Source organism: Propioniciclava coleopterorum (genome assembly GCF_011393335.1).
Classification (GTDB): Bacteria; Actinomycetota; Actinomycetes; order Propionibacteriales; family Propionibacteriaceae; genus Propioniciclava; species Propioniciclava coleopterorum.
Map to the genome: position 1 here is coordinate 2,886,870 of NZ_CP049865.1, position 113,476 is coordinate 3,000,345.

The 113,476-nt window shown below is 73.0% G+C and carries 105 protein-coding genes, 1 tRNA gene and 4 pseudogenes (1 of these 110 running past the window's edge); 73 read left to right on the top strand and 37 right to left on the bottom strand.

All coding sequences use genetic code 11. The annotated features are described in order from the left end of the window. Positions 1 to 50: 50 nt before the first annotated feature. From G7070_RS13740 to dprA, 26 genes and pseudogenes are all read left to right on the top strand, one after another. Entirely contained in the window at positions 51 to 596 is a 546-nt protein-coding gene (locus tag G7070_RS13740; protein ID WP_166235318.1) for a YceD family protein, read from the top strand. Between the two features lie 35 nt (positions 597 to 631). Further along, complete coding sequence (rpmF, locus tag G7070_RS13745; protein ID WP_166234202.1) at positions 632 to 823, top strand: 50S ribosomal protein L32; 192 nt, start codon at positions 632 to 634, stop codon at positions 821 to 823. Then, positions 823 to 1,518, top strand: a complete 696-nt coding sequence (gene rnc, locus G7070_RS13750) for a ribonuclease III (protein WP_166234203.1) — start codon at positions 823 to 825, stop codon at positions 1,516 to 1,518. Before rpmF ends, rnc begins: the two co-directional genes overlap by 1 nt. After that, entirely contained in the window at positions 1,518 to 2,372 is an 855-nt protein-coding gene (gene mutM / locus G7070_RS13755) for a bifunctional DNA-formamidopyrimidine glycosylase/DNA-(apurinic or apyrimidinic site) lyase (protein ID WP_166234204.1), read from the top strand. The genes rnc and mutM overlap by 1 nt, the downstream gene beginning before the upstream one ends. Continuing rightward, positions 2,369 to 2,956 (top strand): GtrA family protein, encoded by a 588-nt coding sequence (locus tag G7070_RS13760; RefSeq protein WP_348981467.1) that lies wholly within the window; start codon positions 2,369 to 2,371, stop codon positions 2,954 to 2,956. Before mutM ends, G7070_RS13760 begins: the two co-directional genes overlap by 4 nt. A gap of 10 nt (positions 2,957 to 2,966) precedes the next feature. After that, positions 2,967 to 6,539, top strand: a complete 3,573-nt coding sequence (gene smc, locus G7070_RS13765; protein WP_166234205.1) for a chromosome segregation protein SMC — start codon at positions 2,967 to 2,969, stop codon at positions 6,537 to 6,539. A gap of 112 nt (positions 6,540 to 6,651) precedes the next feature. Then, positions 6,652 to 7,518 (top strand): hypothetical protein, encoded by an 867-nt coding sequence (locus G7070_RS13770; protein WP_166234206.1) that lies wholly within the window; start codon positions 6,652 to 6,654, stop codon positions 7,516 to 7,518. An 84-nt stretch (positions 7,519 to 7,602) separates the two neighbouring features. Then, entirely contained in the window at positions 7,603 to 8,763 is a 1,161-nt protein-coding gene (gene ftsY, locus G7070_RS13775) for a signal recognition particle-docking protein FtsY (RefSeq protein WP_166234207.1), read from the top strand. Continuing rightward, a complete protein-coding gene (locus G7070_RS13780) occupies positions 8,756 to 9,280 on the top strand; it encodes a GNAT family N-acetyltransferase (protein ID WP_166234208.1) in 525 nt (174 codons plus the stop codon). The genes ftsY and G7070_RS13780 overlap by 8 nt, the downstream gene beginning before the upstream one ends. Before the next feature lie 123 nt (positions 9,281 to 9,403). Beyond that, entirely contained in the window at positions 9,404 to 10,954 is a 1,551-nt protein-coding gene (ffh, locus tag G7070_RS13785; RefSeq protein WP_166234209.1) for a signal recognition particle protein, read from the top strand. 91 nt (positions 10,955 to 11,045) lie between these two features. Then, positions 11,046 to 12,257, top strand: a complete 1,212-nt coding sequence (locus G7070_RS13790; protein WP_166234210.1) for an amidohydrolase family protein — start codon at positions 11,046 to 11,048, stop codon at positions 12,255 to 12,257. Positions 12,258 to 12,518: 261 nt separating this feature from the next. Further along, on the top strand, positions 12,519 to 12,959 hold the full coding sequence (gene rpsP / locus G7070_RS13795; RefSeq protein ID WP_166234211.1) for a 30S ribosomal protein S16: 441 nt from the start codon (positions 12,519 to 12,521) through the stop codon (positions 12,957 to 12,959). Positions 12,960 to 12,961: 2 nt separating this feature from the next. Further along, entirely contained in the window at positions 12,962 to 13,213 is a 252-nt protein-coding gene (locus tag G7070_RS13800) for an RNA-binding protein (RefSeq protein WP_166234212.1), read from the top strand. Between the two features lie 94 nt (positions 13,214 to 13,307). Then, complete coding sequence (rimM, locus tag G7070_RS13805) at positions 13,308 to 13,829, top strand: ribosome maturation factor RimM (RefSeq protein WP_166234213.1); 522 nt, start codon at positions 13,308 to 13,310, stop codon at positions 13,827 to 13,829. Beyond that, the gene (gene trmD, locus G7070_RS13810) at positions 13,830 to 14,534 is read left to right on the top strand and encodes a tRNA (guanosine(37)-N1)-methyltransferase TrmD (protein WP_166234214.1); all 705 of its coding nucleotides are present in this window, start codon (positions 13,830 to 13,832) and stop codon (positions 14,532 to 14,534) included. Positions 14,535 to 14,714: 180 nt separating this feature from the next. Beyond that, positions 14,715 to 15,362: a succinate dehydrogenase cytochrome b subunit gene (locus G7070_RS13815; protein ID WP_166234215.1), complete on the top strand. Its 648-nt coding sequence runs from the start codon at positions 14,715 to 14,717 to the stop codon at positions 15,360 to 15,362. Then, positions 15,362 to 17,356, top strand: coding sequence for a fumarate reductase/succinate dehydrogenase flavoprotein subunit (locus tag G7070_RS13820; protein ID WP_166234216.1), 1,995 nt, complete (start codon positions 15,362 to 15,364; stop codon positions 17,354 to 17,356). Before G7070_RS13815 ends, G7070_RS13820 begins: the two co-directional genes overlap by 1 nt. Beyond that, a complete protein-coding gene (locus G7070_RS13825; RefSeq protein ID WP_166234217.1) occupies positions 17,353 to 18,105 on the top strand; it encodes a succinate dehydrogenase/fumarate reductase iron-sulfur subunit in 753 nt (250 codons plus the stop codon). The genes G7070_RS13820 and G7070_RS13825 overlap by 4 nt, the downstream gene beginning before the upstream one ends. A 173-nt stretch (positions 18,106 to 18,278) precedes the next feature. Further along, complete coding sequence (locus G7070_RS13830) at positions 18,279 to 19,061, top strand: SDR family oxidoreductase (RefSeq protein WP_166234218.1); 783 nt, start codon at positions 18,279 to 18,281, stop codon at positions 19,059 to 19,061. Between the two features lie 152 nt (positions 19,062 to 19,213). Beyond that, positions 19,214 to 19,564, top strand: coding sequence for a 50S ribosomal protein L19 (gene rplS, locus G7070_RS13835; RefSeq protein WP_166235323.1), 351 nt, complete (start codon positions 19,214 to 19,216; stop codon positions 19,562 to 19,564). A gap of 20 nt (positions 19,565 to 19,584) precedes the next feature. Beyond that, positions 19,585 to 20,340 (top strand): signal peptidase I, encoded by a 756-nt coding sequence (lepB, locus tag G7070_RS13840; RefSeq protein ID WP_166234219.1) that lies wholly within the window; start codon positions 19,585 to 19,587, stop codon positions 20,338 to 20,340. Next, on the top strand, positions 20,337 to 20,975 hold the full coding sequence (locus G7070_RS13845) for a ribonuclease HII (RefSeq protein ID WP_166234220.1): 639 nt from the start codon (positions 20,337 to 20,339) through the stop codon (positions 20,973 to 20,975). Before lepB ends, G7070_RS13845 begins: the two co-directional genes overlap by 4 nt. Then, a complete protein-coding gene (locus G7070_RS13850) occupies positions 20,972 to 21,283 on the top strand; it encodes a DUF2469 domain-containing protein (protein WP_166234221.1) in 312 nt (103 codons plus the stop codon). Before G7070_RS13845 ends, G7070_RS13850 begins: the two co-directional genes overlap by 4 nt. Before the next feature lie 112 nt (positions 21,284 to 21,395). Continuing rightward, positions 21,396 to 21,758: a YraN family protein gene (locus tag G7070_RS13855; RefSeq protein WP_166234222.1), complete on the top strand. Its 363-nt coding sequence runs from the start codon at positions 21,396 to 21,398 to the stop codon at positions 21,756 to 21,758. A 35-nt stretch (positions 21,759 to 21,793) separates the two neighbouring features. After that, on the top strand, positions 21,794 to 23,290 hold the full coding sequence (locus G7070_RS13860) for a YifB family Mg chelatase-like AAA ATPase (protein WP_166235325.1): 1,497 nt from the start codon (positions 21,794 to 21,796) through the stop codon (positions 23,288 to 23,290). Positions 23,291 to 23,498: 208 nt separating this feature from the next. Then, a pseudogene (gene dprA, locus G7070_RS18950) lies at positions 23,499 to 24,454 on the top strand (DNA-processing protein DprA). A 310-nt stretch (positions 24,455 to 24,764) separates the two neighbouring features. Here the strand turns inward: dprA and G7070_RS13870 are convergent. Then, a complete protein-coding gene (locus tag G7070_RS13870; RefSeq protein ID WP_431977899.1) occupies positions 24,765 to 25,886 on the bottom strand; it encodes a TSUP family transporter in 1,122 nt (373 codons plus the stop codon). 39 nt (positions 25,887 to 25,925) lie between these two features. Here G7070_RS13870 and G7070_RS13875 point away from each other — a divergent pair, with 39 nt between their 5' ends. The 3 genes from G7070_RS13875 (at position 25,926) to G7070_RS13885 (ending at position 29,777) form a co-directional block, all read left to right on the top strand. Beyond that, on the top strand, positions 25,926 to 26,945 hold the full coding sequence (locus G7070_RS13875) for a Dyp-type peroxidase (protein ID WP_206079804.1): 1,020 nt from the start codon (positions 25,926 to 25,928) through the stop codon (positions 26,943 to 26,945). Between the two features lie 121 nt (positions 26,946 to 27,066). After that, positions 27,067 to 28,281: a D-mannonate dehydratase ManD gene (manD, locus tag G7070_RS13880; RefSeq protein ID WP_166234225.1), complete on the top strand. Its 1,215-nt coding sequence runs from the start codon at positions 27,067 to 27,069 to the stop codon at positions 28,279 to 28,281. Positions 28,282 to 28,289: 8 nt separating this feature from the next. Beyond that, positions 28,290 to 29,777, top strand: coding sequence for a mannitol dehydrogenase family protein (locus tag G7070_RS13885; protein ID WP_166234226.1), 1,488 nt, complete (start codon positions 28,290 to 28,292; stop codon positions 29,775 to 29,777). 61 nt (positions 29,778 to 29,838) lie between these two features. On the opposite strand, the gene G7070_RS13890 is transcribed toward G7070_RS13885, so the two are convergent. Beyond that, positions 29,839 to 31,320, bottom strand: a complete 1,482-nt coding sequence (locus G7070_RS13890; RefSeq protein ID WP_166234227.1) for an NAD-dependent succinate-semialdehyde dehydrogenase — start codon at positions 31,318 to 31,320, stop codon at positions 29,839 to 29,841. Positions 31,321 to 31,739: 419 nt separating this feature from the next. Here G7070_RS13890 and G7070_RS13895 point away from each other — a divergent pair, with 419 nt between their 5' ends. Both G7070_RS13895 and G7070_RS13900 read left to right on the top strand, forming a co-directional pair. Continuing rightward, positions 31,740 to 32,201, top strand: a complete 462-nt coding sequence (locus G7070_RS13895; RefSeq protein ID WP_166234228.1) for an SRPBCC domain-containing protein — start codon at positions 31,740 to 31,742, stop codon at positions 32,199 to 32,201. Further along, positions 32,198 to 32,551: an ArsR/SmtB family transcription factor gene (locus G7070_RS13900; RefSeq protein WP_166234229.1), complete on the top strand. Its 354-nt coding sequence runs from the start codon at positions 32,198 to 32,200 to the stop codon at positions 32,549 to 32,551. Before G7070_RS13895 ends, G7070_RS13900 begins: the two co-directional genes overlap by 4 nt. 173 nt (positions 32,552 to 32,724) lie before the next feature. Here the strand turns inward: G7070_RS13900 and G7070_RS13905 are convergent, their stop codons facing one another. Further along, complete coding sequence (locus tag G7070_RS13905) at positions 32,725 to 33,543, bottom strand: DUF4862 family protein (RefSeq protein WP_166234230.1); 819 nt, start codon at positions 33,541 to 33,543, stop codon at positions 32,725 to 32,727. A gap of 88 nt (positions 33,544 to 33,631) precedes the next feature. Here G7070_RS13905 and G7070_RS13910 point away from each other — a divergent pair, with 88 nt between their 5' ends. Then, a complete protein-coding gene (locus G7070_RS13910; protein ID WP_166234231.1) occupies positions 33,632 to 34,657 on the top strand; it encodes a ketopantoate reductase family protein in 1,026 nt (341 codons plus the stop codon). Positions 34,658 to 34,670: 13 nt separating this feature from the next. Here the strand turns inward: G7070_RS13910 and G7070_RS13915 are convergent, their stop codons facing one another. Then, the gene (locus G7070_RS13915) at positions 34,671 to 35,621 is read right to left on the bottom strand and encodes a phosphotriesterase family protein (RefSeq protein ID WP_246228013.1); all 951 of its coding nucleotides are present in this window, start codon (positions 35,619 to 35,621) and stop codon (positions 34,671 to 34,673) included. Continuing rightward, positions 35,621 to 36,931, bottom strand: coding sequence for an FAD-dependent oxidoreductase (locus G7070_RS13920; RefSeq protein ID WP_166235329.1), 1,311 nt, complete (start codon positions 36,929 to 36,931; stop codon positions 35,621 to 35,623). Before G7070_RS13920 ends, G7070_RS13915 begins: the two co-directional genes overlap by 1 nt. Positions 36,932 to 37,021: 90 nt before the next feature. On the opposite strand from G7070_RS13920, the gene G7070_RS13925 reads away from it, so the two are divergent. After that, positions 37,022 to 38,218, top strand: a complete 1,197-nt coding sequence (locus tag G7070_RS13925; RefSeq protein WP_166234233.1) for a Gfo/Idh/MocA family protein — start codon at positions 37,022 to 37,024, stop codon at positions 38,216 to 38,218. Positions 38,219 to 38,272: 54 nt separating this feature from the next. Here the strand turns inward: G7070_RS13925 and G7070_RS13930 are convergent, their stop codons facing one another. The 9 genes and pseudogenes from G7070_RS13930 to G7070_RS13960 form a co-directional block, all read right to left on the bottom strand. Further along, entirely contained in the window at positions 38,273 to 39,196 is a 924-nt protein-coding gene (locus G7070_RS13930; RefSeq protein ID WP_166234234.1) for a sugar phosphate isomerase/epimerase family protein, read from the bottom strand. Then, positions 39,193 to 39,498 carry a hypothetical protein gene (locus tag G7070_RS18005; protein WP_206080164.1) on the bottom strand — a complete coding sequence of 102 codons (306 nt, stop codon included), beginning with the start codon at positions 39,496 to 39,498 and terminating at the stop codon, positions 39,193 to 39,195. Before G7070_RS18005 ends, G7070_RS13930 begins: the two co-directional genes overlap by 4 nt. An 83-nt stretch (positions 39,499 to 39,581) precedes the next feature. Further along, a pseudogene (locus G7070_RS20020) lies at positions 39,582 to 40,346 on the bottom strand (Gfo/Idh/MocA family protein); the annotation flags it as partial. 1 nt (position 40,347) lies between these two features. Further along, positions 40,348 to 40,794 carry an ABC transporter permease subunit gene (locus G7070_RS18020; RefSeq protein ID WP_206079807.1) on the bottom strand — a complete coding sequence of 149 codons (447 nt, stop codon included), beginning with the start codon at positions 40,792 to 40,794 and terminating at the stop codon, positions 40,348 to 40,350. Then, positions 40,734 to 41,360: an ABC transporter permease gene (locus G7070_RS18025; RefSeq protein ID WP_206079808.1), complete on the bottom strand. Its 627-nt coding sequence runs from the start codon at positions 41,358 to 41,360 to the stop codon at positions 40,734 to 40,736. The genes G7070_RS18020 and G7070_RS18025 overlap by 61 nt, the downstream gene beginning before the upstream one ends. Further along, positions 41,357 to 42,355 carry an ABC transporter permease gene (locus tag G7070_RS13945; RefSeq protein ID WP_206079809.1) on the bottom strand — a complete coding sequence of 333 codons (999 nt, stop codon included), beginning with the start codon at positions 42,353 to 42,355 and terminating at the stop codon, positions 41,357 to 41,359. The genes G7070_RS18025 and G7070_RS13945 overlap by 4 nt, the downstream gene beginning before the upstream one ends. Beyond that, positions 42,352 to 43,833, bottom strand: coding sequence for a sugar ABC transporter ATP-binding protein (locus tag G7070_RS13950; RefSeq protein WP_166234235.1), 1,482 nt, complete (start codon positions 43,831 to 43,833; stop codon positions 42,352 to 42,354). The genes G7070_RS13945 and G7070_RS13950 overlap by 4 nt, the downstream gene beginning before the upstream one ends. Positions 43,834 to 43,905: 72 nt before the next feature. Then, on the bottom strand, positions 43,906 to 44,964 hold the full coding sequence (locus G7070_RS13955; protein WP_166234236.1) for a substrate-binding domain-containing protein: 1,059 nt from the start codon (positions 44,962 to 44,964) through the stop codon (positions 43,906 to 43,908). A 91-nt stretch (positions 44,965 to 45,055) separates the two neighbouring features. Next, entirely contained in the window at positions 45,056 to 45,805 is a 750-nt protein-coding gene (locus G7070_RS13960; RefSeq protein ID WP_284690942.1) for a sugar isomerase domain-containing protein, read from the bottom strand. Positions 45,806 to 45,893: 88 nt separating this feature from the next. Here G7070_RS13960 and G7070_RS13965 point away from each other — a divergent pair, with 88 nt between their 5' ends. Next, positions 45,894 to 46,688, top strand: coding sequence for a GntR family transcriptional regulator (locus G7070_RS13965; protein WP_166234238.1), 795 nt, complete (start codon positions 45,894 to 45,896; stop codon positions 46,686 to 46,688). Here the strand turns inward: G7070_RS13965 and G7070_RS13970 are convergent. Genes G7070_RS13970 through deoC form a run of 3 tightly spaced genes read right to left on the bottom strand, consistent with a single transcriptional unit; the run spans position 46,589 to position 48,932 of the window. Beyond that, entirely contained in the window at positions 46,589 to 47,494 is a 906-nt protein-coding gene (locus G7070_RS13970; RefSeq protein WP_206079810.1) for an ROK family protein, read from the bottom strand. The two genes, G7070_RS13965 and G7070_RS13970, sit on opposite strands and share 100 nt — an antisense overlap. After that, entirely contained in the window at positions 47,491 to 48,237 is a 747-nt protein-coding gene (locus G7070_RS13975) for an SDR family NAD(P)-dependent oxidoreductase (protein WP_166234240.1), read from the bottom strand. Before G7070_RS13975 ends, G7070_RS13970 begins: the two co-directional genes overlap by 4 nt. Further along, on the bottom strand, positions 48,237 to 48,932 hold the full coding sequence (deoC, locus tag G7070_RS13980; RefSeq protein ID WP_166234241.1) for a deoxyribose-phosphate aldolase: 696 nt from the start codon (positions 48,930 to 48,932) through the stop codon (positions 48,237 to 48,239). The genes G7070_RS13975 and deoC overlap by 1 nt, the downstream gene beginning before the upstream one ends. Before the next feature lie 140 nt (positions 48,933 to 49,072). Between deoC and G7070_RS13985 the strand changes: the two genes are divergently transcribed. The 17 genes from G7070_RS13985 (at position 49,073) to G7070_RS14060 (ending at position 66,241) form a co-directional block, all read left to right on the top strand. After that, on the top strand, positions 49,073 to 49,954 hold the full coding sequence (locus G7070_RS13985; RefSeq protein WP_166234242.1) for a BadF/BadG/BcrA/BcrD ATPase family protein: 882 nt from the start codon (positions 49,073 to 49,075) through the stop codon (positions 49,952 to 49,954). A 27-nt stretch (positions 49,955 to 49,981) separates the two neighbouring features. After that, positions 49,982 to 50,950 carry an SIS domain-containing protein gene (locus G7070_RS13990; protein WP_166234243.1) on the top strand — a complete coding sequence of 323 codons (969 nt, stop codon included), beginning with the start codon at positions 49,982 to 49,984 and terminating at the stop codon, positions 50,948 to 50,950. 384 nt (positions 50,951 to 51,334) lie between these two features. After that, positions 51,335 to 51,991: an AroM family protein gene (locus G7070_RS13995; protein ID WP_431977955.1), complete on the top strand. Its 657-nt coding sequence runs from the start codon at positions 51,335 to 51,337 to the stop codon at positions 51,989 to 51,991. Continuing rightward, complete coding sequence (locus tag G7070_RS14000; protein ID WP_206079811.1) at positions 51,988 to 52,428, top strand: aspartate/glutamate racemase family protein; 441 nt, start codon at positions 51,988 to 51,990, stop codon at positions 52,426 to 52,428. Before G7070_RS13995 ends, G7070_RS14000 begins: the two co-directional genes overlap by 4 nt. After that, positions 52,332 to 52,640 (top strand): aspartate/glutamate racemase family protein, encoded by a 309-nt coding sequence (locus tag G7070_RS19315; RefSeq protein ID WP_250645999.1) that lies wholly within the window; start codon positions 52,332 to 52,334, stop codon positions 52,638 to 52,640. The genes G7070_RS14000 and G7070_RS19315 overlap by 97 nt, the downstream gene beginning before the upstream one ends. 19 nt (positions 52,641 to 52,659) lie before the next feature. Further along, entirely contained in the window at positions 52,660 to 54,345 is a 1,686-nt protein-coding gene (locus G7070_RS14005; RefSeq protein ID WP_166234245.1) for an OPT/YSL family transporter, read from the top strand. Positions 54,346 to 54,355: 10 nt separating this feature from the next. Then, on the top strand, positions 54,356 to 55,291 hold the full coding sequence (locus tag G7070_RS14010; protein ID WP_166234246.1) for a DUF1177 domain-containing protein: 936 nt from the start codon (positions 54,356 to 54,358) through the stop codon (positions 55,289 to 55,291). Further along, positions 55,291 to 56,325, top strand: a complete 1,035-nt coding sequence (locus G7070_RS14015) for an S-methyl thiohydantoin desulfurase domain-containing protein (protein ID WP_166234247.1) — start codon at positions 55,291 to 55,293, stop codon at positions 56,323 to 56,325. Before G7070_RS14010 ends, G7070_RS14015 begins: the two co-directional genes overlap by 1 nt. Positions 56,326 to 56,331: 6 nt before the next feature. Beyond that, the gene (pepE, locus tag G7070_RS14020) at positions 56,332 to 57,012 is read left to right on the top strand and encodes a dipeptidase PepE (RefSeq protein ID WP_166234248.1); all 681 of its coding nucleotides are present in this window, start codon (positions 56,332 to 56,334) and stop codon (positions 57,010 to 57,012) included. A gap of 110 nt (positions 57,013 to 57,122) precedes the next feature. Next, complete coding sequence (locus G7070_RS14025) at positions 57,123 to 58,148, top strand: nitronate monooxygenase (RefSeq protein WP_166234249.1); 1,026 nt, start codon at positions 57,123 to 57,125, stop codon at positions 58,146 to 58,148. After that, positions 58,145 to 59,773, top strand: a complete 1,629-nt coding sequence (locus G7070_RS14030) for an LCP family protein (protein ID WP_166234250.1) — start codon at positions 58,145 to 58,147, stop codon at positions 59,771 to 59,773. Before G7070_RS14025 ends, G7070_RS14030 begins: the two co-directional genes overlap by 4 nt. A gap of 491 nt (positions 59,774 to 60,264) precedes the next feature. Beyond that, positions 60,265 to 61,257 (top strand): ABC transporter permease, encoded by a 993-nt coding sequence (locus tag G7070_RS14035; protein WP_166234251.1) that lies wholly within the window; start codon positions 60,265 to 60,267, stop codon positions 61,255 to 61,257. A 31-nt stretch (positions 61,258 to 61,288) separates the two neighbouring features. After that, a complete protein-coding gene (locus G7070_RS14040) occupies positions 61,289 to 61,987 on the top strand; it encodes a YesL family protein (protein ID WP_166234252.1) in 699 nt (232 codons plus the stop codon). After that, the gene (locus G7070_RS14045) at positions 61,984 to 63,513 is read left to right on the top strand and encodes an extracellular solute-binding protein (protein ID WP_166234253.1); all 1,530 of its coding nucleotides are present in this window, start codon (positions 61,984 to 61,986) and stop codon (positions 63,511 to 63,513) included. The genes G7070_RS14040 and G7070_RS14045 overlap by 4 nt, the downstream gene beginning before the upstream one ends. A gap of 60 nt (positions 63,514 to 63,573) precedes the next feature. Beyond that, positions 63,574 to 64,851, top strand: coding sequence for a glycoside hydrolase family 28 protein (locus G7070_RS14050; RefSeq protein WP_166234254.1), 1,278 nt, complete (start codon positions 63,574 to 63,576; stop codon positions 64,849 to 64,851). After that, the gene (locus G7070_RS14055) at positions 64,848 to 65,330 is read left to right on the top strand and encodes a hypothetical protein (protein WP_166234255.1); all 483 of its coding nucleotides are present in this window, start codon (positions 64,848 to 64,850) and stop codon (positions 65,328 to 65,330) included. Before G7070_RS14050 ends, G7070_RS14055 begins: the two co-directional genes overlap by 4 nt. After that, positions 65,327 to 66,241, top strand: a complete 915-nt coding sequence (locus G7070_RS14060; RefSeq protein WP_166234256.1) for a carbohydrate ABC transporter permease — start codon at positions 65,327 to 65,329, stop codon at positions 66,239 to 66,241. Before G7070_RS14055 ends, G7070_RS14060 begins: the two co-directional genes overlap by 4 nt. A 173-nt stretch (positions 66,242 to 66,414) precedes the next feature. On the opposite strand, the gene G7070_RS14065 is transcribed toward G7070_RS14060, so the two are convergent. From G7070_RS14065 to G7070_RS14120, 11 genes are all read right to left on the bottom strand, one after another. Then, complete coding sequence (locus tag G7070_RS14065; RefSeq protein WP_166234257.1) at positions 66,415 to 67,803, bottom strand: serine hydrolase domain-containing protein; 1,389 nt, start codon at positions 67,801 to 67,803, stop codon at positions 66,415 to 66,417. Continuing rightward, complete coding sequence (locus tag G7070_RS14070; protein ID WP_166234258.1) at positions 67,800 to 68,816, bottom strand: rhamnogalacturonan acetylesterase; 1,017 nt, start codon at positions 68,814 to 68,816, stop codon at positions 67,800 to 67,802. Before G7070_RS14070 ends, G7070_RS14065 begins: the two co-directional genes overlap by 4 nt. After that, positions 68,744 to 69,364 carry a pectinesterase family protein gene (locus tag G7070_RS14075; RefSeq protein WP_166234259.1) on the bottom strand — a complete coding sequence of 207 codons (621 nt, stop codon included), beginning with the start codon at positions 69,362 to 69,364 and terminating at the stop codon, positions 68,744 to 68,746. The genes G7070_RS14070 and G7070_RS14075 overlap by 73 nt, the downstream gene beginning before the upstream one ends. 13 nt (positions 69,365 to 69,377) lie before the next feature. After that, positions 69,378 to 70,193 (bottom strand): DUF6807 family protein, encoded by an 816-nt coding sequence (locus tag G7070_RS14080; RefSeq protein ID WP_206079813.1) that lies wholly within the window; start codon positions 70,191 to 70,193, stop codon positions 69,378 to 69,380. After that, positions 70,190 to 70,804, bottom strand: coding sequence for a DUF6807 family protein (locus G7070_RS19320; RefSeq protein WP_166235336.1), 615 nt, complete (start codon positions 70,802 to 70,804; stop codon positions 70,190 to 70,192). The genes G7070_RS14080 and G7070_RS19320 overlap by 4 nt, the downstream gene beginning before the upstream one ends. After that, positions 70,726 to 72,072 (bottom strand): substrate-binding domain-containing protein, encoded by a 1,347-nt coding sequence (locus G7070_RS14090; protein WP_166234260.1) that lies wholly within the window; start codon positions 72,070 to 72,072, stop codon positions 70,726 to 70,728. Before G7070_RS14090 ends, G7070_RS19320 begins: the two co-directional genes overlap by 79 nt. A 156-nt stretch (positions 72,073 to 72,228) precedes the next feature. Continuing rightward, entirely contained in the window at positions 72,229 to 76,212 is a 3,984-nt protein-coding gene (locus tag G7070_RS18035) for a glycosyl hydrolase family 95 catalytic domain-containing protein (protein WP_206079814.1), read from the bottom strand. 405 nt (positions 76,213 to 76,617) lie between these two features. Further along, positions 76,618 to 77,499, bottom strand: a complete 882-nt coding sequence (locus G7070_RS14105; protein WP_166234262.1) for a right-handed parallel beta-helix repeat-containing protein — start codon at positions 77,497 to 77,499, stop codon at positions 76,618 to 76,620. A gap of 455 nt (positions 77,500 to 77,954) precedes the next feature. Beyond that, positions 77,955 to 78,040: transfer RNA gene (locus G7070_RS14110), tRNA-Leu, on the bottom strand. An 81-nt stretch (positions 78,041 to 78,121) separates the two neighbouring features. Next, the gene (locus G7070_RS14115; protein ID WP_166234263.1) at positions 78,122 to 79,117 is read right to left on the bottom strand and encodes an aldo/keto reductase; all 996 of its coding nucleotides are present in this window, start codon (positions 79,115 to 79,117) and stop codon (positions 78,122 to 78,124) included. Between the two features lie 2 nt (positions 79,118 to 79,119). Then, positions 79,120 to 79,959, bottom strand: coding sequence for an undecaprenyl-diphosphate phosphatase (locus G7070_RS14120; protein WP_166235338.1), 840 nt, complete (start codon positions 79,957 to 79,959; stop codon positions 79,120 to 79,122). Between the two features lie 113 nt (positions 79,960 to 80,072). Between G7070_RS14120 and mshC the strand changes: the two genes are divergently transcribed. Then, positions 80,073 to 81,314: a cysteine--1-D-myo-inosityl 2-amino-2-deoxy-alpha-D-glucopyranoside ligase gene (gene mshC / locus G7070_RS14125; protein ID WP_166234264.1), complete on the top strand. Its 1,242-nt coding sequence runs from the start codon at positions 80,073 to 80,075 to the stop codon at positions 81,312 to 81,314. Here mshC and G7070_RS14130 read toward each other — a convergent pair. Next, on the bottom strand, positions 81,301 to 82,410 hold the full coding sequence (locus tag G7070_RS14130) for a CPBP family intramembrane glutamic endopeptidase (protein ID WP_166234265.1): 1,110 nt from the start codon (positions 82,408 to 82,410) through the stop codon (positions 81,301 to 81,303). The genes mshC and G7070_RS14130 overlap by 14 nt on opposite strands. Before the next feature lie 107 nt (positions 82,411 to 82,517). Here G7070_RS14130 and G7070_RS14135 point away from each other — a divergent pair, with 107 nt between their 5' ends. The 3 genes from G7070_RS14135 to G7070_RS14145 are packed head-to-tail and all read left to right on the top strand — an operon-like array spanning position 82,518 to position 84,111. Beyond that, positions 82,518 to 82,781, top strand: coding sequence for a phosphoribosyl-ATP diphosphatase (locus tag G7070_RS14135; protein WP_166234266.1), 264 nt, complete (start codon positions 82,518 to 82,520; stop codon positions 82,779 to 82,781). Between the two features lie 23 nt (positions 82,782 to 82,804). Beyond that, positions 82,805 to 83,650, top strand: a complete 846-nt coding sequence (gene hisG, locus G7070_RS14140) for an ATP phosphoribosyltransferase (RefSeq protein ID WP_431977956.1) — start codon at positions 82,805 to 82,807, stop codon at positions 83,648 to 83,650. Further along, positions 83,638 to 84,111 (top strand): PH domain-containing protein, encoded by a 474-nt coding sequence (locus G7070_RS14145; protein WP_166234268.1) that lies wholly within the window; start codon positions 83,638 to 83,640, stop codon positions 84,109 to 84,111. Before hisG ends, G7070_RS14145 begins: the two co-directional genes overlap by 13 nt. Before the next feature lie 63 nt (positions 84,112 to 84,174). On the opposite strand, the gene G7070_RS14150 is transcribed toward G7070_RS14145, so the two are convergent. Then, positions 84,175 to 85,740: an SLC13 family permease gene (locus G7070_RS14150; protein WP_206079815.1), complete on the bottom strand. Its 1,566-nt coding sequence runs from the start codon at positions 85,738 to 85,740 to the stop codon at positions 84,175 to 84,177. A 221-nt stretch (positions 85,741 to 85,961) separates the two neighbouring features. Between G7070_RS14150 and G7070_RS14155 the strand changes: the two genes are divergently transcribed. From G7070_RS14155 to G7070_RS14165, 4 genes are all read left to right on the top strand, one after another. Continuing rightward, positions 85,962 to 87,452, top strand: coding sequence for a leucyl aminopeptidase family protein (locus G7070_RS14155; protein WP_166234269.1), 1,491 nt, complete (start codon positions 85,962 to 85,964; stop codon positions 87,450 to 87,452). Next, positions 87,452 to 88,210, top strand: coding sequence for an AbgT family transporter (locus G7070_RS19325; RefSeq protein WP_206079816.1), 759 nt, complete (start codon positions 87,452 to 87,454; stop codon positions 88,208 to 88,210). Before G7070_RS14155 ends, G7070_RS19325 begins: the two co-directional genes overlap by 1 nt. Beyond that, entirely contained in the window at positions 88,207 to 89,103 is an 897-nt protein-coding gene (locus tag G7070_RS19330; RefSeq protein WP_206079817.1) for an AbgT family transporter, read from the top strand. Before G7070_RS19325 ends, G7070_RS19330 begins: the two co-directional genes overlap by 4 nt. A gap of 405 nt (positions 89,104 to 89,508) precedes the next feature. Further along, positions 89,509 to 90,270 (top strand): S1C family serine protease, encoded by a 762-nt coding sequence (locus G7070_RS14165; RefSeq protein WP_166234270.1) that lies wholly within the window; start codon positions 89,509 to 89,511, stop codon positions 90,268 to 90,270. A gap of 6 nt (positions 90,271 to 90,276) precedes the next feature. Here G7070_RS14165 and G7070_RS14170 read toward each other — a convergent pair whose 3' ends face one another. The 3 genes from G7070_RS14170 to G7070_RS14180 all read right to left on the bottom strand — a co-directional run bounded on the left by G7070_RS14170 (position 90,277) and on the right by G7070_RS14180 (position 94,241). Beyond that, positions 90,277 to 90,756 carry a DUF1269 domain-containing protein gene (locus tag G7070_RS14170; RefSeq protein WP_166234271.1) on the bottom strand — a complete coding sequence of 160 codons (480 nt, stop codon included), beginning with the start codon at positions 90,754 to 90,756 and terminating at the stop codon, positions 90,277 to 90,279. Between the two features lie 89 nt (positions 90,757 to 90,845). Next, positions 90,846 to 93,659 carry a LuxR C-terminal-related transcriptional regulator gene (locus G7070_RS14175; protein WP_166234272.1) on the bottom strand — a complete coding sequence of 938 codons (2,814 nt, stop codon included), beginning with the start codon at positions 93,657 to 93,659 and terminating at the stop codon, positions 90,846 to 90,848. A gap of 72 nt (positions 93,660 to 93,731) precedes the next feature. Further along, complete coding sequence (locus G7070_RS14180) at positions 93,732 to 94,241, bottom strand: hypothetical protein (RefSeq protein ID WP_166234273.1); 510 nt, start codon at positions 94,239 to 94,241, stop codon at positions 93,732 to 93,734. Between the two features lie 60 nt (positions 94,242 to 94,301). Here G7070_RS14180 and G7070_RS14185 point away from each other — a divergent pair, with 60 nt between their 5' ends. From G7070_RS14185 to pheT, 9 genes and pseudogenes are all read left to right on the top strand, one after another. After that, positions 94,302 to 94,817: an SseB family protein gene (locus G7070_RS14185; protein WP_166234274.1), complete on the top strand. Its 516-nt coding sequence runs from the start codon at positions 94,302 to 94,304 to the stop codon at positions 94,815 to 94,817. A 74-nt stretch (positions 94,818 to 94,891) separates the two neighbouring features. Beyond that, the gene (locus tag G7070_RS14190; protein ID WP_166234275.1) at positions 94,892 to 95,107 is read left to right on the top strand and encodes a YgaP family membrane protein; all 216 of its coding nucleotides are present in this window, start codon (positions 94,892 to 94,894) and stop codon (positions 95,105 to 95,107) included. A gap of 4 nt (positions 95,108 to 95,111) precedes the next feature. Further along, the gene (locus G7070_RS14195) at positions 95,112 to 95,906 is read left to right on the top strand and encodes a sigma-70 family RNA polymerase sigma factor (RefSeq protein ID WP_166234276.1); all 795 of its coding nucleotides are present in this window, start codon (positions 95,112 to 95,114) and stop codon (positions 95,904 to 95,906) included. 234 nt (positions 95,907 to 96,140) lie between these two features. Continuing rightward, a complete protein-coding gene (gene infC / locus G7070_RS14200; protein ID WP_166234277.1) occupies positions 96,141 to 96,842 on the top strand; it encodes a translation initiation factor IF-3 in 702 nt (233 codons plus the stop codon). A gap of 67 nt (positions 96,843 to 96,909) precedes the next feature. Continuing rightward, positions 96,910 to 97,104, top strand: coding sequence for a 50S ribosomal protein L35 (gene rpmI, locus G7070_RS14205; RefSeq protein ID WP_166234278.1), 195 nt, complete (start codon positions 96,910 to 96,912; stop codon positions 97,102 to 97,104). A gap of 40 nt (positions 97,105 to 97,144) precedes the next feature. Continuing rightward, a complete protein-coding gene (gene rplT / locus G7070_RS14210) occupies positions 97,145 to 97,510 on the top strand; it encodes a 50S ribosomal protein L20 (RefSeq protein WP_166234279.1) in 366 nt (121 codons plus the stop codon). 110 nt (positions 97,511 to 97,620) lie between these two features. Continuing rightward, positions 97,621 to 98,457 carry a TrmH family RNA methyltransferase gene (locus tag G7070_RS14215; protein ID WP_166234280.1) on the top strand — a complete coding sequence of 279 codons (837 nt, stop codon included), beginning with the start codon at positions 97,621 to 97,623 and terminating at the stop codon, positions 98,455 to 98,457. A gap of 17 nt (positions 98,458 to 98,474) precedes the next feature. Next, complete coding sequence (pheS, locus tag G7070_RS14220; protein WP_166234281.1) at positions 98,475 to 99,584, top strand: phenylalanine--tRNA ligase subunit alpha; 1,110 nt, start codon at positions 98,475 to 98,477, stop codon at positions 99,582 to 99,584. Continuing rightward, positions 99,581 to 102,141 (top strand): annotated as a pseudogene (gene pheT, locus G7070_RS14225) (phenylalanine--tRNA ligase subunit beta). Before pheS ends, pheT begins: the two are co-directional and overlap by 4 nt. A 1,404-nt stretch (positions 102,142 to 103,545) precedes the next feature. Here pheT and G7070_RS14230 read toward each other — a convergent pair. Continuing rightward, positions 103,546 to 104,406, bottom strand: coding sequence for an alkaline phosphatase family protein (locus tag G7070_RS14230; RefSeq protein ID WP_166234282.1), 861 nt, complete (start codon positions 104,404 to 104,406; stop codon positions 103,546 to 103,548). A 103-nt stretch (positions 104,407 to 104,509) separates the two neighbouring features. On the opposite strand from G7070_RS14230, the pseudogene G7070_RS14235 reads away from it, so the two are divergent. Next, positions 104,510 to 107,034, top strand: a pseudogene (locus tag G7070_RS14235) (DEAD/DEAH box helicase). A gap of 81 nt (positions 107,035 to 107,115) precedes the next feature. On the opposite strand, the gene G7070_RS14240 reads toward G7070_RS14235, so the two are convergent. The 3 genes from G7070_RS14240 to nhaA form a co-directional block, all read right to left on the bottom strand. Next, complete coding sequence (locus G7070_RS14240) at positions 107,116 to 107,898, bottom strand: DUF4241 domain-containing protein (RefSeq protein ID WP_166234283.1); 783 nt, start codon at positions 107,896 to 107,898, stop codon at positions 107,116 to 107,118. 11 nt (positions 107,899 to 107,909) lie between these two features. Next, positions 107,910 to 108,488 carry a riboflavin biosynthesis intermediates N-glycosidase gene (locus tag G7070_RS14245; protein ID WP_166234284.1) on the bottom strand — a complete coding sequence of 193 codons (579 nt, stop codon included), beginning with the start codon at positions 108,486 to 108,488 and terminating at the stop codon, positions 107,910 to 107,912. 120 nt (positions 108,489 to 108,608) lie between these two features. Further along, positions 108,609 to 109,916: a Na+/H+ antiporter NhaA gene (gene nhaA / locus G7070_RS14250; RefSeq protein ID WP_166234285.1), complete on the bottom strand. Its 1,308-nt coding sequence runs from the start codon at positions 109,914 to 109,916 to the stop codon at positions 108,609 to 108,611. A gap of 99 nt (positions 109,917 to 110,015) precedes the next feature. On the opposite strand from nhaA, the gene G7070_RS14255 reads away from it, so the two are divergent. The 4 genes from G7070_RS14255 to argB all read left to right on the top strand — a co-directional run. Continuing rightward, positions 110,016 to 110,666, top strand: coding sequence for a YdeI/OmpD-associated family protein (locus tag G7070_RS14255; protein WP_166234286.1), 651 nt, complete (start codon positions 110,016 to 110,018; stop codon positions 110,664 to 110,666). Positions 110,667 to 110,858: 192 nt separating this feature from the next. After that, a complete protein-coding gene (gene argC / locus G7070_RS14260) occupies positions 110,859 to 111,890 on the top strand; it encodes an N-acetyl-gamma-glutamyl-phosphate reductase (protein ID WP_166234287.1) in 1,032 nt (343 codons plus the stop codon). Then, positions 111,887 to 113,041, top strand: a complete 1,155-nt coding sequence (gene argJ / locus G7070_RS14265) for a bifunctional glutamate N-acetyltransferase/amino-acid acetyltransferase ArgJ (protein WP_166234288.1) — start codon at positions 111,887 to 111,889, stop codon at positions 113,039 to 113,041. Before argC ends, argJ begins: the two co-directional genes overlap by 4 nt. Further along, positions 113,038 to 113,476 carry the 5' portion of an acetylglutamate kinase gene (gene argB, locus G7070_RS14270; RefSeq protein ID WP_166234289.1) on the top strand. 464 nt of this gene lie beyond the right edge of the window, so 439 of the gene's 903 nt are visible here — the first part of the coding sequence; the start codon lies at positions 113,038 to 113,040; its stop codon lies beyond the right edge, outside the window. The genes argJ and argB overlap by 4 nt, the downstream gene beginning before the upstream one ends.

Sequence of the window (113,476 nt, forward strand, 5' to 3'; positions counted from 1 at the left end):
TGTCCTTCGGTTATGACGTTGTCGTGCCAGCAGTGGAGGGGGTGAACGCGATGGCAACTCGTTCGGTCGACCCCCGGTCTGAACTCGTCTTCGATATCCACGAATTCGGGCATCAGCCGGGTGGAAGCAAAGAAATTGTCCGCGACGTCCCCGCCCCTGAGGGCCTCGGCAACGACGTGATCGGAGTGCCGACCAAGTCTCCGATCCACCTCGACGTTCGGTTCGAGGGGGTGGGCGACGGGGTTCTGGCCACCGGCGTCGCTGAGGTTCAGCTGCGCGGGGAGTGCGCTCGGTGCCTGACCGAGATCACGGCGGAGGCCGAGATCGACCTGCAGGAACTGTTCCTCTTCCCGGGCATCGATCCCGACGACGTCGAGGCCAGCCGGGTCGAGGGAGAGTTGATCGACCTCGAGCCGGTCCTGCGGGACGCGGCGGTGCTCGACCTGCCGTTCATCCCGTTGTGCCGGGAGGATTGCGCCGGGCTGTGCCCCACCTGCGGGGTCAACCTGAACGACGATCCCGACCACGACCATGGCGAGGCGATCGACCCCCGGTGGGCGTCCCTGGCCGGCTGGGCTGACGACACCCAGAACTGAGCGGGCGCTCGCGCCCAGAGAACAAGGAGTTTGACGTGGCTGTTCCCAAGCGGAAGATGTCCCGCAGCAACACGCGGTCCCGCCGTGCGCAGTGGAAGACGTCTGCGCCGACGCTGGTGACCTGCGCGAACCCGGCCTGCAAGGGCAAGCACCTGCCCCACACGGCGTGCCCGGACTGCGGCCAGTACGGCCCGCGTGCGGCCCGCCGCCAAGTCATCGAGCAGTGATGAACGCGGCCGACGGCCGCGTCCATGAGCTCTTCTCACAGCTGGGGATCGACACCGATCCCCAGCTTGTCGAGCTTGCCCTGACCCATCGCTCCTGGGCGTTCGAGCACGGCGGCGCGCCCCACAACGAGCGGCTCGAGTTCCTCGGTGACGCCGTGCTGGGCGTCGTCGTGACCGAGCACCTGTACCGCACCTTCCCCGACCAGCCCGAGGGCTGGCTGGCGAAGATGCGCGCCGCCGTGGTCAACACGTACGCGCTGGCCGACGTCGCGCGCGGTCTCGACTTGGGCGCGCAGCTGCGCCTGGGCAAGGGCGAGCAGCAGACCGGCGGCGCCGACAAGGACTCGATCCTCGCGGACGCGACCGAGGCGCTGATCGCCGCGGTGTTCCTGTCGTCCGGCCGGGACGCCGCCGAACGGTTCGTCCACGCGCTGATGGACCCCGTCGTGGCCGCGGCGTCGGCCGACGCGCGCGCCACCGACTGGAAGACGGCCCTGCAGGAGCTCGCGGCCTCCCGCGGACTGGGGGTGCCCCGCTACGAGCACACCGCGTCCGGGCCCGACCACGACAAGCGCTTCGAGGCCGTCGCGGTGATCGGGGACGTCCGGCACGCCGGCTTCACCGCCCGCTCCAAGAAGCTCGCCGAGCAGGGGGCCGCCGAACTCGCCCACCGGGACCTGTCGGCGGGCGACTGATGCCCGAACTGCCCGAGGTCGAGGTCGTCCGGCGCGGCCTCGAGCCGGCGCTGGTGGGCCGCCGCATCGACGCGGTGACGGTGCTGCACCCGCGTCCCGTCCGCCGGCACGCCGCCGGCCCCGACGACTTCGCCGCGACGCTGGTCGGCCGCGGCTTCGACGTCCCGCGGCGGCGCGGCAAGTTCCTGTGGCTGCCCTTCGACGACGGCGACGCCCTGGTCGCCCACCTCGGGATGAGCGGCCAGTTCCGCCTGGACGCCCCCGGCGCCCCGCTGCAGCGGCACGCCCGCGTCCTGGTCGACCTCGACGACGGCGTCCAGCTCCGCTTCGTGGACCAGCGGATGTTCGGCGGCCTGTCGCTGGCCCGCGGGGGCGCCGAACTGCCCGACGAGGTGGCGCACATCGCCCGCGACCTGCTCGACCCGGAGCTGGACCGGCCCGCGCTGGCCGCGCGCATCGCGTCCAAGGCCAGCGCGATCAAGCGCGTCCTGCTCGACCAGACGGTCGTCTCGGGCATCGGGAACATCTACGCCGACGAGGCGCTGTGGGCCGCCCAGCTCAACGGTCAGACGCCCGCCAACCGGCTGGCGGCCGCCGACATCGAGGCCGTGCTGGACGCCGCCCGCGCCGTCATGACCGCGGCGCTCGCCCAGGGCGGCACGTCGTTCGACGCGCTGTATGTGAACGTCAACGGCGAATCGGGCTACTTCGACCGTACGCTGGAGGCTTACGGGCGCGAGGACCTTCCCTGCTCCCGGTGCGGCGCGTCGATCGTGCGGGAACCGTTCGCCAACCGCAGTTCGTTCCGCTGCCCGGCCTGCCAGCCGGCGATCGAGAGGACCCTCGCGCCGTGAGCACCTCGCCCGACTCGTTCCTTCGCCGCTACGGCCACGTCGTGGGCCAGTTCATCAAGTTCGGGCTGGTCGGCGGCGCGGGCGTCGTCGTGAACATGGTCGTGGCCGTCATCATGAACAAGCTCAACGGCGGCACGGTCAACGCGCAGGACATCCTGTTCCCGATCCCCGGGACGTCGTTCAACTTCCGGTTCACCACGCTGGTCTGGATCGTGGCGTTCCTGGTGGCGAACCTGTTCAACTTCCAGCTCAACCGGCACTGGACCTTCCGCGGCGGGGTCGGCCGGGCGCCGTGGCTGCACGAGTTCGGGCCGTTCCTGGCCGTCGGCAGCGCCGCCGCGCTGGCGGGCATCTTCATCAAGGTCGGCTTCACCAACCCCACCTCGCCCATCTACCTGCCCGAGCCGTGGTTCCACGAGGACACCGGGCTGCAGTCACGGGAGTACTGGGCGCAGCTCATCACGATCGTCATCACGATGCCCATCAACTTCGTGGTCAACAAGCTCTGGACGTTCCGCGCGGTCCGCCGCCGACACGCCGCGGCGTCCTCCCCGAGCGTGGATTCGACCCACCCGGGTTCGTAAGGTGTAGCGCGTGTACCTGAAGTCCCTCACGCTGCGCGGGTTCAAGTCGTTCGCCTCGGCGACGACGCTGCACTTCGAGCCGGGCATCACCTGCATCGTCGGGCCGAACGGCTCCGGCAAATCCAATGTGGTGGACGCGCTCAGCTGGGTGATGGGGGAGCAGGGCGTCAAGTCGCTGCGCGGCGGCAAGATGGAGGACGTCATCTTCGCCGGCACCGCCGGCCGCGCGCCCCTGGGCCGCGCCGAGGTGAGCCTGACCATCGACAACACCGACGGCGCGCTGCCGATCGAGTACACCGAGGTCACCATCAGCCGGACCATGTTCCGCTCGGGCGGCTCCGACTACGCCATCAACGGCGCCCCGGCGCGGCTGCTGGACGTACAGGAACTCCTGTCGGACTCCGGCATCGGGCGCGAGATGCACGTGATCGTCGGGCAGGGCCAGCTCGACTCGATCCTGCAGGCCACCCCCGAGGTGCGGCGCGGCTTCATCGAGGAGGCCGCCGGCGTGCTGAAGCACCGCAAGCGCAAGGAGAAGGCGCTGCGCAAGCTCGACTCGACCCAGGTCAACCTCGACCGGCTCGTCGACCTGATCGGAGAGATCCGGCGCCAGCTCAAGCCGCTGGGGCGGCAGGCCGAGGTCGCGCGCAAGGCCGCGGTCGTCCAGGCAGAGCTTCGGGACGCCAAGGCGCGAGTCCTGGCCGACGACTACGTGATGGCCTCGCTGGCGCTGGAGTCGGACCTGGCCGCCGAGGCCGAGCTCAAGCAGCGCCGCCTCGCGCTGGAGGAGGCCCTCGAGGCGGCCCGGGACGCCGAGACGGCCGCCGAACAGGCCGTGCGGGACGTCGCGCCGGAGCTCGCGCGCGCCCAGGAGACCTGGTACGCGCTCGCCGGCCTGCGCGAGCGCATCTCCAGCACCCGGTCGATCGCCGCCGAACGCGTGCGGCACGCCGGCAGCGCCACCGTCGACGAGCGCCGCGGACGCGACCCCGAAGCCATCGAGGCAGAGGCCGCCGGCATCCAGGAATCGGAGCGGGCGCTGGCCGAGGAGGTGCGCGTCCGCGCCGAGGCGCTGGCCGCGGCGAGCGCCGCCCGCGCCGAGAGCGAGCGGGCGCACGCCGAGGCCGAGAAGGCCTACGCGGCCCAGCTGCGCGCGATCGCCGACCGCCGGGAGGGCCTGGCGCGGCTGGCCGGCGACGTGAACTCCCTCACCTCGCGCACCGAGGCGGCCGACGCCGAGATCGCGCGGCTGCGGAGCGCCGGCGACGAGGCGCGCGCCCGCGCCGAGCAGGCGCGTCGGCGCTACACGTCCCTGGAGACCGAGATCGGGGCCGTCACCGACGGTGAGGCCGGACTGGACGACGCCTACGAGCGGGCCGAGACCGCCCGCGTCCGGCTCACCGAGGACGCCGACGGACTCAAGGCGTCCGAGCAGGAGGCACTGCAGCGCCGCGCGGCGCTGTCCGCGCGGCTGGACGGCCTGCGGCTCGGCCTGGAGCGCCGCGACGGCTCGGGGGCGCTGCTGGCGGCGTCCGACGAACTGGGCGGCGTGCTGGGCTCGGTCGGCGCGCTGGTCCGCGTCGAGCCCGGCTACGAGACCGCGGTCGCCGCGGCGCTCGGCGGGGCCGCGGAGTCCGTGGCCGTCGCCGGCCTGGACGCGGCCGTGGCCGCCTTCGGGCGGCTCAAGGACGACGACCTGGGGCGCGCCGGCCTGCTGCTCGCGGGCGCGCAGCCGGACGCCGACCGCGACGCCTGGCCCGCGCTGCCCGGCGGCGCCGCCTACGCCGCCGACCTGGTGCGCGCCGAGGCGGGCCTGCAGCCGGCCCTGACCCGGCTGCTCCGCAAGGTCGCCGTCGTGGACGACCTGGCCGCCGCGCGGTCCCTGATCGATGCGGCCCCCGACCTGAGCGCGGTCACGCGCGACGGGGACCTGGTCTCGGCGTGGTTCGCGTCCGGGGGATCCTCGGCCAAGCCGAGCCTGATGGAGATCGAGGCGGCCGTCGAGGAGGCCGAGGACGCCCTGGAGACGGCCCAGGCCGAGGTGGAGCGGCTCGGCTTCGCCCGCGCCGCGGCCGCCGCGAAGCTCGCCGAGGCGATGAAGGCGTCCGAGGCGGCGCTCGCGCGGCTGCACGAGTCGGACGCCCAGTACTCCGCGCTCGCCGAGCAGTTGGGGCAGCTGAACCAGGCCGCCCGCAACGCGCTGGCCGAGGCCGACCGCCAGGACGCGGCCATCGCGCGCGCCGAGGAGGCCAGGTCCGCGAACGCGGCGAGGCTCGCCGAGCTCACCCAGCGCCTGGAGACGGCCAAGGCCACCACCGACCTCACCGAGGCCGACCCGCGCGAGCGCGACGAACTGGCGCTGGCGGCGGCGAAGTCCCGGCAGGTCGAGATGGACGCGCGGCTGGCGCTGCGCACCGACGAGGAGCGCGCCCGCGCCCTGGCCGGACGCGCCGAGTCGCTGCTGCGCGCCGCACGCACCGAGCGCGCCGCCCGGGAGCAGGCGGCCGCGAAGCGGGAGCGGCTGCGCCGCGAGGGCGAGGTCGCCCGGGCCGCGGCGCTGGCCTGCGAGTGGCTGCTCAGCCGGGTGGACGCCTCGCAGGCGCTCGCGGGCGCCGAGCGCAAGCGCGCCGACGAGCGCCGCATCGAGGCCGACCGCCACGTCCACGACGCCCGCCAGCGCAGCCGCGACCTGGCCCGCCAGTTCGAGGGCATCGTCGACGTCGCCCACCGCGACGAGCTGGCGCGCGCCGAGCAGCGGATGCGGATCGCGTCCCTGGCCGAGAAGGCGCTCGACGAGCTCGGCCTCGACCCCGAGGTGCTGACCGCCGAGTACGGCCCCGACCAGCCCGTGCCGGTGCTCACCGACGCCGACGGCGGTGCGCTGGACCCCGACGGGGAGCAGCCCGAGCCCGTCCCCTTCGTGCGGGCCGACCAGGAGAAGCGGCTGCGCCGCGCCCAGCGCAACCTCGACCTGCTGGGGCGGGTCAACCCGCTCGCCCTGGAGGAGTTCGAGGCGATGAGCGAGCGCCACCGCTTCCTCGCCGAGCAGCTGGACGATCTCAAGCGCACCCGCGCCGACCTGCTCGGCATCATCGCGGACGTGGACGCCCGGGTGGAGGAGGTGTTCGCGCAGGCCTACGCCGACGTCGAGGAGGCCTTCGAGTTCACCTTCTCGCGGCTGTTCCCCGGCGGGGAGGGCCGCCTGATCCTCACCGATCCCGGAAACTGGCTCACCACCGGAGTCGACGTCGAGGCCCGGCCGGCCGGCAAGAAGGTCAAGCGGCTGAGCCTGCTGTCGGGCGGCGAGCGCTCGCTGGTCGCCGTCGCGTTCCTGACGGCGCTGTTCCGGGCGCGCCCGAGCCCGTTCTACATCCTGGACGAGGTCGAGGCGGCGCTGGACGACACCAACCTGGGACGCCTGCTCGGCATCTACGAGGAACTGCGCGAGAACAGCCAGATGCTGGTCATCACGCACCAGAAGCGAACGATGGAGATCGCCGACGCGCTCTACGGCGTGACGATGCGCGACGAGGGGATCTCGACGGTGATCAGCCAGCGGTTGCGCGCCGACGAGGCGAGCTGAGCAGAGCAGACATCGTTATGGGTGCACCGAGATCGCGGGGGCTCGCCGGGCGGGCGTGGTCGAGACCGGGGGAGACCCTGCGGCATACTGGAGGCGGTCAGGAGGTGCCCCCATGCCGATCATGATTTTCGCGCTGCTCGCGGTGCTGGTGCTCGCCGTCGTCGTCATCGCGGTCGTCGTGATGGGGATGGAAGGCACCGGACGGGACAAGCATCCCGAAATCGCCCACGCGATGGCGCGCACGGCCAAGCACCTCAACGGCGAGGGCGAACCGCCCAAAGCGCTGCTGACCCTGTTCGACGAGATCGACGAGGTCCCCCAGGTCAACGTGCGCGAACTGCCCAACAAGCTGCGTGCCATGCGCTCGGCCCGCTCCGCAGCCTCGGCGGCCTCGGCCGACCTCCCCGAGGAGTTCGGCGGCGTCGAGGGGGCCGACGGCTCCGGGGCGCCCGCCGGGGCCGCGCCGAAGCCGGGCAAGGCCAAGAAGCGCAAGAAGGCCCGCCCGGAGACCACCCCGGGCGGTGAAGCCGGCCGCGAGTCGGCGGAGCCCGCGGACGCGGCGGTGCCCGCTCCCGCACCGGACGCGTCAGCGCCGGACGCCCCCGCTGCGGCGGACCTCGCAGCGCCCGCCCCGGCCGCCCCCGCGGCGCCCGGCGCCGGGGACGCGCCGACGGCGTCCGCCGACGAGGACGACGCGATCCGCCCCGTGCAGCGCTCCGGCAAGCGCAAGCGCAACAAGACCAAGGGCGGGCGCCCGGCCGGGTTGACGGTCGTGCCCGACCCCGCGCCCGAGCCCGAGGAGGACGCCCCGCGGCTGTCGCCCGAGGAACTGAGCCACATCATGGCCGCCGCGCTGGCCGCCCCCGCGGTGCCCGACCCGACCGAGGCCGACCCCTACGGCGTGTGGGGGGCCGACGAACTCGACCCCGAGCCGCAGGCCCAGCAGCGCGTCCACCTCGGACGCGGACGCGGCGCCTGACCCTCGCCCGGGCGCGCCCCACCGCAGTTCCCGGCGCCGCCGCCGGGCGCCTGGCCGACGCCCACGCCCCATTAGGATGGCCGGGTGCTTCCCGTTGATGTGATCCTGTGGATCGTCCTGGGCGTGGTCGTCCTCGTCTCGGGCGTGACGGTCGCCGTCGTCGTCTCCCGGCGCCGCGCCGCCGAGCTCGAACGCCGCCGCCGCGAGGAACTGCCCGCGGCCCCGTCCGCCCCCACGCCCACCGCCCCGGAGGCGCCCGCCGCGGAGGCGCCGAGCGGCACGATCGCCCCGACGCCCGCGGCGCCGACGACCGAGGAGCCCGAGCAGGCCGGGACGCGGATGGCGCGGCTGCGCCGCCGGCTGGCCGGCTCCAACAACGTCCTGGCTCAGGCCCTGCTCGGCCTCATCAGCAGCGATCGGCTCGACGCCGACACCTGGGACGACTTCGAGGCCACCCTGATCGGCTCCGACCTCGGCGTGGGCCCGACCACCGAGCTCGTCGACACCCTGCGTCGCGAACTGTCGATCGACGGCGTCGCCGACCCGACCCGCGCCCGCGAGGTGCTGCACCGCGAACTGGTCCGCATCACCGACCCGACGCTGGACCGCGCGCTGAACCTCGACGCCGCGGACGGGCTGCCCGCCGTGATCCTCGTCGTCGGCGTGAACGGAACGGGCAAGACCACCACCGTCGGCAAGCTCGCCCGGCTGCTGGTCGCCGAGGGCAGGACGGTGCTGCTGGGCGCGGCCGACACGTTCCGGGCCGCCGCCGCCGAACAGCTCCAGACCTGGGGCGACCGCGTGGGCGTGGAGACCGTCCGGGGCGCCGAAGGCGCCGACCCGGCGTCCGTGGCCTTCGAGGCCGTGGACGCGGGGGTCGAGAAGGGGGTCGACGTCGTCCTCATCGACACCGCGGGCCGGCTGCACAACAAGTCCAACCTCATGGACGAGCTGGGCAAGATCCGGCGCGTCATCTCCAAGCGCGCCCCGATCACCGAGTGCCTGCTGCTGCTGGACGCCACCACCGGCCAGAACGGCCTGATCCAGGCGCGGGTGTTCAACGAGGTCACCGACGTGACCGGCATCGTCTTGTCCAAGCTCGACGGCTCCGCCAAGGGCGGCATCGTCGTCCAGGTGCAGCGCGAACTCGGCGTCCCGGTGAAGTTCGTCGGGCTGGGGGAGGGCGCCGACGACCTGGCCCCGTTCACCGCCGACGGCTTCGTGGACGGGCTGCTCGGTGAGTGAGGCCCCCGCGGCGGTGCTGCGTCCCGCCACGGAGGCCGACGTGCCCGCCATCGTCGCGATCTACAACGCCTCGGTCGCGGTCAACACGGCCAGCTGGGACACCGAGCCCCAGACCGTCGCTGAGCGCCTGGCCTGGTTCCGCGGCCGCGTCGAGGCGGGTCAGGCCGTGCTCGTGGCGGACCTGGAGGGCCGCGTCATCGGCTGGGCGTCGTGGGGCACCTTCCGCCCCAAGGCCGGCTACCGGCTCAGCATGGAGCACACCCTCTACGTGGACGAGTCCGCGCGCGGCCACGGCGTCGGGCGCCTGCTGATGACCGGGATCATCGACACCGCCACCGCCGCCGGCGTGCACGCGCTGGTGGGCGCGGTCAGCTCCGAGAACGAGGTCTCGATCGCGCTGCACGAGCGCTTCGGCTTCGTCGAGGTCGGCCGGATGCCGCAGGTGGGCGCCAAGTTCGGCCGCTGGCTCGACCTGGTGTGGCTGCAGAAGCTCCTGGACGACCGCCCCGCGCCCTGACCGCCCGGCCGGCGGTCGGCCGCCCCGCCGTCGCGGACCGCGCGGCGTCGGCCTCGGGCGGGGGCGGGGCGACCGCAGCCGGTAGGCTGGTCCGGTACCGCGCCGCGACACAGTAAGGCTCCCATGTTCGACACGCTGCAAGACCGCCTCCAAGCCACGTTCCGCAACCTGCGCGGCAAGGCGCGGCTCACCGACGCCGACATCGACGCGACCGCGCGTGAGATCCGGCTGGCGCTGCTGGAGGCCGACGTCAACCTCGCCGTCGTCAAGGAGTTCGTCGCCGCGGTCAAGGCGCGCGCCACCGGTGCGGAACTGAACCAGGCGCTCAACCCCAGCCAGCAGATCGTCAAGATCGTCAACGAGGAACTGGTCGAGATCCTCGGCGGGCAGGCGCGTCAGCTCCGGTTCGCCAAGAACCCGCCCACCGTCATCATGCTCGCGGGCCTGCAGGGCTCCGGCAAGACCACGCTGGCGGGCAAGCTCGGCCTGTGGCTGCGCGAGCAGGGCCACACCCCCATGCTGGTGGCCGCCGACCTGCAGCGCCCCAACGCCGTCAACCAGCTCCAGGTCGTCGGCGGCCGCGCGGGCGTCCCGGTGTTCGCGCCCGAGCCCGGCAACGGCATCGGCGACCCGGTGAGCGTCGCGCGGGCGTCCATCGAGGAAGCCAGGCGCAAGTACTACGACACCGTCATCGTCGACACCGCCGGACGCCTCGGCGTGGACGCCGAGCTGATGCAGCAGGCCGCCGACATCCGCGACGCGGTCAACCCCGACGAGATCCTGTTCGTCGTCGACGCCATGATCGGCCAGGACGCCGTCAACACCGCCAACGCGTTCGCCGAGGGCGTGGGCTTCGACGGCGTCGTGCTCTCCAAGCTGGACGGCGACGCCCGCGGCGGCGCGGCCCTGTCGATCGCGAAGGTCACCGGCCGGCCGATCATGTTCGCCTCCAACGGCGAGGCGCTGCGGGACTTCGACCTGTTCCACCCCGACCGGATGGCCTCGCGCATCCTCGACATGGGCGACATCCTCACCCTGATCGAGCAGGCGGAGAAGACCTTCGACGCCGAGGAGTCCCGCAAGGCCGCCGAGAAGCTCATGGCCGGCAAGGAGTTCGGCCTGGACGACTTCCTCGGGCAGATGCAGGCCGTGCGCAAGATGGGCCCGATGAGCAAGATCCTGGGCATGATGCCCGGGATGGGCCAGATGAAGGACGCCATCGCCAACATCGACGAGCGCGAGATCGACCGCATCGAGGCGATCATCTACTCGATGACCCCGGCGGAGCGGCAGCGCCCCGACATCCTCAACGGCAGCCGGCGCGCCCGCATCGCGGCCGGCTCCGGCACCAGCGTCCAGGACGTGAACGGGCTGGTCAACCGGTTCACCGAGACCCGCAAGCTCATGCAGCAGATGGGACGCGGCGGCGGCATCCCCGGGATGCCCGGCATGGGCGGCATGCCCGGCATGGGCCGCCCGGCCAAGCAGCAGCCCAAGAAAAAGGCCAAGAAGGGCAAGGGCGTGTCCGGCAACCCGGCCCGCCGCGCCGGCACGCAGCAGGCCCCCGCGGGCACCCCGGTGCCCACGAACGAGGCCGACCTGCAGTCGGCGATGGCGGACTTCCAGCTGCCGCCCGAACTGCAGAAGATGCTGAACCAGCAGAACAAGCGCTGACCCACCCGACGCCCCGCCTCCACCGGCGGGGCGTCGTCGCGTTCCCGGCCGGTCGGCTGACGGCCGGCCGTGACTAGGGCAGGCTGGGCGCATGACGCAACCTCCCCTCGGCGCGCTGGGCGAGCCCCTGGTCGCCGTCACCCACAGCCACGGCGGCGGCACGCACACCCACCACGTGCCCGCGGGCGCCGACGCCCACGCGCTGCCCCGGCTGCACCTGACGGGGCGGCTGCTCCCCGACGCCGAACCGGTCGAGCTCTGGATCGTCGAGGGGCGGATCACCTTCGAGCCCGTCGCCGGGGCGCACACCCTGGCGACCGACGCCTGGCTGATGCCCGGCCTGGTGGACGCACACTGCCACATCGGCCTGGACCACCACGGGGCCGTCGACGAGGCCACCACCGAGCGGCAGGCGCTCGCCGACCGCGACGCCGGGACGCTGCTGGTCCGCGACGCCGGCTCCCCGGCCGACACGCGCTGGATCGACGCGCGCGAGGATCTGCCCCGCATCATCCGCGCGGGCCGCCACATCGCCCGTCCGCGGCGCTACATCCGCAACTACGCCGAGGAGGTCGAGCCCGACGACCTCGTCGCCGAGGTCCGGCGTCAGGCTCGCCGCGGCGACGGCTGGGTCAAGCTGGTGGGGGACTGGATCGACCGGGACGCGGGCGACCTGCGCCCGCTGTGGCCCGTCGACGTCGCGGCCGCTGCGATCGCCGCCGCCCACGAAGAGGGCGCCCGGGTGACGGCGCACTGCTTCGACGAGCGGTCGGTCGCCGAACTGGTCGAGGTCGGGATCGACGGGATCGAGCACGGCACCGGGCTGGGCGAGCCGACCATCGCGCTGATGGCCGCCCGCGGGGTGGCGCTCGTGCCCACCCTGATCAACATCGAGACCTTCCCCGACATCGCCGACGCCGCGGCGGAGAAGTTCCCGGTCTACGCCGCCCACATGCGCGCGCTGCACGCCCGCCGCTTCGACACGATCACCGCGGCGCTCGAGGCGGGGGTCCCGATCTACGCGGGCACCGACGCGGGCGGAGCGCTGGCGCACGGCATCCTGCCCGACGAGATCGACCTGCTCGCCCGCGTCGGCGGCCCCGAGTTCGCGCTCGGGGCGGCGTCCTGGCGGGCGCGGGACTGGTTGGGCGCCGCGCAGGTCACCGAGGGTGCCCCGGCGGACCTGCTGGTCCTGGACGCCGACCCGCGCGCCGACCTGGACGAACTGCGGCGTCCGCGGGCGATCGTGCTGCGCGGCCGGGTCGTCACGACCGGCGCCCCACCGCCGCACACGCACGGGTGAGGCCGCCGCACGCGCACGGGTGAAGCCGGACGCCTCGTCACCGGCGGGTCGAGTGCCCCGGGCTCGCGTCGCCCGGCGCCGCGCGTTTGGCCCGACGAGGGGGGCGTCTGGCACAATGGTCGATGCACTATGCGTGCAGGTGCCCTCTCACGCCCGCCCGCATGGTTCACCCGAGTGGTCCGGACGCCGTCCCACAGCCGACGAGCCGCTCACCCGTCAGCCCACACAGCGTGGGCACGTTCCTACAGGAGAACCACACACGTGGCCGTCAAGATTCGTCTCAAGCGGATGGGCAAGATCCGCAACGCGCAGTACCGCATCGTCATCATGGACTCCCGCGCCAAGCGCGATGGTCGCGCGATCGAGGAGATCGGCATCTACCAGCCGAAGTCCGAGCCGTCGGTGATCGAGATCAAGTCCGAGCGCGCTCAGTACTGGCTCGGCGTGGGCGCTCAGCCGTCCGAGACCGTCGTGAAGCTGCTGACCCTCTCGGGCGACTGGCAGAAGTTCAAGGGCACCGACGAGCCCTCGGGCATCAAGCCGCAGCCGGAGAAGGGCGACAAGCTCGCCGCCTTCAACAAGGCCCTGGCCGAGGCCGACGCGGAGCCCGCCTCCGGCGCCATCACCTCGCGCAAGAAGAAGGCCGAGGAGGCCGAGGCCCCCGAGGCCGAGGCCGGCGACGACGCGGCCGAAGAGGCCTGATCGTGCTCGCCGACGCGCTGGATCACCTCGTCCGTGGGTTGGTCACCAACCCCGACGACGTGGCCGTGTCCGACCTCGACCACCGTCGGGTCCGCACCCTCGAGGTGCGGGTCAACCCCGAGGACATCGGCAAGGTCATCGGGCGGCAGGGTCGCACCGCGAGCGCGCTGCGCACCGTGATCGGTGCGCTGGCGGGCCGCGAGCAGGTCCGCGTCGACTTCGTCGACGTCGACCGCCGTCCGCGCCGACGCTGAAGCAACAACGCCGCCGGTCCCCGGCCGTCGAGGTTCGCCCCTCGCACGGCCGGGGACCGTTTGGCGTCACCACCGACGTCTCCCGAGGAGAGCGATGACCCAGACCGAGGACGTGCTGATCGGCACGATCGGACGCGCGCACGGCCTGCGAGGCGAGGTGAGCGTCCGCGTCCGCACCGACGAGCCGGAGCTCCGGTTCGTGGCGGGCGAGCCCGTGCTGATCGGGGGTGCGCCGCGCGTCCTGGACGCCGTGCGCTGGCACTCCGGGACGCTGCTGATCCGCCTGGCGGGCGTCAGCGACCGCACCGCCGCCGAGGCGCTGGCGGGCACCGACCTGTGGGCGCGCGTGCCGGCCGACGCGCTGCCGACCGAGGACGACGCCTACTACGACCGGCAGCTCATCGGACTGCGCGTCCTGGACGCCGCGGGCGCCGAGGTCGGCGCGGTCGCCGACGTGCTGCACCTGCCCTCCCAGGACGTCCTCGCCGTCCGGACGCCGGCGGGGGAGCGGCTCGTGCCGTTCGTGACCGAGCTCGTCCCCGTGGTCGACCTGGAGCGCGGCCTGGTGCAGGTCGCCGAGGTCCCCGGGTTGCTCACCGACCTCGAGGAGGCCTAGGTGTACGCCGACATCGTCACGATCTTCCCCGACTACTTCGCCCCGCTCGACCTGTCGCTCGTCGGGAAGGCCCGCCGCGCCGGGCTGGTCGACTGGCGCGTCCACGACCTGCGGGACTGGACGCACGACCGGCACCGGACCGTGGACGACACCCCGTACGGGGGTGGCGCCGGCATGGTGATGAAGCCCGAGCCGTGGGGCGAGGCCCTCGATCAGCTCCTGGCCGAGGCGTGGTCGACGCCGACTCTGGTGATCCCCACGCCCGCGGGCGTCCCCTTCACCCAGGCGATGGCGCACGAGCTCGCCGCGGCGCCGCACCTGATGTTCGCCTGCGGCCGGTACGAGGGCATCGACGCCCGCGTGGCCGAGCACGCGGCGTCCAGGATGCCGGTGCGCGAGGTGAGCATCGGCGACTACGTCCTCAACGGGGGAGAGGTCGCGGTGCTCGCCATGATGGAGGCGATCGTCCGGTTGGTGCCCGGTGTCGTCGGCAACCCCGAGAGTCTCGTCGAGGAGTCCCACGCCGTCGGCTCCGGGCTCCTGGAGTACCCCAGCTACACCAAGCCCATGCACTGGCGCGGCCTCGACGTCCCGGCCGTGCTGCTCTCCGGCGACCACGGCCGGGTCGACGCCTGGCGCGCGGCCCGTTCCCTGGAGCGGACGGCCGCCCGCCGCCCCGACCTGCTGCCGCCCACGCAGGACTGAATTAGGTCACTTCAACAATGCGTAAATAGGCTTGCGGGACGCCTGTTCTGGACGTTTTCGTCCCTCCAACTGGGAAACGCCGTGCCGTGGCAACGAAGGCCCTGCAAGTTGTCTAGAGTGACCCTTGTGGCGACAACAACACTGACTCCTCGACAGCGAGCAGTCCGGTCGACAGTGGCGATGAAGGCCGTCATGGCCCTCACCGGCCTGGTGATGATCGGCTTCCTGCTCATGCACATGTATGGCAACTTGAAGGCGTTCCTCGGTGCCGAGGCCTTCGACCATTACGCGCACTGGCTCAAGACCGACATCCTGTACCCGCTGGTTCCGCAGGGCTCGTTCATCTGGCTCTTCCGCGCCTTCCTGCTCCTCTGCATCGTGGCGCACATGTACGCCGCCGCCGTGCTGACCGGGCGCGCGCACGCGGCCCGCAGCAGCAAGTACGTGACGACGGACCGCATCCAGCAGACCTACTCGGCGCGCACCATGCGCTGGGGCGGCGTGCTGATCGCCGGCTTCCTGGTCTTCCACCTGCTGCAGTTCACCGTCCAGGTCGTGACCCCGGGCTTCACGCCGGGCATCTCGGCCTACCAGATGGTCGTCCTGAGCTTCCAGCAGTGGTGGCTCGTGCTCGCCTACGCGATCTGGATCGTGGCCGTGTGCATGCACGTGCGCCACGGCGTCTGGAGCGCCCTGACCACGCTCGGCGCGCACACGTCGCCCGGTGCCCGTCGATTCCTGGACGGACTCGCCTGGGTCATCGCCGTGCTGTTGTTCGTCGGATTCATGATCATGCCGGTGGCCGTTCTCTTGGGGTGGATTAGCTGATGTCGACCAATACTGATTTCTTCGAGGTTGGCGCGGATATCCGCGACACGAAGGCTCCCGCCGGGCCGATCGAGCGCAAGTGGTCCACGCGCAAGTTCGAGGCCAAGCTCGTCAACCCGGCCAACCGCCGCAAGCTCTCGGTCATCGTCGTGGGCACCGGCCTGGCCGGTGGCGCCGCCGCCGCGACCCTGGGCGAGGCCGGCTACAACGTCCTGAACTACTGCTACCAGGACAGCCCCCGCCGCGCGCACTCCATCGCCGCGCAGGGTGGCATCAACGCCGCCAAGAACTACCGCAACGACAACGACTCGACGATGCGGCTGTTCTACGACACGGTCAAGGGCGGCGACTACCGCGCCCGCGAGACCAACGTCTACCGCCTGGCCGAGGTCAGCGCGAACATCATCGACCAGTGCGTCGCCCAGGGCGTCCCGTTCGCCCGCGAGTACGGAGGCCTGCTCGACAACCGGTCCTTCGGCGGCGTCCAGGTGCAGCGCACCTTCTACGCCCGCGGTCAGACCGGCCAGCAGTTGCTGATCGGCGCCTACCAGAGCCTCGAGCGTCAGGTCGCGGCCGGCACGGTGCAGATGTTCACCCGCCACGAGATGCTCGAGCTGATCATGGTGGACGGCCGCGCCCGCGGCATCGTCACCCGCAACATGGTGACCGGCGCCATCGAGGCGGTCACCGCCGACGCGGTCGTCCTCGCCACGGGCGGCTACGGCAACGTGTTCTTCCTCTCGACCAACGCGATGGGCTGCAACGTCACGGCCGCGTGGCGGGCGCACCGCAAGGGCGCCTACTTCGGGAACCCGTGCTACACGCAGATCCACCCGACGTGCATCCCGGTGCACGGCGAGACGCAGTCCAAGCTGACGCTGATGTCGGAGTCGCTGCGCAACGACGGCCGGATCTGGGTGCCCAAGAACGCCGAGGACTGCGAGAAGGATCCCCGCCTGATCGCCGAGGAGGATCGCGACTACTACCTCGAGCGGATCTACCCGGCGTTCGGCAACCTGGTCCCGCGCGACATCGCGTCGCGTCAGGCGAAGAACATGTGCGACGAGGGCCGCGGTGTCGGTCCGGCCGTCGAGGAGGTCAACCACCGCACCGGGGAGACGCAGTCCCGCCGCCGCGGCGTCTACCTGGACTTCGCCTCCGCCATCGAGCGGCTCGGCCGCGACGCGGTGGAGAAGAAGTACGGCAACCTCTTCGACATGTACGCCCAGATCACGGGCGAGAACCCGTACGAGACGCCGATGCGCATCTACCCGGCCGTGCACTACACGATGGGCGGCCTGTGGGTGGACTACGACCTGCAGAGCAACCTGACGGGTCTCTACGTCACCGGCGAGGCGAACTTCTCCGACCACGGCGCCAACCGCCTCGGCGCCTCGGCGCTGATGCAGGGCCTGGCCGACGGCTACTTCGTCCTGCCGAACACGATCAACGACTACCTCGCGGCCGCACCGTTCGAGCCGCTGGGCGAGGATCACCCGGCCGTGGTCGAGGCGATCACGTCGGTCAAGGATCGGGTCGACCGCCTCCTGTCGATCAACGGCACCCGCACGGTGGACAGCTTCCACAAGGAGCTGGGCAACATCATGTGGGAGTACTGCGGCATGGAGCGCACCGAGGAGGGCCTGCAGTTCGCCATCGGGCGGATCCGGGAGCTCCGCGAGGAGTTCTGGAGCAACGTCAAGGTGACGGGCGCCAACGAGGACTTCAACCAGACCCTGGAGCGGGCCGGCCGCGTGGCCGACTTCCTGGAGCTGGGCGAGCTGATGTGCGTCGACGCCCTCCACCGTCGCGAGTCGTGCGGCGGCCACTTCCGGGCGGAGTCGCAGACCGAGGACGGCGAGGCGCTGCGCCACGACGACGAGTTCCTCTACGTGGGGGCCTGGGAGTTCACCGGTGCGGGCAACAGGCCGATCCTGCACAAGGAACCGCTCGAGTACGAGTACATCGAGCTGAAGCAGAGGAGCTACAAGTGATCATCAACCTGCGTGTCTGGCGCCAGCCGAACGCCCAGTCGGCGGGCAAGATGGTCTCTTACCGCGTCGAGGACGTCTCCGAGGACATGTCGTTCCTGGAGATGCTGGACCTGCTGAACGAGGACCTGACCGTGAAGGGCGAGGAGCCCATCGCGTTCGACCACGACTGCCGCGAGGGCATCTGCGGCATGTGTGGCGTCGTGATCAACGGGGCGGCGCACGGCCGCTCCGCCTCCCCGGTCCCGACCACCACCTGTCAGCTGCACATGCGGTCCTTCGCCGATGGCGCGACGATCGACGTCGAGCCGTGGCGGGCGGGCGCGTTCCCGGTCATCAAGGACCTCGTGGTCGACCGGACCGCCTTCGACCGGATCATCCAGGCCGGCGGCTTCATCAGCGTCAACGCCGGGTCGGCCCCCGAGGCCCACTCGGTCCCGGCGCCGAAGGCGGAGGCGGACCGCGCGTTCGACGCGGCCACCTGCATCGGCTGCGGCGCCTGCGTGGCGGCCTGCCCCAACGGGTCGGGCATGCTGTTCACCGCCGCGAAGATCACCCACCTGGCGATGCTGCCCCAGGGTCAGCCGGAGCGGTACAGCCGCGTCCGGACGATGGTGGCGCAGCACGACGAGGAGGGCTTCGGCGGCTGCACCAACATCGGCGAGTGCTCGGCGGTCTGCCCCAAGCAGATCCCGCTCGACACGATCAGCCAGCTCAACCGCGACCTCATGAAGTCGCTGTTCAAGCGCTGAGTTCCACCACGCCACATCGCGGCGCCGTCCCCGGTCTCGGGGCGGCGCCGCTAGCGTGTGGGGGAGCGTCCGCCACCGCCTCGGCGCCGGGCTCCGGCCCGCCGAGGGTTCCCGCACGGGGCGGGCCGGACGCCGCCCTCCGCCCAGACCGGGCGCCGACCTCCAGGAGAAGCGTGAGCCCCACCACCCGAGCCGCCCACCTGTTCGACCTGACCGGCCGGACCGCCCTCGTCACCGGCTCCAGCCGCGGCATCGGCCGCGCCTTCGCGTCCGGGCTCGCTGAGGCGGGTGCCGCCGTCGTCCTGCACGGACGGGACCCGGAGGCGCTCGAGCGGGCCCGCGCGGAGCTGGCGGCGTCCGGGGCGGACGTGAGCGTGGCCTCCTTCGACGTCACCGACCCGCGGGCCGTGTTCGCCGGCGTGGACGCCCTCGTGGCCGAGCGCGGCGTCCCCGACATCCTGGTCAACAACGTCGGCGTCCAGAGGCGCGGGCCGTTCCACGAACTCCCCACCGCGGCGTGGGACGAGGTCATCGAGGCGAACCTGTCCAGCGTCTTCCACGTGAGCCGCGCCGTGACGCCGGGGATGGTCGCGCGCGGGTCGGGCAAGGTCATCAACGTGGGCTCGATCCACTCCGCGCTCGGCCGGGAGACGATCGTGCCCTACGCGGCGTCCAAGGGTGGGATCGAGATGCTCACCAAGGGGATGGCGGCCGACCTGGCGCGGCACAACATCCAGGTCAACACGCTCTCGCCCGGGTTCATCGTCACGGACCTGAACGCGGACCTGCGGGCGTCCGGGGACTTCGGTCCCTGGGTCGAGCGCCGCACGCCCGCGGGACGCTGGGGGCAGGTGGAGGACCTCATCGGGACGCTGATCTTCCTGGCCGGCGACGCCAGCGCCTTCGTGTCCGGGCAGAACATCTTCGTCGACGGGGGCGTCACCTCCGTTGTCTGAGCCGCCCGGGGAGGTCATGATTACCCCCGGCCGCGCCGGTTGTGGCAGACTTGTGCAGGTTGTGCACGCGCTCCTGCCACAGGGGGTCGGCGGTGCACGGCCCCACGAAGAAGCTTCACGAGGTGACCTGTGGCACCGGCGAGGACGAGAACATGAACCAGCACGTGGCGGACATCACCGCCTCCCAGCTCCGCGACGACCTGCCCGACTTCCGCGCCGGCGACTCGGTCAAGGTGCACGTGAAGGTGGTCGAGGGCACCCGCTCGCGTATCCAGATCTTCGCCGGCGTCGTGATCAGCCGCACCGGCCGCGGCATCGGTGAGACCTTCACCGTCCGCAAGGTCTCCTTCGGCACCGGTGTCGAGCGCACCTTCCCGCTGAACTCCCCGATCATCGACAAGATCGAGGTCGATCGTCGCGGTGACGTGCGTCGCGCCAAGCTGTACTACCTGCGCGGGCTGCACGGCAAGGCCGCCAAGATCAAGGAGAAGCGCGACAACTGAGCGCGCGAGGAGACGACCGCGTGGACGAGGAACGGGGTGGCGGCCTGCGTGGCTTCCTGAAGGAGGCCGCCATCGTGGTGATCGGTGCGCTGATCGCCTCGACGCTGCTTCGCCTCTTCCTGGTTCAGGTCTACTCCATCCCGTCGGGCTCCATGGAGTCCACGCTCAACATCGACGACCGCGTCGCCGTGCAGAAGGTCATGCCCTTCAAGCGCGGCGACGTCGTCGTCTTCCGCGACGATCAGGAGTGGTTGGGCAACCCCGACCGGTTCGCGCAGGCCCCCTGGCTGGACGCCCTGGTGTTCGTGGGCCTCATGCCCGACGCCTCCTCCAATCACCTGGTCAAGCGGGTCATCGGCACCGCCGGCGACCACGTCGTGTGCTGCGACACCGACGGCCGCATCACCGTGAACGGGGAGGCGCTGGATGAGACCGGCTACCTGTTCACCGACGGCCAGGGCGTCCAGAACGCCCCGTCGCTCGACGCGTTCGACGTCGTCGTCCCCGCGGGTCGCCTGTGGGTGATGGGCGACCATCGCGAGGCGTCCGCCGACTCCCGCTGCCACATGCGCGAGAGCCACCTCGGGGTGCCCGGTCTGGGCGCGTTCCCGGCGGTCGACTCGGTCGTCGGCGCGGCCGGGTTCACGGTGTTCCCCTTCGACCGCTGGCGCACGTTCGCCGCCCCGGTCGTCTTCGAGTCCCTGCCCGCCCCGGCGGCACCGGCCCCCGAGAAGCCGGTGATCACCGGGGAACTGCCTGCCTGCAGCAACCGATGAGCTTCGTCGTTCGTCGGGACGCCGGGATCTACGGCTACGAGCGCGCCCTCAAGCGGGCCGGCTTCGCGGGCGTCGCCGGCGTCGACGAGGCCGGTCGGGGCGCCTGCGCGGGACCGCTCGTCGCGGCGTCGGTGATCCTGCCCGCCCGCGCCATCGAGGGGCTGGCGGACTCCAAGAAGCTGACCGCCCTGCGGCGGGAGCGGCTGTTCCCGCTCATCCAGGCCAGGGCGGTCGCCTGGTCGGTCGTCCGCATCGAGCCCGACGAGTGCGACGCGCTGGGCATGCACGTGGCCAACCTCGAGGCGCTGCGCCGGGCCGTGGCGCGGCTCGAGGTGCGTCCCGACTTCGTCCTGACCGACGGATTCCCCGTCGACGGCCTGGGGTCGCCCTCGCTGGCGATGTGGAAGGGGGACGCGGTCGCGGCGTCCGTCGCCGCGGCGTCCATCCTGGCCAAGGTGACCCGGGACCGGATCATGACGGAGTACGCCTCCGACTACCCCAGCTACCAGTTCGACGTGCACAAGGGTTACTGCACGCCGCTGCACCAGTCGGAACTGGACGCGCAGGGGCCCTGCGCGATCCACCGGATGAAGTGGGACAACGTCGCGCGAACCACTAAGCTGAAGCGGTCATGAGCACCGACGATCTTGAGCAGTACGAGTCCGAGCTGGAACTCCAGCTGTACCGCGAGTACAAGGACGTCGTCGGCATCTTCACCTATGCGGTCGAGACCGAGCGCCGGTTCTACCTGTGCAACGCGGTCGACCTCAAGGTGCGCACCGAGGGCGGTGACGTCTACTACGAGGTCTCGATGGGCGACGCGTGGGTGTGGGACATGTACCGCCCGGCGCGCTTCGTGAAGTCGGCCAAGGTGCTGACGTTCCGCGACGTCTCCATCGAGGAGATCACGCACTCCGACCTCCAGGTCCCCGACAGCCTCTGACGCCCCAGGCGGCTTCGGCGTCACCGTCCACAGGATCGGTGTCGTCCGTCTTCTTCATCCCCAGGCGGCGTCCGCGCGACGCGCCCGGCCGTGTCGTGCCCAACCTCTCGGCATGGACGAGCGGCGTGGGGTCGGTGATCGGGGCGAGGAACTCGCGGTGCGCTATCTGGCGCGGTTCGGGTGGACCGTGCTGGAGCGGAACTGGCGGTGTCGCTACGGCGAACTGGACCTGATCTGCCGCGAGCCCGACGGCACGGTGGTGATCTGCGAGGTCAAGACCCGCAGGGGGCGTGGTTACGGCGGCCCGCTGGAGGCCATCACGTACACGAAGGCGCGGCGGCTGCGGCGGCTGACGGCCGCCTGGGCGCGCCAGCATCCGGCACCCGTGCCGGCGTTGCGGATCGACGCCATCGGCGTGCTCTGGCATCCCGACGGCACGGCCAGCATCGCGCACGAGCGCGGGATCGCCCGATGAAGCTGGGCCGGGCCCGCTCCGTCGGGCTGGTCGGCATGGAGGCCAGCGTCGTGGAGGTGGAGGCGGTCGTGGGCGGCGGTCTGCCGCGGACGGTGATCGTCGGCCTGCCGGACGCCGCGCTGCACGAGGCCCGTGACCGCTGCCGGGCGGCGTTGGGCCAGGCGGGATTCGGCTGGCCCGACCACCTGGTCACCATCAACCTGAGCCCGGCCTCGCTGCCCAAGGCGGGTACCCACTACGACCTCGCGATCGCCGGCGCGGTGCTGGAGGCCGCCGGCGTGGTGCCGGCCGACCGGCTCGGGGGCTGCATCCTGTTGGGCGAGCTGGGGCTGGACGCCGCGGTGCGCCCCGTGCGGGGCGTGCTGCCGTCGGTGCTGGCCGCCCGCGAGGCGGGCTTCGACCGCGTGGTCGTGCCGGCCGGGCAACTGCCCGAGGCCGGACTGGTGGAGGGGATCGCCGTGGTGGGCGTCGCCGGACTGGCCGAGCTGGTGAGCTGGCTGCGGGGGCAGGACGTCGTTCCGGCGGCGACCGAGGCGCCGGCGGTCGATCCGCCCGACGAGCGGCGGCTCGATCTCGCCGACGTCGCGGGCCAACTCGAGGCGCGGTGGGCCCTGGAGGTCGCCGCCGCGGGGCGGCACCACCTGTTCCTCACGGGGCCGCCCGGCGTCGGCAAGACGCTGCTGGCGGAGCGGCTCCCCGGCATCCTGCCTGAGTTGTCCACCACGGAGGCTCTCGAGGTCGCCGCGATCCGTTCCGTCGCCGGGCTGAGCGTCGGCGGGCGGCTGAGCCGGCGGGCGCCGTACTCCGCCCCGCACCACAGCGCGTCGATCGCGGCGATGGTCGGCGGCGGGGCGCGGATCGCCCAGCCGGGGGCGATCTCGCTGGCGCACCGCGGGGTGCTGTTCCTGGACGAGGCGCCCGAGTTCAGCCCGCGGGCCCTCGACGCGCTGCGGACCCCGCTGGAGTCGGGCCGGGTGGAGCTCGCGCGGGCGCTGGCCCAGACGAGCTACCCGGCGCGGTTCCAGCTGGTCCTGGCGGCGAACCCGTGCCCGTGCGGCCGGGCGGGGGTGCGAGGCAGTTCGTGTGAGTGCACCCCGATGGCGGTGCGCCGGTACGCGGGCCGGCTGTCCGGGCCCATCCTGGACCGCATCGACATCGTGCAGCCGCTCCGCCCGATGACCCGGTCCTACCTGCGTGCGGCCGGGGCGACCGGCGAGTCGAGCGACGCCGTGGCCGAGCGGGTCGCCGCGGCCCGCGCCCGGCAGGCTCGTCGGCTGGAGGGGCTCGGCGCGCGCTGCAACGCGGAGGTGCCCGGCTCGGCGCTGCGGACCCGACTGCCGCGTCCCGACGGGGTCGATCTGCTGGAGTCGAGCATGGCGCGCGGGCTGCTCAGCCTGCGCGGCCTCGACAAGGTGCTGCGGCTGGCGTGGACGGTGGCCGATCTGGCCGGCTCCGACCGGCCGAGCGTCGAGCACGTCCGCACGGCCATCGCGCTGCGCCGCGGCGAGGACGCCGGGGCGGTGGCATCGTGAGCGGGGACGACCGCGCGGCCCGGTTGGCGCTCAGCTGCGTCGTCGAGCCCGGCGACCTGCGGCTCGCGTCGCTGCTGGCGCGGTTCGAGCCGGCGGAACTCTGGGCCTCCCTGCGGGGGCGGGGCCGGACGGGCCGTGGCGGAGCCGGGCGCGACTGCTGGATCTCGCCGCGGTCGAGCGGCGGGGGCGGGCGTGTGGGGCGGTGTTCGTGGTCCCCGGCGACCCGGAGTGGCCGGCGCGTCTCGAGGGCCTGGCGACGGTGTCGGTGCAGCAGTGGGGCGGGGCGCCGCTGGGACTGTGGGTGCGGGGTCGCGTCCCGCTCGCGGAGGCCGCGGGCGGTTCGGTCGCGATCGTCGGGGCGCGGGCCGCGAGCGCGTACGGGGAGCGGGTGGCGACCGAGTTGGCGGCCGATCTCGCCGCCGCGCGGCTGGCCGTCGTCTCGGGGCCGCCTACGGCATCGACGCGGGCGCGCACCGGGGGTCGCTCGCCGCGGGTGGCGTCGGGGTCGCGGTGGTCGCAGGCGGGCTCGACGAGGCCTACCCGCGGGCGCACGCCGGGCTGCTGGACCAGCTCGCGGAGTCGGGCGCCGTCGTGTCGGAGGTGCCGCCGGGGGAACACCCCACGCGCCGCAGGTTCCTCGTTCGCAACCGGCTGATCGCGGCCCTGTCGGGCGGCACGGTGATCGTCGAGGCCTCCCTGCGCAGCGGTGCGCGCAATACGGTCAGCTGGGCGACGGCTCTCGGACGCCCCGTCATGGCCGTGCCCGGCCCGGTGAGCAGCGCCACCTCGGTCACGCCGCACCGGCTGGTCCGCGACGGCGAGGCCGTCCTGGTGACGTGCGCCGACGACGTCCTGGAGCTCGTGCGGCCGGTGGGAGAGCCCGTGCCGCCCAGGCAGCGGCGGGCGCGGCTGCTCGACGGCCTGGATCCCGGGCGGGCGGCGGTCTTCGAGGCGCTTCCGGGGCGCGGTGGCCGCGACGCCGGCGAGATCGCCCTGCGCGCGGACGTCCCGCTGCCCGCCGCGCTGGCGGCCCTGGCGGGGCTCGCCGACGCCGGGCTGGCCCGGGCGCGGCCCGACGGTACCTGGGGGCTCGGCCAGGTGGGGGATCGCCCGCTGCCCGAGCCGGGGTCCGCGGAGGCGGCGCCCGAGGGGTCCCTGCCATGAGCGCACGTTCGGCGGGTGCCCTTCTTGCAGTGGCGAACGGCGGCCGAAGGGCTTCCCTCGCCCTGGGAACGGCGGACGGAGGGTTTCGTCGCCATGGGGGAAGGACAGGCGGAGGGCAGCCCCGCAGGGGCCAGCGGAGACGGATGGCCCCCGCACGAGGTAGCGGAGACGGATGGTGCCCGCACGAGGCAGCGGCGAGCGAAGGGGCCCCGCAGGGGGCAGCGGCGAGCGAAGGGGGCCCCGCAGGGACCAGCGGAGAAGAAGGGTGCCGTGGCTGGGGTCAGCGGAGAAGGCGGGTGGCGGACAGCGGTCAGCGCAGCAGGAGAGCGAGGGAGGCAATGGCGGAGGCGGCGATCGTGACCAGTTCGAACTGCCGCTGGGTGACGCGGCCGATGATCCAGATGCCGAACATGGCCCCGACCAGGACGGCTGGGATCAGCGCCACGACCAGCAGGAGGTTGGTCGGGCTGTACAGGCCCAGCGCCGTGGTGAAGGGCGTCTTGGAGAGGTTCACCAGGAAGAAGAACCAGGCGTTCGTCCCGATGAATCGGGCCTTGTCCACGCGCGCGGCCAGGAAGTAGAGCGCCATGACGGGGCCGGCCGCGTTCGCGGTCATGGTGGCGAACCCGGCGGCGATACCCGTCGCCACGGCCCGCACCCAGTGCGGGGGCGGGGTCGGCGTGGCCGCGGGTGCCTCGCTGCTGGAGGTTCCGGTCGAGGCGGTTCCGGACGCGTTGATCCCGGCCGGAGTGGCGCCCGGCGAGGTGCTTCCGGACGAGGGGGTCTCGGGCGGTGTGGTTCCGGGCGCGGAGACGTCCTGCGGGGACGCCGGTGACATGTCCGCCTTGGCCGCCCCAGACCCGGGCGCCGCGGCGGTGCCGCGCGCGGGGCCGGTGCGGCGCGGCCGGCGCTGCCACAGCTGCAGCAGCACCATCACCAGCAGGAGCCCGCCGATGGTGCGGCGCATGGTGACGTCGTCGACGACGTTCATGAACAGCGCGCCCAGGGCGAGCCCCGGCAGCACGCTGGGGATGAGGCGGATCAGCAGGGACCACGAGACGGTGCGGTAGCGGCTGACGGCGATGACGTCGCCGACCAGCAGGAGCAGCAGCACGGTGGCCGTGGACTCCTTGGCCGGCATCGCGAGCGCGAACACCGCCACCGCGATCGCGGCGATCCCCCGAAGGACGTCTTGGAGAACCCGATCACCAACGAGGCGATCGCCATGGCCACGAGCAGCGGGAGTCCGTAGGCGGCGATCAGGTCGGGCACCCGCCCGAATGTACCGGGGTCGCCACCGAGGTCCGAGCGGTTGCCGCCTGCTGACCGTCCGCAGCGCCCCGGCAGGACACCCGTTCCGGCGTCGCCGGCCGCGCGCCGATGCGGCCCTGGGCCGGGCGTGGGGCCTGCGGGCCGGTCGGGTCCGTGACAAGCTGGGTGGGGCATGTGACCGACCCGAAGGAGCGTTGAGATGGCCGAGCCCCGGACCGTTGAGCAGGAAGTCGCCGACATGAACACGGCGCTCCCTCCCCAGAAACTCGAGGCGCTTCTGGTCGAGGACGTCGCCCAGCTGGTGCTCGCGCCGCCCGCCAAGGCGTCGGTGTTCCTCACCGTCACCGTGAACCCCGGCAAGGAGAGCGAGGCCGTCGAGGCGCTCGGCGACGTGCCCGGCCTCAAGCGCGGCGTCGGATTCCGGGTGCCGGAGAACGACCTGAGCTGCGTGGTCGGCATCGGGTCGGACGCCTGGGACCGGATGTACACCGGGGCGCGCCCCGACCAGTTGCACCCGTTCCCGGTCATCGGGTCGGGGTCGCGCGTCGCCGTCGCGACGCCCGGCGACCTGCTGTTCCACATCCGCGCGACCCGCTTCGACATGTGCTTCTCGCTCGCCCAGCACCTGCTCGAGCGCTTCGGGGACGCCGTGACGCCCGTCGACGAGACCCACGGCTTCCGCTCCTGGGACGAGCGGGACCTGCTCGGGTTCGTCGACGGCACCGAGAACCCCGAACGGTTCGAGGCGGTGGCCTCGGCGTTCATCCCGCAGGGCCCCTGGCGGGGCGGCAGCTACGTGGTGACGCAGAAGTACCTCCACGACCTGGACAAGTGGAACGCGACGTCGGTCGAGGAGCAGGAGAACGTCATCGGGCGGTCCAAGCTCAGCGACATCGAGCAGCCCGACGGCGTCCAGCGCTCCAACTCCCACGTCGGCGCGAACCAGCTGTTCGCCGAGGACGGCAGCCAGTTGCAGATCGTGCGGGACAACCTGCCGTTCGGCAACGCCTCCGCCAAGGAGTTCGGCACCTACTTCATCGGGTATGCCAACGACCCGCGCGTCACCGAGCACATGCTCGAGCAGATGTTCATCGGCAAGCCCGAGGGCAACTATGACCTCATCCTCGACTTCTCCACGGCCGTCACGGGCAACCTGTACTTCGTGCCGCCGGCGGACTTCCTGGAGAACCCCGAGGAGTTCACGACTCCGGCGTCGTGACCGAGGCGGGCCGGGCCCGATTCGGGCAACCCCTCCGCCCGGAGGGGGGCCCGATGTTAGTTTGGCGGTGAAACATTTCACGGGCGCGCTGACGAGGGACGACGGCGCGGTGAGGAGAGTCATGACCGACCAGATCGAACGCGTCGACGTGCTGGTGTCCAGCCCGACGCGCAACTACGTGACGCTCCGGATCACGACGGCCGACGGGATCGTCGGGCTCGGCGACGCCACCGTGAACGGACGCGAGCTCTCCGTGGCGTCCTACCTGCGCGACCATGTGGCGCCCCTGCTGATCGGCACCGACCCGAGCCGCATCGAGGACACCTGGCAGTTCCTGTACCGCGGCGCGTACTGGCGCCGGGGCCCGATCACGATGGCCGCCATCGGCGCGGTGGACATGGCGCTGTGGGACATCCTGGGCAAGCGCGCCGGCCTGCCGGTCTACCAGTTGCTCGGGGGCCGCGTCCGCGACGCGGTGCCGTACTACAGCCACGCCTTCGGCTGGGATATCCCCGCGCTGCTGGAGTCCGTGGCGGAGCACCGCGAGCTGGGGGAGACCTACATCCGGGTCCAGTCCGGCGTGCCCGGCCTCGACAAGGTCTACGGCGTGTCCAAGAACCCCAACTACGAGCCGGCGGGCCGCGGCGCCCGACCGAGCGAGGAGCAGTTCGAGCCCGGCGTCTACATGCGGCACCTGCCCAAGGTGCTCGGCGCCGTCCGCGAGCAGGTCGGTCCCGACGTGCACCTGCTGCACGACGCGCACCACCGGCTCACCCCGACCCAGGCGGCCCGCCTGGCCAAGTCGGTGGAGGAGTTCGACCTGTTCTGGCTCGAGGACGTCACCCCCGCCGAGGACCAGGAGGCGCTCCGCATGGTCCGCAACGCCTCGGTGACGCCGCTCGCCATCGGCGAGGTGTTCAACACCATCTGGGACTGCCAGCACCTGATCGAGAACCGGCTCATCGACTACATCCGCACCGCGGTCGTCCACGCCGGCGGCATCAGCCACTCGCGCAAGATCTACGCCCTCGCGGAGGTGCACGGCGTCAAGGCGGGCCCGCACGGCCCCTCCGACATCTCGCCGATCGCGATGGCGGCGTCGATCCACATGGCCGCCTCCACCCACAACTGGGGGGTCCAGGAGTACATGGGCTACCCCGACCTGGTCCACGAGGCGTTCCCGCACGCCTGGTCGGCCGCCGACGGAACGCTGCAACCGGGGGACGCTCCGGGCCTCGGCGTGGAGCTGAATGAGGATATCCTCACCTCGGAGTCCTACAAGACCGCTTATCTCCCTGTCGCACGCCGCATGGACGGCTCTGTTCTGGATTGGTGACCCCTGTCATGACGCAGCAACTCAACCGCACGAGTGTGAACCCCGAGTCGATCCTGGGCGCCTCCGCGCCCGATCGCACCGGCATCATCCACTTCGGGCTGGGCAACTTCCACCGCGCCCACGCGGCCGTCAACACGGCGCTCGCGATGGCGGCCGAGCCCGGCGACTGGGGCATCGTCGGCATCGCGAACCGCTCCCGCAAGGTCACCTCCGCGCTCGAGGCCCAGGACGGCCTCTACAGCGTCGTGACCCTCGACCCGGCCGAGGAGCGGGTGGACGTCCTCGACGTGCACCGCCGCTTCCTGGTCGCCGCCGAGGACGGCCCCGCCATCATCGAGGCGATCGCCGACCCGGCGCACCGCATCATCACCCTCACGATCTCCGAGACCGGCTACCACATCGACGGGCGCACCGGGAAGCTGGACGTCGCCAGCTCCGACATCGCCGCCGACCTGGCCGACCCCGAGCACCCGAGGACGCCGCTGGGCCAGATCGTCGCCGGGCTGCGCGCCCGGTTCGCGGCCAACGGCGAGCCCATGGCCGTGCTGTCGTGCGACAACCTGCTGTCGGCCGGCAACACGACGCGCGCCGCCGTGACGCAGTTCGCGCAGGCCGCGGGCGCCGACGCCGACTTCCTCGCGTGGATGGGCGAGAACGTCTCGTTCCCGAACGCGATGGTTGACCGCATCGTCCCGGCACCCACCGACGGGACCCGCGCCGAGGTCGAGGAGGCGCTCGGGCTGCAGGACGACGCCCCGGTCCCGGCCGAGCTGTTCAGCATGTGGGTGATCGAGGACAAGTTCGCCGGCGGGCGTCCGAAGTGGGAGGCCGCGGGCGCGATCTTCTCCGACGAGGTCGAGAAGTACGAGCTGGTCAAGCTGCGCCTGCTCAACGGCGGCCACTCGCTGATCGCCTACCTCGGCGGCCTGGACCGGCAGGAGACCATCCCCGACTCCCGCGCCCAGGACTTCATCGCGGACGCCACCCGCCAGGCCCTCGAGGTCGACTACCTGCCGAGCATCGACCTGCCGCGCGACTTCGTGCCGGCCGAGTACATCGACAGCCTGTTCCGCCGCTGGAGCAACACGGTGCTGGGCGACAAGACCGCCCGCGTCGGCTCGGACGGCTCCACCAAGCTGCTGCAGCGGGTCCCGATCCCCGCGCTGACCGCGCTCGCCAAGGGCGTCATGCCCGAGCAGCTGGCGCTCACCGTCAGCGCCTGGATCTGCTGCTGCGTCCCGCCCAAGGGCTTCGAGCCCGGCCCGATCGCCGACGCGATGATCGAGCCCAAGGCCGAGCAGCTCAAGGCCGCGACCGCGGACGCGGGCACGGTGCGCGAGCACGTCGAGGCCATCCTGGACGCGGGCGTATTCCCCGACGAGCTGGTCGCGAATCAGGCGTTCCGCGACCGGGTGGTCGAGTACGCCGAGGGCATCGTCACCGACGGCGTCCGCCCGACGGCCGCCACCGCCCTGCAGCGCGGCGCGCAGGCCTGAGCAGCGCGAACGGCCCGCCCCTCAACCGAGGGGCGGGCCGTTCGCCGTTCCAGCAGAAGACCTACGCGCTTGAAGTTCCCGGGTGCATCCCCGCGAACGGGTCCGGCAGGTTCACGTAGACGGTCTCGAGATACTCCTCGATGCCTTCTTCGGCGCCCTCGCGGCCGAGCCCGGAGTGCTTCACCCCGCCGAACGGCGCGGCGGCGTTGGAGAGCAGACCGGAATTGATCGCCACCATTCCCGCCTCGATGGTTTCGCCCATCCGCAGCGCGCGGCGCAGATCCTCGGTGAACACGTACGCGGCCAATCCCACCTCGACCGAGTTGGCCAGGCGCACCGCCTCAGCCTCGTCGGCGAACCGGGTCACCGGGGCGACGGGTCCGAAGATCTCCTCCTGCTGGATGGCGGCGTCCGCGGGGACGCCGGCCAGCACGGTCGGCGGGTAGAAGAAGCCCGGATCGGCCGGGACGACCCCGCCGGTGAGCAGTTCGGCGCCCTGCTCGACGGCGCCGGAGACGAGGCCGGCGACGCCGTCGCGCGCCTCCTCGGTGATCATCGGCCCCACGTCGGTCCCGGGCTGCAGCCCGTCGCCCACCGACAACCCGGCGAACCGCTCGGCGAGGCGCCGGGCGAACTCGTCGGCCACGTCGGCGTGGACCAGGAAGCGGTTGGCGGCGGTGCACGCCTCACCCATGTTGCGCAGCTTGGCGAGGTAGGCCCCCTCGACGGCCGCGTCGAGGTCGGCGTCCTCGAACACCAGGAAGGGCGCGTTGCCGCCCAGTTCCATCGACGTGCGCAGCACGTTGTCCGCGGCCTGCTTCAGGAGCGCGACCCCCACCCGCGTCGAGCCGGTGAAGGACAGCTTCCGCAGCCGCGGGTCGGCGATCAGCGCGTCGGTGACGTCGTGGCGCGTGGACGCGATGACGTTGACCACACCCGCCGGGACGCCGGCGTCGGCGAGGATCTGGGCGAACGCCAGGCTCGTCAGGGGCGTCAGGTGCGCGGGGCGCAGCACCACGGTGCAGCCCGCGGCGAGCGCCGGGGCGATCTTGCGCGTGGCCATCGCCAGCGGGAAGTTCCAGGGGGTGATGAGCAGGCACGGCCCCACCGGGCGCTTGACCACCAGGTGCCGGGCGTTCCCCTCGGGCGCGGCTCGGTAGCGCCCCGCCACGTGGGCGGCGATCTCGGAGAACCACCGCAGGAACTCGGCGCCGTAGGTGACTTCGCCCCGCGCCTGCTCGAGCGGCTTGCCCATTTCCAGCGTCATGAGCCGGGCCAATTCGTCCGCGCGTTCCACGGTCAATTCAAAAGCGCGCCGGAGGATTTCCGCGCGCTCGCGCGACGGCGTCCTCGCCCACGATTCCTGCGCTTTCACGGCGGCGTCCAGCGCCGCTTTCCCGTCGTCGGGGGAAGCGTCGGCCACGCGGGCCAGGGGCGTTCCGGTCGCGGGATTCACGACCTCGAAGGTGCCGCGGCCGCCGGCGCGCCAGGCGCCATCGATGAACAGGTCGGTCGGTGTGTTCGGGACTGCATTGTCGCTCATGGCGCCGAACATACGCCCTCCGGCGGATCCGACACGCGCGGGTCCGTGGGCGGTGGAGCGCCCGGTGCTCGGAGGTTGCGCTCCGCGGTGGGTCCCCGCCGCTCCCACCGCGCTCGGTCATGGGAATGGCCGGCGCACGTGCTTTCCTTCCGACCGCGGCTGTTCCCGCCACAGACGGCGTAAGCATCGCTTTCGACCCACCAGCGAGCCGGCAGGGCAGGGCACACCCAACTCGGCAGTGCCACGCGGTGCGCGGCATGACCGACCATCGGATCGGCGGAAGCGTGCCCGTCAGCGACGGTTCTCGAGGCGTCGCCGGAGCCGGCGGTCGGCGCGCTGAAGCAAGAGGTCTCTTGCAGTTGAGTCGTCCTCCACTTAGTCTTACTGCAACCAAACATTTGCAGATAAGGAGTGATCCCATGGACGACGCGGCAAGGGCGGACTTCGAAACCGGGAAGATCACCCGGACTGTGCGGGTAGCCGCCTCCCAGCGGGCGACCTGGGCGGCGTTGACCGATCCCGCTGCGATCGAGCAGTGGTGGGGGCACCCTGCGGTGTTCCCCGACGGTGTGCGGGAGGGTGCCGAAGGCACCTTCGAGTGGGTGGGGCATGGGCTGATGCCGATGCGCGTGGAGCGCTTCGACGAGCCGCATCACTTCGATCTGCTCTGGGGTGGCCTGGGCGCCGACACCCCCGGTGAGGACGCGTCGCTGGTCCAGTTCACCCTGGAACCCGAGGGTCCGGACCACACCTTGGTCACCGTTGTGGAATCTGGCTTCGACCGTCTGGAGACGGCTGCCCGGCGTGCCGCGATGGAGCAGAACGTCGAGGGTTGGACCGAGGTTCTCGACAGTTTCGTCGCCCACGTGGAGGGGCGGTGATCGCCGACTCACCGGTTGTGCTGTGCGGCGCCCTGGCCGACGAAACCAGATGGCGCATCCTCTGTCTGGTCGGTCAGCGCGCAGCATCGGCGTCCGAACTGGCTGAGGATCTGCCCGTCAGCAGGCAGGCGATCGCCCACCATCTGGACATCCTGGCCCGGGCAGGGCTGGTCCAGGCGCACCGGCAGGGACGACAGCTGCGCTATCAGGCTCTGGGGGCTCCGCTCTCCCGCCTGGCCCGTGACCTGGATGCCATCGGCCGGGGTTGGGAACGGCGGCTGGATCGGTTGCGGATCGTGGTCGAGGCGGAACAAGCGCCGGGAAGCGCGGCTGGACGAAGCGAGCGCTGAAGCGCCCACCTCGCCAGGATTCGCGTCCCGCGATCAACTCCTGCGTGCCGGGTCGTCAGGTGGCAGCCCACCCTGACGCCTCGATCACCGCAGCCCGGCGACCAGGTCGACGATCTGCACCAGTTGGTCGGCGCGCGCGTCGGCGTCCAGGGTGGCGGGCCGCAGGCCGAACTTCAGCCCCACGATCGGGACGTCCCCTGCGGCCTGCAGGGCGGCCGCGATCTGCTCGGCGCCCAGCAGAGTCCCCGCGGGGAGAACGGCAGCCCGGCCGGCGGCAGGTGCAGGTCGATCCACGGGGCGCCGAAGCTGGACTCCTCGCCGGAGGCCCCCGAGAAGAACAGCGCGCCGAGCAGGCCGGCGTCGGCGGCGGCGCGGATGTGCGCCAGCGGCAGGTCGGCGTCGCGGCCCTCGAGCGCGCTGCGGCCCCAGTTGATCCCCACGCGCCAGCGCGGGTCCTCGGCGGCCAGTTCGCCGACCAGCGCGAGTTCGGTGTCGAAGGGGAGGAACGCCTTTTCGCCGACGTGGTCGTCGGTGGTGGCGTCGCCGTGCTCGAGCAGGAACACCATCCCCTCGGGCCAGTCCCAGCCGCCGATGGTCCGCATGGACGCGGCCATGGCGTCGGCGTCGGCGCGGTGGCTGGGCCCCGAGTGCAGTTCGACCGCCTGCACGTGGTGGCCCTGCTCGCGCAGCGCGAGCACGTCGCGGCGCAGGTCGTCGGCGAACGCCAGGGCGGCCGCGCGGCCGTCCTCGTCGGGGGAGGCCAGCCCGAAGGCCGGGTCGACCGCGATGCGCTGCATCGTGCCGGGGATCGCCGTGATCACGTGGGACCAGCCCTGCTTCCACCCGGGGCGCGCCTCGACGCGACCGACCTGGGGCACCTCCAGCCCGGCCACGGCCGGGTGGGCGGCCAGCGCCGCCAGGATGGTGGATTCGCCGGAGTCCTCGCCGGGGGAGTGGGCGGCGTACGCGCCCACGATCAGTCCGTTCGCCATGGGGACCATGGTGGCAGGCCGCCCGCGTCGGCGCGCCGGGTTTCCACGCCGCGCCACCCGGTCGGCGCCGCGGCCTAGGCTCGGCCCCATGACGCGTTATGTGATCGTCGGGGCGGGCGCCATCGGCGGGATGATCGGGGGCCGGCTCGCCGAGGCCGGCATCGCGACCGCCTGGGTGGCCCGCGGGGAACACGGCCGGGCGCTCGCCGACCGCGGCGTCACGCTGCTGACCCCCGAGGGCGCCGTCCACGCCGAGGCGCCGGTCTGGCTCGACCCCGGGCAGGCCGACCTGCGGGCCGACGACGTCCTGATCGTCGCCACCAAGACCCAGGACCTGGCCGAGACGCTGCCGGTGTGGGCCGACCTCCCCGTGACCCTGCCCGACGGGAGCAGCGCGCCGGCGGGCGAGGTGCTGCCGGTGTTCCTGGCGACCAACGGCGTCGCCGCCGAGGGGCTGGCGGCGCGGTGGTTCGCGCGCGTGTTCGGCGTCTGCGTGTGGTGCCCGGCGGTCAACCTGGAACCGGGCGTGATCGTGGTGCGGATGGCGGGGACGTCGGCGGTCCTGCACGCGTCCCGGGTGCCCGCCGCCCTGGCCACGGACGCCGACCGCGACCTGCTGGCGGCGCTGCGCGCCGACTTCGCCGCGGCGCACATCGACGTCCCGCTCCCGGCCGACGTGATGCCCTGGAAGCACGGCAAGCTCATCAGCAACCTGGCCAACGTCGTGCAGGCGGTACTCGGCCCCGGCGTGGACGCCGCGGACGTCATCGAGGCCGCCGCGGCCGAGGGTCGGGCAGTGATGGCCGCCGCCGGCGTGGACGTGGTGGAGGAGTCGGTCGAGGAGGCGGTGCGGGCCGCCGGGCCGCGCGTCGCGCCGGTCCCCGGCGCGGAGGGCGCCCTGGGCGGCTCGACGTGGCAGTCGCTGGTGAAGGGCCGCCCGAGCCTGGAGAGCGACTTCCTCAACGGCGAGATCGTGGCGCTGGCGCACGGCGCCGGGACGGCCGCCCCGGTGAACGCCGCGCTGGCCCGCGTCGGGCGGCGCGCAGCCCGGTCGGGGCTGCGGCCCGGCGACCTGACCCCCGACGACCTGCGCGCCGAGGTGGCGCGCGGCTGAGGTCGCGGTCGCGTCAGATCGGGCGCCAGGACAGCGCCCGCACCGGGTTGGCGTGGAAGAACGACTCCACGTGCCCGCCGAGCCCCCGCTCGCGCAGCAGGTCGACGTAGCCGGTGGCGAGCCACGCCAGGCCGGGCGTGCCGCCGTGCGCGGTCCACAGCGACCGGCGCGCGCCGTCGGTGCCGAGCACGATCTGGTCGCCGAACCCGCCCTCGACCAGCGCCGCGACGAGGTCCAGGTGCGGCGCCGCAGCGCCGAGGTCGGCCTGGCGCAGGTTCTGGTCCAGTTCGAGGAACGCCCCCGTGGTGGCGACCTCGCGGGCGTAGCCCGGGTCGCGGGCCTTGTCCACGTGGCTCAGGATGATCGCGTCGACGGGGACGCCCCACGCTGTCAGCTCCTCGACCTGGGCCGGCGCTCCGCGGCCGTCCTCGCAGTGGGTCAGCACCGGGCAGCCGGTCGTCACCGACGCCCGCGCCGCCGCCTCGAGGTTGCGGCGGTCCCGCGCGTCGGGACGCTCACCGCTGGTGGCCACCTTCACCACGCCGGCGCGGTAGGGCGTCCGGTCGACGACGGGGGAGGTGTAGTCGTACCGGTCGATGCCCTCGGTCAGGTCGGCGACGAACAGCCTTGCCAGCGCGTCGGCGCCCACCGCGTTGCTCCAGTGCCGGGGGCCGTAGTACCGGTCGTGGTGCAGGCCGGTCACGGCCACCACGTCGACGCCGCTGCCCCGGGCGATGTCGGCCAGCCGCACCGCGTCCCGCCCGGACGCCGCGGGCATCGCATCCACGACGAGCCGGACGCCGGCCGCGCGGCAGGGCGCCAGTTCGGCGACGGCGTCCTCGACGCTGTCGAGCAGGATGTGCGGCCAGCGGTCCTCGATCAGCGGCGAGTCGATGATGAGGTGCTCGTGGGCGTAGACGAGGCCGTCGACGCCGGCGCGATCGCCCAGCACGGTCCGGATCATCACGCCGCCTCGTCGTCGTCCAGGGTGGCGCCGTCGGCGCGCAGCGCCCCGCGCAGGGTGGCGGGGTCGACCGTGCGCACCTCGCCGGACGCCGCGGCCAGCGCCGCCCACGTGCCGACCGCCTGCCCCATCGCCATGCACTGCGCCATCGAGCGGATCGACGCGTGCGCGTCGTGGGTCGCGGAGAAGCAGCGGCCGGCGACGAGCGCGTTGCTGCCGTCGCGCACCACCAGCGCGGAGGCGGGGATCCCGACGGTGCCGCTGTCGGGGATGTAGGCCCAGGCCGTGCCCTGGCCGGGGTGGTGGTCCTCGATCGGGGCGCCGCACAGCGCCACCTGGTCGTCGAACTGCCGCGCCTCCAGCACGTCGTCGCGGGTCACCCGGTAGTCGCCGTACACCCGGCGCGTCTCCCGGACGCCGATCTGGGTCGACAGCGCGCCGAGCGCCGCCCGCTCGTAGCCGGGCACCCGGTCGATCAGGAACCGCGCGTACTCCAGCGCCTGCTCGCGCCCGGCCATCTCGACCTCGGTGCGGAACCACGGGTCGCTGACGGTGCGCAGCCCCGCCTCGGTCGGGCTCACGGCGTCCAGGCGGGTCATCACCGTGGCGGTCATCCCGTCGACGGGGGTGATGTGGTCGCTGCCCTCGCGGCGGGGCAGCGCGTAGCCGTCCTCGGCGGCCTGCCCCATCAACCGGTGCAGGTCGTCCTTGCTGACCGTCCGCCGCCGCTCGTCGTCCACGTTGATCATGCGGAACGTGGTGGTGAGCGTCTGCGCGGGCGCCTCGACGCCGGCCTGCTCGTAGCCGAAGCCGGCGTGGTGGCTCAGGTCGGCGTCCCCGGAGCAGTCCACCACGACCCGCGGCCGGATGACGCCCCAGCCCCCGACGGTCGCGACCGCGACCTCGGTGACCCGGCCGCCCTGCACGGCGGCGTCCTGCAGGTGGGTGTGCAGCAGCACGCGGACGCCGGCCGCGCGGGCCAGGCGCTCCCACACCACCTTGAGGTGCTCGGCCAGGTAGGTGACGCCCTGGCCCGCGCCGTAGGTGTTGGGGCGCCGGACGACGGGTCCCAGCGCCTCCAGGCCGGCGACCACGTCGTCGGGGACGCCGCTGACCACCTTGCGGGTGCGTTCACCGGGGGTGAAGAAGCCGTAGAAGGTGTCGAGGACGGCGGTCGAGGTGCCTCCGAGGAAGGGGAGGCGGTCCACCAGGAGCACGTCCGCGCCCCGTCGGGAGGCGGCGATCGCGGCGGTCGCGCCGGCCGATCCGCCGCCCAGCACGAGGACGTCCGGGCTGGCGAGCACGGGCATGGACTTCACGGGTGCACCTCCCTACGATGGTCCCAACCTAGCCAAAGCTGGACATAATGTATAGACGTTTGCCTCGAAGGGGAGGGGAGCATGACCGGACATCGGATCGCCATGTTGGGGACCGGACTGATCGGAGACTTCTACACGATGACCCTGCACCGCGGGCGGGGGCGCGACCGGGTCGAGCTCGTCTACTCACGCTCCGTCGAGCGGGGTGAGGCCTTCCGCGAGCGGTGGGGGATCCCGCGCAGCACCACCTCGATCCAGGAGGCCTGCGCCGACCCCGACATCGACACCGTGGTGATCGGTCTGCCCAACCACCTGCACGAGGAGGCGATCCGGGCGGCCGCGGAGGCGGGCAAGAACATCCTGTGCACCAAGCCGCTGGCCCGGACGGCGGAGGAGGCCAAGCGCATCCTCGACATCGTGGCCGAGCACGGCGTCTTCGCCGGCTACCTGGAGGACCTCGTCTACACCCCCAAGAGCCTGGTCGCGCAGCAGGCGGTGGCCGACGGCGCCCTGGGCGACATCCTGTGGGTCCGCTCGCGCGAGACCCACCCCGGTCCGCACAGCGCCTGGTTCTGGGACGAGGGCAAGGCCGGCGGCGGCGCGATCGTCGACCTGGGCTGCCACACCATCGAGATCACCCGCTCGTTCGTGGGCAAGGACAACCGCCCGGTCGAGGTGTTCTGCTGGAAGGACACCCTCGTGCACCCGATCACGGCCGAGGACCACGCGATCGCGCTGATCCGCTACGAGTCCGGGGCGGTGGGGCAGTTCGAGGTGTCGTGGGCCTTCCGCGGCGGCATGGACCTGCGCGACGAGGTGGCCGGCACCGAGGGCACGATCTGGCTCAACCACTTCCTGCGCACGGGCTTCGAGATGTTCACCACCGGCGGCACGGGCGGCTACGTCGCCGAGAAGGCCGAGTCCACGTCCGGCTGGCTGTTCCCGGTCGGCGACGAGGTGGCCGACCTCGGCTACGTCGAGATGTTCACCGACATGTTCGACGCCATCGACGAGGGCCGGGAGCCGCGCGAGACGTTCTACGACGGCTACGTGGTCAACGCCGTCATCGACGCCTGCTTCGCGTCCTCGGAGTCGGGACGCTGGGAGCCCGTCACCCTCGAGGACTGGCCGCACCCGCCCAAGCCGCGGGTGGCGCGCACGTCCGAGACCTGGGAGGGGCACCCGGTGATCAAGACCGAACTGCTGCCCGATGGACGCCGCAAGCTGATGTACCAGGACGCGAACACGGGCGAGGTCAAGGAGGTCGTGACGGCCTGAGCGCACCGACGGCGGCGTCCCACCCGGGGCGCCGCCGTCGTCGTGCGCAGGGGCTCAGTCGAGCCGGGGGAGGTAGGGGCGCAGGGTGTCGCGGGCCAGCAGGAAGCCCTGCTTGACCAGGTCGTCGGTGCCCTCGAAGGCGCGGTCCTCGTGCTCGACGCACACCACGCCGTCGTAGCCGGCCTGGTAGAGCGCGGCCAGGAACCGGCCCCACGGCACCTCGCCCAGCCCCGGCAGCCGCGGCACCTGCCAGCCGATGCCGGCGGACATGCTGCCGTACTCGTACAGGCCGTCCCGGTCGATCTGCAGGTCCTTGGCGTGCACGTGCCAGAGCCGGTCGCCGAACTCGCGCACGACGCGCTCGGGGTCGATCATGAGCCAGACCAGGTGGGAGGGGTCGAGGTTGAGGCCGAGCGTGGGCCCGAAGTCGGCGAACATCCGCCGCCAGATCCGGGGGTTGTAGGCCACGTTCTTGCCGCCGGGCCACTCGTCGCCGGAGAAGATCATGGGGCAGTTCTCGATGCCGAGGCGGACGCCCGCGTCGGTGGCGGCGTCCACGATCCGCGGGAAGACCTCCAGCGCGACGTCGTAGTTGGCGTCCTGGGACAGGGCGGGGTCGGCCCCGATGAAGGTGTTGACGACGCCGACGCCCAGCTTGGAGGCGGCCTCGATCACCGCGACGGTGTGGTCGTTCACGACCCGGCGCGTCTCAGGGTCGGGGTCGAGGTTGTTGGGGTAGTAGCCGAGCGCGGAGATGGTGATGCCCGTCTCGGCCAGTTCGGCCACGATCTCGGACGCTCGCGAGGCACTGAGGTCCTCCAGGGGCAGGTGCGCGGTGCCGGCGTAGCGCCGACGCTCGCCGCCGCCGCTGGGCCAGGCGGCCACCTCCAGCTGCTCGTAGCCGTGGGCGGACGCCCAGCGCGCCACCTCGATCAGGGGCGTGTCCGCGAACGGAGCGGTGAGCAGGCCGAGCTTCATGACGGGTTCCCTTCGACGTCGGTCCAGGCTCCGGACGCGGCGCTGCGCCGGATCGCATCGTCGACGGCCAGGCCGCGCAGGCCGTCGCGGAAGGTGGGGTAGGCGGTCTCGCCGCGCTCGTCGGGCCGCGGCCCCCCGGACGCGACGTCGGCGTGGACGCGCTCGACGAGGCCCCGGAACGTCTCCCCGAAGCCCTCGACGTGACCGGCGGGGTAGAACGAGACGGCCGCCCCGGCCGGGGCGAGCGTGCCGGGGTCGCGCGCGACCAGCCGGTTGGGCTCGTCGCGGTGGCCCAGCCACAACTCGTCGGGGGCGCCGGACGCCCACGCGAGCGCGCCCTCGCCCCGCTGACCTCGAGGCGCAGGTCGTTCTTGCGGCCCGCGGAGACCTGGGAGACCGTGAGCGCGCCGTGCGCGCCGTTCGCGAAGCGCAGCAGGACGGCGGCGGCGTCGTCGGTGCCGACCTCGACCGGCGTGGTGTCGGCGTCGCTGCGGGTGAACGTCTCGACCTCCCCGGCCGGACGCCGCCGCGTCCGGTGCACGGTCTGCAGGTCGGCGAACACCGACACGACGGGCGAGCCGGTCACGTACTGGGCCAGGTCGAGCCAGTGGCTGCCGATGTCGGCGACGGCGCGCGTGCCGCCGCCCACGGCCTCGTCGACGCGCCAGTTCCAGTCGGTCGGCTTGAGCAGCCAGTCCTGCAGGTAGCTGCCCGTCACCAGGTGGACGGGCCCCACGTCGCCGCGGGCCACCCGGGCGCGGGCGTCGGGCATCAGCGGGTAGAACCGGAAGTTGAAGCAGGTTGCGTTCACCAGGCCGGACGCCTCGGCGCGCCGGGTCATGTCGAGGCCGTCGGCGAGCGTGGTCGCGAGCGGCTTCTCGCACACGACGTGCTTGCCGGCGTCCAGCAGCGCGCGCGCCTGGTCGGCGTGCAGCGCGTTGGGGGTGGCGACGTGCACGACGTCGGCCTCGCTCGCGCACACCTGGTCGAGGCTCGCGTACGCCCGCGTCCCGATGCGGCGCGCCCCCTGCTCGCCGCGGTCGGGGGAGGAGCCGAGCACCCCGAGCAGCGTGGAGCCGGCCCGCCGGATCGCCTCGGCGTGGACCGCCCCGATGAACCCCGTCCCCAGCACGATCGCCCGCACCGTCATGTCACTCCGCCCTCTGCCCCGAGATCCGCACGTACACCCACGCCAGCGCCAGCACGATCAGCCCGTAGATGATCTGCCGCACGCCCTCGTTGGTGTCGAGGGTGAGCAGCAGCCGGTTCAGCGTGGTGAGGATGAGCGTCCCCATGATGGTGCCCGCGTAGCCGCCGATGCCGCCCATGATCGAGGTGCCGCCGATGACGGTCGCCGCGATGGCCGGCAGCAGGTAGCCGTTGGTCTGGTCGGGGCCCAGCGAGGAGGAGATGCCCGAGAACAGCAGGCCGCCGAGGGCCGCCAGCATGCCGGCCATGGCGTAGGTCGCGATCAGCACCGCCCAGACCCGGACGCCGCCGAGCCGGCAGGCGATCGGGTTGTCGCCGACCGCGTAGATCAGCCGGCCCAGCCCGGTGCGTCCCAGCCCCAGATCAGCAGCACCGACAGCGGCACCCACACCAGGGCGCTGGCCGGGATCGGCCCGAACAGCGAGCCGCCGCCCAGGTAGGCCACGACGGGGATCAGGGTCTTGGAGCCCGACAGGAAGCCGCCGGTCTGCATCCCGACCACGACCACGCCCAGGATCACCGAGCTCAGCCCGAGCGTCATGATGAGCGGGTTCACCTTGAACACGCCCACGCCGATGCCGTTCACGGCGCCGGCCAGCAGGCCCACCCCGAACGCGAGCAGCAGCGCCGTCACCTGCCCGGCGCCGGCGGCGTTCGCGCAGATGTAGGCGGCGAAGTTCGCGACCATCGCGACCGACATGTCGATGCCGCCGGTGAGCATGCACAGGGTCTGGGCGGCCGCGAAGATCCCCAGCGGGGCGCTCAGCAGCAGCACCGACCGGACGCCCGCCAGGGAGAACATCGCGGGGTCGAACGCCCCCGTGACCGCGTACAGCACCACGAAGACCAGCGCCAGCACCACGATGGGGCGGTCCCGCATGAGCTGCGCGAGGCGGGCCCCGGGGCCCGGCCGCGGGTCGGCCTGGGGTTCGACGGCGACGGTGCTGGCGCTCATGCGTGATCCCTCCTCAACTGGACCCAGCCGCCGACCATGACGACGGCGATCAGGATGACGCCGCGCACCGTCTCGGCGGTGTTCGGGTCGACGCCCAGCCCGAGCATGATGGCCGGGATGAGGCTCAGGACGAACGCGGCGAGCACCGGGCCCAGCAGGCCGCCGACGCCGCCGCTCAGGGCGACGCCGCCCAGCACCACCGACGCCACCGCGCTCAGCAGCATGCTCAGCCCGATCGAGGCGCGGGGCTCGCCGCTGGCGGTGTAGGCCGTGGTCGCCAGGCCGGCCATGCCGGCCAGCACCCCGGAGAAGGCGTAGGCGATGATCTTGGTGCGGCCCACGTCCACCCCGGACAGGAAGGCCGCCGGCCGGCTGCTCCCGATCGCGTAGATCGCCTTGCCGATCCGGCTGCGCCGCAGCGGCACCCACACCACGAGCAGCGCGACCGCGAGCCAGATCAGGGACGGCCACGGGTTGGAGAAGCCGCCGACGACCAGGTCGACGAAGGCGGGGGAGGTGCCGCCGCCGGGCCCGCCGAGCAGCAGCAGGGCCACGCCGGGCAGCGCGAAGCTCACGGCGAGGCTCACCACGATGTCGGGGATGCCGGAGACCACCGAGATCCACCCGATCAGCGCCGAGACCGCGGCCGCCACGACGATCGAGAGCACGGCGATGAGCAGGCAGACCAGCAGGTCGCGTCCCTGCATCAGCCAGGCGGAGAAGCAGTTGATGAACACCAGCATCGAGCCGACGGCGAAGTTGAAGCCGCCGGCGATGATGACGACCGCCGCGGACATGGCGAGCAGACCCACCGCGAGGCTGCCCGCGGCGATGGTGCGCACCTGGAAGCCGCCGAACACCGGCACCTGGCTCGCACGCCAGGCGAGCATCACGACCAGCAATGCCGCGATGGCGACCAGCCAGCCGTAGCGGGTGCGGAACCGCGCCAACGGCGTGGAGGGGGTCGGGAGCGCGGTCAGGACGGTGTCGCTCACGGGGTCACCTCCCCACCGGCCCGGGCGAGTCCGTGCATCGCGGTGAGCAGCGTCTCCTCGTCGACCTCCGCCGGGAACTCGCCGACGATCGAGCCCTGGTACAGGACGAGGACGCGGTCACACACGAGGCCGACCTCCCGCAGTTCGCTGGTGTACATGAGGACGGCGGCGCCGTCGGCGGCGAGCTCGCGGACGAGCTCGTAGATCTGATTCTTGGTGCCGATGTCGATGCCGCGCGTCGGGTCGAACAGCAGCAGGGTGCGGAACCCGGCCGCGAGCCAGCGGCCGATGGTGAGTTTCTGCTGGTTCCCGCCGGAGAGGCGCTTGGCCTGCGCGGCGGCGCGGGTGTCGATCGACAGCCGGGCGATCACCCGGTCGATGACGCGGTTCTCGGTGGTCATGCTGAAGGGTCCCCACCGCCGCAGGGGGGCGCGCAGGGGCAGCGCGATGGACTCCCGGATGGGGCGCTGCGGCAGCAGCGCCTTGACACGGTCGGCCGGCACGAGCACCACGCCGCGCCGGATCGCGTCGGCGGGGTGGCGCGCGGCGAGCGGCGAGCCGTCGACGCTGAGGGTGCCGGCGAGCGGGCGCCGGTCGCCGGACAGGGCCGCGAACAGCTCGTCCTGCCCCTGGCCCTCCAGGGCGACGACGCCGACCACCTCGCCCGCGCGGACGTCCAGATCGATGCCCGCGGCGTCGGGGACCACCGAGAGCCCGGAGGCGGACAGTCGGACGTCGCCGATGGCGGCCGTCTCGGCGCTGATGCGCTCGGCCGTGGCCAGGGCGGCCTCGCCGAGCATGGTGGCGACGATGCGCTGCTCGCCGCCCTCGCGGGGCACGAAGGACGCCACGGTGCGGCCGTCGCGGAAGACCGTGCACATCGTGCAGTGCTCGATCACCTCCTCCAGCCGGTGGGAGATGAACAGCACCGAGCGGTCCTGCGCGATCAGGTCGGCCACCACGGCGAACACCTTGTCGGCCAGGTCCTTGGGCAGCGCCGCGGTGATCTCGTCGAGGATCAGCAGCCGGGGCTGATGCGTCAGCGCCCGGGCGAGGTCGAGCATCCGCAGGAACGGCAGCGGGACGTCGCCGGCCCGCTCGCGCAGGTCGAGGCCGCCCAGCCCCATCCGCTCGAGGTGCTCCCGGACGCCCGCGGCCGGCGTCCCGGTGAGGATGAGGTTCTCGGCCACCGTGAGGTCCGGGACCATCGCCGGGTCCTGGAAGACCGAGGCGATGCCGCGGGCGAGCCCCTGCTGCGGGTCGGTCAGCCGCAGCGGCTCGCCCTCCATGGACAGGCTGCCGTGGTCGAGGCCCACGACCCCGGTGACGATCTTGACGAAGGTCGACTTGCCGGCGCCGTTGGCGCCGAGCAGCGCGTGCGCCTCACCGGGCAGCACGCGCAGGTCGACCGATTTCAGGGCTCGGACCGCCCCGTAGGACTTCGCCACGTCCTCGGCGAGGAGGAGGGGAGTTGCCATGTTCCTGCCTTGTCCCCCGAGAGCGCCGCGGGTCGGGCCCGCGGCGCCTCGGGATGTCGGTGGACGGTTGGGTTACTCGCCCGGACCCTTGCAGGCCATCAGCTGGTCGCGGGTGTAGGTGGTGAGCCCGTCGATGCTGATGGTCGCGTTGTACGTCTGGTCCTTGTTCGGGACGTACATCTCCTTCAGCTTCGCCGCGTCCTTGTCGGAGGTGTAGACGACCGGGGTGATCTTGAAGTCGCGATCGACCTTCTCCCCGCCGGCGACCTTCAGGCCGACCGTGAGGGCCGCGCCGCCGATGACGGCCGGGTTCGTCACGATGACGCCCTTGGTGCCCTCGGACAGCTGCTTGACGAACTCGTTGGACTCCTGGCCCCCGACCGGGACCGGGTTGCGGTTGGCGGTCTTGATGGCGTTGACCGCGGTGAAGTCCGTGCCGGTGGTCCACACGGCGTCGTACTGCTTGGCGGTGAACTCCTGCACCGCCTGCTCGCCGCCCTTGGTGTAGTCCCAGCCGGTCCACACCTCCTTGAGCGTGATGCCCGGGTACTTCTTCAGCGACTCCTTGACGCCCTCGTCGCGGTCGGTGTCGGCGGCCACGCCCTGGATGCCGCGCATGTAGAGGACGTCGCCCTTGCCGCCGATCATCTCGGCCAGGGCGTCCATCTGGAGCTTGCCCCAGGCGACCTGGTCGTTGGTGACGACGTGCGCCTCGGGGGCGGTCACCGAGGAGTCGACGGCGACGACGGTGATGCCCTGCTTGGCCGCCTCGGCGATGACGGCGTTGAGCTTCTCCGGGTCCGACGGGTTGACGATGAGGACGTTGACACCCTGGGAGATCAGGTTCTGCAGATCCTGGATCTGCTCGGTCGGGCCGCCGTTGCGCGAGACCACGACGACCTTGTCGACCTTGCCGCTGGCCAGCGCCTCGGCCTTGATCGAGCAGATCATGGTCTCGCGCCAACCGTTGCCGGCCAGGGTGTTGCTGACGCCGACGACGAGGGGCTTGGCGGCGCCGCCGCCTCCTGTGGTGGGTCCCGCGGGGGTGCCTGCGCCGCCCGTGCAGGCGGACGTGAGGGCGAGGATCACAGAGCCGGCGAGGACGCTGCCGATGGTGCGGGAACGTTTCATGGTGCCTTTCCTAACTCCCTGGGCGGCCTCACTGCCGCCTTTGTCTAGACATGTTGGGTGGCCGGGGGTGGGCAGTTCAAGCACGAATCGGTCACGATCCGGCGAGCCGGGTCGAGGCCCGGCGGGCGTGCTCGGCGTAGGCGGCGTCGAAGGCCGCCCGGGACGCCTCGGCGCCGACGTCGCGGGCCCCGACGAGGACCAGCGGGGGAGCGCCGCGCTCGGCGAGCAGGGCCGCCGTGCGCACCTTGATCTCGTTCACGACCGCCACGTAGAGGAAGGAGGAGACCGGCCCGACGGGGTGCTCGACGCCGGGGACCGACACGATGGCGTCCGGGCCGTCGATCATGAGGTCGATCACCAGGTCGGCCGCCTGGGCCAACGCGTTGTCGGGGTGCGCCGAGGTGACCGCGATGGTCCGCAGCCCGCGCTCCCCGAAGCCGCGCAGGAGCTCGACCGGCAGCGCCGACTGGCCGCTCACCGAGAAGCACACGAGCAGGTCCTGCGGCGCGAACGAGTAGTTGGCGAGCACCTGTTCGGCCAGCCCGGGGACCCGCTCGATGAACATCGCCTGCCGCTGCCCGTTGGCCCCCACCACCTGGGTGTGGAACGAGGTGGACAGCTCCACGATGGGGTGGAAGCCGGGGTAGGAGCCGTAGCGCGGGAAGAACTCCTCCACCGGGATCCGGGAGTGGCCGGACCCGAACGTGTGCACGAGTCCGTCGGCGGCCAGGCTGTCGGCGCACCAGGCCGACGCCTGCGCGATGGCTCCCTCGTTCCGGGTGAGCATGCGGCTGAGATACTGGAGCGCAGTCTCGGTCCACGTGGGAGTCGGGGTCGTCACGGTGCCTCCTCGGCGCCTCGGCTGATCGCAAGCTTGTGTGGTCTATATGTATAGTCTTTTGGGACGCCGTTGGGAAGAGGGTTCGAGAGTGGCCGAACAACGCGTGGCGCGGTACAAGGAGATCGAGTCCTGGCTCCGGGCGAAGTGTCAGTCCTCGGCGCCCGGGACGCTGCTGCCGCCCGAGCTCGAGCTGGCCGAGCAGTTCCAGGTGAGCCGCATGACGGCGCGGCAGGCGGTGCAGAACCTGGCTCAGGAGGGGCTGATCGAGCGGCGCCGCGGCGTCGGCAGCTTCGTCGCGGCCCAGCCGCTGCACCGGGCGGACGCCGTCCTGTACTCCTTCACCCAGGACATGACGCGCCGTGGCCTGCGCCCCACCTCGAAGGTGCTGGCCGCCGCCGTGGGGACAGCCCCGGCCGAGGCCGAGGCGCTGGGCCTGCCCTCGACCGCGTGGGTGGTGCGCATCGACCGCATCCGCTACGCCAACGACCTCCCGGTGGCGCGCGAGCGGGTCACGCTGCCCGGCGACTACGCCGGGGTGCTGGAGTACGACCTGGCCGCGGGCTCGCTGCACGCCGCCCTGGCCGACATGGGGCGCGTCATGGCGCGCGCGAGCGGGTACGTGATGGCGCGGCTCGCCACGGGGGAGGACGCCAAGCTGCTCGACCTCGAACTGCCGGCGACCCTGCTGGTGGAGACCAGGCTCATCACCGACGTGGAGGGGCGCCCCGTGGAGCGCACGGAAACCTCCTACGTCGGCTCGCGCTGGGTGATCGACACCGGGTCCTACGTCCCGATGCCCGACGGCCTGCCCGCCCCGGACGCCGCCAGCGCCGCCCCGATCGCGCCCGCCCAGGACCCCAGCGCCGCGGGGACGACCGAGTAGGACTCCGGGGGCGGCAGCGGCGCCATGCGCCGCAGGGCCTCCTCGATGGGGCGCAGCAGGATCGAGCCCGCCTCCGCCACGCCGCCGCCGATGAACACCCGCTCGGGCTGCAGCAGCGTGACCGCGTTGGCCAGCCCGTGCCCGAGGTGGGCGGCCGCCTCCTCCAGCGCCGCCCGGGCGCGCGGCTCCCCGGCGCGGGCGGCCTCGACCGCCTCCACGATCGTCGCGGTGCCGGCGCGGGCGGCGATGACGCCCGAGCGGGCCAGCGCCTCCAGGCAGCCGCGGTTGCCGCAGCCGCACGGCGGGCCGTCCGGGACGAGGACCTGGTGGCCGATCTCGCCGGCGCCGCCGCCCGCGCCCGTGTGGAGCCGGCCGCCGACGATGACGACGCCGCCGATGCCGGTGCCCAGCACGATCCCGATGGCGGTGTCGGCGCCCCGGGCCGCCCCGAGTTCGAGCTCGGCCAGCCCGAAGGCGCGGGCGTCGTTGATCAGGGTGACCGGGCGTCCGGCCGCCGCCGCCACGGGGGCGACGATGGGTTGGCCGCCCCAGGAGCCGGGCAGGTTGGGCACGACCACGGCGTTCCCGTCGGCGTCGAACAGCCCCGGGATCGTGATGCCGACGCCGGCGATGCCGGGTTCGCGCCCGACCCGGGCGGCCACGACGTCGGCCAGCCCGGCGACCGTCGCCGGCGCGCCGCCGCGCACCGTCGGCACCGTGGCCCGCTCGCTGACGACGCCGTCGCGCAGCAGGACGACCTTGACCAGGGTGCCGCCGAGGTCGACGCCGAGCCAGGGGCCGCTCACGAGACGCTCCAGCCGCCGTCCACCGCGACCACCTGGCCGGTGACCTGCCGTGTGGAGAGCAGCCACACGCACGCCGAGGCGACCTCGTCGGGGTCGACGAAGCCGCCCGGGGCGAGCGGCTGCTTCCGGGTCGCGAACGCGACGACGTCGGGGTCGCCCTGCGCCCGCGCGGCCATCGGCGTCCGGGTGAGGCCCGGGGTGACCGCGTTCACCTGGATGCCGTCGGCGGCGTAGTGCGCCGCGGCGGCGCGCACCAGCCCCTTGATCCCCGCCTTGGCGAAGGCGTAGGCGTGCGTGGCGAAGCCGGGCGCGGGGTGGCCGCCCAACACGCTGCCGATCAGGACCGCGCCGGCCGGACGCTGCGGCCCGGCCGCGCGGACGAAGCCGCCCAGCCCGAGCAGGGGCGGCAGGGCGTTGAGGTCGAGCGTGCCCCGGACGGCCTCGGTGCTCAGGGTGTCGGCCGGGCCGTCGCCCAGCCGGCGCCCCGAGCCGCCGGCGACGCCGACGAAGCCGTCGAGGCCGCCCATGGCCGCGCGCGCGGCGGCCAGGGCGGCGTGGGTGGCCGCGCCGTCGGTGAGGTCGACGGCGGCGTGGGGGACGCCCAGGTCCGCGCCGAGGGCGGCCAGGCGGTCGGCGTCCACGTCGAGCAGGTGGACGGCGGCGCCGGCGGCGAGCGCGCGCCGCGCGACGGCCTCGCCGATCCCGCCCGCGCCGGCGATGCAGACGTGGCGTCCCGTGAGCATCAGCGGCCGAACCGGCGCTCGTACTCGTCCAGGATCGCGGCGGTGGCGGTCGCGCCGCTGCGGTCGGCACCGGCCTCGCGCATCTCGAGCAGGGCGTCGAGCGTCCGGACGCCGCCGGCGCACTTCACCTTCACCCGCTCCGAGACGGTGGCGCGCATCAGGGCGACGTCCTCCAGGGTGGCGCCGCCCGGGGCGAAGCCGGTCGAGGTCTTCACGTAGTCGGCCCCGGCCTCCTCCACGGCGCGGTAGGCGGCGACCTTCTGGTCGTGGTCGAGGTAGGCGTTCTCCAGGATCACCTTGACGAGGTGGCCGTCGGCGGCGGCGACGACCGCGGCGATCTCGTCGCGCACCCGGTCGACGAGCCCGCTGCGCAGCCAGCCGATGTTGACGACCATGTCCAGCTCGGTCGCGCCGGCCTCGACCAGCGCACGGGCCTCGGCGACCTTGACCGAGGTGAGCGTGCTGCCGTGCGGGAACGCGATCACGCTGCCCACAGCGACGTCCGTGCCGGCCAGCGCCTCGACGGCCAGCGGCACGTCCGCGGGCCGGACGCAGACCGAGGCGACGTCGTAGCGGGCGGCGAGCGCGCAGCCGTCGGCGACCTCCTGCAGCGTGAGCTCCGGCCGGAGCAGCGAGTGGTCGATCGTCTTGGCCGCGGTGCGGTAGTCGGGGGTCCGTGCGGGAGGGGTCGCCATGGTCGAAGGTCCGCCTTTCGCGCCCGCGGGCGCCGTCGAGAGTCGAGGCCGCACCGGGCGGCATGCCGCCAGGCTAGATGTCTATACAAAATGTGTCTACAGCCCTTCCTTTCCCCGGTCGCTCCCGGGATGATGGCCCCATGCCCGAGTCCACGCTCGCCGGCGTCGACGCCGGCGCGACCAAGACGCACCTGCGCGTGGAGCGGGCCGGCGCCGTGCTGCTGGACGAGGTGGTCCCCACCGGCGCCTGGCGCCGCACGCCCACGTCGGTGGGCCCCGAGGACGCCGCCGCGCTGTGGTCGGCGCTCGGCTCCCCGGAGGGCCCGGTCCGCCTGGTGGTCGGTGCGCACGGCATCGACACCGCCGACGCGGCCCGTGCGCTGGCGTCCGGACTGGCGGCCCACTGTCGCGGTTCGGTCTCGGTTCACAACGACGCGGTCCTGCTGGGGCCCGCGGCCGGGTCGCGCGGGGTCAGCATCGCGATCGTCGCCGGCACCGGCGCGATCGTGCTGGCCGCCGACGGCGCCGGGGTGCTGGCCACGCGCGGCGGCTACGGGTTCCTGCTCGGCGACGAGGGGAGCGCGGCCTCGCTCGTGCGCGACCTCGCCGTCGCCCTCACGCGCGCCGCGGACGCCGGGGCGCAGGATCCGGTCGCCCTCGAAGCGCTCGCGGCGTCGCTGGGCGTCCCGGCCGGTGCGGACCGGCTCGCCGCCGTCGCGCTCGCGCTGCACGACCGGGCCGCCCCCGCCGTCTGGGGGCGGCACGCGCCGGCCGTGTTCGACGCCGCGGCGTCCGGGTCGGCGTCCGCGGCGGGCGTGATCGCGGCGCACGCGGCCGTGCTGGGCGGGCACGTCGCGTCCCTGGTGGCCGCGGGCCACGCGCCCGACGTGGTGGTGGCCGCCGGCGGCGTCGCGACGCACCAGCCGGGCTTCGTCGCGGCGGTGCAGGAGGCGGCGCGCGCGGCCGGGGCGGCCGTGACGATCGAGGTGTTGCGGCGGGCGCCGGTGGCCGGGGCCATCTAGTTGGCCCGGCGCGGAGAGGACTGAACCATGGAGACCATCGCCTTCGCCGACGCCATCGCGCGGCAGCCCGCCACCCTGCGCGCGGCGCTGCGGGCCGTCCGCGACGGGCTGCCCGGTCTGCCCGCCGTCACGGCCGACCCGACGGCGCGCCTGGCGATCCTCGCGATGGGGGCGAGCGTCCACGCGGCGCAGGCGCTCACCGCGTACGCCACCGCCGCGGGCCGCTCGGTGGCGAACCACGACGCCTCCCAGGTCGGGCCGGCCACGACCGTGGCCGACTGGTACCTGGCGATCAGCGAGTCGGGGCGCAGCCCCGAGCCCCTGGCCGCGCTCGCGGGCCGGACGCCCTCGGTCGCGCTCACCAACGTGCCCGAGTCGCCGGTCGGGCGGGCCGCCGACGCCGTCCTCTCGCTCGGCGGGTTGCCGGACGCCGGCGTCTACGTCACCGGGTACACCGCCACCGTCGCGGCGCTCGCGCTGCTGGGGGAGCGCGCCGGGCTGCCCGGCGCCGCCGCCGGCCTGGACGAGGTGCCCGACGCCGTCGCGGCCCTGCTCGCCGGCCCGCACGCGGCGCTGGAGCGACTCGCCGACGCGGCGCCCCGCTGCGTGGAGTCGGTCGGCGGCGGCGTCAGCTTCGCGGCGGCGTCCGAGCTGGCGCTGCTGATGCGGGAGGCCGCGCGCACGCCGGGGGCGGCCCACACGCCCGCCACGTTCGTGCACGGCCCCGCCGAGAGCCTGGAGCGCTCCGACCTGCTGGTGCTGTGGGGTCCCGACCCGCTCGGGATCGCCGACCGGTTCGCCGGGGAGGTGCCGACCCTGCGCGTCTCCGCCGCCCCGGACGCCGACCTGCGGCTCCCCGACCTGCCGCCGATGGCGTCGGCCGTCCTGGAGGGGGTGGCGGCCCAGTTGATCGTCGCCCCGCTCGCCGGCCGCGGGTTCGACGTGGGGACGTTCCGGCACGAGTTCTCCGCCACCAAGCTGCGCCCGGGCGCCTGAGTCCCGCCTCTCCCCAAGCGGGTCTCGGCCCCGGCGACCTCGGCACCGCGACCTCCGCGCCCGAACCTCGCCGCCGGCACGCCGGCCCCGGGGCCGAGCCGTCCGCGCGACGGCGCCGGCGACCGCGAACCCGCCGCTGAACCATCGCGGCCCCCTGTCCTGAAAGCCGGTTGCCACGACCCCACCGACAGCCGCCCTGAACCCCTTGAACGCCCTTGATGCGGCCTTCCGCGCGCGCGGGCAAGAGCGGTGACAAGGGGCGTCGCCTCACACGTTCCGATTTGTGAACCGCCCATCTCGCATAGTGTCACATCACCCGAAACGGGTGAGGCGGAGTAGTGTGCCGTCGATTCAGCCGTTCGCAAGGGGGAGAACATGGCGAAAATGGGGGTTGTGACGATCGGGCAGGCGCCCCGAACGGACATGGTTCCGGAGATGGCGCGGCACTGGTCGCAGATCGACGTGGTCGAGCGCGGCGCGCTCGACGGGATGACCGCGGACGAGATCGCGGCGGTCCCGCGGCGCGACGGCGACGAGGTACTCACCTCGCGCCTGGTCGACGGCACCGCCGCCGTCTTCGGCCGCGACCTGGTGCTGCCGCTGCTGCAGCAGCGCATCACCGAGCTGGAGGCGTCCGGGGTGGACGCGGTGCTGCTGGTCTGCACCGGTGAGTTCCCTCCCTTCGAGCACTCCAAGCCGCTGTTCACCGCCTCGCCGCTGCTCACCGGCGGCGCGCGCGGCCTGACGCAGGGGACCATCGGGGTCATCTGTCCGCTGCCCGAGCAGCAGGACGACTCGGTCCAGAAGTTCGCCCCCGCCGACGTCGCGACCGCCGTGGCGAACCCGTACGGCGGCTCCCGGGACGACTTCGAGGCCGCCGCCGCCGCGCTGGCGGGCCAGGGCGCCGAGCTGATCGTGCTCGACTGCATGGGCTACAACGAGGAGCACCGCGGCTGGGCCCGCGCCGGCGCCGGCACCATCCCCGTCGTGGTGGCGCGCTCCCTGGTGGCCCGCCTCGTCGCCGAGGCGGTGGAGGCATGATCGGCCTGATCCGGGTCGTCTCGACCCTCACCGACGACCAGCTCGCCCTGCACGCGCGGGCGATCCAGCACCTCGTCGGCGAGGAGGAGATCGTCACCCGCGCCATCGCCGACCAGCCCAACGGCATCCACGACGACGAGACGTTCGATCGGGCCGTGCCCAAGATCGTCGCGCTCGGACGCGAGCTGGCCGCCGAGGGCGCCCGGCTCCTCATCGTGTCGTGCGCGGCCGACCCCGCCGTGCCGGAGCTCCGCGAGGCCGTCGACGTCCCCGTCGTCGGGCCGGCTCCGCGGGGGCCTCGCTGGCGCTGGCCGCCGGCGGCACCGTCGGCGTCCTGGGGATCACCCCGGACGTCCCGCAGGCCGTCCTCGACGTGCTCGGCGACCGGTTCGTCGCCGACCGCGTGCCCGAGGGCGTCGCCTCGACCATCGACCTGATGCAGCCCCAGGCGCGCGAGCGCGCCCTGGTGGCGGCGGAGGAACTGAAGACGGCCGGCGCGCAATGCGTGCTGTTCGCCTGCACCGGCCTGACCACCATCGGTCTGGCCGCCGAGGTCATCGAGCGGACCGGCCTGCCGGTCGTCGACGCCGTCATGGCGGCCGGCGCCGCGACGGGCCTCATCCTGCACCCCGCCCCGACCCTCACCTGATTTCCCGAAAGGCCCACCCATGTCTCAACAAGCGGCGGAGCCGCGCGGCCACTCCGCGGACGCGGCCCATCCCCGGACGTTCGAACCGTCCATGGTGGTGGTGCTCGTCATCACGTCGATCCTCGGCGCGATCATCGGCATCCAGATCCTGACCACGCTGGGCGTCACGCCCAACACGGCGATCATCGGCGTCCTCGTGGCGATCGCGCTGAGCCGCATCCCCCTGGCCGCGCTGAAGAAGTTCCGCTCGGTGCACCGGCAGAACCTCGTGCAGTCCAACATCTCGACCGCGACGTTCGTGGCCGCCAACTCCCTGCTGCTCCCCATCGCGATCCCGTGGGTGATGGGACGCCCCGAGCTGGTCTGGCCCCTGCTGATCGGCGCCGCCGCGGCCGCGCTCATCGACTTCCTGATGCTGTACTGGATGTTCGACTCCCGCGTCTTCCCCGGCAAGGAGGCGTGGCCGCCCGGACTCGCCGCCGCCGAGGCCATCAAGGCCGGCGACCGGGGCGGCCGCCGCGCCGGCCTGCTGGGCATCGGCACCCTCGTCGGCATCATCGGCTCGGCCATCGGCGTCCCGATGTCGGCGTTCGGCGTCGCGTTCATCGGCAACATCGTCGCCCTGACCATGTTCGGCGTGGGCCTGCTCATCCGCGGCTACTCCATGCCGATCGCCGGGATCGACATCAACGCGATGTACATCCCGCACGGCTTCATGATCGGCGCCGGCATCGTGGCGCTCTTCCAGGCCGTGTGGACCATCGTCGGACGCCGCAAGGCGACCGCGCACGCCGTCGCGACGGGCGCGAAGACCTCGGAGCTCTCCCGTGTCATCGAGGAGGGCGAGGTGGCGCCTCCGGTCGTCGTGGACCGCGGCGAGCTGACCCGCAGCGAGGAGGCCGTCAAGATGGCGCTGACCCGTGGCGCGGTGCTGTACGCGATCGCGGCCGCCGTGCTGGCGGTCGTCAGCGGCCTGCTCGCCGAGATGGGCATCGGGATGCTGATCCTGTGGGTGCTGTTCGCGACGTTCGCCTGCATCGCCGCCGAGTTCATCGTCGGCCTGTCGGCGATGCACTCGGGCTGGTTCCCGGCGTTCGCCACCGCGCTGATCTTCCTGTCGCTGGCGCTGATCGTCGGGTTCCCGCCGGTCGCGGTCGCCCTGGTCACCGGCTTCATCGCCGCCGGCGGACCCGCGTTCGCCGACGCCGGCTACGACTTCAAGACCGGCTGGATCCTGCGCCGCCACGAGAGCCGCGCCATGGAGATCGAGGGCCGCAAGCAGCAGTTCTTCGCCGGCGTCGTCGGCATGGCCGTCGCCCTGGCGGTCGTGGCCATCGCGCACCCGATGTACTTCGCCAACGAGCAGTTCCCGCCCGTGGCGAAGGTCTTCGTCGCCACCATCCAGGCGGGCGTCGACCCCGCGCTCATCACGACGCTGGCGCTGTGGGCGATCCCCGGGGCGATCATCCAGGCCATCGGCGGCCCCAAGCGCCAGATGGGCATCCTGCTCGCCACCGGCATGCTGATCTCGAACCCGGCGGCCGGCTGGGCCGTCCTGGTCGGCATCGCCCTGCGCATCCTCTACACCCGCCTCCGCAAGGACAAGGACGCGGCCGAGAGCGAGATGACCATCGCCGCCGCCGGCTTCATCGCCGGCGATGCCCTGTGGAGCTTCGGCAACTCCATGTACAAGCTCGTCAAGTAAAGGAGAACCCATGTCCCTCACGCACGTTCTGACCGCCTACGACCTGCTGGACGATCCCGCCGTCACCGGCGACGCCGTGGTGGCGTGGCTCGCGGAGCAGGGCGCCACCGAGGCCACCTCGCGCACCATCGAGGGCCCCCGCGGCAGCACCGACTTCATCCGGATCGTGATCCCCGGCACCCGCGGGAAGGCGTCCGGCGGCGACGCCCCGACGCTCGGCCTGGTTGGACGCCTCGGCGGGCTCGGCGCCCGTCCGGAGCGGATCGGCTTCGTCTCCGACGGTGACGGTGCGCTCACCGCCGTGGCCGCCGCGGCGAAGCTCGCGCAGATGGCGCAGCGGGGCGACACGCTCGAGGGCGACGTCATCATCACCACGCACATCTGCCCCGACGCGCCGACCCGCCCGCACGAGCCGGTCGCGTTCATGGACTCCCCGGTGGACATCGACACGATGAACAGCGAGGAGGTCGAGGAGGCGATGGACGCCGTCCTGTCGGTGGACACCACCAAGGGCAACCGCATCGTCAACCACCTCGGCTACGCCATCTCCCCGACGGTGAAGCAGGGCTGGATCCTGCGCGTCAGCGAGGACCTGCTGCAGATCTACGCCGACTCGGCCGGCATCCCGCCGGTCGTCCTGCCGATCACCATGCAGGACATCACGCCGTACGGCTCGGACGTCTACCACGTGAACTCGATCCTGCAGCCCTGCGTCGCGACGTCCGCGCCGGTCGTCGGCGTGGCGATCACGACCGAGACGGCGGTGCCGGGCTGCGGCACCGGCGCCACGAACCCGCTGGTCGTCGAGGGCACCGTCCGGTTCTGCATCGAGGTCGCCAAGGCGTTCGGGCAGGGCAAGGTGTCGTTCTTCGACGAGGCCGAGTTCGGCGAGCTCGTCTCGCGTTACGGCGAGATGAGCGTCCTGCAGACGCTCGGGCGCGCCTGATGCGGCGGCTCACGGCGGACGACGCCCGGCACGCCGTCGTCGGGGGACTGATCCTCGGCGGTGGCGGGGGCGGCCACGCGGACCTGGGGCTGGATCTCGCCGAGGCGGCGCTCGCCGCGGGCGAGGTGATGCTCGCGGGCGTCGACGAACTGCCGCCCGACGCCGTCGTGGCGATCTGCGCCGGCGTCGGCGCCCCCGGCGCGCCCGAGGGGCACGTGTCGAAGGCGGACTTCACGACCAGCCTGCAGCACCTGGACGCCGAACTGCAGCGCCGCGGCCAGGGGCCGATCGTCGCCGTGGCGACCAACGAGAACGGGGCCATGGGCACCGTCAACGGGTGGCTGCAGGCGGCCACCACCGGGCTGCCGGTGCTCGACTGCCCGTGCAACGGGCGCGCCCACCCGACCGCCCTGATGGGGTCGCTGGGGCTGCACCGGGACGCCGACTACGTGGCGATCGCCGGCTACGCGGGCGGCAACGAGGCGCACTACACCGAGGGCGTCGTCGTCGGCTCGCTGGCCACGGCCTCCCAGGGCATCCGTGCCCTGTCGGTCGTGGCGGGCGGCCTGGTCGCCGTCGCGCGCAACCCGGTCCCGCTCTCCTTCCTCGCCGAACGCGGCGCGCCGGGGGGCATCACGCAGGCGATCGAGGTCGGTCGCGCGCACGAGCAGGGCGGCGTCCAGGCGGTCGCGGACCTGCTGGGCGGGCGCATCCTGGCGTCCGGGCCGGTCACGGGCTTCGGGATCGAGCAGGTCTCCGGGTTCGACGTCGGCGCCCTCAGCGTCGGCGACGTCGACCTGACCTTCGTCAACGAGTACATGGGCGCGGTGCAGGCGGGGGAGCAGGTCGGTTCGTTCCCCGACCTCGTCATGACCTTCGACGCCGCGACGGGCGAGCCCGTCGTCTCGGCGGACCTGGCCGACGGCCGGGGGATCACCGTGCTGTGGGCGCCGCGGTCCTCCCTGCTGCTCAGTGCGACGATGGACATGCCCGAGCTCATGGAGGCCATCGGCGACCTGGCGACGGCCGGATAGGAAGCCATGGAACTGCTGCTGCTGTCCAACTCGACCAACTTCGGGTCGACCCCCTGGGCGCACGCCCGGGAGATCGCCCGGCCCCTGGTGGAGGGCCGCACCGTCGTGTTCGTCCCGTACGCGCTGGCCGATCACGACGCGTACACCGCGAGCATCGCCGAGGCGTTCGCGCCGATGGGGGCCGACGTCGTCGGCCTCCACACCCACGACGACCGGGCCGCCGCCCTGGCGTCCGCCGAGGCCGTCTACGTGGGCGGCGGGAACACCTGGCGCCTGTTGAAGACGCTGCAGGACGGCGGGCTGCTGGCGCCCCTGCGCGAGCGCGTCCTGGCCGGCATGCCGTACCTGGGCGCGTCGGCGGGCACCAACCTGGCCTGCCCGACGATCCGGACGACCAACGACATGCCCATCGTGGAGCCCGCCGGGTTCGCCGCGCTGGGGCTGATCGGCTTCCAGATCAATCCGCACTACCAGGACCCGCCCGCCGGGAGCCGCCACATGGGCGAGACCCGCGAGACCCGGATCCGGGAGTTCCACGAGGAGAACGACATCCCCGTGCTGGGCATCCGCGAGGGCGGCTGGCTGCGCGTCAGCGGCGACTCCACCGAACTCGGTGGGGCCACGGCGCGGCTGTTCCGCGCCGGCGAGGACCCGGTGGAGCTGAGCCCCGGACCGGTCCGGATCTGATGCGGGCGGCGGCCCCGCGCCGGGTGCGTGGGGCCGCCGCCCCGCAGCCGCCGTCGCCTCCCCGCGGGTGTTGGCTCCCGGATCCGAGCGCTGGGCCGTACGCTCGGCACATGGAAGCTCGAGCCGGTTTCGCGCTCGCGGACCTGAGGCGCCCCCTGATCGCGGCACCGATGGCCGGCGGGCCGACGACGCCCGCCCTGGTCGTCGCCGCGGGCGCAGCCGGCGGTCTCGGGTTCCTCGCCGCCGGCTACAAGTCCGTCGCGGCGGTCGCCGACGAGGTGGACCGGGTGCGCGCGGCCGGAACCGACGCGTTCGGCGTGAACGTATTCGTCCCCGACCCGGCGCCGACCGACCTGGAGGCGGCCCGCAGCTATCGCGACGCCCTGGCCGCCGAGGCGCGCCGCCGGGGCGTCGACCTGCCCGACCCGCGTCCGGACGACGACGGGTTCGCCGAGAAGCTCGCCCTGCTGCTGGACGCCCGCGTGCCGGCCGTCTCGTTCACGTTCGGGTGCCCGGACGCCGACGCGGTCGCGCGGCTGCGCGGCGTGGGGACGCTCACCCTCGCGACCGTGACCTCCGCCGACGAGGCGCGCGTCGCCGTCGCCGCGGGCGTCGACGCCCTCGTGGTGCAGGGGCCGGCCGCCGGCGGGCATCGCGCGACGTTCGACGTGGCCGCCGCGCATCCCACCGCCTCCCTGGCCGACCTGCACGCGGAGATCGCCGTCCACACCGACCTCCCGCTGGTCGTCGCCGGCGGCCTGACGGCGCCGAAGGAGGTGGCGCCCTGGCTCGACAGGGCGGCGGCCGTCCAGGTCGGGACGGCCCTGCTCGACACCGACGAGGCCGGCACGAACCCGGCCCACCGCGCCGCGCTGCGTGATCCGCGATTCACCCGGACCCGGGTGACGCGGGCCTTCTCCGGGCGCTGGGCCAGGGGGCTGGCTAACCGGTTCGTCGAGGAGTTCACCGACCTCGCCCCGGCCGCCTACCCGGCGGTCAACCAGCTCACGGCCCCGCTGCGCGCGGCGGCGGCGCGCGCCGGGGACGCCGACGGGCTGGCGCTGTGGGCCGGCACGTCCTGGCGCGCGACGCCGCGCGGCAGCGTCGCGGAGGTCTTCGAAGGGCTGATCGGATGAGCGGGGAGTCCGCGCCGTCGCGCCCCCACGACGCCGAGCGCGCCATCGTGCCCCGGCCGCGTCGGCGCGCGCGGGGACGAACCTTCGGCTCGGCGAGCGCCCTGACCATCGCGAGCGCGCTGGTCCCCGGGCTCGGCCTGGCCTGGACGCGGTGGCGATCCTTCGGGCTCGTGCTGACGCTCATCGCCGTGGGTGCGGCCGTCGCCGTCGCGCTGGGCGCGACGGTCGCGCGCGGCTGGGGCCTGTCGGTGATCGCGAGCCCGACCTGGCTGTCGGGGCTGGCGTGGGCGCTGGCGGCGTTCGGCCTGGCGTGGGTGATCGCGATCGTCGCCACCCAGCTTCTCACGCGCCCGCGTCCGGCGCGCTGGTGGCAGCGGCTGTTCGGCGCGCTCCTGGTCGGGGTGCTGTCGTTCGCCGTGGTGCTGCCCAGCGCGTACGGTGCGCGCACCCTGTTCGACACCTCGCAGTTGGTGCGCGACGTCTTCCAGGACCCCGACGACCCCGGAGGCGTCGTGGTCCCGACGTTCGGGAACTCCGCGGATCCGTGGGCGCACAAGCCACGCCTCAACGTGCTCATCCTCGGCGCCGACACCGGCGACGACCGGGTCGGGACCCGCACCGACACCGTCATGGTCGCCTCGATCAACACCCGCACCGGCGACACGGTGCTGTTCGGCCTGCCCCGCCAGACCGAGCGCCTCGTGTTCCCGCAGGGGAGCGGGCTCGCCACGATCTGGCCCAACGGCTACCACCTGGCCGGCGAGCCGGACGGCGAGCAGATGCTCAACGCGATGTACGAGAACGTCGTCAATCACCCCGGTGCCAAGGAGCTCATCCCCGCATCCAAGGATCCCGGCGCCAAGGTGCTCGAACTCGCCGTCGGGGCCTCGCTCGGGCTCGAGATCGACTACTACGTCATGGCGAACCTCGAGGGCTTCGTCGAGATCATCGACGCGCTGGGCGGCGTCACCGTGAACATCAACAGGCCCGTCCCGGTGGGCGGCAAGAACCCCAGCGGCGGCGACCCTGGCTTCCCGCCCGACCGCTGGCTGCCCCCGGGGCCCGACCAGCACCTCAACGGCTTCGACGCCCTGTGGTACGCCCGCGGCCGCTACCACACCGACGACTACGACCGGATGCGGCGGCAGCGCTGCGTCATCAAGGCGCTGAGCCGCCAGGTGAACCTGACGACGGTCCTGTCCAACTACGAGGCGCTCACCCAGGCGGGGCGCACGGTCGTGCAGACCGACGTGCCCAACAGCCTCCTTCCCGCGCTGCTCGACTTGGCGACCAAGGTGCGGACCGCGCCGCTGCGGTCGGTGTCCTTCCAGGACGGCCACGAGGGCTTCTCGACGGGCAACCCCAAGTGGGACGTCGTGCGGGAGCGGGTCGTGGCATCCCTGGACCCACCCGCCGTGGCGCCGTCGGGGGCCCCCACGGCCTCCGCGTCGCCGTCCGGCGCGCCCACGGCGTCCCGGACGCCGACGCCGGCCCGCACCACGCCGACGCCGGCCCGCACCACCGCCACGCCCAGCGCCGGCGGAACGGCGACGCCCGGCACCGCCACGCCGGGCACCCCGGCCCCCGGCGCCGGCGACGAGTGCTCCTACAACCCTGAGGCCTGACACCCGGAAGAGGCCGGCGGCGGCCGACCGCCGGTGACGAGGCGCCTCCGCGTCCGCCTTCCCGGGCAGCGACGGCGCGCCCCCACGCCGCCTCCCGGAGGCGCGGGTGAGCGCCCCGCGTTGGTCTCGTGGCGCTGCTGTTGAGCGCCCGCATTGATCCTCCTGGCGCCGCTGCTGAGCCCCCCGCAGTTCGCGTCCCGAGGCCCCGTTCCTGCCGCCCCCGCGGGCCCCGATGCCCTCGCCGAGCCGCGGCAAATTTCGTGGAACCGGTTCCACGGTGCGTCGCGGTCAATGCCCCAGTCAGGCCGCGAATCGCGGCCCCGATCCGCCTTTCACGAGCGTTCCTCCAAGTGGGAGGGTGTTATGGAATCTTCGGAGAGCGCTTGCCAAGCACTGTTTCCGCCTGTAGCTTCATCCGCAACCGGTCCCCCAGGAATCCGTCGGAACGAGCGCATCCCTGGCGACCATGCGATCGATCGAAGGGCACGACGATGACGTCAGAGATCCACGACAGCGTGGCGACTGCGGAATCTGCTCCGCCCGCGCTGCCGGCCATCGAGGTGGCGCCGGCGCCGGCTCCGCGGAAGGGACGGCACCCCCTGCTCCGGCACAAGACGCTGTACCTGATGGCGCTGCCGGGCATCGTGTACTTCCTGATCTTCAAGTACGCACCCATGGGCGGACTGGTGATCGCGTTCCAGAACTACATGCCGGCGCTGGGGATCGGCGGCAGCAAGTGGGTCGGCTTCCAGCACTTCGTGCGGTTCTTCAGCCAGGACACGTTCATGCAGTTGCTGGTCAACACCATCACGGTGTCGCTGCTGCTGCTCATCTTCTCGTTCCCGATGCCGATCATCCTCGCGCTGCTGCTCAACGAGGTCCGCGGCAAGGTCTTCAAGCGCAGCGTCCAGACGATCATCTACCTGCCGCACTTCATGTCGTGGGTCATCGTGGTGTCGATCTTCTACGTGCTGCTCACCATCGACGGCGGCGCGGTCAACAACATGATCGTCTCCGCGGGCGGGCAACCGATCCCGTTCCTGACCGACCCGAACTGGCTGCGTCCGATGTACGTCGTGCAGGAGATCTGGAAGGGCGCGGGCTGGGGGACCATCGTCTACCTCGCGGCGATCACGGCCGTCGACATGGAACTGTACGAGGCCGCCGAGATGGACGGCGCGGGCCGCCTGCGCCAGACCTGGCACATCACGCTCCCGGCGATCCGGCCCACCATCATCGTGATGTTCATCCTGGCGATCGGCGACTTCCTGGAACTGGGCTTCGAGCACATGTTCCTGGTGCTCAACTCGCTGAACCGCGAGGTCGCCGACATCTTCGACACCTACGTCTACATCACCGGCATCCAGAACGGACAGCTCAGCTACGCGACGGCGGTGGGCCTGTTCAAGGGGCTCGTCGGCCTGTTGCTCGTGGTGATGGCCAACAAGCTCGCCAAGCGCTTCGGCGAGGAAGGCGTCTACTGAGCCCCCGGGCCCGGTCGACGAGGTGCGCGACATGTTCTCCTTCGAGGCGTTCCAGCGGTTCGAGAACTGGATGCGGGCGATCTACCGCCTCATCGGGCTCAACCTGCTCTGGACGGCGACGACCGTCCTGGGGCTGGTGGTCGTCGGCGTCGGGCCGGCGTCCTACGCCCTGGCCCGCTACCTGGACCGCTGGGTGCGGCACGGCGAGACCCCGCCGCTGCTGCCGACCTGGATCGGCTTCCTGCGCGAGCGTCCCGGGCGCTCGGCCGGGGTGGGCGCCCTGCTCCTGGCGGTCGGCGCGGTGGTCGTCACCAACATCTTCCTCGTGCCCAACTGGTACGTGCAGTTCGTCAACGTGCTGGCGCTGGCCGTGCTGGGGATCCTCACCGCCTACGTCTTCCCCCTCATGGGCGCGACGCGCTTCGAGAAGCTGCCGCAGCTGTTCGCCGGGGCGCTGCTCATCGGCCTGGGTTCCCTGCACTGGACCATCCTCGGCGCCACCGGCTCCGCGCTGGTGCTGTGGCTGATGTGGCAGGTCGCCCCGCTGCTGGCCGGTGTGTTCGGCGTCGCCGTTCCGGCCCTGGCCGTCGCCCTCGTGACCCGCGTCGCCTTCCGCGACCTCCGCACCACCCCGGACGGCGCCGCCGTCCTCCCGCAGTCCCGCCGACGCACCCGCGCGGCGATCCAACCACCCACAACGCAGCCCACCACGAAAGGACTGGCGCGATGACACCCAACAAGTTCGGTAAGCGAGGCATCAAGGCAGCTGCCCTCGCCGCCGCGGCGGCGATGGCGCTGACCGCGTGCGGCACCGGCGGCAACGACGGAGCGACCACGCTCGGGACCGCCGAGAACCCCATCACCTGGATGGCCGGCCTGCACACGGCCAACACCCCGGATCCCAACGGCCCGATCATGGCCAAGCTCGAGGAGCTCACCGGGACGCAGTTCGACATGCAGTGGTACCCCGATGCCTCCAAGGAGGAGAAGGTCAACGCGGCGCTGGCGTCCGGCTCGATGGCCGACATCGTCTCGCTGTCGATGATCAACAGCACCTCGGTGCGCGGCGCCATGACCTCGGGCGTGTTCTGGGAGGTCGAGGAGTACCTGAAGGACTACCCGAACCTGTCCAAGATCCCCGCCGCGACGATCGAGTCGGGCAAGATCGACGGCAAGCTCTACGGCGTCCCGTTCGTGAAGCCGGGAGCGCGCTACGGCGTCCTGGTGCGGCAGGACTGGCTCGACAAGCTCGGGCTGGAGGCGCCGCACACCATCGAGGAACTGGGCAAGGTCGCCGAGGCGTTCACCACGCAGGACCCCGACGGCAACGGCAAGAACGACACCGTCGGCTTCTACGACCGCCAGGAGAGCTTCCTCGTGGGCTTCCGCTCGCTCGCCGGCTACTTCGGCGCCGGCCAGCGCTTCCAGGTGACCCCCGACGAGAAGGTCGTCCCCGCCTTCGCCAGCGACGAGTTCAAGCAGGCGATGGAGTGGTACCGCGGGATGTTCACCAAGGGCGCGGTGAACCAGGAGTTCATCACGGTCCAGAAGAAGAACCAGCAGGACGGCCTCGCCCGCGGCAAGGGCGGCATCGCCGTCACCGGCCTGTTCGAGGCGAAGAACTACCTGTCGCTGGCCCAGAGCGCCGACCCCAACACCCCGATGAAGTGGGCGCTCATCAACGACATCACGTTCGAGGACGTCCCGCGCCGCATCCTCACCGACACCAACGGCGGCATGGGCGGCTGGATGGCCATCCCGAAGTCGGAGGTCAAGACCGAGGCCGAGCTGAAGATCGTGCTGAACTTCCTCGACAAGCTCAGCTCCGAGGACGGCTTCAAACTGATGACCAACGGCATCGAGGGCACCCACTACACCGTGGACGGCTCCGGGGTCGTGAAGATCAGCGACCAGGCCCTGTGGGAGCAGCAGGTGCAGCCCTACGGCAGCTCGCGCCCCAACGAGAACGTCATGACGTTCAAGAGCGCGGCCCCCTACGTCGACGAGGCCAACGAGCTCATGAAGGACAACGAGCAGTACGTCGTGACCGACCCGTCGCTGTCGCTGACGTCGCCCACCGCCGACGCGCAGTGGTCGATGATCGAGCAGAAGGCCAACGACGCCTACAACCGCTACATGAGCGGGCAGCTCGACATGGCGGGCTACGAGGCCGCCATCAAGGCGCTCGACGGGCAGGGCCTGAGCGAGATCGTCAAGGAGTACACCGAGGCGTACGCCAAGGCCAAGAAGGCCTGACGCCGAACCGGGTGGGGCGCCCGCCGGCGCCCCACCCCCACCCAGATCGAGGAGATCCCTGTGACCAGCACCGACACCGTGGACGGCCGCACCGCCGTCCTGGAGACCGCCGACCTGCAGGCGGCGATCGACGCCGCCGGTTCGGCCGGCGGCGGCAGGGTGGTCGTGCCCGCCGGCGTCCATCGCACCGGTTCGCTGCGGCTGCGGTCCCACGTGGAGCTCCACCTCGAGGCGGGGGCGGTGCTGCAGTTCGTGGCCGACCCCGCCCTCTACCCGCCGGTCCAGGCCCGCTGGGAGGGGGCGCCCACGCTCATCCACCAGCCGTGCCTGTACGCGTCCGGCGAGGTGAACGTCTCGCTCACCGGCTTCGGCACGATCGACGGCGGCGGCGAGCCGTGGTGGCGCGCGATGCGCGACGACGCCGCCCCGCTGGAGCATCCGCGCCCCACGCTGATCGGCCTGCACGGCTGCGAGCGGGTCACGATCCGCGACGTCACGCTGCGCAACTCGCCGGCCTGGACCGTGCACCCGCTGCTGTGCACCGGCGTCACGATCGACAACATCGTCATCGTCAACCCCGCGGACTCGCCCAACACCGACGGCATCGACCCCGAGTCGTGCCGCAACGTCCACATCAGCAACTGCCACATCGACGTCGGCGACGACTGCATCGCGATCAAGGCCGGCACCGAGGCCTCGCCCGAGCGGGTGCCGTGCGAGAACATCACCATCACCAACTGCACGATGGTGCACGGCCACGGCGGCGTCGTGATCGGCTCGGAGATGAGCGGCGGCGTCCGGGACGTCGTCATCAGCAACTGCGTCTTCGAGGGCACCGACCGCGGCATCCGGATCAAGTCCCGGCGCGGCCGCGGCGGCGTCGTCGAGGACATCCGGGTCACCAACATCGTGATGCGCGGCGTGATGTGCCCGCTCGTGGTCAACCCCTTCTACTTCTGCGGCCCCGAGGGCAAGCAACCGAAGGTGGCCGACCGGAACCAGCACCCCGTGGACGCGGGCACCCCGGCCTTCCGCCGCATCCACATCTCCCACGTCACGGCGCGCGACGTGCACGCCGCCGCCGGCTTCCTCTACGGGCTGCCGGAGGCGCCCCTGGACGAGCTGACCGTCCACGACGTGATGGTCTCCTTCGCCGAGGACCCCGTCCCGTTCGTCCCGGCGATGGCGACCGGGGTGCCGCGCATGACGCGGGCCGGGCTGCTCGTCGGCTTCCTGACCGACGCGACCCTGTCCGGCGTCCGGATCGTCGGCGCGGCCGGCGACGCGGTCACCGCCGAGGCCAGCCCCGGGCTGGACACCAGCCAGGTGGCGTCGTGATCGCCCAGCAGCAGCCGGGCGTCTTCGCCGCCGAGGCCGCCGCGCCCCCGGTGCGCCGCCGTGCCGAGCTGTGGATCGCCGGCATCGGCGCCGCGCTGTCGGCGGTCTTCCTCGGCGGCTTCTCCAGGGTCCTCGGCAGCGTCGACCTGGCCGAGTTCACCGCGTCGCTGTACCCCTCGCTCCTGGCCGCCACCGGCACGGACGCGGCCGCGCTGCCGCCCGAGGCGGCCTTCGAGACCGCCCGCACGCTCGCGAGCTGGTTCGGCTTCACCCTCGTCGGCGTCCTGCTGCTGACGGCGGCCGGCTGGTGGCTCGCGCGCCGGCGTCCCCAACGGCGCGCGACGGGCTGGCTCTTCGCGGCCGCCGGGCTGGTGTGCCTGCTGGGCACCCAACTGATCCTGTTCCCGGTCGCCTTCCTCTTCTTCGTCACCGCGGGGCTGTTCGCCCTGCGTCCCACCACCCAAGGGAGCCCGTCATGACCCAGACCACCGTGAAGCCCGCGGCCCGGCGCGCGCGGGGCGGCCGGAGGACTTCACCCGGCGCCCGCGTCTTCCAGGTCGTCAACGTCATCCTGCTGTCGGGGTTCGCCCTGGTCTGCCTGCTGCCGTTCGTGCACGTGCTGGGCAGTTCGCTCGCCACGCCGGGAGAACTCGCCACCACGGACTTCCTGCTCATCCCGCAGACGTTCACCCTGGACGCCTACCGCTACATCCTGTCGACCTCGACGATCTTCCGCGCCATGGGGGTGTCGGTGTTCGTGACGGTGGTGGGCACCTTCCTCAGCCTGCTGGTGACGTCGTTCATGGCGTACGCGCTCAGCAAGAAGTTCCTGCCCGGCCGGCGCGTGCTCAACTTCCTGGTGGTCTTCACCATGCTGTTCAGCGGCGGCATGATCCCGTCGTTCATCGTGGTCAACGCCGTGGGCCTCATGAACTCGCTGTGGGCGCTGATCATCCCGGTGCTCATCAACGCGTTCAACCTCATCATCATGCGCAGCTTCTTCCAGGGCATCCCCGACAGCCTGGAGGAGGCGGCCCGCATCGACGGCTGCTCCGACTTCGGGGTGTTCTGGCGGATCGTCCTGCCGCTGTCGGCCGCCTCGATCGCGACGATCGGCCTGTTCTACGCCGTCTACTACTGGAACACCTACCAGTCGGCGATCCTCTACATCAACGACTCGACCAAGTGGCCGATCCAGGTGCTGCTGCGCCAGATCGTCATCGTGGCGTCCGGCATGAACGCCGACGCCGGCGCGGTCGACGTCGTGCCCCCGGCACAGTCGGTGAAGATGGCCGTCATCTTCGTCGCGACCCTGCCGATGCTCATCGTCTACCCCTTCGTGCAGCGCTACTTCGTGAAGGGAGCGATGATCGGCTCCGTCAAGGGCTGACCCACGGACGGGGGCTGGAGGCCCGTTACCCACCCCCAGCGAGGCCGGTGCCGCGTGCGGTGCCGGCCTCGCGCCATCTCGTTGCTTCTCGCCGGTTCCCGGCGGTTCCGGTCGCGCCGGCCCTCGGTCCCGCGGTCGGACGCCCCGGAGCGTCCCGTCCTCGGTGCCGGTTCTCAGGCCGCGGCGTAGCTGCCGGAGCCGTTCCAGCCGGGGGCCAGCGCCTCGCAGTAGCCCTGCCGCCGCACCGTGAGCGCCGCGCCGTCGACGACCAGGCGCAGCCGCAGCACCGCGAGTTCGTCGCCCGTCACGTCGACGCGCAGGTCGAGGGTGCCCGGCGCGGACCAGCCCGCGGTCACCACGGCGGGGCCGCGCACGCCCGTGGCGCGGGCCAGGTCCGGCGCGGGCAGGGTGGTGGGGCGGCCCAGCGCGAACGGCAGCGTCCAGCCTTCCGGGCCCTCGGACGCCAGCGTGCCGCCCTCGGCGTCCACGTCGAGCAGGAGGGCGGCGTCCCCGAGCGTGCCGCCGGCCTCGGGCAGCCAGCGCCCCGGGGCGGGCACTGCGTGCGCGGCGGCGTGCGGGGGAGCGGGCCATTCGAGATCGCCGTCGGCGTCGCCCGGTTCCGGCCCCGACGCCGGGCCGCCCGCGTCGTGCTCGCGGACCCAGGCGTCCGCGAGCCGCCCCAGCACGAGATCCACCAGTTGCTGGTCGCCCTGTGGGCAGGCCTGGGTGTCGGCGGTGATGACGATCGACAGGTCGCGGGTGGGGTCGCCGTGCACGATCTGGCCGCCCAGGCCGAACATCAGCCACCCGCCCGACCGGGGCAGCCAGGTCTGCAGGCCGTAGCCGCCGGCGAGTTCGTCGCCCCACCCCTGCAGGGAGGTGTCGGCCTGGGGCGAGGTGGCCTGGGCCACGAAGTCGGCCGGCACCACCTGCTCACCGTCGTGCCGCCCGCCGGCGAGCAGCAGCCCTGCCAGGCGGCGCAGGTCGTCCGGGGTGCAGATCAGGCCCGAACCGCCGGAGGCGAAGCCGTCCGCGCCAGGCAGGACCCTGATGCCCGGCGAGGCGCCGATCGGGTCCAGCAGCCGGGGGCGCAGGTAGTCCACCAGCGGCACGCCGGCCGTCCGCTCGACGAGCGCGGCCAGGGTGTAGCTCCCCGACGTGTCGTAGGTGAACAGCGTGCCGGGCCGGTGCGTGGGCGGCACGCGGAAGTACGACTCCAGCCAGGGCCCGTCGTAGCGCTTGTAGGTCGTGGAGGGGTGGGGCCCGCGCATCGCCAGCGCGTCCCGCACCGTGGTGGCCGCGACGAACGGGTGGAACGGAGCCAGGTCGGGGAAGTGGTCGCACAGCGGCTGGTCGAGCGCGAGGCGTCCCTCCCCGGCCAGCAGGCCGATCGCGAGCCCGGTCAGCGTCTTGGTGACCGAGTACATCCGCTGGGGCGTGCGCAGGGTGAGCGGCGCGCAGGCGGCCTCGACCACCGACTGGCCGGCCCGGTGCACCTGGACGGTGTGCAGCGCGATGCCGCGCCCGGCGGCGAACCGGCGCAGGCGCCGCAGGGCGGTCACGGGGTCACCCCCGCGGCCCTCAGCCCCGCGGCGACCAGGCGCGCGACCACCAGCGCGCCCTCGCGGGACAGGTGCGTGTCGTCCCGCTCCCCGGCGGGGTGTCCCGGCCAGCGTCCGGGCTCGAGCCACAGGAACGAGGCCCGCGAGCCGTCCTCACCCTGCTCCTGCCACAGCGCCCGGCTGGCGACGGTGAGGTCGACCAGCGGGACGCCCTCCTCCGCGGCGACCCGGCGGACCGCCTGCGGGTAGGGGCCGTGCGTGGACCGCGCGCGGCCGTCGACGAACGTGCGCCGCTCGACCGGGGTGAGCAACACCGGGAGGCCGCCCCGGGCACGGACGCCGCCGACGACGCGGCGCAGGTGCGCCGGGTAGGCGCGGTACGGATCGGCGTGCCGCTCGTCGTCCTTGGCGTCGTTGTGACCGAACGCGATCAGCACGAGGTCGCCGGGTGTCACCGTGGCGAGCGCGCGCCCCAGCGTCCCGGACGCGATCAGGCTGGTGGTGCTCATGCCCGAGACGGCATGGTTGCGCACCTCGCGCCCGGTCACCTCGCCGAAGACCTGCCCCCAGCCCGTGCGCGGGGCCCGCTCCGGCGGGTAGTCGCTGGCGGTGGAGTCCGAAAGCACGTGCACCCGCCCGGACGCCGCGGGCGGCCCGTCCCACCCGGCCAGGTGGGTCGCCGCCTCGGCGGTCGCGGGGCGACGGTGGGCCGGTGCCGCCGGGACCGCACCGGGGGCCAGCACCGAACCGGACTCGCCGAACCGGCCGCCGTCGGACCAGGAGTGGCCGCCCATGTCGGCCCAGCGGTCGGCGGCGACGTGCGGGCCGATCGTGCAGCCGACGAACTGGGCGGACCCGACCGACTCGGGACGGCCGCCCGGATGCCACGGGCGCGCCAACCGGACGCTGCCCGGCGCGACCCCGTCGGCCGCGGTGAGGGTCACCCCGGCGAAGCAGAACCCGCCCGGGTGCTCGGCGGCCGTGCTGGGTGCGGCGACGCAGCCGGAGCCCACGCTGCGGATCTCGCCCCCTCGATGAGGGCGGTCGCGGCGCCGTAGACGAAGTCGACGTCGCCCTCGATGAGGCAGTCGGTCAACCGGACGTGGCGGACCTGCGCCGGCGAGGGGGAGTCGAGCAGCACGGTGTCCTGGCGCCCCAGGAGGCGGCAGCGCTCGACCCGGATCCGGGTGCCCCGGGTGCGCAGCGCCAGCGCCTGGGAGTCGGGGACGTCCGCGCCGGCCGTCTTGTCGAACGTGTTGCGGACCGTGACGGCGCGCAGGGTGACGTCGTCGGCGTCCAGGGTGATGGTCGCGCAGTCCTGGACCACCGGCATGCCGGAGGCGCCGCGGTCGCCCTGGCGCAGGTCGAAGGACAGGATCACGTCGCGCGGGTCGTCGGTGGCCGAAGTGATGAGGAGCGGCCGGGCGCGCGGCGCGACCACCACCTGCTCGACGTAGGTGCCGGGCTCGAGGACGATGACCTCGGCGTGCGGGTCGGCCAGCGCGAGCGACAGGCTGGGCAGCAGGCCGGCGTCGTCGCCGACGCGGAGTTCGCGGGGCATGGGATCCGTTCGGTCAGGGGGCGGGTGTCGGGGGTGCGTCGGCGAGGTCGGCCACCAGGCCGAGGCGGACGGTGGCGCCGGCGGCGAGGGCCAGTGGCGCGGCGAAGGCGAGGGCGGGGCCCGCCCCGGCGTAGCCGGCGGCGCGCACGAACCAGGGGAAGGTCGGTCCCGTCCGGGTCAGCGTGACCCGCCACGCGCCGGCGTCCTCGACGCGCAGCCACGGCGACGTCGAGCCGTGGACGCCGTCCTCGCCCGTGGCGTCGGCGGTCGTGACGACCGCGGCGTCCGGGAGGACCGGGAAACGCCAGAAGATGCCGCCGTAGCCGGCGCCGGCGCGTCCCTTGGTCGCGGAACTCTCGACGAGCAGGTCCGTCGCGGCGGTGAGGTCGCTGTCCCAGCCGAGCTCCCAGCCGGCCTCCGTCAGCCGCGCCGTCAGGGTGCGCTCCTCGGTGAGCAGCGTGGCGCCGTCCGGGTCGCGCCACGCGAGGCGCTGCCGCAGGACGCCGCCGTCGAGCTCGGCCGCCAGGACGCGCTGCGTCCCGTGGTTGGCCAGCATCGTCGAGCCGACGCCGCGGACGTAGGTGCGGCCGCCCCAGAAGGTCGTCCCGTTGACCGAGGACACCGCGAAGGACAACCCGTGGTGGTGCGGGTGGTCGACGGGGGCGTCCGCGGTGAGGTCGCGGCCCCCGAGCGTGCGGACGGGGTGCAGGAAGGGGCGGGGCGCGTGCTCGGGGCTCAGGTGCGAGCCGGGGGAGCACCGCGCCAGCAGCGCCTCTCCGCGGCGCAGCTCCCAGCCGTCCCCGGCCTCGCTCCAGAGCGGGGCGCTCACGCGTCGGCCCCCAGGGCGGCGGCCTCGGCGGCGTCCACGGCGCGGTCGAGGATCGTGGCGCGCAGGCCGAAGGCGAGCCGGTCGCCGGGGGCCAGGCGGACCGGGGCGTCCCACACCAGCGACGGACAGACCGCCAGGTAGTTGGAGCAACGCACGTGCCAGCGCACCGCCGGCCCCGTGGCCCGCAGCACCACCGACCACGGCGCGGTGGGGTGCACCAGCGCCAGCCAGGGTGAGGCGCTGCCGTGCGCGGTCGCGCCGCCCTCACCGTCCGCGGTGAGCACCGTCACGCCGTCCGGGCCGGGGAGGCGCCAGAACAGGCCGCCGTAGTGGGCGTCCTCGCGGCCCTGGTCGCTCGGGCTGGCGAGGACCAGCGGGCCGGACGCGGGCGTCAGCGTGCTGGACCAGGTCAGCTCCCAGCCGTCGCCGTCGGCGCGCAGCCGGGCCGTCACCGCCCGGTCCTCCTCGATCTGCGGCGTCCCGTCGGTGGCGCGCCACTGCAGCCGCTCCTCCAGGTCGCCGCCGGACGCGCTCAGGCTCCGGCTCGCCTGGGTGCCGTGGTTGGGCAGCAGCGTCGGCCCGAGCCGGTCAGGTAGGTGCGGCCGCCCCAGTAATTGGTGCCGTTGACCGAGTCGAACACCACCGAGACGCCGTGCTGGTGCCGGTGCGGGGCGTTGTTGGCGTCGGTGATGGCGCGGCCCGCGAGCGTGTAGAGCGGATGCAGGTACGGCCGCGGGGCGTAGACGTCGGGCATCACGGGTCGGCGCTCGTAGCGCGCGAGCAGGTCGCGCCCGGCGGTCAGCTCCACGTCGAGATCGTCGTCGTCGCGGTGCCAGGCGAAGACGCTCGGGGCGGTGTCCGGGGCGACGGTGATCCGGTCGCGCGGCGCCGGCCCGGTGCTGCCCCGCTCCACCAGCCGGGGAGCGAAGGTGAGCGTCCCGAGCTCGGTGTCGCCCGCCAGCATCCGCTCGACGGCCTCCCAGGCGTGCCGCCCCAGGTCGCCCTTGGGGGTCGAGACCGTGGTCAGGGACGGCGTGACGTACCGGGCGAACGGGATGTCGTCGTAGCCGGCGACCGAGATGTCCTCCGGGACGGTGACCCCCACCTCGTTGAGCCGGCCGAGCAGGCCGATGGCGATCACGTCGTTGTAGCAGATGGCGGCGGTGGCCCCCGAGGCGAGCACCGCCCCGGAGGCGGCGTAGCCGTCCTCGATCGTGGGTCCCGCCTGGATGGTCGTCAGGGTGACGCCGTCGTGCTCGCGGGCCAGCGAGCGCAGCGCGAGTTCGCGCTGCTGATTGGTGCGGCTGTGCGGGGGACCCGACAGGTACACGAAGGCGCGGTGGCCCTGCCGCATCAGCCGCCGCATCAGCGCCCGGCTGCCCTCGGCGTAATCGACCGTGACGGCCGGGGCGCCGCCCGCGTCCTCGGCCCGGTTGATGAGGACGACGGGCTCGGTGACGCTGAGGACGCGGCGCAGGTCGCGCGACGACATCCGGGGCGAGCAGAGGATGAGGGCGTCGCAGCGGCGGCGCAGTTCGATGGCCAGCCCGGCCTCGGCGTCCACGTCCTCGACGGTGTCGCTGACCAGGATCCGGTAGCCGGCGTCCGCGGCGGCGCGGCTCGCCCCGCGCAGCACGAGCTGGAACATCGGATTGGACAGATCGGGCATCAGGAACGCCACGGTCCGGGTGCTGCCCAGGGACAGGCTGCGGGCGGTGTTGCTGGGCACGTAGTCGAGCCGCTCGGCCGCGTCCATGACCCGCTTGATGGTCTCCGGCTTGACCGCCGGGTTGCCGTTCATCACCCGCGACACGGTCGACGCCGACACGCCCGCCAGGCGCGCTACGTCGTCGATGTTGGTGCTGCGTGGGCCGGCCATCGCGCCTCCCCAGATTCGAGCGGAGGGGACTCTCCCCGCCCCCGGCGAGTCTACTCCAGGGCGTGGAAGCGGTTTAGTCGGCACGCTGGGCACACGCTCGTGAACCGCTCCCATGGAGCGCCTGTGGTGACGTCCGGGTCCGCGGGGATCGGCGGCTCAGGCGCGTGGGTGCGCGCCCGGGAACGCGTGGGAGAAGTCGCCCTCGTCGTCCAGCGCGGCGGTCAGCGTCCCGGCGGGGGAGAGGACGCACACGCGGGCGCCCGCGGGACCGCGGAGCCGCAGCCGCGTGGGGACGCCGTCGCGCCAGGCCAGGTCGACGGTCAGGCCGCCGCGCGCCCGCAGCCCGCGCACCTCGCCGGTCGGCCACGCGGAGGGGAGGGCGGGCAGCAGCCGCAGTTCGCCGCCCCAGGACTGCACCAGCAGTTCCAGCACCGCGGCGGCGCCGCCGAGGTTGCCGTCGATCTGGAAGGGCGGGTGCGCGTCGAAGAGGTTCGGGTAGGCCAGCCGCGGGCCGACCAGGTCGCGCAGGATGCCGTGCGCCCGCTCCCCGTCGCCCAGCCGCGCCCACAGGCACGCGCGCCAGGCGGTGCCCCACCCGGTGGCGCGGTCGCCGCGCTGGTCGAGGGTGACGCGGGCCGCCTCGGCGAGGTCGGGGGTGTCGCGCACGTTGACCTGCTCGCTCGGGTAGACGGCGTACAGGTGCGAGACGTGCCGGTGGTGCGGCTCGGGAGCGTCGGCGTCCCAGTCCTCGAGCCACTCCTGCAACTGCCCGGTGCCACCCACCCGGTCGGGCGCGAGCCGGCCGCGCAGGTCGTCCAGGAGCGTGGCGAAGGCCTCGTCGCCGCCGACGACGCGGGTCGCGGACGCCGTGGCGGCGAACAGGTCCCGGACGATCTGGCGATCCATCGCCGGGCCGACGCACAGCGTGCCGCCGTGCGGGTGGTGGTTCTCCGGCGACATCGACGGCGAGGTGACCAGGCCGCGGCCCCCGGCGTCCGGGCGGAGGGTGTCGACGAAGAACTCCGCCGCGCCGACCAGCAGGGGGTGCAGCCGGCGCAGGAACGCCGGGTCGGGGTCGTAGGTCCAGTGGTCCCAGGCGGTGACCGCGAGCCACGCGCCGCCGGTGGGCCACAGCCCCCACTTCGCCGCGCCCAGCGGGGCGGTGCTGCGCCACAGGTCGGTGTTGTGGTGGGTGACCCAGCCGCGCGCCCCGTAGGTGTCGCGCGCGGTGATGGCGCCGCGCTCGGCCAGTCCCTCCAGCAGCGTCAGCAGCGGCCCGAACGCCTCGGGAAGGTTGGCCGGGTCGAGCGGCCAGTGGTTCATCTGGGTGTTGATGTTCGTGGTGTAGTTGCTGCTCCAGGGCGGGTTGGTGCCCTCGTTCCACAGCCCCTGCAGGTTCATGGGTTCGCCGCGCCGCGAGGACGCGATCGCGAGGTGGCGCGCGTACGCGACGTAGAGCGCGGTCAGTGCCGGGTCGTCGACTTCGGCGGCGGCGCGCAGCCGGTCGTCGGTGGGCAGGTCGGTGCGGCCGGACCCCAGGTCGAGGCTCATCCGCCCGGCGGGTTCGGCGTGGTCGGCCAGGTGCTCGGCCAGCAGGGCGGCGTGCCCGCGCGCGGCCGCGGCCTCGGTCCGGGCGCGCACGGCGGCCACGGGGTCGCCGCTCACGTCGTCGAAGCGCACGAAGCTGGTGGCCGCGTCGACGATCAGGGTGACGTCGGTGGCCCCGGTCACGGTGAGCCCGTCGGGGTCGGCGGTGATCGTGCCGTCGCCGAGGGCGCGGACGCGCAGGGCCACCCGGAGCCGGGCGGGGATCGCGCCGTCCTCGCCGTCCTCGTTGGCGCCGGTGAGCAGCCACGCCGCGGGGCCGTCGGGCGCCCCGTGCCACCCGGGCGTCGCGCGGGGGTCCTCGCGGAGCCACCACTGGGGCGCGGACGCCGTCGCGGGGGTGGCGGGCTCGGTCGAGGACGCCGCCGCGTAGTGCGCGCGCCCCGGGCCGCGGTGGGTCAGGCGGACGCCGAACGGGGCGTCGGCCTCGAGCCGCACGACGACCACGTCGCCCGGGGCCGTGGCGAACACGCTCCGGCGGTGGCGGACGCCCGCCAGCGTGAACGCGGTCGTCGCGACCCCGGTGGCCAGGTCCAGCTCGCGGCGGTGCTCGGTCGGCGCGCCGGGGGCGTCGTCGCCCCGGCCGGGGAGCAGGTCGAGCAGCAGGTCGCCCAGCGTCCCGTAGGCGGGGACGCGCGTCGGGACCGCGATCACCTCGGCGTCCGCGAGGGCGTGGGCCTCGGCGATGCGGCCCTCCTCCACGAGCGCCCGCACGCGGGGTAGCGCGGCGCCGGCTCCCGGGTTGTCGGCGGTGAAAGGGCCGCCGGCCCACAGCGTCTCCTCGTTGAGCTGGATCCGCTCCTGACCGACGCGCCCGAAGACCATCGCGCCGAGGCGTCCGTTCCCCACGGGGAGCGCCTCGTTCCAGGTCGCGGCCGGGCGGGGGTACCACAGGGTCAGGTCGTCGCTCATGGGCCTCGACCCTAGTGGCCCGCCGGCCGCACCGGCCGTGGGTTGCCACCCGGTCGCCGCGGCCCCCGTTGTCGTTCTGGTGCCACCAGTGCGGCGCGCCGGGGCCGCGACCAGGGGTGATGCCGCCGGCCCCGGCGACGCGGGGCACCGAAACGACGCGTGCGGCGGCGCCGTGCTCAGGAGGGGGCGTACCGGAACCGGCGCACCGTCACGGGTCCGTCGCCCGCCTGGACGCCCACGGTGCGCCCGGTGAACCCGCCGGCCACCTCGGTCGAGACGTAGCGGCCGTCGACGGTCGCCAGCGGGGTTTCGCGGCCGTCCAGGACGATCCCGAAGGTGATGAGGTCGGCGGCGTGGGCGTCCGGGGTGCCGCGCTCGGGGAGCCGGGCGGAGATCCGCAGGGTCACCGAGGCCGGGTCGCCGGCCGGCGCCTGGCCGAACACCTGGTGGAACGGACCCGCGTTCCCCACGGCGCGCACCGTCGGCATCGGCCTCGACGGCGTACCAGTGGGCGTCGTCGAGGCGCAGCACCAGTCGGCCCGTGCCCCGGCGGACGTCGAGCGTCGCCGTCGCGGTCCAGGCGAGGTCCGGGACGCGCACGACCACCGGACGCCCCGGCAGCAGCGCGAGGCCGTCCGGCCCGGGCGTCGCGTGCGCGAGGTCGCCGTGCGGGCTCACCCAGCGGGGCCCCAGCGCGGTCGCGAACGACTCGTCCAGACGCGTGTCCACCGGCCTCGGGGCGGCGAGGTCCTCCCGGAGGACCGGCCACTCGTCCACCCACTCGACCGGGCAGATGAACGTCTCGCGCCCGAGCACGTGCTGGCCGGGCGTGCGCCCGTGCGGCCGCACGCCGTGGAAGCAGGCCCACCACCGACCGTCCCACTCCAGGAGGTCGGCGTGGCCGACGGACTGGACCGGGTGGTCGGTCGAGCGGTGCGTGAGGATCGGGTTGCCGGGGTGGGGCTCCCACTCCGCGTCCGGGGCGTCGGGCCGGCGCGCCCGCGCGATGGTCACGCAGTGCCCCTTCTCGGTGCCGCCTTCGGCGAGCAGGAGGTACCACCAGTCGCCGACGCGGTACAGGTGCGGCCCCTCGGGCGCCTTCATCGTGCCGGTGCCGGCCCACACGTACCGGATCGGCGAGAGCCGCTCGCCGGTGAGCGGGTCGATCGTGACCTGGCCGCGCCCGTGCGGGTAGTGGTTCCAGGTGAGCAGGCACGCGCCTTGGTCGTCCCAGGCGAGGTCCGGGTCGATGCCCGGCGTGCCCGCCACGAAGACGGGCCCGGTCCAGGGGCCGGCGGCGTCGGTGGCGTGGAAGATCGCCTGTCCCCGCTCGAACTGGCCGACGTTGGTGGTGACGAACCAGAACCGGCCCGCATGGTGGCGCAGGGTGGATCCGTAGACGCCGCCGGAGGGGGCGTCCAGCGTCGACAGGTCGAACTGGTCGTCGCGATCGATGATGTTGCCGATCTGCTCCCAGGTGGCCAGGTCGGTGGAGCGGAACAGGGGCGCCCCGGGGAAGTACTCGAACGAGGAGTGCGCCAGGTAGACGGCGTCGGGTCCGGCGCACCAGGTGGGGTCGGGGTGGAAGCCGGGGATCGCGGGTTCGGTGTTTGGGAACTCCATGCGCAGTGATCCTAGGCAGGCCCGGCCGACGCGGCCGGGCGGACCCAGGGGAAGCGGGTCGGTGGTGATGGCCACCAGGGCGGTCTGCGGCGCGCCGCCCGCGAGGCGCACGGGCTGCGCGGACCCGGCGGCGCGGACCGTGCAGGAGGCGGACGGCAACAGCGCCGCGCATTCGGTCGGGGCGGAATGCGGATGCAGAAATGATCGTCCGGGCGCGGCCGCGCGAATGATGGGGCCGGTTTGATTCGAGAATCGCGCAGAAACCCGATCCGCCTCCTCGGCGGAATCGGTGAAAGAACGTGAACGAATGAAAGGTGAGGCCGGGGAATGCGGCCGATCGCGTCCGAAGGGAAGCGACCGATGCCGCCGGCGGCCCCGGCCCGCGCGCGGGCCGGGGCGTCGGAATCAGGAGCAGCCGATGTTGCTGAGCTTGGAGGAGGCCATGTGGGGCACCTGGTTGCTGCAGGTGACCACGTTGTTCCCCGCGTTGTTCGTCACCTTGATGCCGTACCCGCTCCAGTAATCCCAGATGGTGTTGGCGTCGATGACGTTGCCGTCGTTGCTGTAGGTCTTGATGCGGTGCGTCTGGATGCCGTCGACGTTGGCGCCCCGCGGCTGGCCGATCGTGTTGTGGCCCACGTACCAGTAGTTGCCCTTGACGTCGATCGCCGAGTCGGCGGAGGTGTCGCCGCTCGTGCCGGTGCGCTCGAAGAGGTTGTCGGTGAGCCGGCCGCCGTAGGTGCCCTCCTTCAAGTCGGCCCCCTCGGCCGTGGTGTCGCGGATGGTGTTGTGGTGGATGTTGTTGTTGTTCGACTGGTCCATGCCGCCGTTGCAGGCGTAGCCATCCGAGCCCCACTTGGTCTCCGACGAGCCGACGTAGACGCCCTCGCCGAAGCCCGGCTGGGCCTTGCCGGTGCCCTGGATCAGCGACCACTTCAGCTCGTTGTCGCTGCTGCACCGCATGAAGTGCACCGCCTCGTCGCCGACGTTGGTCACCGTGATGTAGTCCAGGACCGTACGGTTCGAGCCGTCCAGCACGACGCCCTTGCTCGAGTTCTGCAGCGTGACGTGGTTGACGACCCACCAGTCGCCGGTGATGGTCAGGGCGGTGCCGGACCCCTTGTTCGTGCTGCCGGTCTGGAGGAAGACGCCCTCGCGCCACTCGCCCTGGATCTTGATCGGGTTGCCGGCGGAGCCGTTGTTGCTGGCGCGGAACTGGCCGGTGTAGGTGCCGGCGTGGAGGTAGATCGTGTCGCCCGGTCCGGCGCTGCTCAGCGCGGAATGCAATTGCCCGGAATTGTAGACATCGTGCCAGGTGGCCGCCTGGGCGTTGGGGGCCACAATGGTGGCCGCAAGAATCGTCGCCCCGAGGACGGCTGCGCATCGTTGCGTTGTTTTCATTTCTGGATCATGGCACCGGGTCTGCGGCTCCGACAACCCCTTTCGCGGCCAGCGGCGAATGTCGAAGGCGGCGGCGTCGTGGAATGAATCGATGAAAATAGTCCGATTCACGCTCAACCGGGGATGGCGCTTACCCACCCCGCGGTGGCCGGATCCGCCGAGGCAACACCGTGCAACCGGCCGGGGTCGACGGCCGGACCGAGGGTGCGTGGGCGGGTGCAGTACGAGGTGCGTGGGCGGGTGCAGCGCGGGGTGCGTGGGCGCGCAGTTCGGTGTGCGGCGCACGGGCGGGGACGTGGAAAGACCCCCGACCAGGTGGAAGCTGATCGAGGGTCGATCCGTGCGCGAGAGAGGACTTGAACCTCCACGCCCTAATACGGGCACTAGCACCTCAAGCTAGCGCGTCTGCCAATTCCGCCACCCGCGCAAGGTGTCGGCCGGGTCTCCCCGGCAGCCCCGCAACTATAGCGCGCCGCGGGGATCGTGTCGAAACGGGGGTGCGCGCCGCTCAGGACGCGTCGCGGGCCTCGTTCGGGCCGCCCGAGACGTCGTCCAGCGCCCGGGCGATCTCGTCGGGCAGCGTCATCTCCTCGGCCTCCAGGTAGGGGGCCAACTGGGCGGCGGTGCGGACGCCGAGCAGCGGGGCGGTGACGCCGGGGGCGTCGCGGACCCACAGGTACGCCACCTGCAGCGGCGTGATGCCCAGGCCGTCGGCCGCCCGCGCGACGGCTTCGACGACGGCGCGGGAACGGGGCTCCAGATACGGCTCGACGTACCACTGGAAGTGGCGTGTGGCGCCGCGGGAGTCCCGGGGGACGCCGGTGCGGTACTTGCCGGTGAGGACGCCGCGTCCGAGCGGGGACCAGGGGAAGAACCCCATGCCGAAGTGCTGCAGCGCCGGCAGCACCTCCACCTCGGCGCGGCGGGCCAGCAGGGAGTACTCGACCTGGTTGCTGACCAGCGGGGCGCGCCCCGGGACGGCGCGCTGCCAGGTGGCCGAGGCGGCTGTCTGCCAGCCGACGAAGTTCGACAGGCCGACGTAGCGGGCCATCCCGGAGGCGACGGCGAAGTCGAGGGCCGCCAGCGTCTCCTCCAGGGGCGCGTGCCCCCAGGCGTGCACCTGCCACAGATCGACGTGGTCGGTGCCGAGCCGCTCCAGCGAGCCCCGCAGGTCGTCCAGCAGGGCATGGCGCGAGGTGTCCACCGTCCGGGCACCGTCGCGGAAGACGAAGCCGGCCTTCGTGGCGATGACCAGGTCGGAGCGCGCGACGTCGGCGCGCAGCAGCCGCCCGAGGATGCGTTCGGCGTCCCCGCGGGCGTAGGCGGGCGCGGTGTCGATCAGGGAACCGCCGGCGTCCACGAAGCCGCGCAGGACGCCGCGGGCGTCCTCGGCCCGGGTGTCGCGGCCCCACGTCATCGTCCCCAGCCCGAACCGGGAGACGGTCAGGCCGCTGAACCCGACCTGCCGTGTGCGCTGCGGGGCGGTCTTCGTCGCGGGCGCCATGCCTAGACCGGGGTGACCACGCCGGCGACCAGCAGGCCAGCGATCAGGATCGCCAGCACGATCCGGTAGATCACGAACGCGGTGAAGTTGTTGGACGCCACGAACTTCAGCAGCCACGCGATGGACACGTAGGCCACGACGAACGACACGACGATCCCGATGATGGTGGCGAGCCACCCGACCCCGCCCGGGGCGGAGATGTCGGACGCCGCCGAGACCGCCTGGTAGCCGCCGGCGGCGACCAGCGTCGGGATGCCGAGGAAGAAGCTCATCCGGGTGGCGGTGACGCGGTCGATGCCCAGGAACAGCGCGCCGGAGATGGTGGCGCCCGAGCGGCTGACGCCCGGGATGAGCGAGAAGCACTGGATGAGGCCCAGCAGGGCGCCGTCCTTCCAGGTGATGGAGTCCTCGCCGCGGTCCTGCTTGCCGAACCGGTCCGCGGCGAACATCACCACGCTCCACACGACCAGGCCGCCGACCACGAACCACAGCGACCGCAGCGGCCCCTCGATCAGGTCCTTCAACGCGAAGGCGATGACGGCCGTGACGGCGAAGCCGGCGATGATCGCCCAGCCGAGCTGGAAGTCGGCGCCGCGCTTGGCGCGGTCGGCCAGGCCGGCGAACCAGGCGCCCGCGATGCGGACGATGTCCTTCCAGAAGTACACGATGGAGGCGAGCATGGCCCCGATCTGGATGATGGCGGTGTACGCGGTGACCGACGGCGCGTTGATGGGCAGCCCCATCAGCTTCTCGGCGACGGTGAGGTGGCCCGTGGAGGAGATCGGGAGGAACTCCGTCACGCCTTCGATGATGCCGAGGATGACCGACTGCCACCATTCCAACATGCGTGTGCTCTCCGTTCGTTCGCCGAATCAGACGCCCCAGCGTAGCCCGCTCGCCGCCCGTTAGGCTGGCCGGGTCGCGGCACCGCGCCGCCCCTGTGCGAGGAGAACCCATGAAGGCATGGTCCGGCCCGGACGTCCCCACCCTGTCTCCGGACCCGACCCTGCCCCGCGTGTACGACACCGCCTCGCAGGCCCTGGTGGAGGTCGGTCGCGAGGACGCCCCCGCCCGCTTGTACGTCTGCGGGATCACCCCCTACGACGCCACCCACCTCGGCCACGCGAACACCTACCTGGCCTTCGACCTGCTGCAGCGGGTGTGGCGCGACGCGGGCAGGGAGGTCGTCTACACCCAGAACGTCACCGACGTGGACGACCCGCTGCTGGAGCGCGCCGAGGCCACCGGGGTCGCGTGGGAGGACCTCGCGGAGGGGCAGGTGGAACTGTTCCGCACCGACATGGAGGCGCTGCGCGTGATCCCGCCGCAGCACTACGTGGGCGCCGTCGAGTCGATCCCGCTGGTGGTCGACCTCATCGAGCGGCTGCTGCCGACCGGTCTGGTCTACCAGGTGGACGACCCCGAGCACCCCGACTGGTACTTCGCCTGCTCGCAGGCCCACGACTTCGGCGAGGTGTCCAACCTCGACCGCGCCACCGCCGTGGCGCTGTTCGGCGAGCGCGGCGGCGACCCGGACCGCCCCGGCAAGCGCGACGCGCTGGACTGCCTGGTGTGGCGGATGGCCCGCGACGGCGAGCCGAGTTGGGACTCCGCGCTGGGACGCGGCCGTCCGGGCTGGCACATCGAGTGCACCGCGATCGCGCTGCAGTTCCTGGGGGAGACGTTCGACGTGCAGGGGGGCGGCTCCGACCTGATCTTCCCGCACCACGAGATGTGCGCCACCGAGGCCCGGGCGGCCACCGGCGAGGCGTTCGCGGACGCCTACGTGCACGCCGGCATGGTCGGCTACGAGGGCGAGAAGATGTCCAAGAGCAAGGGGAACCTGGTCCTGGTGTCGCGGCTGCGCGAGCAGGGCGTCGACCCGATGGCGATCCGGCTGGTGCTGCTCGCGCACCACTACCGCGAGGACTGGGAGTACACCGACGCCGACCTGGCCCGCGCGCAGGAGCGGCTGGCGGCGTGGCGGGGCGCGATGAACGACGCCACGGGGATGCCGGCCGGGGAGACCGTCGCCGCCGTGCGGGCCGCGCTGCGCGACGACCTGGACGCGCCCTCGGCCCTGGCCGCCGTGGACGCCTGGGTGGCGGCGTCGGCGGCCATCGACAGCGATGACACCGACGCCCCCGGCGATATCCAGCGCGTGGTGGACGCGCTGCTGGGCGTCATCCTGGCCTGACGGCCGACTCCAGCGCCGCCTTCGCGGCCGCCCGCTCCTGCTTGGCGCGGGCGACCTCGGCGCGCGCCGTCGACCACGAGCGCCAGCGGCCGCGCCGCACCGCGAGCACCGTCAGCGCGACGCCGGCCGCCAGCCCGAGCGCTATCACGACGACGGAGCCCTCCATGCCCACCGTCCCTCCGGACAGCCAGTCCGGCCCGGCGAGGTGGCCTTCAAACAGGCCGCGCCCCGACCCGGAGCCGGAGACGTCGGTGCCGAAGACGGCCGACTGCATGGCGTTCCAGGCGAAGTGGATGCCGATGGGCAGCCACAGCCTCCCCGTCAGGATGTAGGCGACGTTGAGCAGCAGGCCGGCGCTGATCATGATCGCGACCGCGCCGTAGACGCCGGCGCCGCCGTTGCTGACGTGCACCAGGCCGAAGACGACGGTGAGGGCGGCCACGGCGACGGTCGAGCCGAAGCGGGCGTCCAGCAGGCGGAGCAGGAAGCCGCGGAAGAACACCTCCTCGCCGAAGGCGGCGCCCACGCCGAGCATGGTCCCGATCAGGATCCCGCCGTGGAGGGCGGGGTCCGTGCCCCGGTACACGCCCAGGGCGAGCAGGATCAGGCCGCCGACCCCGATGAGCCCGGCGCCGAGCATGGTGCCCGCGGACAGTTCCCCCACGATGCCGCGCCGGCGGAACGTGTCGTGGAAGTCGGCGCGCGCGAACGCCCGCAGCAGGAGGGCGAAGCCGATCATCGACACGACCGCGTAGGTGCCGAAGTAGACCGTGGCGGCGGCGGGGTCGCCCAGCAGGAGCTGCATGCCCTGGCTCGGGTCGATGGTCCCGCCGTCGCCGCGGAGCCGGTCCAGCATGGTCAGGGCGATCACGGCGCCGCCGGCGAGTCCGGCGAACAGTTGGGCGACGAAGAACAGGACGGCGCCGAGGAGGGCCTGGAGCAGCGGCAGCCGCCCGCCCGGTCCGACCGGCAGGGTCGGCGGGCCCGGTGGTGCGACCGGAAGGTGCTGCGGGATCGGGGCGGGCTGCGCCGCCGGGGTGTGCTGACGGGGGGTGGGTTCGGGCCGCGACGAGGGGCCGGACGGGGTGAACGTCATGCCCCGCACACTAACCCCACGTCCGGAGGCGTCCCAGCGTTCGGACGCGCGTCCGCCCCGATCGCGTTCGACCCGGGGCGTCGGGCGCCGCACTAGACTTCCCCCACGTGAAGACGTTCGAGGAGCTGTTCGCCGAGTTGACCGCGAAGGCGGAGGCGCGACCCGAGGGGTCGGGCACCGTGCAGGAGCTGGACGCCGGCGTCCACTTCATCGGCAAGAAGATCGTGGAGGAGGCCGCCGAGGTGTGGATGGCCGCCGAGTACCAGTCCGACGCGGAGGCGTCCGAGGAGATCAGTCAGCTGCTGTACCACGTGCAGGTGATGATGATCGCCAAGGGGCTCACGCTGTCCGACATCTACCGCTACCTGTGAGGGGAACCGTGAACGACCGCCCGCTGCTGCGCATCGCGCTGCCGAACAAGGGCTCGCTCGCCGAGTCGACCCAGGCCATGCTGCGCGAGGCCGGGTACGCCCAGCGCGTCGACACCAAGGACCTCGTCCTGCTCGACGAGGCCAACGGCGTCGAGTTCTACTACCTGCGCCCGCGCGACATCGCGGTGTACGTGGGGGAGAAGACGCTCGACCTGGGCTTCACCGGCCGCGACATGCTGCTCGACTCCGGCGCGGACGCCGAGGAGGTGCTGGCGCTCGGCTTCGGCGGGACGCGCTTCCGCTTCGCCGCGCCCGGGGCGTCCGGCTGGACGGTCGCGTCTTTGGACGGCAAGCGGATCGCGACCTCCTACCCGGGGCTGCTGGGCGGCTACCTGGCCGAGCGCGGGGTCGAGGCGCGCCTCATCAAGCTCGACGGCGCTGTGGAGAGCGCCGTGCGGCTGGGCGTCGCCGACGCGATCGCGGACGTGGTCGAGACGGGCAGCACCCTCAAGCGCGCCGGCCTCGAGGTCTTCGGGGACCCGATCCTGACGTCCGAGGCGATCCTCATCCAGGGTGCGGGCGTCGACAAGCCGGCTGGACTGGACCTGCTGCTGCGCCGCCTGACCGGCGTGATGACCGCCCGCAACTACAAGATGGTCGACTACAACATCGACGCCGCCAAGCTCGACGCCGCGATCGCGATCACGCCCGGCATCGACAGCCCGACGGTGTCCCACCTGGCCCGCGAGGGCTGGCTCGCGGTGCGCGCCATGATCCCCGCCAAGCAGGCGCCGAGCATCATGGACGACCTGTGGGACGCCGGCGCGGAGGGCATCCTCGTCACCGACATCGCGGCGTGCCGGCTGTGAGCGCCGCCGAGAAGCCGACCGCGGGCGTCCCCGAGCAGTTCGAGGCGCACCCGCACCTGCTGCGGCGGCAGGCGGTGCTGTGGACGATCGTCATGGGCGGCGCGGCCCTGCTGGGCTGGTTCATGCTGCCCGCCACGATCCGGGCGATGTTCACCCTGCCGCAGATCCTGACGCTGGCGTTCTTCCTGGTGTTCATGCTGGGCGTCGTGTGGACGGTGGCCTCCGGCTGGGTGCGCGCGGACGCCTCGGGGCTGTCGGGACGCAACGGGCTGCGCAGCTACCGGATCGGGTGGGACGAGATCGAGTCGATCCGCTACCGCGACGGCGACCACTGGGCCTTCGTCGAGCTCAACGACACCACCGACCGGCCGCTGCTCGGCATCATGCGCTCCGACGGTGAGATGGCCGACGACAAGGTCGAGGAGCTCCGGGCGATCGCCGCCCGCCACATCCCCCGCTGACGGACCGCCGGCCGGCGGCCACCCCGGACCGGTCCGGCGCGCCCGCCCGGATCCGGACGCCCCCTAGAACGGCCAGATGAGCGGCACCAGGCCGATGCCGACGAGCCCGTAGAGGGCCAGGAGGACCAGGCCGAGCCGCCAGTAGTCGCCGAACCGGTAGCCGGCGGCCTCCATGACCACGAGGTTGGCCGGCGTGGCGACCGGGGTCAGCAGCGCCGCCGCGGCGAACACCGCGATGGCGATGAGCACCGGCGTGGCCGAGACGCCCATGTCGGCGGCGGCCGCCGCGCCGATCGGCAGCACGATGAACGCCGTGGCCATGTTGCTGATGAGCTGGCCCAGCACCGCGGTCACGATGAAGAGCCCCAGCAGCAGCGCGTGCGGCCCCAACGGACCCACGATCCCGACGAGAGCGTCGGCGAGCTGGTCGGCGGCCCCGCTGCCCACCATCGCGGCCGACAGCGACATCAGACCGCCGACGAGGATGACGGTGGTCCAGCCGATCCCCGCGTAGACCTGGCGGACGCTCAGCACGCCCGTGGCGATGATCGCCAGCGCCGCGAGCAGGCCCGCGACGGCCGCCGGCACCACGTTGGTCGCCAGCAGCACGACCATGACGGCGAGGATCACCAGCGTCCTGCGCGCGCCCCGCCCGAGCGGGACGGCCTGTCGGCGCAGCGGCTCCGGGGCGTCCACCGCGACGATGTCGGGGTCCAACGCGGCGGCGTCGACCGCCTCCCAGCTGCCGGTGAACAGCACGGTGTCGCCGACGTGCAGGTCGTGCCCGGTCGTGACCGCGCGGCCGGCGTGCTGCACCGCGGTGACGACCAGCCGGCCGCTCTCGGTCGGCATCCCGGGGAAGACGTGGTCCCCGATGAAGCGCGAGCGGGGCGGGATCAGCGCCTCCAGGACGCCGTCGGCGGGCCCCAGCCGCACCGCCCCGTCCTTCGGGAGGTCGTAGTGCTCCGACAGGACGGCCGCGTGGTCGCCCAGGTCGCGCAGCGCGCGGGCGGCGTCCCGGCGGGGGATGAGGCGGGGTCCCAGCAGCAGGACGATGACGACCGTGCCGAGCACCATGGCGACGCCGGTCAGGGTCAGCGTGAACAGCCCGATGGCGGGCAGCCCGAGCTGGGCGGCGTAGTCGGCCACGACGAGGTTCACCGGGGAGCCGGTCAGCAGCAGCAGCGAGCCCGCGTGGGCGCCGAACGCCAGGGGCATGAGGAGTTCAGAGGGGGAGCGGCCGGCCCGGGTGGCCAGCACGACCACCACCGGGGTGAGGGCGGCGACCGATCCGTTCGGGGTGATCACGGCGGTCAGCACGGCGACCATCGCCAGGATGATGAGCACGAGCCGGACCCGGCTCTCGCCCGCCAGGCGCATCGCCAGGTCGCCGACCCAGGTCGTGACGCCCGTCTCGTCCAGAGCCTCGCTCACCACGAACAGCGCCGCGATGAAGATGACGGTCGGGTCGCCGAAGCCGGTGAACGCCTCGGGCAGGCTCAGCACGCCCGTCGCCCACAGGGCGACGGGGACCGCGAGGGCCACCAGCATGACGGGGAACCGGTCCCAGATGAAGACGGCGACCGTGGCGGCCAGGACCAGCAGCGTGAGGACGGCCGGTGTCACCATCCACCTCCGGGGTCGTCCGGGATGGTGCTCATGCCGTTGCGTCCTCCGCTCTCGCCCAGGACGGCCGCCCGTCCACGGTCTTCCAGCGTGCTTCCCGGCCCACCCCCGGCACATCACCCCCGTTGGGTGATGTTCGCGACGGCCGCGACTTTTAGCATCGTGACAAGCCACTACACGCATGCCCGGGCATGGGGTCCGGGCGACCTATCGAATGGAAACCAATGGCGCACCCAGCTCCGTACCCACGCTTCACCCTTCCCGCCCGCAGCCTGGCCACCGCGATCGGGGACGCCGTCCCCGGCGGCGCGGAGGCGGTGGCCCACCTGGTCTTCGCCGGCGAGGAGCTGCCGGCCATCACGGGCATCGGGCCGGAGCGGTCCGAACTGCTGGGCTTCAGCGGCGCGACCGGCTCGGCCCTGACCCTCCCGACCAGCGAGGGCCCGCTGCTCATCGCGGTCGGCGCCGGGCCGCGCGCGGAGGTCTCCACGGCCGCGCTGCGCGACGCCGCGGCCGCCGCGGCGCGCGCCGTCATGCGGGTCGGCGAACTCGCGATCGTCGTCCCGGAGACCGGGCTGCCGGATGAGGAGGTCTCCGCGGCGCTGCTCGAGGGCGCGGCGCTGGCCCGCTACGTGCACCGGATCGGGAGCGACGCCGAGACCACCGCGCTGACGAACCTCACGCTCATCGCCGACGCGGCGCGCCACGACGCCCTGCAGGACGGCCTCACCCGCGGCCACGTCACCCTCGCCGCGGCCGAGCTGGCCCGCGACCTGGCCGGGACGCCGGGCGGCATCCTGACCGCGACCCGCCTGGGCGAGGTCGCCCAGGAGTACGGCGAGCGCGCCGGGCTGACCGTCGAGGTCTTCGACGAGGAGCAACTCGTCGAGATGCGCCTCGGCGGCCTGCTGGGGGTCAACCTGGGCAGCCACGAACCGCCCGTGATGATCAAGCTGCGCTACGAGCCGGCCAAGCCCACCGGGCACGTCGCCCTGGTCGGCAAGGGCATCATGTACGACTCCGGCGGCCTGGCGCTCAAGCCGGCGGACGCGGTGCACGCCACGATGAAGAACGACATGACCGGCGCCGCCGCCATCCTGGGCGCCATGACGGCGCTGCGCGATCTGGGCTGCACCACGGCCGTCACCGGCTACCTGATGTGCACCGACAACATGCCCGGCGGCAAGGCGATGCGCCTGGGCGACATCATCGTCATGCGCGACGGCCGGACCGTCGAGGTCACCAACACCGACGCGGAGGGGCGCCTGGTGATGGCGGACGCGCTGGTCCTGGCCACCGAGGAGCCGGTGGACGCCGTGGTCAACATCGCGACCCTGACCGGGGCCGCGATGCGCGCCCTGGGGATGGAGATCGCGGCCGTGCTGGGCAACAACGACGGGCTGATCACGATGGTGAAGGCCGCCGCCGACCGGGTCGACGAGCCCGTGTGGGAGCTGCCGTTGGACCGCCGGTACCGGGCCGAGCTCGACTCGCCGATCGCCGACATCCGCAACATGGGCGGCCCCAACGCGGGCGCCATCACCGCCGCGCTGTTCCTGGAGACCTTCGTCAAGGACCGCCCGTGGGCGCACCTGGACATCGCGGGGACCGCCCAGTCCGAGCGCGCGCAGCGCTGGCACAACCAGGGCACGACCGGGTTCGGCGCGCGCCTGCTCGTCGACCTGGCGATGCGGTTCGATGCGGGGGTGCTCTGATGGCGGAAGCCTCCCCGGAGGTCGAGGTCTCCGAGGAGCCGGGCGGGGGGTTCCTGGGCGCGATCGAGAAGATCGGCAACAAGGTGCCCGCCCCCGCCCTCATGTTCGCCTACCTGGTCCTGCTCGTCATCGTCCTGTCCTGGCTGTTGAACCTGGCCGGGGTGGGCATCACGGAGAAGATCACGGTGCCGGTCGTGGACGGGGTGGTCCAGCTCGACCACTTCGAGGACACCACGCAGCCGGGCGTCGTGGTCCCGCCCGCCTACGGCGAGGACTGGACGATCGTCGAGCAGACGGTCGAGATCCGCAGCCTGCTGTCGGTCGACGGGCTCCGGTTCATCTTCTCCTCGTTCGTCGACAACTTCGCGGGGTTCGGCGTCATCGCGGTGATGTTCATCGCGATGCTCGGCGCCGGCATCGCTGAGGAGTCGGGGCTGCTCGGCTCGCTGATCCGCAAGCTGGTGGGCTCGGCCCCGCGCTGGGCGCTGAGCTTCCTGCTCATCCTGGTCGGCGTCCTCTCGTCGGTCGCGTCCGACGCCGGCTACCTGATCCTCATCCCGCTCGCCGCCGCGGCCTTCGCCAGCGTCGGCCGGCACCCGCTCGCCGGCCTGGCGAGCGGCTACGCGGGCGTGGCGGTCATCTTCATGGTCAACCTGTCGCCCACGCCCGTGGACGCCATGATCACCGAGGTCGCGAACGAGGCGATCGCGCTGGCGGGGGCGAGCCGATCACGATCGTCGCCAACTACTACTTCATGATCGCGATGTCGTTCATCCTGGCGTTCGTCGCCGCGGTGGTGACCGAGCGGATCGTGGAGCCCCGCCTGGGCCCCTGGGAACCCGAGGAGGGGTCGTTCGGGCATCAGGAGACGCTCGAGGTCGCGCCCGAGGCCGACCGCCGCGGGTCGCGTTTCGCCCTGATCGCGTTCCTCGTGGTCACGGTCGTCGTGGCGTTGGCGACACTGCTGCCCGGGGCGCCGCTGCGCGATCCGGAGTCCGGCGCGATCATCGGGAACACGCCGTTCATGGACAGCCTGCTGTTCATCATCACCATGCTGTTCGGGGTCGCGGGCGTCGCCTACGGCGCCGGCGCCGGGACGATGAAGGGCAGCGGCGACGTGATCGCCGCCATCACCAAGACGTTCTCCGGCCTGGCCGGCATGGTCCTGATGCTGCTGATGATCGCCCAGTTCATCGCCTACTTCAACTGGACGAACATGCCGGCGGTGCTGGCGGGTTCGCTGGCGGAGATGCTCGGCCGGGCCGACATCGGGCCGGTGCCGCTGCTGCTGGGCTTCATCGTGGTCATCACCCTGCTCGACTTCATCATGCCGGGTGCCCTGCCCAAGTGGGCGATCTTCGCCCCCATCTTCGTGCCGCTGTTCATGCGGCTCGGGGTGGCGCCCCAGACCCTGCTCGCGGCCTACCGCGTCGCCGACTCCCCGGTGAACGCGCTGACGCCGCTGATGGTCTACCTGCCGTTCATCGCGACGGTGGCGCAGCGGTACCAGAAGAAGGCGGGCATCGGCACGGTCGTGGCGTTGATGATGCCCTACTCGATCGCGATCTTCCTCGTGTGGACGGTCCTGTTCATCGTGTGGTTCGTGCTCGGCATTCCGCTGGGCCCGGGCTACCCGACCTCGATGCCGTGATGCCGGCACCCGGGGCGCCGCGATGACGGCGCACGACGCCGGCGCGACGGCGCCGCCTGAGCCCCGCCCGGGCCCGGCGGCGCCGTCGGCGGTGCCCGCGGCAGGTGCGTCGCCCCGGGAGCCCCGCGCGGGGCGCCGGGTGGGCGCGCTGCTGGTGGGGACCGCGCTCGTCGCGGGCGGCGTGGGCGGGGGAGCGGTCTACGGGCTGGGCCGGGCGGTCGCCCCCGACACCTGCGACGTGGCCGGGGTGGCGCGCTCGGTGCTGCCGGGGGTGGTGACCGTCCTGGTGGACGGCGCCGTCGGCAACGGCTCGGGGAGCGGCGCGATCCTGACCCGGGACGGCACCATCGTCACCAACGACCACGTGATCGCCGCGGCCGCCGCCGGGGCGGCCGCCTCAGCGTCGTGCTGTCCTCGGGCGAGACCGAGGAGGCCACCCTGGTCGGCACGGACGCCAAGACGGACCTGGCGGTGCTGCGCGTCGAGGCCACCGACCTGCCCACGGTCGCACTCGGCGAGCCGACGGCGTTGAGCGTGGGCCAGCAGGTCGTGGCCCTGGGCGCCCCCTTGGGCCTGTCCGGCACGGTCACCAGCGGCATCGTCAGCGCCCTGGACCGCGACATCAGCGCGCCGACGGCGTCCGGGGGCACCACGGTGCTGGCCGGGACGATCCAGACCGACGCGTCGATCAACCCGGGGAACTCGGGCGGGCCGCTGGTGGACTGCGCCGGCCGCCTCGTCGGGATCAACACCGTCATCGCGACGGTGCCGGACGCCTCGGGCACGGCGGGCGGGGGCAACGTCGGCATCGGCTTCGCGGTGCCCGCCGGCACCGTGCGTCGCATCACCGACGAATTGGTCCAGCACGGGCGCGCCACGCACCCGTGGCTGGGTCTGACGCTGCGGGAGATCCCCGCCGAGGTGCTGCCGCCCGGCGTCGAGGGCGGGTTGTTCGTCCAGGGGGTCACCGCCGGTGGGCCGGGCGCGAAGGCCGGCGTCGCGCCGGGCGACGCGATCGTGGCGATCGGGGGCGGGCCGGCCACCTCGTTCACCAAGGGCAGGCTCCTGGCCACCGCGGCCGTGGGCGATCCGGTCGAGCTCACGATCCTGCGCCAGGGCGCCCGGGGCACGGCGTGGGTGACGCTGGCCGAGGCCCCGGGCGCCTGAGCGGCCTCAGGCCAGCTCGTCGACGAGCGCGAGCTCGTCCTCCTCCGACAGCGAGGTCTGCAGTACGGTGCCGCCGAACTCGCTCATACCGGCCGCGAACTTGTCGTCGGTGACCTTGCGGGCGAGGATCACGACCGCCGCGTGCCCGGGCTCCAGCATCCCGTCGACGCGCTCCTTGAACGAGCGGTCGATCCCGGACTGGCCCAGGCGTCCGACGAGCGCCCCCCAGGCCCCTCCGAGCAGCATGCCGATGGCGGGGCTGAGGAACAGCAGGCCGAACAGCATCCCCCACAGGGCGCCGGACGCCACGGAGCCACCCACGATCCGCGAGGGGGTGTCGACGTGCTTCTTGCCGTCGACGTCCACCCGGATGAGGGCCACTCCCGACAGGTCGAGGATGAAGTCGCGCTGCAACTCCAGCACGCGCTCGTACGCGCGCCCCGCCACCGTCTCCTCGTCGTAGCCGATGATGATCAACTCGGACATTCGCTTCCTTCCCGGCCGCCCGGCGGCGGTCCGCAGCCAGCCTGTGTCGCCCCTCGCCGGTGCACATCACCCGGTGGGGGTGGCGCCGATCAGGAGCCGGGCTGGCCGCGGGGGACGAGGTTGAGCCGCCTCGCCATCCGCACCGCGTCGCGTCTCGACGTGACGCCGAGCTTGCGATGGATGGACTTCAGGTGCTGCTTCACCGTGTTGACCGAGATGCCGAGTTCGTCGGCGATCTCGTCGTTGGAGCGCATCGTGGCCAGGTACGCGAGCACGACCCGCTCGCGCTGGGTCACCGCCTCGACCTGCGCCGGCACGGGCGGCTCGGGGTCCTCCGCGCGGGCGTCCATCAGCCACTCGACCAGGTCGGGGTGCGTCCCCACGACGGCCGCGTGGTGGGCCAGCAGGACGCCGACGCGCGGGTCGTGCCGCAGGAAGGGACGCATCAGGCCCTCGGTCGCGGCCAGGTCGAGGGCGCGGGCGAAGGCCATCAGCGAGCGGTGCTCCTCGCCGGACGCGTCCGCGGCCAGCGCGAGCTCCACCCACGCCTCGCCGGCCACGGAGTCGTCGCGACCCAGCAGCGGGGCGACCAGGTCCTCGACCTCGCCGGGGCGGCGCCGCGCCCGAGCGGTGCGCGACGCCACGAGCAGCAGGTCGGCGGGCAGGCGGCCCTGCTCGCGCGCGCGGTCGAGCAGGTCCTGGGCCCGGTCGACCGATCGGCGCGCCAGCTCCGCCTCGACGCGCAGCGCGGTGTGCAGCCGGCTCAGCGCGGGCTTGGTGCCGCGGGCGAGCCGGCGCTCGACCTCGCGCAGGATGGCCTCGGCGCGGGCGACCTCGTCGGTCTCGAGGCGGCGATCGGCCTCGGCGAGCCGGAAGGCGATCGAGACGAACGGATCCTCCTCGCGGTTGGACATCTGGCCCTGGGTGACGGCGGTCGCGGCGAGCGCAGGGTCGCCCTGCAGCAGCGCGATCCGGGCGAGCGCCAGCCAGCCCATCGCCGCCTGTCCGGGGCGGGCGCGCCGGCCCTCGGCGACGGCGTCCTCGGCGTGCCGCCTGGCCCGCCGCAGCCGGCCCATCTCGGTGAGCGCGAGTGCGCGCAGGCCGTTCCAGAACGCGTCCGGACGCGCGGCCTCGGTGCCGCCGCTCGCCGCCGATCCGGTGAGGGACTCCAGCAGGTCCAGCGCGGTCTGAGCGTCGCCGGACCAGAGCTCGCCCACCGAGAGCAGGCGGCGGACCGCGCCGAGGTCGCCGACGCGGGCGAGCACGCCCGCCTCGAGGCGGCTCGCCTCGAACAGGGCCCGCTCGGACGCCTCCACCAGCGCGGGGGCGTCCCCGCGGCACCGTGCGACGCCGGCCTGGATCGCCGCGTGGCACACGACCGCGACCGCACGTTCGCGGTCGGGCATGGCCGGGATGAGCGTCGAGGCCCAGCGCAGCCGGGCCGAGGCGGTCGCGTGGTCGCGGTGTTGCGCGGCCTCGTGCGCCAGCGCCAGCTGGAGTTGCGCCCGTCCCAGGACCACGGGTGCCGGGACGTCGGAGAGCCGCAGCGGGATCGGGAGCCCGCGCACCTGCAGCACGTTGGCCGCCACCGCGTCGAGGACCAGCCCGGCGACCAGGTCCCAGTCCTGCGAGGCGACCGCGCTGTCGACCGCGCGCTCCAGGTCGCCCTGCTCCTCGAACCAGGCGGCCGCGCGCCGTGACAGTTCGCTGGCCCGCAGGGGCGCGGTGCGCACCAGGTGGGCGCGCAGGGCCTCCAGCACGAGCGGTTGGGGATGCCACCAGCCGCGCTCGTCGGCCACGTAGTAGTTCGCCTGCGTCATCGCGCCGAGCGTGTCCGCGACGCCGGGGTCCGCGGTGAGCGCGGCCGCGAGCGGGGCGTTGACGGCGTCCACGACGCTGGTGAACAGCAGGGTGTCGCGCTGTCGCGGCTCCAGCCCGTCGAGTTCGGCCACGACGTAGGAGCGGACGAGTGGGTCGCGTCCGGTGAACCGGGAGGCCGCCTGCAGCGGGTCGCGGGCGCGCCCCAGCGACAGCGCGCTCAGCGCCAGGGCCGCCGGCCAGCCGCCGGTGGCCTCGGTGAGGCGCTGCACCTCGACCGGGGGCAGCGTGAACCCGCGCGAGCGGAACAGGTCGTCGGCCTCGTCCACGGTGAAGGTCAGGTCGGTGACGTGCACCTCGCCCAGTTCGCCGGCCACCCGCAGCCGGTGCAGCGACAACGGGGGACGCCGGCGCGCCAGCAGCACCAGGTGCAGGCCGAGCGGCGGGCGTCGCAGCACGTTCTCCAGTTCGTCGGCCGCCTCGTCGTTGCAGGCGAGGTCGCAGTCGTCCAGGACGAGGACCGCGCCGCGTCCGGCCATGGCCTCGAGCAGGTCGCCGAGCGCGTCGGCCGACTCACCCGCGGGGATCACCGAGTCGCCGAGCGTGGCGGCGGCGGCCTCGCGCACGAGCCGGACGAGGCGCGCCGGCGTCGCGTCGCGCCCGGTCAGCGACACCCAGCACACGGGGCCGTGGGGTGTTCCGGCCCGCGCCCACTCCGCCAGAGCCACGGTCTTCCCGGTGCCCGAACCGCCCAGGACCAGCGTGACCGGGTGGCGCACCACCTCGTCGAGGAGGGCGTCGATCCGCGGGCGCGGCACGATCGGGGTGTGGAAGCTCGGGATGCTCGCGCGGCTCGTCCGCGCGTCGCCGGGGAACGGCACGCCGTCGTGCGGCGGCGGGTTGGCCGGCCCGGGCGGGACGACCGTCGTCGCGCGGGCGCGCCGAATACCGTCGGGTCCGTCGGGGGCTAGCGGATCTTCGTCATCGATCGCGGCGCGGAGCGCGGGATCGACGTGCATTCCGTCCCGCGTCGAGACGCGGGGCTCCGCGGAACCCTGGGGTTCCGGGCACGGCGCCGTTGCCATGGCCGCAGGATACCCCGTCCGGGGATGAATTGGGCAGGGACTGCCCGGGGTGGGGGAGCGGAGGGGCCGCGCTCAGTTGATGCCGCGCTTGCGCAGCAGCTCGCTGATCTCGTCGAACTCCGAGTCCTGCGCCGGCGCGCCGCCCTTCTGCGCGGGGGCGGGTGGCGCCGCAGGGGCTGCGGGTGCCGCGGGCCGCGGCTCGAGGGCGCCGCCCGTGGAGCCGCTCCGGGCGGTGCGCGCCGCCTTGCGCTCGGACTTGGCGAGCTCGCGCCGGTCCTTGGCGGACTCGGACGGGATCAGCCGGCTGCCGAGCAGCAACAGGGTGCCGAGGCCGGCCAGCACGAGGCCGACCCACTCCATCGGGGTGAAGTCGAGCCCGTTCCACCAGGAGTACAGGGTGCGGGCCGCGCCCTCCGCCGCGCCGCCGAGCCCGGCGAGGTAGATCGCCATCGGCAGCAGGGTCAACCCGATCCACCAGAAGACGGTCTTCACCTGGGCGCGTTTCCAGATCACCGCGGTGACGATGACGCACGCGACGGTGGCCACCCCGGCGATGATCAGATGGGTGAGGTTCGGGTCCATGCCCGCAAGCGTACGGGGTCCGTTTGGGCCCGGCGCCGCACGTGTGCGAGCGTGGAGGCCATGAGGACGCTGGGACAGCCGAACGCAGCCTTCGCCGGAGACCGTGGCGAGCCGGATCCCGCCCTGCGCGCGATCCTGGCCCGCGCCTACGACGGCGAGCAGAACTATCCGCGCGCGGTCGCCGCGTTGTGCACCGCGCGGCTGCTGCTGCCGATCGTCGCCGAGGGGGACGAGGGCGGCGACGCCCCCGACCCCGACCGGCACGCCGAGATGGCGGCCGTCCTGGTGCGCTCGGCCGCCGGCGACACCGCGGTCCCCGTCTTCACGGGGCTGGACGCGCTGACCTCCTGGAACCCGAAGGCCCGCCCCGTCCCCTGCACGCTCGACGACGTGGCGGCCACCGCGATCCAGACCGGCTCCATGGCCGTCCTCATCGACCTGCCCGGCCCGCACCCATTGGTCATCGAGCGCGGCCTGATCGACGAGTTGGCCCAGGGGCGCCGCCTCGTGGAGCTCCCCGACGGCGGCTTCGGCTGGATGTTCCGGGACCCGGACGCGGAGACCGCCGGGTCCTGAGGTTGTATCCCTGCCGGGGGATCCGACGTCCATGAGGTGTCGGACGGAACGTCCCCCGGCGGAAGGAGAGCGACATGAGGCGGAACGAAGGGCCGATCGACCGAGGCATCCGTGCGGCGCTGGGCGTGGTCGCGATCGTCGGCGGGATCCTCGCCGGCGGCGTCCCGGCGGTGCTGCTGTACGTGGTCGGCGCCGTGCTGCTGGTGACCGCGGCCGTGGGTTGGTGCCCGCTGTACCGGGTGCTGGGCGTCAGCACCTGCCCGGTGCCGCGGCAGCCGAGCGAGAGCTGATGCGATGAGCGTGCAGGAGGACGGCGGCCCGGTCGGGCTCGGCGACGACCTGGCGGACCGCATCCCGGCGCTGCTCCGGTACGCCCGCGCGATCACCGACCCGGTCACCGCCGACGACCTGGTGCAGACCACGCTGCTCAAGGCGCTCGAGCACGGGCACACCTTCCGCGGCGACGCCGCGCTGGGCACGTGGCTGCACCGGATCCTGCACCACGCGTTCGTCGATCACCTGCGTCGGCAGCGCGAGGTGCCCGGCGGTGACCTGTGGGACGCCGTGGAGAGCCGGTGGCGCGAGTCCGACTACACGGTGGACGCCGCCGTCGTCGCGCTCCGGGCCGGCGAGGCGGGGGCCCTGCGCGACTCGCTGACGCGTCTCCCGGTCCGCTACCGCAGCGCCGTCGTCCTGCACGACATGGAAGGCCTGACCGGCGCGGAGGTCGCCGAGGTCCAGGGGGTGAGCCTGCCGGCGGCCAAGCAGCGGATCCGGCGGGGCCGGATGATGCTGGTGGACGCCCTGGCCGGTGCCGATGCACGACGACGCGCGACGAAGGGCGTACCAATGGACTGCTGGGACGCTCGCGCGCTGGTCTCGGACTACCTCGACGCTCACCTGGACCACGACGCGGCGCGCGCGCTGGAGACGCATCTGGAGGGCTGCCCGACCTGCCCGCCGCTGTACTCGGCGCTGGTCGCCTCGCGGGGTGCCGTGTCGCACCTGCGCGCCGCGGACGCCGTCATCTCCGACGAGGTCGCCGACCGGTTGCGCGACCTGGTGTCCGGGACCGACGCGTCCGCATGAGGCGCGGCGGGGACGCCGGGTTGGGGATCGACGGGCGGATCCGATAGTATGGAGAGGTTCGACCACCCGGAAGGGTGCGTCCTCGACAAGCGGAGTCTCCAAGTCTCCCACCTGATCGACCTCGTGTCGGCAGGTTCCAGGTGCCCCGGATCCAGGTCCGGGTGAGCGCCGTCGGCTTGGGCCTCCGCGTCGCGCGGGGGCCTTTTTCGTGTATCGAACACCCGTTTCACACTTATGGAGGAACCCATCAGCACTGAACCGCGCATCAACGAGCGCATTCATGTGAACGAAGTCCGCCTCGTCGGCCCCAACGGCGAGCAGGTGGGCATCGTCCGCATCGACGACGCCCTGCGCCTGGCGCGCGAGGCGGATCTCGACCTGGTCGAGGTGGCCCCGATGGCCCGGCCGCCGGTCTGCAAGCTCATGGACTACGGCAAGTTCAAGTACGAGTCCGCACAGAAGGCGCGCGAGAGCCGCCGCAACCAGGTGAACACGGTCATCAAGGAGATGAAGCTCCGCCCGAAGATCGACGCCCACGACTACGAGACGAAGAAGGGCCACGTGGTCCGCTTCCTCCGCGGCGGCGACAAGGTGAAGATCACCATCATGTTCCGCGGCCGCGAGCAGAGCCGCCCGGAGTTGGGCTTCAACCTGCTCAAGAAGCTGGCCGAGGACGTCGCCGAGGACGGCACCATCGAGTCCCAGCCCCGCCAGGACGGCCGCAACATGCTCATGGTGCTGGCCCCGACCCGCAAGAAGGCCGAGGCCCGCGAGTGGGAGAAGGCCGAGAAGGCCGACAAGGCCGCCAAGCGGCAGGCCGACGCGGACGCCGAGGCGCAGGTCCAGGCCGACATGCGCGCCGCGCACCAGGCCAAGTCCGAGCCGAAGAAGAAGCGCGGGCCGGCCGACAACCTCGATCCCGACATCGACCTGTAAGGGATCGTCCCAGAACCGGGCTTCGGCCCATGAACGCGAGTTCACGAGAAGAAAGAGAGCGGCGACCATGCCGAAGATGAAGACGCACTCCGGTGCCAAGAAGCGGTTCCGGGTCACCGGCAGCGGCAAGATCATGCGCCGCCAGGCGGGCAAGATGCACCTCAACGAGCACAAGCCCACCAAGCGCACCCGCCGGTTGGACGGCGACGTCGTCGTGAGCCCCGCGGACGTCAAGGCCGTGCGCAAGCTGCTCGGCAAGTGAGCCGGCACACCACCTAAGCATTTAAGAAGGAGATTCGATCATGGCTCGCGTCAAGCGCGCAGTGAATGCGGCGAAGAAGCGCCGTGAGGTGCTGGACAAGGCGTCCGGCTACCGGGGGCAGCGTTCGCGCCTCTACCGCAAGGCCAAGGAGCAGATGCTCCACAGCGCGACGTACAGCTACGCGCACCGCAAGGACAAGAAGGGCGACTTCCGCTCGCTGTGGATCCAGCGGATCAACGCCGCTGCGCGCGCGAACGGCATGACGTACAACCGATTCATCTCGGGCCTCAAGGCCGCTGGCGTTGAGGTCGACCGCAAGATCCTGGCGGACCTGGCCGTGACGGACGAGAAGGCCTTCGCCACTCTCGTCGAGCTCGCCAAGGCGAACCAGCCTGCGGCTGCCTGATCAGGGCACATCTCGACGCTGCGCGGCAGCCCCGGCCATGGCTGGGTGCTGCCGCGTTCGCGTGCCGTCCGCTGTGGCAAGGTGTTGACGTTGGGTGAAAGGGAAGAACGATGAGCGAGGAACGCCTGGAACTGGACGAGCCGAGCAAGGCCGTCCTCCGGGAGGCGCGGGCGCTGCTGCGCGCCAAGGAGCGCCGCGCGAGCGGGCGGTTCCTGGTGGAGGGGCGCCAGGGCGTCCGGGAGGCGCTTGAGCGCCCCGGCGTCGTGCAGTGGCTGTTCGTCCGGTGGGCGAACGCCCACGACAACCTCGACCTCATCGCCCTGGCCCGCGAGACCGGCGTGCCGGTGTACGCGGTCAGCGAGCAGAACCTCGCCACCATGTCGGACACCGTCTCGCCCCAGGGCGTGACCGCTGTCGCGAACGCCGTCGGCGTCCCGCTGGAGCAGGCGCTCGCGCCGCGTGAGGACGGCCGTCCCGTGCGGCTCGTGGTCGTGTGCGCCCAGATCCGCGACCCGGGCAACGCCGGCACGGTGATCCGGTGCGCCGACGCGTTCGGCGCCGACGCCGTGATCATGTCGACCGACTCGGTCGACCTGCACAACCCCAAGGTCGTGCGCGCGAGCGTGGGCAGCATGTTCCACCTGCCGATCGTGACCGGCGTCGAGCTGACCGCAGCCCTGGACGCCTGCCGCGCGGCCGGCCTGACGGTGCTGGCGACCGACGGCGAGGCCGACACAACGCTGCTCGACGTGGGTGACGACCTCGCGCGCCCCACCGCCTGGGTGATGGGCAACGAGGCGTGGGGCCTGCCGACCGAGCACCTGGCGCTGGCCGACCGCAGCGTCGCCGTCCCGCTCTACGGGTCGGCGGAGTCGCTCAACCTCGCCACCGCCGCGGCGATCTGCCTCTACACCTCCGCCACGGCGCAGCGCGCCGCCGCGAACTGACTCGACAAGGAGGGCCCATGTCCGGGCCGAACGACAACTACGACCCCAAGCAGGTCGCGGCGCTCAGCGCCGACGCGCTGGACGCGACCGTGGCGCAGGCGCTGGCGGCGTTCGCCGCCGCCAGCACGACGGGGGAGCTGAAGGCGGCGCGCCTGGCGCACACGGGCGAGAAGTCGCCGGTCGCCCTGGCCAACCGCGAGATCGGCGCCCTGCCGCCCGCCGCGCGCAAGGACGCCGGGCAGCGCATCGGACGCGCCCGCGGGCAGCTCAACCAGGCGCTCGCCGCCCGGCAGGCCGAGCTCGAGGCGTCCGAACTGGAGGCCGCGCTGGCGTCGGAGGCCGTCGACGTGACGCTGCCCGTCGCGCTGGCGCCCGAGGGGGCGATCCACCCGATCACCGGCCTGATGGACCTGATGGCTGACGTGTTCGTCGCGATGGGCTGGGAGGTCGCCGAGGGGCCCGAGGCCGAGGCCGAGTGGCTCAACTTCGACGCGCTCAACATCGGCGCCGACCACCCGGCGCGCGGCGAGTCCGACACCATCTTCCTGGCGCCGGCCGGCAGCCACCGCGTCCTGCGGACCCACACGTCCCCGGTGCAGATCCGGTCGATGCTCGACCGCGAGCCGCCGCTGTACGTGGTGTGCCCGGGCAAGGTGTACCGCGCCGACGAGTTCGACGCCACCCACGTGCCGGTGTTCCACCAGATCGAGGGGCTGGCCGTCGACAAGGGCATCACGATGGCCCACCTCAAGGGCACGCTGGAGCACCTGGCGAGGTCGATGTTCGGAGACGTGACGATGCGGTTCCGGCCCAACTACTTCCCGTTCACCGAGCCCAGCGCCGAGATGGACCTGGAGTGCTTCGTCTGCCACGGCGCCTCGGTGGGCGACCCCGACAACCCGTGCCGCACCTGCCGCAGCGAGGGCTGGATCGAGTGGGGCGGCTGCGGCGTGGTCAACCCGCGCGTCCTGCGCGCCGCGGGCATCGACGCGGATGTCTACTCGGGCTTCGCCTTCGGCATGGGGATCGAACGCACGCTGATGTTCCGCAACAACGCCACCGACATGCGCGACATGGTCGAAGGCGACGTCCGGTTCAGCCGGGCGCTGAAGGGAGAGGCCCGATGAGGGCGACGAAGAGCTGGATCGCCGAGTACGCCGCGCTGCCCGCCGGGCTGAGCGGACGCGAGCTGGGCGAGGCGCTGGTCCGTTCCGGGCTGGAGGTGGAGTCGGTCGAGACCATCGGCGGCGACGTCACCGGCCCCGTCGTGATCGGGCGCGTGCTGGGCTTCACCGACGAGCCGCAGAAGAACGGCAAGACCATCCGCTGGTGCCACGTGGACGCCGGAGCGGCGCACGCGCCCGCCGACGCGCCCGCGCCGCTGGTCAAGGGTGGGGTCACCGAGCCCGTCGTCGCCGACGGCGGACAGTACTGGCCGCGCGGCATCGTGTGCGGCGCCCACAACTTCGCCCCGAGGACCTGGTCGTGGTGGCGCTGCCCGGCAGCGAGCTGCCCGGCGGCTTCGGCATCGCGTCGCGCAAAACCTACGGCCACGTCTCCGACGGCATGATCTGCGCCGAGGACGAGCTGGGGCTGGGATCCGATCACGACGGCATCATCGTGCTCGGTGAGGCCGACGCGGCGGGGGAGCCGTGGGTCATCGGTGCGCCCGCTCTGGACGCGATGGGCGTCGTCGACGACGTCCTGGAGATGCCGATCACCTCCGACATGGGCTACTGCCTCAGCGTCCGCGGCCTGGCCCGCGAGGCCGCGCAGTCCCTCGGCGTCGCCTACACCGACGTCGTCGCGCTCGAGACGCCGGCCGCCCACGAGGGCGGGTACCCGGTGCGCCTCGAGACCGCGGGGGCCGACCTGTTCGTCGCGCTGACCGTCGAGGGGTTCGACCCGTCGGCACCGTCGCCGGACTGGCTGCGGCAGCGGCTGGCCGCCGCGGGGATGCGCGCGCTGTCGCTGAGCGTCGACGTGTCGAACTACGTGATGCTCGAGACCGGGCAGCCCAACCACTGCTACGACGCCGACGCGCTGCGCGGCGCCATCGTCGTGCGGAACGCCGCCCCCGGCGAGCGCCTCGTCACGCTCGACGACGTGGACCGCGCCCTGGACGCCGCCGATCTGGTGATCGCCGACGACCGCGGCCCCATCGGGCTGGCCGGCGTCATGGGGGGCGAGGACACCGAACTGCGCGACACCACCACCCGCATCGTGATCGAGGCGGCGCATTTCGACCCCGTCGCCATCGCCCGTACCTCGCGCCGGCACAAGCTCGGCAGCGAGGCCTCCCGGCGCTTCGAGCGCTGGGTCGACCCGGGCGCGGCCTACAGCGCCGCCCGCCGCGTCGCCGACCTGCTCGTCGAGCTCGGCGGCGGGACGCTGGTCGCCGAGACCGTCGTCGGCGCCGTCGCGTCCATGCCCGGCCAGACGATCGACGGCCGCCTGCCCGAGCGGGTGCTCGGGATGCCGGTCCCGGTCGAGCGGGCGGTCGAGGTGCTCACGGCGTCCGGCGTCGCGGTGGCCCGCGACGGCGACACGCTCACCCTAGCGCCGCCGACGTGGCGCTACGACCTCGTCGACCCCTACGACTACGTCGAGGAGGTCGGCATCAAGGTCGGCTACGACCACCTGCCCTCGGTCGTGCCGCCGGCCCCGGTCGGCCGCGGCCTGACCCGCGAGCAGTCCGCGCGCCGCGCGCTGGGCCGCGCGCTGGCCGCCGCCGGGTTCGTCGAGGTGCTCACGTTCCCGTGGGCCTCCGAGGCCGACCTGGACGCCCTGGGCGTCCCCGCCGACGACCCGCGCCGCGCCGCCGTGCGGCTGGTCAACCCGCTGGCCGACACCGCGCCGCTGCTGCGCACGACGCTGCTGCCGGGCCTGATCGGGGCGCTGCAGCGCAACGCCTCCCGTGGCGCCGACGACCTCGCGCTCGTCGAGACCGGCCGGGTGTTCTTCAACGCCGGTGAGGAGCCCACGCCGGAGCCCGGCGTCGCGGGGCGTCCCACCGCCGAGGAACTCGCCGGGATCGAGGCGACGCTGCCGCGGCAGCCGCGGCACCTGGGCGCCGTCGTCGCGGGCGCCTGGCGTCCGGCCGGCTGGGACGGCGCGGCGCAGGCCGCGGGCTGGCAGCAGGCGCTCGGGCTGGCCGAACTGACGGCCCGCACGGTCGGCGTCCGGCTGGAGCGCCGGGCCGACGCCACGGCCCCGTGGCACCCCGGTCGCTGCGCGGCCCTCGTCGTGGACGGCTCGGTGATCGGGCACGCGGGCGAACTGCACCCCGCGGTCATCAAGGCCTTCTCCCTGCCGCCGCGGACCGCGGCGCTGGAGCTCGACCTGGACGCCCTGCTGGCCCACGTCGGCGCCCCCGGATCGCTGCCTCCGGTCTCGGCGCACCCCGTCGCCAAGGAGGATGTCGCCCTCGTCGTGGACGAGTCCGTGACGGCCGCCGACCTCGAAGCGGCGCTGGTCGCCGGCGCCGGCGACCTGCTGGAGTCGGTGCGGCTGTTCGACATCTACCGCGGCGCGCCGGTGCCCGAGGGCCACAAGTCCGTGGCGTTCGCTCTCCGGTTCCGCGCCCCCGACCGGACGCTCACCGCCGACGAGGTCAACGCGGCCCGCGACGCCGCGGTCTCCCACGCGACCCAGCAGGTGGGCGCCCAGCAGCGCGCGGTGTAGCCCCGTGGCGGCGTCCCTGCTCGGGACGCCGCCGCGCCGGCCCAGGGCGCTGGCGCTCGTTCGGACGGGCAGCCCGCTCGTCCGCGCGTCGCCCGCTGGGTGACCAGTCGCCCTCGGGGTGTGGCGCCCTGGTCGGAGCCGCCCCCATTTGTGACGAGGGGCCCCGTTTGTGACGGTTCGCCCGCGTTTGCGACGAGCCGCCCCTTTTTGCGACGAGCCGCCCCTTTTTGCGACGAGCCGCCCCTTTTTGCGACGAGCCGCCCCTTTTTGCGACGAGCCGCCCCTTTTTGCGACGAGCCGCCCCCTTCTGCGACGTGCCGCCCCTTCTTGCGACGAGCCGCCCGCGGTTGCGACGAGTCGCCCCCGTTTGTGACGAGTCGCCCCCGGTCGGGTCAGTTGCCCCCGTTCCTGCGGGGGCGTCTGGCACTAGAGGGGGCGACTGGAAGCGAGGTCCGGCTGTGATGGCCGTACCTCGTCGCGTTGAACCCGCTTCTGCGGCGAGCCGCCCGCTGCTGCGGCGAGGCGCCCCCTTTGTGACGAGTCGCCCCCGTTTGTGACGAGTCGCCCCCGGTCGGGTCAGTTGCCCCCGTTCCTGCGGGGGCGTCTGACACTAGAGGGGGCGACTGGAAGTGAGGTCCGGCTGTGTTGGCCGTACCTCGTCGCGTTGAACCCGCTTCTGCGACGAGCCGCCCGCTGCTGTGACGAGGCGCCCCCTTTGCGACGAGCCGCCCCCGCTTGTGATGAGTCGCCCCCTTCTGCGACGAGCCGCCCGCGGTTGCGACGAGGCGCCCCCGTTTGTGACGGGCCGCCCCCGTTTGTGACGAGTCGCCCCCGGTCGGGTCAGTTGCCCCCGTTCCTGCGGGGGCGTCTGACACTAGAGGGGGCGACTGGAAGCGAGATCCGGTGTGTTGGCCGTACCTCGTCGCGTTGAACCCGCTTCTGCGACGAGCCGCCCGCTGCTGTGACGAGGCGCCCGCTGCTGTGACGAGGCGCCCCTTTTTGCGACGAGCCGCCCGCGTTTGTGACGAGTCGCCCCATTTTGCGACGAGCCGCCCGCGGTTGTGACGGGCCGCCCCCGTTTGTGACGAGTCGCCCCCGGTCGGGTCAGTTGCCCCCGTTCCTGCGGGGGCGACTGACGCAAGAGGGGGCGTCTGGGAGGGATGCCATCGACAAGGCGTTACGACAAAGCGTCACGACAAAGCGTCACACCAGGCGTCACGACCAGGCGTCTGCCGTCCAGACCCGGCGTCCAGAGCCACGCATCGACGACGTGCTGGGTGCCCATCAGCCCGGACACCAGCGGACGGATCGCCCCGCGACGATGTCCCGTCGCCGTTCAGGACTCCGGCGAACCCAGTCAGCCGCGCTTCCGCCTCCAGCGCGAAGACCCGGGCGACCGGGCGCTCACGGCGCCGGACGCGTGCCGAACGGTACGCCGAGCATCGCCCCGGCGGGCACGTCGACGCCCAGCACTGCCAGCACGTGGGCGGCGACGTCGGCGTGGTCCACGCCTCGCCCGGACGCCGCGGTGATCCCCGGGCCGGACGCCGCGATCCACGCCAGCCGCTCCTCGTCGGAGTCGCCCCCGTGATGGCCCTCGTCGCGGTGGCCGTGGTCGGTCAGCACGATCACCGTCCATTCCTCCTGAGCGCGCCCCGGACGCGCCGCGATGGCCGCCAGCAGCACCCCGAGCTGGTCGTCGCAGGTCTCGATGGCCGCGCGGTAGAGCGGGGTGACGCCCTGGTCGTGGCCGACCATGTCGGGCAGCACGAGGTAGGCGAACACCAGCGCGTGGTCGCGGGTCAGCAGTTCGGCGGCGCAGCGTCCGGTGGTGGCCTCGTCGAGGGCGAGCAGCGTGGGGCCGTCCTCGATCAGGACGCCGGGCGCCGGCCGGTACGCGCTCCGGGGGAACAGCGGCCCACCGTCGGTCGCGGTGAACAGCGGCGGCCACTGGCCGGCGGCGAAGGCCGTCGTCTCCGGACGCGCCGCCAGCAGCCGGGTGATGAAGTCGGGATGCTCGCGGTAGCGGTGGCCGCGGAAGTCGTTGTCGCGGACGCCGTGGGCGTCGCTGTACACCCCGGTCGCGACCGTCGACCAGACCGGCCCGGAGATGGTGGGGTTACGGGCGTCCACGCGGACGGTGCTCAGGAAGCCGCGGGCGGCGAGCGCGTCCAGGTGCGGCGTGGCGGCCGCCCGGCGTTCGTCGTCGCGGACCCCGTCCCACGCGACGACGAGGACGTGTTGGCGCGCGGGGGACCCGGACATGGCGACGACTCCTGGATTCGAGGACGCCGGAACTCTAGCCAGCCGGACGCCCCGCGTCGTCGTTCCCGGCGGCCCGGCGCCCGCGTGAGACGATGGGGCGGACATGACGCTGATCCCTTTCTTCCCGACCGGTGCCGAGCGCACGGACCCCGACGCCCTGTACGACGGCTTCACCGCCTGGGCCGGCCGCGGCGGCCTGGAGTTGTACCCGCACCAGGACGAGGCGCTGCTCGAGATCCTCACCGGGGCCAACCTCGTCGTCACGACGCCGACGGGCTCGGGCAAGTCGCTCATCGCGACCGGGGCCCACTTCGCGGCGCTCGCGGCCGGGGAGCGCAGCTACTACACCGCCCCGATCAAGGCGCTGGTCAGCGAGAAGTTCTTCGCCCTCGTGGACGCCTTCGGCGCCGAGGCCGTCGGCATGGTCACCGGCGACGCGTCGGTGAACCCCGAGGCGCCGATCGTTTGCTGCACCGCCGAGATCCTCGCCAACATCGCGCTGCGGGAGGGCCGGGACGCCGACGTCGGGCAGGTGATCATGGACGAGTTCCACTTCATCGCCGACCCCGACCGCGGCTGGGCCTGGCACGTCCCGCTCGTCGAACTGCCGCAGGCGCAGTTCATCATCATGTCCGCGACGCTGGGCGACGTGAGCAGGCTCGCGGACCGGCTGACCGCCACCACCGGACGCGACACCGCGGTCATCGGCGGCGCCACCCGCCCCGTCCCGCTGACGTTCTCCTGGTCCCTGGAGCCGATCCACGAAACCATCGGGAACCTGGTGGCGACGCACCAGGCGCCCGTCTACGTCGTGCACGGCACGCAGGCGGCCGCCGTCGAGCGCGCCCAGGCCCTGCTCAGCCAGGGGGTCGCCGGCTCGGCGCACCGGGAGGAACTCGCCGAGGAACTGCGGGGCTTCGGGTTCGCCAGCGGGTTCGGCACGAGCCTGGCCAAGCTGCTGCGGGCCGGCATCGGCGTCCACCACGCGGGGATGCTGCCGCGGTACCGCCGCCTGGTCGAGCGCCTGGCCCAGCGCGGCCTGCTGGCCGTCATCTGCGGCACCGACACGCTCGGCGTCGGGATCAACGTGCCGATCCGGACGGTGCTGTTCAGCGCCCTGACCAAGTTCGACGGACGCCGGCAGCGCGTGCTGCGCAGCCGCGAGTTCCACCAGATCGCCGGACGCGCCGGGCGCGCCGGCTTCGACACCGTCGGCTACGTCGTCGCGCAGGCCCCCGACCACGAGGTCGAGAACGCACGCATCGTCGCCAAGTTCGCCGACGACCCCAAGAAGCTGCGCTCGGTGCGGCGCAAGAAGGCGCCCGAGGGGTTCGTGAACTACGGCGAGGGCACCTTCGCCAAGCTCATCGAGTCCGAGCCCGAGGAACTCCACCCGCGCCTCACGATCAGCCACGGGCTGCTGCTCAACCTGCTGCAGCGCGACGAGGACACCGGAGCGGCGGTCGTCCGCCTGATCGACTCGATCAACCCGGACGCCGCCACGCGCCGCCGGCTCGTCCGGCGGGCGGCTCAGCTCGGGCGCTCGCTGCTGCGCGCGGGCGTCGTCGAGCGGCTGCCCGAGCCCACCCCGGGCGGACGCCGGCACGCCCTCGCCGTGGACCTGCAGCGCGACTTCGCCCTCAACCAGCCCCTGTCGGCGTTCGCCCTGGCCGTCATCGAGACCCTGGACCCGGAGGCGCCGGAGTACGCCCTCGACGTCGTCAGCGTCATCGAGGCGACGCTGGAGGACCCGATGGTCATCCTGCTGCAGCAGCAGTTCGCCGCCCGCGGCGAGGCGGTACAGGAGATGAAGGCCGACGGCATGGAGTACGAGGAGCGCATGGACGCCCTCGACGAGATCACCTGGCCCCGCCCGCTGGCCGACGTCCTCACCCGGACGCACCAGATCTACGCCGCGCTGCACCCGTGGCTCTCAGAGACCCCGGTCAAGCCCAAGTCGGTGGTCCGCGACATGTACGCCCGCGGCATGCGGTTCGGCGAGTTCGTGGCGCATTACAAGGTGCAACGCAGCGAGGGCCTGCTGCTGCGCTACCTCTCGGACGCCTACCGCGCGCTGCGCCAGACCGTGCCCGAGGCGTCCCGCACCGAGGAACTCGCCGACCTGATCGCTTGGCTGGGCGAGGTCACCCGCCTGGTCGACTCCTCGCTGATCGACGAGTGGAACCGGCTCGCGGCGCTGTCCGACACCGACGCGCTCGAGCCGGACGCCGCCCCGAGCCGTCGCGCCCGGTCACTGGCAACGCCCGCGCGTTCCGCGTCCTGGTGCGCAACGCGATGTGGCGGCGCGTCGAGCTGATGGCCGACGACGACCTGGACACGCTGGCGTCCCTGGAGACGGCGCAGCCGGTCGTGATGACCCGCACCCGCTGGGACGAGGCGCTGGGCGACTACTGGGACGAGCACGACGAGATGCTCACCGACGCGGACGCCCGCGGGCCGGTGTTCTTCGCCGTGGAGGAGAAGGGCCGCACCTGGCAGGTGCGCCAGATCATCGCCGACCCCGACGGGAACCGGGACTGGGCCTTGCACGCCTGGGTCGACCTGGATGAGTGCGACGAGGCCGGCGACCTGGTGCTGCACGTCACCGACCTCAGCCGGCAGGACTAGGGCTCACCTTCCAGCCGGGGCGGGGCGGTGGCGGGGCGTGGGCGGACGATCGCCGGACGCGAACCCGCACCCGGACAGGGGTCAGCCGAAGATCCGCTTCCACCAGGGGCGGTCGTCGGTCTCGCCCCGGCCCTCGCCCGAGGGGCCGGACTCGTGCGCGGAGTGGTCGGTGGGCTGGTCGTCGGGGTCGTCCTCGTCGTCGGACGCATCGGGCTCGCGCCGCTCCTCGACCTCCAGGTCGAGGTGGACGCCCAGCAGGCGCCCGTCCGTGTCGTAGCTGGCCAGCAGGGAGTAGCCGCCGTCGCCGTAGCCGGAGCTGGCGAGCGCGATGTTCTCGCCGGCGGTCGCCAGCGGCAGCACGATCAGGGCGGAGCCCTCGCCGTCGTCCAGGCGGGTGAACCAGTCCTGCTCGCCGGGATCGTCGCTCTCGAAGTACGTCTCGTACCAGTCGACGCCCGCGGGCATGCCGTTCATCAGGGCGCCGACGTCGACGAACGCCACCGTGCCCGCGTCCACTCCGACCCAGGCGTCCTTCCCGCCGGTGGGCTCGACGCCGGCGGCCACGTCGTCGCGCATGAGCGGGCGCACGCGGGCCACCTCGCCGTCGGCGATCACCACGCTGAGGTAGGAGTTCACGTCCTCACCGCCGTCGGGCTCGTCGGAGACGTCCGCGATCGTCACCTTCACCGGATAGGCACCCGGCGGCAGCTGGACGCGGACGCCCGAGCCGAGGCTGGTGAACGGGTCGCTGGCCTCCAGGACGCCGGTGGGCAACTGCAGGACGCCGAGGTCGACGACGCGGTGGTGGTACTTCCAGCCGGGGACGGTCCCGGTCGCCAGGGCCAACAGGTCGGGGGTTTCCATGGGCGAGGAGTCTACGGCGTGGCGCGCTCGGCGCGGAGCCGGTCGCGAGCGGCCATCAGCGCGAACCCGAGCAGGTTGCGGCCGCGCCAGCGGCTCGGGGTGGCGGCGTCGGGGGCGTCGGCCGCCAGCCCGATGCCCCACACGGCGTCCACGGGGCTCGCCTCCACCAGGACGGCGTCCCCGGTACCGAGCAGGAACGCCCCGAGTTCGCGGTTCTGCCCGAACTTGGCCACGTTCGCGGTGACCACGGCCGGGTAGCCGGCGGCGTCCCAGGCGGCCGGGTCGAAGCCGCGCACCCGCCGGCCGAGCGCCTTGGCGTCCGCCGGCGTCGCGGCGGCCAGGATCGCGGCGAGAGCGTCCTCGTCGCCGAACAGGCGCGCCTTGGCGGCCATCATGAAGTGCTCGGCGCTGGGGTAGGTCACGCCCTCCACCTCGAACGGGGCGACGAACCACTGGCTCAGGCACGCCTGCGTGACGGCCCCGGCGCGCGCCGAGTGGCCCCAGAAGTGCAGCAGTGGCGGCAGGTCGCCGGCCCGCTCGCGCTCCACGAGCGCGGCGAGCGCGGCGGTGGGGTCCTGGTCGGTCGCCATGGGGGGCTCCTTCTGGGTCGCGTGTCGGGGGTTCGCGTCGCTGCAGTGTAGGCGTCGGCCGCCGACCGGGTCCGGCGTCCGTATCGCACAGCGCACCGCGGTCGCCGGCCGGGACGAGGGTCAGTCGTTGTCCTCGTAGACGTCCGGGATGCCGTCGGCGTCGGCGTCCACGGCGTCGGCGCGCGCGATGGCGGCGTAGCGCCGGTTGCGCGGGATCAGCACGGCGGACGCCGCGAGCGCGGCCAGCAGCGAGGCCAGCAGGACGCCGACCTTGGCGGCGTCGTTGAGCGGACTGCCCAGCCCGAAGCTGAGCTCGCCGACCAGCAGCGAGACGGTGAACCCGATCCCGGCCAGCAACCCGACGCCGATCAGGTCGATCCAGCGCACGGCGTCGTCCAGGGTCGCGCGGGTGAAACGCGTGAGGGCCCACGTGGCCGACACGATCCCCAGCGGCTTGCCCAGAACGAGCCCGACGATGATGCCCAGGGCCACCGGGGAGGTGGCTGCCGAGACGAGCCCGTCCCAGCCGCCGACGGCGACGCCGGCGGAGAAGAAGGCGAACACGGGCACGGCGATGCCGGTGGACAGCGGGCGGTAGCGGTGCTCGAACACGGTCGTGAGGCCGCGGGTGGCGCCGCGCGCGACGCGGGCCGGGACCACCAGGCCCAGCACCACGCCCGCGATGGTGGCGTGGATCCCCGAGGCGTGCAGCAGGCCCCAGGCGGCGAGGCCCAGCGGCAGCAGGAACACCCAGGCGGCCCAGGCGTGCCGCTCGAAGAACGCCGGGAACCGCTGGACGCAGAACGCGTACACCGCTGCGGGCACCACGAACAGCGCCAGCGCGAGGAAGTCGATGTCGCCGGAGTAGAACACGGCGATGATGAGGATGGCGATCAGGTCGTCCACGACGGCCAGGGTGAGCAGGAAGAGCCGCAGCGCGCTGGGCAGGTGTGTGCCGATGATGGCGAGCACCGCCACCGCGAACGCGATGTCGGTGGCCGCCGGGATCGCCCAGCCCTGCAGGCCCTCGGGGGAGCCGAGGTTGACCAGCGTGAACAGCAGCGCCGGCACCGCGACGCCGGCGGCGGCCGCCACGACAGGGACCATCGCCTTGGAGGGGTCGCGCAGGTCGCCGGCGACGAGTTCGTTCTTGAGTTCGAGCCCGACCAGGAAGAAGAACACGGCCAGCAGTCCGTCGGCGGCCCACGCGCCCAGGCTGAGGTTCAGGTGGAGCGCCTCGGGCCCCACCGTCAGGTCGCGCAGCCCGAAGTAGCTGCCGGCGGCGGGCGAGTTCGCCCAGATGAGGGCGATGACGGCCGCCGCGATCAGCAGCATCCCGCCGGTCGTCTCGCGGCGGAGGATCTCGCCGACGCGCAGCGTCTCGGCGTAGCTGGAGCGGCTGAAGAAGGGGCGGCGGGGGGATGCCATGAGCGGCCTCTCGGAGTCGTCGGTCGGGGACTTCGCCGACCAGACTTCCCGGCACACCGTTGAATACTTTACTGCAACCGCCGTGGCAGGATGACCACCATGTCCCCTCGCGACGGCGGTACCCCCGAGCGTCCAGCCGTGTTCTTCGACGGCCCCGAGGAGTTCCGCGCCTGGCTGGAGGAGCACCACGACACCGCGCCGGAGCTGTGGATGGGGCTCTCCAAGGCGCACGTGCGGCCACGCGGTCTCACCTGGGATCAGGCGGTGCCCGAGGCCCTGTGCTTCGGCTGGATCGACTCGCTGTCGCAGCGGATCGACGACGACAGCCGCCGCCAGCGCTGGACGCCGCGGCGTCCGGGCAGCAACTGGAGCCTGGTGAACGTCGCGCACGTGGAGCGACTGATCGCGGAGGGGCGGATGACGCCCGCCGGGCTCGCCGCGTTCGAGGCCCGCCAGGCCGGACGCACGGGCGTCTACAGCTTCGAGGTGCCACCCGGCGAGCTCACCGAGGCGGACGCCGCCGCGCTGGACGCCGTCCCGGCCGCCCGCGCCTGGTGGGACCGCGCCCCGGCGTCCTACCGACGGCTCGTGACGAGCTGGCTGGCCGGGGCCAAGCGTCCCCAGACGCGGGAGCGCCGCCTGGCCCAACTCGTGGAGGACAGCGCGGCCGGTCGGCTGATCCCGCCGCAGCGCTACGGCGACGAGCCCGCCTGGGTGCGGCGGCTGCGGGCCGAGCTGGGCCTGGACTGACCCGGTAACCGGACGGATTCCCGGGATCCTGCGGCCGGGCGGCGTCATGGTGCGCGATCCTCGCGTTACGGGCCGTGCCGACGCAACCATTCGGCGTCATGGGCGGCGAACCGCGGCGCGGACGACGGCGAGGTCCCCGCGCGGGCGACAACCCGGGTGGCATTTTTATTCCGATGACTGCATACTCATGCTATGACGATCAAGATCGCAGTCGCGGGCTGCACCGGCTACGCGGGCGGTGAGCTGCTGCGCCTCCTGGCCACCCGGGACGACGTGGAGATCGGCGCGTTGACCGCCAAGACCTCGGCCGGCACCAAGCTCGGCCAGCACCACCAGCACCTGACGACCCTGCTGGACCGCGACGTCCTCGACACCACGCCCGCCAACCTCGCCGGTCACGACGTGGTCTTCCTGGCCCTCCCGCACGGGGCGTCGGCCGAGGTGGCCGCCTCGCTGGGCGAGGACGTCCTGGTCATCGACTCCGGCGCCGACTTCCGGCTCGAGTCCGCGCAGGACTGGGCCGCCTTCTACGGCACCGAGCACGCGGGCACGTGGCCCTACGGCCTGCCCGAGCTGCCCGGGCAGCGCGAGCGGTTGGCCGGGAGCCGCCGCATCGCCGTGCCGGGCTGCTTCCCGACCACGATCACGCTCGCGCTGGCGCCCGCCGTCTCCGCCGGCATCGTCGACGGCCACGACGTGGTCGCCGTCGCGCCGACCGGCCCCTCGGGCGCGGGCAAGTCGCTCAAGCCGCACCTGCTCGGCGCGGAGCTGATGGGGTCGGCGTCCGCCTACGGCGTGGGGGGCGTCCACCGGCACGTCCCGGAGATCCTGCAGAACCTGCGCAAGCTCGGCGCCGCCGCGCCGACCCTGTCCTTCACGCCGGTGCTCGTGCCGATGAGCCGGGGGATCCTGGCCACCGTCTCCGCGCCGCTGTCGGGCCCCACGACGGTGCAGCAGGTCCGGGACGCCTACGCGTCCGCCTGGGCCGACGAGCCCTTCGTCACCCTGCTGCCCGAGGGGCTGTGGCCGCAGACCCAGTCCGTGCTGGGCAGCAACTACGTCCACGTCCAGGTGGCGGTCGACGAGGCCGCGAACCGGCTCGTGGTCGTCGCCGCGCTCGACAACCTCGCCAAGGGCACCGCCGGCGGCGCCATCCAGTCCATGAACATCGCCCTGGGCCTCCCCGAGACCCAGGGCCTCACCACGATGGGAGTCGCCCCGTGAGCGTCACCGCAGCCCGCGGATTCCAGGCCGCCGGCGTCGCCGCCGGCATCAAGGCCTCCGGACGCCGCGACCTCGCGCTGGTCCGCAACGTCGGACCCTCCCGGGTCGCCGCCGGCGTGTTCACGTCCAACCGGTTCAAGGCCGCCCCGGTGGTCTGGTCGATCGACGCGCTGGCCGGCGGCGAACTCGACGCGGTCGTCCTCAACTCCGGGGGCGCGAACGCGTGCACCGGCGCCGACGGGCTGGCCGACGCCCGCGACACGGCGACGGTGACGGCCTCGGTCCTCGACAGCAGCCCCGACCGGATCGCGGTCTGCTCGACCGGGCTCATCGGCGTCCGGCTCCCCATGGACGCCGTGGTCTCCGGCGTCAAGGCCGCCGCGGCCGAACTGTCGGAGGCCGGCGCGACCGCGGCCGCCGAGGCGATCATGACGACCGACACGGTGAGCAAGCAGGCCGCCGCGGCGTCCGAGGCGGGCTGGAGCGTCGGCGGGATGGCGAAGGGCGCCGGGATGCTGGCGCCCGCGCTGGCGACCATGCTGGTGGTGCTGACCACCGACGCCGACCTGACCGCCGAGCAGGCGGACGCCGCGCTGCGGGCCGCGACCCGCGTCACCTTCGACCGCACCGACTCCGACGGCTGCATGTCCACCAACGACACCGTGATCCTGCTCGCCAGCGGGGCCTCCGGCGTCGCCCCGGACGCCGAGGAGTTCACCGCCGCGCTCACGCACGTGTGCGCGTCGCTGGCCCGCCAACTGCTCGCGGACGCCGAGGGCGCCAGCCACGACATCGCGGTGACGGTGGTGAACGCGGCGACCGAGGACGACGCGCTCGACGTCGCCCGCGCCGTGACCCGCTCGAACCTGTTCAAGACCGCGATCTTCGGCAACGACCCCAACTGGGGGCGCGTCCTGGCCTCGGCGGGCACCTCGCGCGCGACGTTCGACCCCGAGCAGGTCAGCGTCTCGTTCAACGGTGTGAAGGTGTTCGACCGCGGCGGCCTGGGGGAGGACCGCTCGCTGGTGGACCTGACGCCGCGGGAGGTCGTGGTCGAGATCGACCTGGCCGCCGGCCCGGAGCAGGCGACCGTGTGGACCAACGACCTCACCTACGACTACGTCAAAGAGAACGCGGAGTACTCCTCATGACCCCCATCACGACGCGCACCGCCCAACTGCAGAGCGAGATCTACACCAAGGCGGGCACGCTCATCGAGGCGCTGCCCTGGCTGGAGAAGTACGCGGGCAAGACCATCGTCATCAAGTACGGCGGCAACGCGATGACCAGCGACGCCCTCAAGCGGGCCTTCGTCGAGGACGTCGTGTTCCTGCGCCGCTGCGGCGTCCGGCCCGTGGTCGTGCACGGCGGCGGGCCGCAGATCAACGCGATGCTGCAGCGCCTCGACATCCCCTCCGAGTTCAAGGGCGGCCTGCGGGTCACCACCCCGGAGGCGATGGAGGTCGTCCGGATGGTGCTGGTGGGGCAGGTGGGCCGCGAGCTGGTCGGCCTGCTGAACGCGCACGGGCCGCTGGCCGTGGGCATGTCCGGTGAGGACGCCGGGCTGTTCACCGCCCAGCGTCGCG

Bases quoted from the DNA above. Each gene is read 5' to 3' on its own strand.
- G7070_RS13740 (WP_166235318.1), top strand. From the start codon at position 51: ATGGCAACTCGTTCGGTCGACCCCCGGTCTGAACTCGTCTTCGATATC.
- rnc (WP_166234203.1), top strand. From the start codon at position 823: ATGAACGCGGCCGACGGCCGCGTCCATGAGCTCTTCTCACAGCTGGGG.
- mutM (WP_166234204.1), top strand. From the start codon at position 1,518: ATGCCCGAACTGCCCGAGGTCGAGGTCGTCCGGCGCGGCCTCGAGCCG.
- G7070_RS13770 (WP_166234206.1), top strand. From the start codon at position 6,652: ATGCCGATCATGATTTTCGCGCTGCTCGCGGTGCTGGTGCTCGCCGTC.
- ffh (WP_166234209.1), top strand. From the start codon at position 9,404: ATGTTCGACACGCTGCAAGACCGCCTCCAAGCCACGTTCCGCAACCTG.
- G7070_RS13790 (WP_166234210.1), top strand. From the start codon at position 11,046: ATGACGCAACCTCCCCTCGGCGCGCTGGGCGAGCCCCTGGTCGCCGTC.
- rimM (WP_166234213.1), top strand. From the start codon at position 13,308: ATGACCCAGACCGAGGACGTGCTGATCGGCACGATCGGACGCGCGCAC.
- G7070_RS13815 (WP_166234215.1), top strand. From the start codon at position 14,715: ATGAAGGCCGTCATGGCCCTCACCGGCCTGGTGATGATCGGCTTCCTG.
- G7070_RS13820 (WP_166234216.1), top strand. From the start codon at position 15,362: ATGTCGACCAATACTGATTTCTTCGAGGTTGGCGCGGATATCCGCGAC.
- rplS (WP_166235323.1), top strand. From the start codon at position 19,214: ATGAACCAGCACGTGGCGGACATCACCGCCTCCCAGCTCCGCGACGAC.
- G7070_RS13845 (WP_166234220.1), top strand. From the start codon at position 20,337: ATGAGCTTCGTCGTTCGTCGGGACGCCGGGATCTACGGCTACGAGCGC.
- G7070_RS13850 (WP_166234221.1), top strand. From the start codon at position 20,972: ATGAGCACCGACGATCTTGAGCAGTACGAGTCCGAGCTGGAACTCCAG.
- G7070_RS13855 (WP_166234222.1), top strand. From the start codon at position 21,396: ATGGACGAGCGGCGTGGGGTCGGTGATCGGGGCGAGGAACTCGCGGTG.
- G7070_RS13860 (WP_166235325.1), top strand. From the start codon at position 21,794: ATGGAGGCCAGCGTCGTGGAGGTGGAGGCGGTCGTGGGCGGCGGTCTG.
- G7070_RS13875 (WP_206079804.1), top strand. From the start codon at position 25,926: ATGGCCGAGCCCCGGACCGTTGAGCAGGAAGTCGCCGACATGAACACG.
- manD (WP_166234225.1), top strand. From the start codon at position 27,067: ATGACCGACCAGATCGAACGCGTCGACGTGCTGGTGTCCAGCCCGACG.
- G7070_RS13885 (WP_166234226.1), top strand. From the start codon at position 28,290: ATGACGCAGCAACTCAACCGCACGAGTGTGAACCCCGAGTCGATCCTG.
- G7070_RS13890 (WP_166234227.1), bottom strand. From the start codon at position 31,320: ATGAGCGACAATGCAGTCCCGAACACACCGACCGACCTGTTCATCGAT.
- G7070_RS13895 (WP_166234228.1), top strand. From the start codon at position 31,740: ATGGACGACGCGGCAAGGGCGGACTTCGAAACCGGGAAGATCACCCGG.
- G7070_RS13905 (WP_166234230.1), bottom strand. From the start codon at position 33,543: ATGGCGAACGGACTGATCGTGGGCGCGTACGCCGCCCACTCCCCCGGC.
- G7070_RS13910 (WP_166234231.1), top strand. From the start codon at position 33,632: ATGACGCGTTATGTGATCGTCGGGGCGGGCGCCATCGGCGGGATGATC.
- G7070_RS13915 (WP_246228013.1), bottom strand. From the start codon at position 35,621: ATGATCCGGACCGTGCTGGGCGATCGCGCCGGCGTCGACGGCCTCGTC.
- G7070_RS13920 (WP_166235329.1), bottom strand. From the start codon at position 36,931: ATGCCCGTGCTCGCCAGCCCGGACGTCCTCGTGCTGGGCGGCGGATCG.
- G7070_RS13925 (WP_166234233.1), top strand. From the start codon at position 37,022: ATGACCGGACATCGGATCGCCATGTTGGGGACCGGACTGATCGGAGAC.
- G7070_RS13930 (WP_166234234.1), bottom strand. From the start codon at position 39,196: ATGAAGCTCGGCCTGCTCACCGCTCCGTTCGCGGACACGCCCCTGATC.
- G7070_RS18025 (WP_206079808.1), bottom strand. From the start codon at position 41,360: ATGAGCGCCAGCACCGTCGCCGTCGAACCCCAGGCCGACCCGCGGCCG.
- G7070_RS13950 (WP_166234235.1), bottom strand. From the start codon at position 43,833: ATGGCAACTCCCCTCCTCCTCGCCGAGGACGTGGCGAAGTCCTACGGG.
- G7070_RS13955 (WP_166234236.1), bottom strand. From the start codon at position 44,964: ATGAAACGTTCCCGCACCATCGGCAGCGTCCTCGCCGGCTCTGTGATC.
- G7070_RS13975 (WP_166234240.1), bottom strand. From the start codon at position 48,237: ATGCTCACGGGACGCCACGTCTGCATCGCCGGCGCGGGCGGGATCGGC.
- deoC (WP_166234241.1), bottom strand. From the start codon at position 48,932: ATGGCGACCCCTCCCGCACGGACCCCCGACTACCGCACCGCGGCCAAG.
- G7070_RS13985 (WP_166234242.1), top strand. From the start codon at position 49,073: ATGCCCGAGTCCACGCTCGCCGGCGTCGACGCCGGCGCGACCAAGACG.
- G7070_RS13990 (WP_166234243.1), top strand. From the start codon at position 49,982: ATGGAGACCATCGCCTTCGCCGACGCCATCGCGCGGCAGCCCGCCACC.
- G7070_RS13995 (WP_431977955.1), top strand. From the start codon at position 51,335: ATGGGGGTTGTGACGATCGGGCAGGCGCCCCGAACGGACATGGTTCCG.
- G7070_RS14000 (WP_206079811.1), top strand. From the start codon at position 51,988: ATGATCGGCCTGATCCGGGTCGTCTCGACCCTCACCGACGACCAGCTC.
- G7070_RS14005 (WP_166234245.1), top strand. From the start codon at position 52,660: ATGTCTCAACAAGCGGCGGAGCCGCGCGGCCACTCCGCGGACGCGGCC.
- G7070_RS14010 (WP_166234246.1), top strand. From the start codon at position 54,356: ATGTCCCTCACGCACGTTCTGACCGCCTACGACCTGCTGGACGATCCC.
- G7070_RS14015 (WP_166234247.1), top strand. From the start codon at position 55,291: ATGCGGCGGCTCACGGCGGACGACGCCCGGCACGCCGTCGTCGGGGGA.
- pepE (WP_166234248.1), top strand. From the start codon at position 56,332: ATGGAACTGCTGCTGCTGTCCAACTCGACCAACTTCGGGTCGACCCCC.
- G7070_RS14025 (WP_166234249.1), top strand. From the start codon at position 57,123: ATGGAAGCTCGAGCCGGTTTCGCGCTCGCGGACCTGAGGCGCCCCCTG.
- G7070_RS14030 (WP_166234250.1), top strand. From the start codon at position 58,145: ATGAGCGGGGAGTCCGCGCCGTCGCGCCCCCACGACGCCGAGCGCGCC.
- G7070_RS14035 (WP_166234251.1), top strand. From the start codon at position 60,265: ATGACGTCAGAGATCCACGACAGCGTGGCGACTGCGGAATCTGCTCCG.
- G7070_RS14040 (WP_166234252.1), top strand. From the start codon at position 61,289: ATGTTCTCCTTCGAGGCGTTCCAGCGGTTCGAGAACTGGATGCGGGCG.
- G7070_RS14045 (WP_166234253.1), top strand. From the start codon at position 61,984: ATGACACCCAACAAGTTCGGTAAGCGAGGCATCAAGGCAGCTGCCCTC.
- G7070_RS14060 (WP_166234256.1), top strand. From the start codon at position 65,327: ATGACCCAGACCACCGTGAAGCCCGCGGCCCGGCGCGCGCGGGGCGGC.
- G7070_RS14075 (WP_166234259.1), bottom strand. From the start codon at position 69,364: ATGCCCCGCGAACTCCGCGTCGGCGACGACGCCGGCCTGCTGCCCAGC.
- G7070_RS14090 (WP_166234260.1), bottom strand. From the start codon at position 72,072: ATGGCCGGCCCACGCAGCACCAACATCGACGACGTAGCGCGCCTGGCG.
- G7070_RS18035 (WP_206079814.1), bottom strand. From the start codon at position 76,212: ATGGAGTTCCCAAACACCGAACCCGCGATCCCCGGCTTCCACCCCGAC.
- G7070_RS14115 (WP_166234263.1), bottom strand. From the start codon at position 79,117: ATGGCGCCCGCGACGAAGACCGCCCCGCAGCGCACACGGCAGGTCGGG.
- mshC (WP_166234264.1), top strand. From the start codon at position 80,073: ATGAAGGCATGGTCCGGCCCGGACGTCCCCACCCTGTCTCCGGACCCG.
- G7070_RS14130 (WP_166234265.1), bottom strand. From the start codon at position 82,410: ATGACGTTCACCCCGTCCGGCCCCTCGTCGCGGCCCGAACCCACCCCC.
- G7070_RS14150 (WP_206079815.1), bottom strand. From the start codon at position 85,740: ATGGTGACACCGGCCGTCCTCACGCTGCTGGTCCTGGCCGCCACGGTC.
- G7070_RS14155 (WP_166234269.1), top strand. From the start codon at position 85,962: ATGGCGCACCCAGCTCCGTACCCACGCTTCACCCTTCCCGCCCGCAGC.
- G7070_RS19325 (WP_206079816.1), top strand. From the start codon at position 87,452: ATGGCGGAAGCCTCCCCGGAGGTCGAGGTCTCCGAGGAGCCGGGCGGG.
- G7070_RS19330 (WP_206079817.1), top strand. From the start codon at position 88,207: ATGATCGCGATGTCGTTCATCCTGGCGTTCGTCGCCGCGGTGGTGACC.
- G7070_RS14170 (WP_166234271.1), bottom strand. From the start codon at position 90,756: ATGTCCGAGTTGATCATCATCGGCTACGACGAGGAGACGGTGGCGGGG.
- G7070_RS14175 (WP_166234272.1), bottom strand. From the start codon at position 93,659: ATGGCAACGGCGCCGTGCCCGGAACCCCAGGGTTCCGCGGAGCCCCGC.
- G7070_RS14180 (WP_166234273.1), bottom strand. From the start codon at position 94,241: ATGGACCCGAACCTCACCCATCTGATCATCGCCGGGGTGGCCACCGTC.
- G7070_RS14185 (WP_166234274.1), top strand. From the start codon at position 94,302: ATGAGGACGCTGGGACAGCCGAACGCAGCCTTCGCCGGAGACCGTGGC.
- G7070_RS14190 (WP_166234275.1), top strand. From the start codon at position 94,892: ATGAGGCGGAACGAAGGGCCGATCGACCGAGGCATCCGTGCGGCGCTG.
- G7070_RS14195 (WP_166234276.1), top strand. From the start codon at position 95,112: ATGAGCGTGCAGGAGGACGGCGGCCCGGTCGGGCTCGGCGACGACCTG.
- infC (WP_166234277.1), top strand. From the start codon at position 96,141: ATGGAGGAACCCATCAGCACTGAACCGCGCATCAACGAGCGCATTCAT.
- rpmI (WP_166234278.1), top strand. From the start codon at position 96,910: ATGCCGAAGATGAAGACGCACTCCGGTGCCAAGAAGCGGTTCCGGGTC.
- rplT (WP_166234279.1), top strand. From the start codon at position 97,145: ATGGCTCGCGTCAAGCGCGCAGTGAATGCGGCGAAGAAGCGCCGTGAG.
- G7070_RS14215 (WP_166234280.1), top strand. From the start codon at position 97,621: ATGAGCGAGGAACGCCTGGAACTGGACGAGCCGAGCAAGGCCGTCCTC.
- pheS (WP_166234281.1), top strand. From the start codon at position 98,475: ATGTCCGGGCCGAACGACAACTACGACCCCAAGCAGGTCGCGGCGCTC.
- G7070_RS14230 (WP_166234282.1), bottom strand. From the start codon at position 104,406: ATGTCCGGGTCCCCCGCGCGCCAACACGTCCTCGTCGTCGCGTGGGAC.
- G7070_RS14240 (WP_166234283.1), bottom strand. From the start codon at position 107,898: ATGGAAACCCCCGACCTGTTGGCCCTGGCGACCGGGACCGTCCCCGGC.
- G7070_RS14245 (WP_166234284.1), bottom strand. From the start codon at position 108,488: ATGGCGACCGACCAGGACCCCACCGCCGCGCTCGCCGCGCTCGTGGAG.
- nhaA (WP_166234285.1), bottom strand. From the start codon at position 109,916: ATGGCATCCCCCCGCCGCCCCTTCTTCAGCCGCTCCAGCTACGCCGAG.
- G7070_RS14255 (WP_166234286.1), top strand. From the start codon at position 110,016: ATGTCCCCTCGCGACGGCGGTACCCCCGAGCGTCCAGCCGTGTTCTTC.
- argC (WP_166234287.1), top strand. From the start codon at position 110,859: ATGACGATCAAGATCGCAGTCGCGGGCTGCACCGGCTACGCGGGCGGT.